We start from the raw sequence: 114,263 nt of genomic DNA, 5'->3' as shown, positions 1-114,263 counted from the left end.
ACGCTGTCAATACGAGGCTATGTTCAGTTTTTCTCCCCGGTCGTCATCAGCGTGATATCCGCCTGCAGGATCGCCTCTCGCGCTGCGGCGGGCAGATTATCATCGGTAATAATCGCGTCAAATACCGCAATCGGCAACGCCAGATAGGTGGCTATTTTACCGTATTTTGAGGTATCGCTGAGCAGGATACAGCGGCGACTGGCGTCAACGATGGCTTTCTTCACCATCACCTTATCTTCATTGGGCGTCGACAGGCCGCGCATGCTCCATGATGAGGCGGAAATAAACGCCAGGTCGATAAACAACCCACGTAGCGCCTGAGCCGCCGCTTCACCAACGCAGGAACGGTTCTCGCGACAGACGGTGCCGCCGGTGTGAATGATCTTGCACTGGCTGTGTTCTATCAGGTAGCCCGCAATCACAAAATCATTGGTGACCACCGTCAGATCTTCGCGCTCACTGAGGTGCTTTGCCAATGCCAGCGTAGTGGTGCCCGCATCCAGATAAATGCAGCTGTTGGGCGGGACCTGCCGGGCAGCCAACTGACCGATGGCCGCTTTCTGTTGGCTGTACATCCCTTCCTTATCCTGATGAGAAGGTTCAATCGCCACCCGTTCAGCAGATTGCACCCCGCCTGACACTGCCAGTACCGCGCCCTGCTCCTCCAGTTTTTGCAGATCGCGGCGAATCGTCATATGCGACACTCCCAGCCGCTCGGTCAATTCGGCAATACTGACCACCCCGCGTTCTGATACCAGCGCTAAAATTTGCTGATGGCGTTCTACAGGTATCACGGTTCCCTCTCTTTTTACCACAGTGATAATAATTGTGATTTTACGTCAATTTTCGTTCGATGAAAGCAGCCATTTTGCAGGCCGTGAGATCGCTCATGGTATCGATGACTTATTTTAAATATTTTTAAAACAGTGAGATAACGCGATATCAACCTTTTTAAGCGCATCAATTAAGGCTCCACTTAATGTTAATAATTGTGATATCGATCGCTGACTCAGCGCATCAATGCGCTTACATTTAACACAACAAAACAAATTATCACTAAAATTAACACGAGGTGCCAAATGACACAGCCAGGGGATTTTGCAGTTTGCATCGTAGGGTTAGGTTCCATGGGAATGGGGGCGGCGAAGTCGTGCATTAATGCCGGGCTGACGACTTATGGTGTCGATCTTAACCCACAGGCGCTGGCCACATTGCAGCAGGCCGGGGCCAAACAGGCTGCCACCAGCGCAGATGGATTCGCCTCTGAGTTGGATGCGTTATTGCTGCTGGTGGTTAACGCTGCCCAGGTCAAGCAGATCCTGTTCGGCGAAAACGGCCTGGCGGCGAAGCTGAAGCCCAATACGCCAGTCATGGTCTCTTCCACCATCTCCGCTGCCGATGCCAGGCAGATAGAACAACAACTGCTGGCGCTTGGCCTGAACATGCTTGACGCTCCGGTTTCCGGTGGCGCAGCCAAGGCGGCTGATGGCCAAATGACGGTGATGGCATCCGGCGCAGAATCTACATTCCAACAATTGCAGCCGGTGCTGGACGCCGTTGCCGGCAAGGTCTATCGCATTGGTGAAGAGATTGGCCTGGGTGCCACGGTGAAAATCATCCACCAATTGCTGGCCGGTGTGCACATCGCCGCCGGAGCCGAGGCCATGGCGCTGGCTGCCCGCGCCGGTATTCCTCTGGATGTCATGTACGACGTCGTCACCCACGCGGCCGGCAATTCGTGGATGTTCGAGAACCGTATGCGTCACGTGGTTGACGGCGACTATGCGCCCAAATCGGCGGTGGATATCTTCGTGAAGGATCTGGGGCTGGTGGCGGATACCGCCAAAGCACTGCATTTCCCGCTGCCGCTGGCATCTACCGCTTTTAATATGTTTACCGCCGCCAGTAATGCCGGTTTCGGCAAAGAGGATGACAGCGCAGTGATCAAAATCTTCTCCGGTATCGACCTGCCGCAAAAGAAGGAGAACGCATAATGCTGCTCGGCGTAATTGCAGATGATTTTACCGGCGCGACCGACATTGCCAGCTTTCTGGTGGAAAACGGCCTGTCGACGGTGCAGTTAAATGGCGTACCGCATGATGAAATGCCGATTGAAGCGCAAGCGGTCGTTATCAGCCTGAAATCAAGATCCTGCCCAGCTTCGCAGGCAGTTGAACAATCTTTGCAGGCGCTGGCCTGGCTGCAGCGCCAGGGCTGCCGGCAATTTTACTTCAAATATTGCTCAACCTTCGACAGCACTGCGCAGGGTAACATCGGCCCGGTGACCGATGCGCTGCTTGATGCACTGGGCGAAAACCAAACGGTGATTTCCCCGGCGCTGCCGGTCAACGGCCGGACGGTGTATCAGGGCTATCTGTTTGTGTTGGATCAACTGCTGTCGGAGTCCGGCATGCGCCATCACCCGGTGACGCCGATGACCGACAGCAATCTGCTGCGGTTGATGGAAGCACAGGCTCAGGGACGCTGCGGACTGGTAACGGCCGCAGAGATGGATTGCGGTGCCGGCGCGGTGGTGGAAAAGCTGCAACAGCTGGCGCAGCAAGGCGTGCGATATGCGGTGCTGGATACGCTCAATGAGCAGCACTTGCTGACCCAGGGCGAAGCGCTGAAAAATATGAAGCTGGTGACCGGCGGATCGGGCCTGGCCATCGGCCTCGCACGGCAATGGGCTCAGCCGGGACAAGATCGTCCGCAGGCCGCGGGAGCCCCACAGGGGGAGAAAGCGGTGGTCCTGTCCGGCTCCTGCTCCGTCATGACCAATCGACAGGTCGCCCGATATCGTCAACAGGCCCCGGCCATGGCTATCGACGTGGCGCGTTGCCTTAGCGAAGCTGACCGCGCGGCCTATGTCACAGAACTGGCCGACTGGGTACAGCGGCAGGAAAATGCCCCGCTGGCCCCGCTGCTGTATGCCACCGCCGAACCGGAGAAACTGCAGCAGGTTCAGCAACAATATGGCATGGCTGCAGCCAGTCAGGCAGTGGAGTCACTGTTTGCCGGAGTGGTTAAACAGCTCCAACAATCAGGGTACCGTCGCTTTATCGTTGCCGGCGGCGAAACCTCTGGCGTAGTGACGCAGGCGCTGGGCATTCGCGGCTTCCACATCGGCCCCAGCATCTCTCCCGGCGTACCCTGGGTTCGCGCCATCGAACAACCGGTTTCACTGGCCCTTAAATCGGGCAATTTTGGCGATGATAACTTTTTCGCCCGGGCACAAACGGAATTCCCATTATGACAATGACGACCGAACAACAGGCACGCGAAGAGATGGTGCGCCTCGGAGCCTCATTCTTCCAACGCGGCTACGCCACGGGCTCTGCCGGTAACCTTTCTCTGTTGCTGGCGGACGGCACGCTGCTGGCAACCCCGACAGGATCCTGCCTGGGCGAACTGCAGGCCGAGCGGCTGTCGAAAGTCAGCCTGAACGGCGAATGGCTTTCCGGCGACAAACCCTCGAAAGAGATCAGCTTTCATCGTGCGCTGTATCTGAATAACCCAGAGTGCAAAGCGGTGGTGCACCTGCACTGTACCTACCTCACCGCGTTATCGTGCCTGCAAGGGTTGGACGTGGAGAATGCAATAAAACCCTTCACCCCTTATGTGGTGATGCGGGTCGGCAAGGTGCCGGTGGTGCCGTACTACCGCCCGGGTGATTTACGGCTGGCGGAAGACCTGGCCAAACTGGCACCGACCCACCGCGCCTTTTTGCTGGCCAATCACGGCCCGGTGGTTACGGGCAAGGATCTGCGGGCGGCAGCGGATAATACCGAAGAGATGGAAGATGCCGCCAGGCTGATTTTCACCCTCGGCGACCGCCCAATACGCTATTTGACCGATGATGAAATTACCGAGCTACGGAGCTGAACCATGCCTAAGTTTGCCGCCAATTTATCGATGATGTTTAACGAACTGCCATTCCTGGAAAGGTTCGAGGCTGCCGCAGCCGAAGGCTTCACGGCAGTCGAGTTCCTGTTTCCCTATGACTATCCGGCCGCATTGCTGACGGAACAACTGCGCAGCAACGGTTTGCAGCAGGTGCTGTTTAATACCGCGCCGGGCAATGCCGAAGCCGGCGAATGGGGGCTGGCGGCGGTGCCGGGCCGCGAGCAAGATGCGCGTGCGGATATCGATCGCGCCCTGGCTTACGCCATTGCGCTGAACTGCCCCAACGTGCACGTGATGGCCGGCGTCGTTCCCCCTGGAGCGGACTGGCAGCGCTATCGCGATACCTTTATCGATAATATTCGCTATGCCGCAGACCGCTTCGCCCAGCACGGCATCAAGGTGCTGATTGAAGCGCTCAGCCCACAGGTTAAGCCGCATTATCTGTTTTCCAGCCAGCACCAGGCAGCCGAACTGGTCGAGGCCATCGATCGCTCGAACGTCTTCGTACAGTTCGACTTTTTCCATGCTCAGTTGGTGGACGGCAACATCAGCGGGCTGATGCATTCGCTGGCCGGCCGCTACGCCCATATTCAGATTGCCTCGGTGCCGGATCGTCATGAACCGGACGACGGCGAACTGAATTACCCATGGCTGTTCGACCAACTGGACGCCATCGGCTATCAAGGTTGGATCGGTTGTGAATACCGGCCGCGTGGCGATACCACCGTCGGGCTTGATTGGCTAAGACCTTACCAGTAAGGCACTGCGCCAACCCAGGGATTTCCAAAACATAAAAATTAAACGCACCCGTATCGCCAGCCGGCGATCGCGGTGCCTGACTCTTACCCGATTAAAGGCTATTTCATGTCTACCTCTATGCTTTTGATGATTGCCGTATTAGGTGTGGTACTGCTCTTGCTGATGGTCATCAAGGCCAAGATCCAGCCCTTTGTCGCCTTGCTGGTGGTCAGTCTGTTGGTGGCGTTGGCCAGCGGCATTCCTACCGGCGAAGTGATGAAAGTGATGACCGCAGGTATGGGCGGCGTACTGGGTTCGGTGACCATTATCATCGGCCTGGGCGCGATGCTCGGCCGGATGATCGAACATTCTGGCGGTGCCGAATCGCTGGCCCAGCGCTTCAGCAAAGCTTTGGGGCCGAAACATACCGTGGCCGCCCTGACCATCGCCGCATTTATTCTCGGCATTCCGGTCTTTTTCGACGTCGGCTTTATCATCCTGGCGCCGATCATCTACGGTTTTGCCAAGGTCGCTAAAGTTTCGCCGCTGAAGTTCGGCCTGCCGATGGCCGGCGTAATGCTGACGGTTCACGTCGCCCTGCCGCCACATCCAGGCCCGGTCGCCGCAGCCGGGCTGCTGAACGCCGATATTGGCTGGCTGACCATTATCGGTCTCGCGATTTGTATTCCGGTAGGTGTGATCGGTTATTTCACAGCCAAGCATTTGAATCGTAAAACTTATCCACTGTCAATTGAGGTACTGGAACAGCTGCAGCTGGCAGCGCCCGAACCGGCGCCGGAAGGCAAAGCACCATTGAGCGACCGCATCAATCCGCCTGGCGCCGGGTTGGTGGCCGCGCTGATCGTCATTCCTATCGCGATTATCATGCTGGGCACCGTTTCGGCCACGCTGCTCGAGCCGGGTTCAGCACTGCGCGACACGCTTTCGTTGCTCGGCTCACCGGCGGTAGCGCTGATGATTGCCCTCTTGCTGGCATTCTACTTCCTGGCCATTCGTCGCGGCTGGAGCCTGCAACACACCAGCGACGTCATGGGGGGCGCTCTGCCGACCGCCGCGGTGGTGATCCTGGTTACCGGTGCCGGTGGCGTATTCGGCAAAGTCCTGGTGGAGTCAGGCGTGGGCAAGGCATTGGCAGACGTGCTGACCACCATCGGCCTGCCGTTGATCCCGGCAGCTTTTATCATTTCGCTGGCGCTGCGCGCCTCTCAGGGGTCCGCTACTGTAGCGATACTCACGACCGGTGGCCTGTTATCGGAAGCGGTTAGCGGGCTTAATCAGCTGCAATTGGTACTGGTCACTCTCGCCACCTGCTTCGGCGGGCTGGGCTTATCGCACGTAAATGACTCCGGCTTTTGGATCGTCACCAAATACCTCGGGCTTTCGGTCGCCGATGGCCTGAAAACCTGGACGGTACTGACGACGATCCTTGGCCTGAGCGGTTTCCTGTTCACCTGGTTACTGTGGCTGGCGGTGTAATTTCTCTGGCATACTGCACAGACCGCCTCTGGCTCTGTGCAGGAAAAAAATAATGCCTCTTATCACTACCGCACCGCTGTTGCTTACCGAACGTTTACGCCTTGATGCACATACGCTGGACGACTTTGACTCGCTGGCCGCCATGTGGGCCGATCCTGAAGTGGTTCGTTATATCGGCGGCACGCCGAGGGATCGTGAAGACTCCTGGGGCCGCCTGATGCGCTACGTCGGCCACTGGGCGTTGCTGGGTTATGGCTACTGGGCCGTGCGCGATAAAGTCAGCGGCGCTTACCTTGGCGGCATCGGTTTTTCCGACTTCCAGCGCAATATCCATCCGGCGCTTGATGCCCCCGAAATGGGCTGGACGCTGGTGACCTCGGCACAGGGTAAAGGCTATGCCACCGAAGCGCTGCGCGCGGCTTTGGCCTGGGGAAAAGACCATTTACCGGGCGATAAGGCGGTATGCATTATCTCCCCGGAAAATCAGCCCTCATTGGCATTGGCGAAGAAAGTCGGTTTCAGCGAAAGTCATCGCAGCGAGTACCACCAAAGCCCAATTCTGGTGATGCACTGCCCGCTATAAATCGACAACCTGACCCGACGCGGTAGCCAAAGCGACCTGGACAAAGTTATCCCGTAGCGCATCAGGCTGCTGCGGGTTCCAGGCGATACCGACTTGCCATTGGGTCTGTTCGCCGCTCAGCGGCAGAATATCGATGCCCGCCGGCGCAATATGCGTGACGCTATGCGGCAGCAGAGCAACGCCAATGCCGGCGGCAACCAGTGCCAGCAAGGTTTGAATATCACCGGCCTGCTGTACCACGTTAGGTGCCAGTTGATGGGCGGCAATAAAACGCAGCGACTGGTCGCTCAGCCCGCGCCCACGCTTGGGCGTCAACTGTAACAACGGTAAGGTGTTGAATTGCTCCATGAGGGTGTCCGCCCGCAGCGCCAGCGCCGAAGGCGCCGCCAGCACCAATCGGTCACTCAGCAACGCACTGGCGCGCAACGGCGTACTGACAGGTAATCGCACAAATCCCACCTGCAGCTCCCCCTGCAATAGCAACTGATATTGCCGTTCTGAAGGCAAGTCTTCCAACCCCACGGCAACCTCGGGAAAGCGATGACGGAAAGCGGCCACCAACTGCGGCGCCAGATGAAAGCTGGACAGGCCAAAGCCGATTGCCAAACGCCCCGCCTCCCCCCGTACCACCTGCACGGCTCGCTGCTGAAACTGCAGATGCTGAGCGACTAACGTTTGAGCTTCAGGATAGAGCCGTTGGCCGCTGGCGGTCAGTTGCGCCCCCTGACGGCCACGGTTAAACAAGCGGGCGCCCAGCAGCGTTTCCAACGCCTGGATCTGTTTGCTCAGCGCCGGCTGGGTGATGCACAGCCGCTCTGCCGCCAAGCGATAATTGCCCTGTTCGGCCAGCACCACGAAGGCGCGAAGTTGTCTTATATCCATTCCGTTAGGTTATCAAAAAAGGAATTCAATTGATTATACAGTAATCAATTGTTTTGCTGTAATCAACGCCAGATAACAGCCAAAAGGTAATCCTATGACAAACTCTCTACGCGCCGCGACGGTGCAGTTTCAGCATCGCGCCAATGATAAAAACTACAACCTGTCGGTGATCGAGGGCTTTATCACCCGCGCCGCCGCCGAACAGATCCAGCTGCTGACCTTCCCGGAAATGTGCATCACCGGCTATTGGCACGTACGCCACCTCAGCGCCGGTGAAATTGGTGCACTGGCGGAGCCCATCGCCGACAGCCCTTCGCTGGCGCGCATTCGCCCGCTGGCCGAACGCTATAACATGGCGATCGGCGTCGGGCTGATCGAATTGGGAGAGGACGGCAAATATTACAATGCCTACGCCGTCTGCCTGCCCGACGGCAAGCTTCACGTTCACCGTAAACTGCATGCCTTTGAACACCCGGCAATCGCCAGCGGCGACAGTTTCACCGTGTTCGACACCCCATGGGGTATCCGAATGGGGGTGCTGATCTGTTGGGACAATAACCTGGTTGAGAATGTCCGCGCGACCGCATTGCTGGGGGCAGAGGTGCTGTTGGCACCGCATCAGACCGGCGGCACTCATTCGCGTAGCCCACACGGCATGAAGCCGATCCCACTGGAAATTTGGCAACGGCGGCAGGAGGATCCGGCGGCGATAGAGGCGGCGTTTCGTGGCGAACACGGGCGTGGCTGGCTGATGCGCTGGCTCCCGGCACGTGCCCATGACAACGGTTTGTTTGTGTTATTCAGCAACGGAGTGGGACGTGACGATGACGAAGTGCGTACCGGCAATGCGATGATCCTCGACCCTTATGGCCGCATTCTGGCGGAAACCTGGGCGGCAGAAGATCAGATGGTCACGGCCAACCTTGATCTGTCGCTGATCCCGCTCAGTACGGGCCGCCGCTGGATCCACGGTCGTCGACCGGCACTGTACGACATTCTTACGCAGCCGCAAGGCTATGAGCGAGATGCCCGCAGCGCGCGGTTTTCAACGGAACCGGCGCAAAAACTGGGCAAGTGACCGACGCCGAATGACAGGCAAAAAAAATCCGCCCGAAGGCGGATTTTTATCTGATGCGGCCAACTGCGCCACATGCTCATGCCCGCAGGCATGGAGAAATCTTAGAAACGGTAGCCTACGCCAACGCTCCAGATACCAACGTCAACACTGCGGATACGGCTCTGCTCGTAACCAACGTCCAGTGCTACGTCCTGGATTGGGTTGAACTGCAGGCCAGCACCGTAGGTGAAGCCGTAGTCGCTGCTGCCGTTACGGTCAGTACCGTTTTGAGCGTTGTCGATGTTTTTACCGTAACCAACACCCACTACACCGTAGATGCTTGCCCAGTCGTTGAAGCGGTAAGCTGGACCGGCAGTGATAGAGTTGTACTGAGCTTTACCGTAGTAACCGTTCTCAGAACCGTTCTTCTCTACGTGGGTAAAGGAGCCGATAACACCCAGTGGGTTGTTGTCGAACTCGTAACGGTATTTCAGGTTGAAACCGTCGGCTTTGTTAGCAACGCCTTGGAGATCACCCTGCGCATAGCCAGCGGATACGGTGCTCTGACCAGCGAATGCGGTACCTGCGGTTACTGCTAATACACAGGCTGCTACTGCGGAAAGACATGCAATTTTTTTCATAACCACCTCAAACGCGTTATATTTTTAAGTAAATCCATTTGTTCATGCATTGAAAATATAACAAAAATTAGCGTGAAACTCTGCCTTAAAATGAGTGTCTAATGCTTTATATCGTGTAACATTAGATTTCAAGAACAGTGTATCTACTTCATTTCGCTCTATTTTCGAGCCGCATTCTACGCGTTTCTGTGATAAGAATCACCTATTTAATATCCAGACAATTCTTAAAAAAAGAGCACTTTTTGACCATAAAAGCTGTTCTGGTGCCGTAAGCCAGCGCTTTTTTTCGTTGAAAATGCTTTTCTCAGACACATTTACCGCAATTCATTTACACTGCCGTCATCCAAACATCGACCTCTTCCCAGATCGTGGGAAATGCATAAAAGGCTCTAAAGGATGTCTTCGTCTGCAACCGCAAAAGCGTCTTCTACGCTGCTGCCAATCTGCCTGTTGATCATCGCTATGGTCTCTATCCAAAGCGGTGCCTCCCTGGCCAAAAGCCTGTTCCCGCTGGTCGGCGCAGAAGGCATCACCACGCTGCGTTTGAGTATCGGCACGCTGATCCTCTTTATTATCTTCCGCCCGTGGCGCATGCGATTTGCCGCCGGTAGCCGACTACCGTTGTTCATTTACGGTCTGGCGCTGGGCGCGATGAATTACCTGTTTTATCTTTCTCTGCGTACTCTGCCGCTCGGTATCGCCGTGGCATTGGAGTTCACCGGCCCGCTGGCGGTCGCCATGTTCTCTTCACGCCGTGCGATTGACTTTTTGTGGGTGGCACTGGCGATCGCCGGACTCTGGTTCCTGCTGCCGTTGGGCCATGACATGGGCAGCATCGATCCCTTCGGCGCCGCCTGTGCGCTGGGTGCCGGTGCCTGTTGGGCGGTCTACATTATCTGCGGCCAGAAAGCCGGTGGCGACCACGGGCCGGGAACCGTTGCGGTGGGTTCACTGATTGCCGCCGTGGTGTTTTGCCCGATTGGCGCCTGGCAAGCCGGCAGCGCACTGCTGAACATTGATATCCTGCCGGTCGCCCTGGCCGTAGCTATCCTCTCTACCGCGCTGCCCTATTCGCTGGAAATTATCGCGTTGCCAAAAATACCGGCGCGGACTTTCGGCACATTGATGAGTTTGGAACCGGCACTGGCTGCGCTTTCGGGCATGTTGTTCCTGAATGAACACCTGACGACGGTGCAATGGCTGGCGCTGGCGGCGATCATTACCGCCTCTATGGGGGCGACCCTGACCATCAAACCCAAACCGCAAATCGAAAACTTGTCCTGAGGATCGACCGCGCCTGCATTTACCCAAAGCGGAATGCAGGCGGGTTAACTGTTTTCACGCTGGCAAACAGGCATACTTTTCCCCGCAGTCCCCCCAGGTAGTTATGGAAATAAACCCGGCAGGGTTAACCACATGGAGAGTTAAAGTGATTTATAACACGCTGTTTAACCCACGCTATGGGCGTGGGCTGTCACCGACACTGGTCGAAACCCTCACCGCTGTGCGTCAATACGATCTCGCCGAGCTGGCTCAGGGGCGGCATGAGATAAAGGGTGAGAAGATCTTTATGGACGTGATGACGCTAACCACCGGGCTAGCGGAAACCCGACGTGCAGAGCTGCATCAGGAATATGCCGCCATTCATCTGCTCCTCGGCGGTGAAGAACGCATTGATTACGGTTTGCCGGGGGATTGGCAAAGTGAGTTGCCTTATGACGATGCACGAGATGTACAACTGCTGGATATCATACGCCACCGCCAGACGCTGGCGATGTTTCCCGGTATGTACGCCATATTTTTACCTCATGAGCCGCACAAAGTCGCTTGCCAACTTAATGTATCGATGCCAATCAAAAAAGCGGTGATAAAGGTGCATTACACCCTGCTGCTGTAATTGGCCAGCCGGTCTGTCTGGATGACCGACCTCCCATCGCGCTGAGCGAAAGCCGCCCTGATCAATACTGGGGCAAAGCGCGTATAAACCTCGCCGTCTGCGCCGGAGAGCGCAGTTGGATAAAGCGGATATGGCGATACCGGGCATCGTTCATATCCGCAAGGTAGCCGGCCCGGTTTTTACGGTAGGTCTTGATGGTCCATAAAACGATGGAATCACGGCTGAAAAAGGAACGGCGGAAGCTCTCGCGGTTACCGGTGCCGGGCCACAACTCGGTACCTTGCCATGCGCGTGTAGCGGCACGACGCACCGCCTGAAACAGCGTACGACAAAAGCCATAATCTACCCATACCACCCAATCAACGCTTTCCCATTTAATCGTTTTGGTCCGGCTGTAATTGCCGTCAAGCACCCAGCCGGACTCCGCCTTGGCCAGCGCCTGCGCGACCTGCGCCAAAAACTCGTCATCGGGTGTACCCTGCCATTGCGGACGCCAAAACAGCTTGTCCAGCTCGATATGAGGCAGCGCAAACTTTTCCGCTAGCTGGCGCGCCACCGTGCTTTTGCCACTGCCACTGGTTCCAACGACGTTAATTTTCATGGGAGCGAATTCTGAGATGGAGGGAAATAGCTTAGCGGGATGTTATTCGTCTATCAATATGAATTAACAGGCAATTAATAAAATGAAATAAAAATGATTTAGAATGACGAATTTTGATGAAAATATAAATGAAAATGGTTATTAAACGCCTTCCTGAAATTATTACCCTGCGGAACCACCCTCACGAGAGAGGACGAAATAATATCATTACAATTCAAACCATTAGTAAAAAAATAAATATATCCCTATAACCTTACCCTTACTGGAGTTAATTTTCAATTCGTTAGAACCTATTTATCCAATAGCCATTTTCGGCCTGCAAAATGCTATATCGCTGCTATAATTACTCCCGTGACAAAAATAGGACAACGAACTAACGAGAGGATATCTGATATGAGTACCGCTAAACTGGTGAAAACGAAATCTTCTGAGCTGCTTTACACTCGTAATGACATGGACGAAAAAACCAAACTGGAAGCCATCAAGGCGTTGAACCATCAGGTGGTGCAGTTTACCGACCTGTCGTTGATCACCAAGCAGGCGCACTGGAACATGCGTGGCGCCAACTTCATTGCCGTGCATGAAATGCTGGACGGGTTCCGTACCGCCATCATCGATCACCTGGACACTTTTGCCGAGCGCGTGGTGCAGTTGGGCGGCGTAGCATTGGGTACCGTGCAGGTCGTGAATGACAAGACCCCGCTGAAAAGCTATCCGACCAACATCCACAGCGTGCAGGAACACCTGAAAGCGCTGGCCGATCGCTACGGTGTGGCTGCGAACGACATTCGCAAGGCCATCACAGAAGTCGCTGATGAAGATACCGCGGATATGTTTACCGCTGCGTCACGCGATCTGGACAAGTTCCTGTGGTTTATCGAGTCCAACATCGAATAAATCTGCGCGACAAACAATCAAAGCGTTCCGCATTGCGGGATTGAACAGGCTGCGGGCTTTGCCCCGGCCTGTTTTTCTTTTACGCCGCTTGAATTGCTCAAAAAACAGCCCATAGTAGATAAATAGTAGATAAAACGAACTGATGAAGACTCAGCACTAGCGAGGTGATCATGGCAAGCGGATGGGCGGCAGACGGTGCCGTACAAGATCAAATCGACTCTACCGTCGATGATGCCGTACAGCGTGCCAGACAGGCGCTGGGACAGGGCGAAAGCGAACATTACTGTCAGGAATGCGGAGAGGAAATCCCTCTGGCGCGTCGGCAGGCACTGAAAGGCGTGCGTTATTGCCTGGCCTGCCAAACCGAGTTGGATAAAAAGCAGGCGGCAAGCAGTTTATATAACCGTCGCGGCAGTAAAGACAGCCAGTTGCGTTGAGCTTATCAACGCAAAATATCCCCCATGGACCTCTCTGACAGAACACTCCTGCACCAAATGCAACAAGCTTGCGGCATAAAAGTTAGAGTTAGTTATCAATATTGAAGCGAAACCGTTAACTATCGGTTGTTTCAACCCCATTATTTGGTTAATGATAGACCCATGCACCACCAGGTCGCCAAAAGCACCATTTTGGGGCCTCAATTTGGTGCATAAAAATAATAATTCGACCTTCAGAGCCAACATCACACCGCAACTCTTTGTTTTTATAGTAGTTGAAAACATGGCACGATTTTTTCATGGCACCAACTGCAATATAAAAAATGGGTAATCCGCAACCTGTACAGGAAATTCCTCTCATGAAGTCAATTTTTAAAGTCTCCCTGGCCGCACTTTCGCTGGCCTTTGCCGTAAGCTCCCACGCAGCAGACAAACTGGTCGTCGCCACCGATACCGCGTTCGTTCCTTTTGAATTCAAACAAGGCGATAAATACGTTGGTTTCGATATCGACCTGTGGGCCGCTATCGCCAAAGAACTGAAACTGGATTACACCCTGAAGCCTATGGATTTCAGCGGCATCATCCCGGCACTGCAAACCAAAAATATCGACCTGGCGCTGGCGGGCATCACCATTACCGAAGAACGTAAAAAAGCCATCGAATTCTCTGACGGCTACTACAAAAGCGGCCTGCTGGTGATGGTTAACGCCAACGATAACAGCATCAAGGGCATTGACGATCTGAACGGCAAAGTGGTGGCGGTGAAGAGTGGCACCGGCTCCGTGGATTACGCCAAGCAGCACATCAAAACCAAAGACCTGCGTCAGTTCCCGAACATCGATAACGCCTATATGGAACTGGGCACCAAACGCGCTGACGCGGTGCTGCACGACACACCAAACATTCTGTACTTCATTAAAACCGCCGGCGCCGGCAAGTTCAAAACCGTTGGCGACTCGCTGGAAGCACAGCAATACGGCATCGCCTTCCCTAAAGGCAGTGACGAACTGCGCGTGAAGGTGAATGGCGCGCTGAAAACGCTGCGCGACAACGGCACCTACAACGAAATCTACAAAAAATGGTTCGGTACCGAACCTAAATAACGGATGAAGTCAGTCACTGATTCACTTAAGCACAGGGGTGGTGCCTTAGCCCCTGCGCTTTGTTGTATCTGATTCCCACGTTTGGGATCACCGGGAGAAAACACCATGCAGTTCGACTGGAGCGCCATCTGGCCCGCCATCCCTATCCTGTTAGAAGGCGCCAAAATGACCCTGTGGATTTCGGTCCTCGGTCTGATTGGCGGCCTGATCATCGGCCTCGTTGCCGGTTTTGCCCGTACCTACGGCGGTTGGATTGCCAACCACATCGCCCTGGTATTCATCGAAGTTATTCGCGGCACGCCTATCGTGGTGCAGGTGATGTTTATCTACTTCGCCTTGCCGATGGCGTTCAGCGATTTGCGCATCGATCCCTTTAGCGCGGCGGTGGTCACCATCATGATCAACTCCGGCGCCTACATTGCGGAAATCACTCGCGGCGCCGTATTGTCGATCCACAGCGGCTTCCGTGAAGCAGGTCTGGCGTTGGGTCTGTCGCGCCGCGAAACCATCCGTTATGTCATTATGCCACTGGCGCTGCGCCGCATGCTGCCGCCGCTGGGTAACCAGTGGATCATCAGCATTAAAGACACCTCGCTGTTTATCGTGATCGGCGTGGCGGAACTGACCCGTCAGGGCCAGGAAATTATTGCCGGCAACTTCCGCGCGCTGGAAATCTGGAGCGCCGTGGCGGTTATTTATCTGATTATTACCCTGGTGCTGAGCTTCGTGCTGCGTCGTCTGGAAAGAAGGATGAAAATCCTGTGATTGAATTTAAAAACGTCTCCAAGCACTTTGGGCAAACCCAGGTGCTGCACAATATCGACCTGAAAATTAATCAGGGTGAAGTGGTGGTGATTATCGGGCCTTCCGGCTCCGGCAAATCCACGCTGCTGCGCTGCATCAACAAATTGGAAGAGATCACCAGTGGCGATCTGATCGTCGACGGTCTGAAAGCCAACGATCCCAAGGTTGACGATCGTCTGATCCGTCAGGAAGCCGGCATGGTATTCCAACAGTTTTACCTGTTCCCACACCTGACCGCACTGGAAAACGTTGCCTTCGGCCCGATCCGCGTACGCGGTTTGAAAAAGTCGGACGCGGAAAAACTGGCGCGCGAACTGCTGGCCAAAGTCGGCCTGGCGGAGCGTGCACATCACTACCCTTCCGAGCTTTCCGGCGGCCAACAGCAGCGCGTGGCTATCGCCCGTGCGCTGGCGGTAAAACCGAAAATGATGCTGTTTGATGAACCGACCTCCGCACTTGATCCGGAACTGCGCCATGAAGTGCTGAAGGTTATGCAGGATCTGGCGGAAGAAGGCATGACCATGGTCATCGTCACCCACGAAGTCGGCTTTGCCGAAAAAGTGGCTTCGCGACTGATCTTTATTGATAAAGGCCGGATTGCGGAAGACGGCAACCCGCATGACCTGATCAACCACCCGCCAAGCCCGCGCTTGCAGGAGTTCTTGCAGCACGTATCCTGATTTACCCTACCCAGCGGTGGGCCTGTTCCGGGCCCGCCGTTTCTATATGGCAATAGCACGCGTTATCACTCCCTGCGCCTCTTCATTTTCTACTATATTCTTTGTTTTTCTTAACATTTGTAATTAATCCGCCGATTTACAGAGCCCCAAGAGAGGATACATGCCCGCAACCGCATACTCCCGATTCGGTTCTCATCTGCGAGAACAGCTGTTTCCCCTGTTGCTGCTGCTGATCACTTATGCAGTTTCTCCACTGGCAACGGCGCAGCCCGCACAGGATCCCGCGCCCAGTGGCCAAACCGAGCAGCAAAAAACCTCCTACGCGGCGCTCGCAGATATTCTGCAAGACGACAAAGCCCGTGCCGAACTGATTAACCATCTGAGACAGGCTGCGGATCAACCAGCCGCAGCGCAGCCCAAGTCAGCAACGCCCGAGCCGTCAGACTCGCTGAGCGAAAGCCTGACCAGTTTGGCGCAAGACAGCCTTAGCACCCTCGACAAGAAGTTAAACTCGAGGCAAAAACTGATCGACTCTGGGCCAAAACGCACTTTCCATCCGGACGTTTTTTTTCGGGCTTTGGGCTATTTTCTGCTGACGGTTGCGCTGACCTTTGCCCTCTTCCATCTGATCCGCCGGATAATCCGCCCGCTATACAAACGCATCGGCAACTGGGGGCACAACGCCAAACTTCAGCATGATTCGTGGTACAAACTGCCAACGGCGATCCTCGGCGCCTTCGCTATCGATTTGCTGGTGTTGTTGCTGGCACTGACTGCCGGTAATCTGTTTGCCCGTCATGTCCACGCCGACAACGCCACCATATTGCGGCTGCAAACCCTGTTTCTTAGCGCCTTCGCGGTGATCGAATTCTTCAAGGCGGTACTGCGGCTGATTTTTGCACCCAATTTCGATTACCTGCGTCCTTTTGCGTTCTCCGATGCCGTCGCCCATTACTGGAATACGCGCCTTGCCTGGCTGAGTGGCCTGATCGGCTACGGCCTGATGGTGGTGGTGCCGGTAGTGGCGACACAGATCAGTTACCCCGCAGCCGCCGCAGCCAATCTGGTCATCATGCTGGCACTGACGCTATACGCACTGGCGTTGATCCTGCGTAACCGCAAGCCGATACAGCTCCAGATTAACCTGCTGGCCGAACGATCGATGGCGTTCTTCAGCATCATTCTGCGCGGTTTGGGCCATGTCTGGCACCTGCTGGCGATCGCTTATTTCCTGGTGCTGTTTGTCCTGTCGCAGTTCGATATTGGCAACAGCCTGAACTTTATGATGACCGCAACGGTAAAAAGCCTGGTGGTTATCGGCGTCGGGGCGTTGATCTCCGGCCAACTGACCCGCTGGATTTTCCGCCGTATTTCGCTGCCGGATGATGTCAACCGACGCTATCCGATGCTGGAACGTCGTATTAATTCCTATATTCCCAATGGGTTGAAAATATTGCGGGTGATGGTGGTGCTGACGGTCACGCTGCTGCTGTTTGACGCCTGGCATCTGATCAACCTTTACCAGTGGGCAAGCAGCGAAAACGGGGAAAAAATCGTCGGCGGACTGGTACATATCCTGCTGATCCTGGTGATTGCGGTTATCAGCTGGACGCTGATGGCCAGCGTTATCGAACATCGACTGGCGCTGGAGTTGAGCAACGGCATCCGTCCCAGCGCGCGTGAACGCACGCTGCTGACGCTGTTTCGTAACGTGCTGGCCATCGTTATCAGCACCATTACCATTATGATTGTGCTGTCGCAGGTGGGGATTAATATTGCCCCGCTGCTGGCCGGGGCCGGGGCGTTGGGGCTGGCCATCAGTTTTGGCGCGCAAACGCTGGTAAAGGACGTGATCACCGGCGTATTCATCCAGTTTGAGAACGGCATGAATACCGGCGAGTACGTCACCGTCAGCGGCATTACCGGTACGGTTGAGCGCATGACCATCCGGTCGATTGGCCTGCGGGACGATTACGGCGTGTATCATATCGTCCCCTTTTCTTCGATCACGACGCTGGCGAATTACGCCCGTGAATTTGGCGTGTACCGCGCCAACTACAGCGTTAGCCGTGACGAAGATATCGATCATGTCCATGAGGTGCTGCATCAAGCCGTCGCCGCGTTGAAACAAGACGAACAGGTGAAGAGCTTTTTGGTGGGCGAACCGGTGTTCAACGGCGTAGTGGCGCTGGGCGATCGCTCCTTCACCACCCGGGTGACCGTGCGTACCCAGGCGTTAAAGCAGTGGGTGGTACAGTATGCCCTCGACCGTCTGGTCAAAATACACTTTGATCAAGCCGGTATCGCTATGCCGCAACAGGCCATTCAACTTTCTTATGCGCCAGATACGCAACAGTCGGCAACAAAACAAGTTGAGTGAGAATGACGCTAACCCCCGCAGGGGTTAGCGTCACCGACCTCAGTGCAACGACTCTCCCTGCTGCATCGTGGTAAACGTCTGCATCAGTTTGACCACATCCTGCATACCTATATTCACCCGATTAATCACTTCACCGGCATCGTGCGTCAACGCCACGCCACCGCCAGCCTGTTCCACACAGACCGCCATGCCGGCTATGGCCGCCGCCACTCCCTGCTGAATAGATTTGGTGATACGTTCAATTTCAGTCGCCGCCTGGCGAGACTGTTCCGCCAGAGTACGTACTTCATTAGCGACAACGGCAAATCCGCGCCCATGCTCACCCGCATGCGCTGCCTCAATCGAAGCGTTAATCGCCAACAGGTTGGTTTGAGAGGCGATTTTACGGATTGCCTCCACCATAGTGCCTATCTGCTGTGAACCAATGCCCAGCTCACTGACCACCGCGGAGGTATCGCGCGCGGCCGCTTCAACCTGTTGCATGCCTGCGACCGCCTGCTGGACGATCACGGCCCCTTGTGCAGCGGTCCGGTCAGTATCCAGTGATAAATGGTGGGCATTACGCACCATTTCTTCTTCGTGCTGCTGTTGGATCATCTGCCGGGTGATATCTTGAGCAATTTTCACCACTTTGACCACTTGCCCATCATCATCAAGAATCGGGTTGTAACTGGCCTCCAGCCATACCCGCTCTCCGCGCCGGTTCACCCGTTCAAAACGCCCGGTGATAAACTCGCCGCGTGCGAGACGCCGCCAATGCTGGCGGTAATCGTCAGAATGGGCAAACTCAGGTGGGCAGAGCACCGCATGCGCCTGTCCCCGCGCCTCCTCGATTCGGTAGCCCATCAATTTCAGCATATTGTCGTTGGCGGCAAGAATCTTGCCGTGCGCGTCAAAGGTGATCATTGCCATCGAACGGTTTAGCGCCGACAGCAGGCTCTGATGCTCCTGCGCCTGGGTGATGCGCTCCGTCACAACGCTGGCGATCTTGACGATCTCCACCACCCGCCCCTGTTTATTCATCACCGGGGTATAGGTGCCCTGCAGCCACACGGCCTCGCCGTCTTTGCGAATGCGTTTTATATTATCGGTAATGGGCTTGCCGTTATTTAACATATCCCAGTGTTTGCGATATGCCGGGCTGACGACATATTCCGGGGAACAAAAGAGGCGGTGATGCTGGCCGATAACTTCCTGTCGTTGAAATCCCATCGTTTTTAGAAATAAATCGTTAGCGCGCAGCACGGTGCCATCGGGTTTAAATACGATCATGGCAACGGCATTTTCTATCGCGCTCAACTCGGCACGGCTGTGGGTGTTTAACTGACTGAATCGTAACAGCATAGGGTTAAAATCCTTCTGGCAGATGATTTAGCAGACAAGTGCTTTTCATTTTATTTTTCTGCACGCTGCGCCCACACGCAGACGTGCATCACCCTGAGAAACAGGCAGGCCTAATTCTCCTGGCAGATAAAACTCACCGGATTAAAATATCAATTAAGTAAGGTAACTATTGTGTTTTGAATAAATAACTTATTTAAGATTTTTAGTATTGGACGACGTATTGAGAATAACGCAACATGCGGAAATTGAAAGGGAAACGCGAAGATTTATAGGTGCCGGTCAAATAACCGGCACCCAGGGGGGAGTTAACGCCAGCGTTCTGCCGCCCAGGCAGCCTGCTGTTCCGCGTCGTGGAAGGTCCAGGCTACAAAACGGCTGATCTTTTGCCCTTGCGCCATCTCAATGGTGCGCACTTCGGCGGCGCCGGCTAGCTTCAACGCATGGTAAATCGATGGCAAAGTGGTGTTTTTGGAGATAAGCGAGGTGAACCACAGGCAGTTTTGCGCCTTACTCACGCTTTCCTCTACCATTTTACGCACGAAGGCTTCTTCGCCGCCTTCGCACCACAGCTCGTTATTTTTGCCGCCAAAGTTCTGTACCGGCTTATCCGCCACCTCACCCTTGCCCAGCTTATGCAGTTTGCGGCGGGTACTCGCCTGCGCTTCCTGCTCTGAACCGTGGAACGGTGGGTTACACAACGTGGCGTCGAACTTCTCCGCCACGCCAATGATGCCGTTAAAGATAAACTCAGGCTGTTTTTGCAAACGTAAACGTACGCTGTTTCTCAGTGTCGGGTTCATCTCGACAATCATTTTGGCCGAATTGAGCGACACCGGGTCGATCTCTGAACCGGTAAAGCGCCAGCCGTATTCACGCAGGCCGACGATCGGGTAAATGCAGTTGGCACCAATGCCTACGTCGAGGATCGCCACGCCTTTACCACGCGGTATCTCACCGCCGTTGCTGGTCGCCAACAAGTCGGCCAGGTGGTGCAAATAGTCGGCGCGTCCTGGGATCGGCGGACACAGATAATCGGCGGGAATATCCCAATGTTCGATACCATAAAAATGTTGCAGCAACGCACGGTTGAGCATTTTAACCGCCGCCGGATCGGCAAAATCTACCGAAATATCGCCCCAGGCATTCGGCTTGACGAACGGCTCCAGCGCAGGGCAGCTGGCGATCAGCGCCGGGAAATCATAGCGCGAGCGATGACGGTTACGCGGGTGCAGGCCGCTTTTCTGCTGCGGGAAGGTTTTCTTTTTTTCCACCGTGACGGGCTCTCTTAAAGGTATTTCTGGCGCGTAAGATACCATAAAGCAGCGGCAAACTTGCAGCCGACGGGAAACCCGTCAGAATAAAAGTTCTGTTTAGCCACCCCAGGTCACTTATGAGCAGTCAGTCCCGATATTACTACGAACCCGCGACAGGCCATGGTCTGCCGCACGATCCCCTGAACGCCATCATCGGCCCACGCCCCATCGGGTGGATCTCATCGATCAGCGCGAGCGGCCAGCGCAATCTGGCCCCCTACAGCTTTTTCAACTGCTTCAACTACCGCCCGCCGATCATCGGTTTCGCCAGCAGCGGTTGGAAAGACAGCGTGGCAAACATCGTCGAAACCGGGGAGTTTGTCTGGAATCTGGCGACGCGCCCGCTGGCCGATGCCATGAACAACAGCTCGGCCAGCCTGGCCCGCGGTGAAGATGAATTTGCCTTTGCCGGCGTGACGCCGCTGCCCAGCCGTCGGGTGAAAGCGGAAAGGGTGGCGGAAAGCCCGGTGAACTTTGAATGCCGCCTGTCACAGTGCATTCAGTTGCAAAGCGCCGCCGGGGAAAAGGTGGATACCTGGCTGGTACTGGGAGAAGTGGTCGCGGTACATATCGATTCGTCAATGCTGGACCAACACGGCGTTTATCAAACCGCTGCTGCCGAGCCTATCCTGCGCGCCGGCGGGCCGACGGCCTACTATGGCATCTCGGAGCAACACCGTTTCGATCTGGTTCGCCCGGATGCGCAAAAACGATAATAAACGGCCCTTTCTTCCTCTGGAGGGAGGGCGCAATTAATAATCAAATAAATTGAATGATATTATCAATACTCTCCGATTTCATCCTTCCTGTCACTGCGCAATAATCACTCCATCGAAAGGCAAGCGCCTTTCTCCCTTAAAAACCAGACAGGAATGACCATCATGAAAAACATCAAAACTTTTGCTGCTGCTATCGCTCTGAGCGCCGTCTCTTTCACTTCTTTTGCTGCCGACTACGTCAGCGCACAAGATGCCACACAGTTTGAGAAGGCCGGTGTGATCTCTGCCAGTGGCGCGACCGACCTGAGCAGCCTGAAAGCGCAACTGTCCGCCAAAGCCGATGCGGCCGGTGCCAAAGCGTTCACCATTACCTCCGCTGGCGGCAACAACCTGATGCACGGCACCGCGGTAATCTACAAGTAATTAACGGATTACAATGAAAAAGCCCGCCGATACGCGCTATCGGCGGGCTTTTTTATGGCTATTTAATTCAGGCGGGCATTAATCGCCGCGGCGAAATCACGGCACATCTTTTCATCGCCTTCGGCGTTATCGGCCAGCACGCGATCGCCATCCACCACGCGGATATGTGCCGCCAAATCGAAGTCTGCCGCCGGCTGTGGCCGGGCAACTGCAGCCGCTATGGTTTGCTGTGCAGCCTGCCAGGCCTGCGCCACCGTCTGATTACAGGCCTGCGCCAGATAGTCCGGGTTGAAACCTTCACCGGTCAAACTCCGCAGCGTGTCATCGTGGCTGACACCGTTACCCGGCAGCCAGTAATGACGCGCCAGATCCGGACCAATTGCCGGGTTATCGGTAAGGTAACCGTCGCGCTGCAAGAAGAAGTGTCGCGTCTGCTCAACTGCCATCAGCGCCAGCAGATAGCCCTGATATGAGCAGGCCGATTCCAGCGACAGCAAATGCGGGATCGCCAGCGTCGGCCGCGGGCTGCCGCTGATGCCCAATATTTTTTGCTCAACTTCACGTGCCAGTGCGGTTATCGCTTCCGGCGTGCGCTGTTCGTCATCCCACTGATACAACGCCCACTCAAAGTAAGGCACCAGTAAAATATGACGTTCGTTGAACGCACGCATCGGCTGACGCGCAGCGATGCTGGCCTCGATCAACGTATCCGGCACGGCCTCACCCGCCGCGTTTTTCGCATAGCGTTTCAACCAATCGGCGTCGTCCAGCAGGCTGTCACAGAACATCGACTGGGTTTCGGCGTAGGCCATCGAGGTCGGGGGGAATTCCTGCGAAAAACAGGGCGCATTCTGGCAGATATTGGCAAAGTGCGCGGCGTGACCGCCTTCGTGGAACAAGGTATTTAAACCATGAGCCCCGCTACCGACCTGATCCGGCTGCGCCAGGCTGGTAAAGTTAATGCGTGCCGGTAGCCATTTGCCCTGCTGGATAAACGGCGGCACTGGCCCATGCATAAACCCGTTTTCATACTTGCCCTCGCGCACCAGCAGATCGAGATCCATCTGCGCACCGCGAAATCCGATATGCAGCCGTTTAAAGCTGTTGATCCAACGCTCCAGCGACTGGGCAAACGGGAAGTATGGATCCAGTTGGCGGGTCACATCACCGGCGCTGGCAAAACGTACGTTCCAGGGTTCCAGTGCCTGTTCACCCTTCTCGGCCGCCAATTGCTGCAGGCTGCGTGAGTTGGCTTCGCGAGTTTGCTGCTCGAAGCGATCAAGGATGGCGAACAGCTGTTCCGGCGTCATACGCTCGGTTTTGTTCACCTTGTAGTCAAAATAGTTACGAAAGCCCATCTGGCGAGCAAAACGGTTTCGCAGGCTAATCAGCTCCGGCAGGCCGTTATGCAACAGCCACTGCTCCAGTTCACGCAGCGCGTTCTGCGAGCTGCGGCGATACTCTTCATTTTCATTGGTCGCCTGATTGGTCAACAGCTCGCCGAGCGAGGCATTTACCCGCTGCCCGGCGGCATTCAGATGGCTGACCGGGTTAGCCTTGCGGCGGGTATAAAGATCCGCCTCAGCGCTGATGATTTGATCCAACAGCGTTTGAGCCTCGGCATCTTCAATCGCGTTGCAATCAAAAAAGCGTAGCCAACCGTTCAGCCCGTGCTGCAGCGCATCTCGCTGAGCATCCTGCGGCAGGGCCTCCAGCCCGGCCAACAGTTGACGAATTTCCGCTAACCGACGCGGCTCGGCGATAAAACGCTTATAGGCGCTTTCCGCCGCCGAGAAGCGGGCCGAAACGCCCTCATCGCCAATACCCATATAGTTCTGCCAAAACAAATCTTCTTTGGTGCGGTGCACCTCAAGATAGTCCTGATTCAATTGATTGAAGTAATCGAGAGCCTGTTGCATAACCATCCTTTCAGCCGATTAGCGAAATATTCCAGTATAGACAAGGGTTTTACGCGCTGCGTAAACGTTCAAGTCCCTGTTCCAGGGTGTCGACTTCACCGGCGGCCAACAGGCAGCAGGCGATCTGGCGTTGGATCGCCAGCGGGATCGCCACGTCCCCCGCCAGGCAACGCTCAGTCCAGCGAGCGGTGGTTTCTGCATCCTTGGCTGCCGGCAGCTCCGGCGTGGGATCCTGCTCCGGACGCTCCAGCAACACTTGCTGCTCGCCGTTAACGATGTAATGGATCTGCGGGCAGCGCTGAGGATTGGCGTACGCCTCCCCTTCGGTGCCGTGCATCAGCAAGCCACGGGCGCCAATTTGACGGAAGAAAGAAGCCACCCGACCGACGTATTCCGGATGCGACACGCTGGCAATGCGCAACACATCCTGTTCACCAAACGGCGTTGCCAGTTTGGCCAGCGTATGGGCGCTGTTACGTACCCCCATGCGCCAGCGCAGGCCAAGTTGCAGATCCAAAGGGGCAGACAGCGCCGAGACCGGGATAAACACCGTTTCGCCGTTATCCAAACGCCGTTGGGCATGGGCAGCGTCTGGCGACCAGGGCAGGCCCAGCGCCTGAAAAGTTTCCGCGCTGGTAACCCGGGTACTGTCGTCCAGCACGCCGTGCACCACTACCGGCAACCCGACGCGCGTCAGCAACAACGCCAACAGCGGTGTCAGATTCGCCTGCTTGCGCGCTCCGTTATAGCTTGGCAGTACCACCGGCATCGGCCGTCCCTGCGGCATCTGCAGACGCATCACCTGTTGCTGCATCGCCTGATAAAAACCGAGCATTTCCTCTTCGGCTTCGCCTTTAATCCGCAGGGCGATCAGAATACCGCCCAACTCCAGTTCGCCCACCTCACCGGCCAGCATCTTTTGATAGAGCTGGAAAGCGGTTTCCCGATCCAGATCGCGCGCATGGTTTTTGCCACGGCCGATTTCTTTGATAATTTTGGTGTAATCCATCGTTCTGCTGTCCCCTGATCCAATCTGGGATCAGCATACCCTATCCGCGTCGACGCTCAACCTCATCCGCCAGTTGCTGCTGGTCCGAATCGCCTGCTCGCAGCCCGGCGATCACCCCATCAGCGTCTTCGGCACTGCGGTTTTGGCTCATTTTCCATTTGCCCAAACGCTCGGTTACGGCTATCTCAATGCCGACAATGCCCTGGATCTGTGCGGCAATATAGTGGGCCGGAGCATCTTCCATTCGCCAGGGTTCAGGTTGATGCCCCTCCTGCAGCGCAGTTAAACCCTCCAGCTGTTGTCGCAGCCAGCGGGCATCTTCCGTGATCCGTGGCGTACCGCGCAGCTGTACCACGCTGTAATTCCAGGTGGGTACCACTTTGCCGCTCCGGCGTTTGGTCTCATACCAACCAGGGGAAATATATCCGTCTCTTCCCTGAAAAATCACCAGGCACTCACTGGCAGCCTGCAACAGCCGCCAATGGGAATTGGCACGGGACAAATGCGCCCGCAGCAGGACGTTGCCCTGCTCATCGGCATCGATTAAAAAGGGCAGCGGATCCGCCACCAGGCCCTGCTCCCCCTGGCTGATTAACATGCCGAGCGGGTTGGCGCGCACCAGCGCAATTTGAGCGTCCAGTTGGTCTTCACGGAATGAGGCAGGCAGATACATTACCTTGGCTCCTTGGGGATTTACGGTTGGCGGTAAATAGCAATAACACCCGCCATGGGTTTACTGAAGGGCCAGTTTGCGTTGTTTTTGGATGATCCACCTCAGCAAGCCGAAGGCAACGGCCATCGCCAGCAGGTTGTAAACCATCGCGCCGGCAAACGCCTGTCCGTAACGTTCTGCGCCAGCACCGCCCGCCAACAGGGGAACAAAAAACGCGCCGCTGGCGGCAATCCCCAACGCCCCGCCCACCTGCTGCACGGTCGAAATGACCCCCGCGGCCATTCCGGCCTGATGCTCTTTCGCCAGCCCGAGCACCAAATTAAGCAAAGGCGTCATGCTCAGCGCCTGGCCGAAGCCCAGGATCACCAGCCCCGGCAATAACCACAACGGCTGTACCAATGCCGCACCCGACAGCACCTCCACCACCAACAGCGCCATGCCGGCGGCATAGACTGCGACGCCAAGCGCCAGCACGCCGTTCCCCCACCGTTGCACCAGCCCCGGTGCCAGGAACGAGGCCAACATAAATGCCGCACTGGCAGGGGCAAACAGGCTACCGGCCTGAAACGGCGTCAGGCCTATTCCCGCTTGCAGCAGCAGGGCAAAACACAGAAAGAACGAAGAGGCGGTCGAGTAAATCGCCAGCACCACGGCCACCCCCGGGGTAAAACTGCCCTGCCGCAACAGCGCAGGATCCAGGACCGCATCCCCAGAACGCTGCGCCAGACGCCGCTCCCAACGAATAAAAGCCCAAAGCATGCCAATTCCGCAAGCCAACGCCGGTAATACCCACCAGGGCCAGCCGCGCGATGGCCCTTCCAACAAGGGCACTAGCAGCAACAGCAAACCGGTCGCCGCCAACAGCAAGCCCATGCCGTCCAGCCGCTGTGCTTGTTCAAGACGTGACTCGGGAATGCGACGCGCCGCCACGATTGCCAATACGCCGATCGGCAGATTGATCAGAAAAATCATACGCCAGCCGCTGCCGAAAACATCGGCTTCAATAATAAACCCGCCGAATATCTGGCCGAAAATCGCCGCCAGCCCCAGCGTCATCCCCAGCCAGGCAAAGGCGCGCCGCCGCTGATGTGGGTTGTACAATACGCGCATCAACGCATATATCTGCGGAAACAGCAGCGCTGCCGCCGCGCCCTGAAGAAAACGCGCAACGATCAGCATGCTCAGTGACGTAGCCATACCGCACAGCGCGGACGTCAGCGTAAACCCCAGCATGCCGAGGCTAAACATACGCTGTCGCCCAAAGCGATCGCCCAGACGTCCACCGGCTATCAACAACACGCCGAATGCCAACTCATAACCGGCAATGATCAACCCCACGCCAGCGAAACTGGCCGCGAACTGCTGCTGGATCACCGGCGCCGCGACGTTCACCACAAACAGGTCAAACACCGTCACAAAACCGCCCAACAGCAACACCGGTAACCCCACCAGACGACGATCGCCTTGTGCTAATGACTGTTCCATACGTGCCTCCAAAGATTACGATGGCGGCAGTATGGAACATGTCATAAACTGTTACTATATAGCCAGTTATACTATTACTAACAGCAACAGGACGACCGCTATGCCACCGCGTACCCTCAACCGAACCCGTCAGGATCTGGCGGATTTTCTGCGTCAAAAACGCGAGAAGCTGTCACCGCAGGCCGTCGGCTTACCGAGCGGCACGCGTCGCCGTACGCCGGGGTTGAGGCGCGAAGAAGTCGCCGCGTTGGCAGGCGTAGGATTGACCTGGTACACCTGGCTGGAGCAGGGGCGGGAAATCAACGTTTCGGTCGATTTTCTGGAAAATCTGGCGCGGGTTTTAAAGCTGGATGCGACCGGGCGCTACCATCTGTTTTTGCTGGCGCATCAACGCCCGCCGATACCGGTCGGTCATCAGTGGTGTCAGGTTTCACCGCTGGTGCGCCGCTTGCTGGACGATCTGCAACTGCGCCCGGCTTACGTGATGAATCTGAGCTGGGACATCATCGCCTGGAACCCGGCGGCGGAACGGCTATTCGCGATTGGCGATCGCCCGGCGGATCAGCGCAATATGCTGTGGATGCTGTTTGCCGATCCCCAACTCAATCAACGGCTGGTGGAATGGCAAGCGCAGGCACCGCAAATCCTCGCCAGCTTCCGCCGCGACTATGCGCGTGCGCCACAAGACGCCACCATGCAACAGCGGGTGCAGGCGCTAGAGCAGGTTTCGCCTCAGTTCCGTCAGCTATGGCAACAGCATGACATTCACGGTCGCTGCCAGGGAGAACGCACGTTCATTGTGCCGGGCGCCGGCCAGGTAACCTTCGAACATGCGTCGTTTATTGTCGATGAAGAAAATCATTTGCGGCTGGTGATGTACAGCGCGCTACCGCAATGCCCGGCCAGCGCGGCTTTTGAAGCATCCTTACAGGCGTAAGGCTATTTGCGGCTGTCAAAAATCAGCTTGCAGGCCAGCCCGGCGAACACGCCGCTCAACAGGTAATTCGGCCAGCGCGCACTGAAGCGGCGGCCGATAAAACGGTTTTTCATGCCGCTGACCGCCAGGATCAACCCACCGTTAATCACCAACCCCACCAGATTTAACACCGTCGCCAGCAACAGCATTTGTACCACCAGCGAACCGGCGTGTGGATCGATAAACTGTGGGAACAGCGCTAAAACGAACAGCGCCATTTTTGGGTTAAGAATGTTGGTGAATAATCCCTGCCGGAAAATGCGTGCAGCCGGTACCGCGGCTAATCCCGCAGAAGCCTGCAAACTGCTGCCGGATCGCAGCGTTTTCCACGCCAGATACAGTAAATAGGCTGCCCCCAACATACGCACCGCATCATAGGCCAGCGGGACCGCGACAAACAGTTGCGACAGGCCTAACGCCGCCGCCAGCGCGTGGCAATAGGTACCCAGTTGGATCCCCGCCAGTGACGCGAAACCGGCACGGCGCCCCTGGCTAACGCTGCGCGAGGCAATCAGCAACATATCCGGCCCAGGGGTCACCGTCAGCGCCAGACAGGCCCCGGAAAACAGCAAAATGGTGGAAGCATCGATCATAAATCACCCGTACGCAGCATGGTGGGAAGCAGGCTTTATCATAGCCGCGCCACCGGCGTTTACCAGCGCCAAATCACTGCCACGGCGCTTTGGGGGTGAAGGCCGCCAGCAGGGCATCAATGGCGACCCTCACCCGTAACGGCATGCCGGTCCCTTTTAGCCAGACCACGTTAATCGCCAGCCCTGCACCGCAGCTGCCAGGTAAAACCTCACGCAACGTCCCGGCCGTCAGCGCATCATGCGCCAGCCAACGCGGCAGCATGGCAACTCCCTGACCGGCGCAGGCAGCCCCCAGCACCGCCTCCATATTGCCCAATCTCAAACGGGCCGGTGGCAACAGTCGCTGAGCTTTACCCTGTTCATCCAGCAAATGCCACGGCTGGCTACGCCCATCACGCAGTAAGCCAATCGCCTGATGCTGCGACAGTTCTGCTAGCGTGCTCGGTTCCCCCTGTCGTGTCAGATAACCCGGTTCAGCACAGAGTATTTGCCGCTGCTCACCCAGTTGCCGCGCGGTGATGGCCGCGGCATCACCCGGCGAACCGATCCGCACTGCCAAATCGATCCCCTCTTCCGCCAAATCTGCCGCACGGTTGGAAAACAACGCTTCAATGTGCAATTTCGGGTAACGGTCCGCCAATGCCAGCAGCGGCGGCATCACCCACTTTTGGCCGAACAGCACCGGCAGCGATACCCGCAGTCGTCCCTCCGGCGTTTGGGCCCGAACCGCCAGCTGATTTTCCGCCGCTTCCAGTGCCGCCAGCGCCTTCAGGCAATCGTCATAGAACAACTGCCCTTCATCGGTCAGCGACAGGCTGCGCGTGGTGCGTTGGAACAACCGCACCTGCAGCCGCTGTTCCAACCGAGCCACGGCTTTACCCACCGTTGAACGCGAAAGGCCCAGTTGCTCGGCGGCACGGCTAAAACCACCGGCCTGCACCGCCTGCACAAAGGCGCGGATTGCATGTAATCGTTCGCTGGAAATCATCAGGCCTGCCCTATTGGCGATATTAATTCGCCTATTAAACGATGAAACAACGCCACTGGCTACCGCCTTCGCTGAGTAAACTGAACGCACTCTTTCTCTGCCAGGAAACCCCTATGAGCGAACGCAGTGAAATTCTGACCGACAGCGGCACGCCCCAACTATGGCGTCTGCTGATTGGCATCAGTATCGCCAGCTTTTTGGGCTGTATCGATTTCACCATCGTCAATACCGCCATCCCCGCGATCCAGCGTGAGCTGGCCGCCAGCCTGAGCAGCGTACAATGGGTGATGACGTTGTTCGTGATGGCACTGTGCGCCTTTATGGTCAGCGCCGGGCGGCTGGCGGATCTGTATGGCCGTCGTCGGGTGTTGTACTGCGCAATGCTAACGTTCGCCGCCGCGTCGTTGGGCGCCGGGCTCTCAGGCAGTATTGAGCTGCTCAACGTCTGGCGTTTTGTGCAGGGCGCCGCCTGCGCGGTACTGTACACCGCCACTACGGCCATTGTCGCCGATGCCTGGCCGCCGCAGCAGCGCGGTCGTGCAATCGGCATTTTGCTGGCGGTCAACGGCCTGGGTCTGGCGATCGGCCCGGTGGCCGGTGGCCTGTTGGTCGGTTCCCTGGGCTGGCGCTGGGTGTTTCTGTTGAACGTGCCGCTGATTGCGCTGAGTTTCGCCTTCTGCCTGGGAACCGTTCGAGAGTCTCGCGCCCAACAAGGCAGCAGGCTGGATATCCCCGGTTTATTGCTGTTGGTGATCGGCGTTGCCGGGCTGCTGCTGGCCATCAGTCAGGGCAGCCAATGGGGATGGCTGAGCGCAAAAACCGGGTTAACGGCTGCGCTGGCGCTCGCCGCGCTCGGCCTGCTACTGCCGGTTGAACGACGGGCACATTCGCCGCTGGTACCGCTGGTTTTTCTGCGGCGTCCCGCCTTTTTGCGCGTTTGCCTGATGAGCGCGCTATTGGCCTTTTTCTACTGCGCCGCTTTCTTTTTGATGCCGATTTACCTGGAAAACACCCGCCACTACCAGGGAACGATGCTGGGACTGTTGTTGCTGCCAACCACCGCGGTGATGGCAGCCCTCTCGCCCTGGGTCGGCAGATGGGTGGATAAATCCGGCCCACGCGCGGCGTTGATCCTCGGTTTTGCCACCCTTGCCGGCTCCGCGGCCCTGCAAAGCCGGTTTAGCGTCGACAGCCCGCTGCCGCTGCTGCTCGGTGCCTTCGCCCTGATGGGGATGGGCTGGGGCTGCATTCTCGGCCCGCTGGTGTTGGCGACGCTCAACAGCGTCAGCGAGTCGCAAAGCGGCGGCGCGTTAGGCATCACCTGGACACTGCACAATCTCGGCGGCGCCGTTGGCCTGGCGGTGGCGACCCTGATTTACCCGAGCTACGGCTACACGCCGGTGATGTTGTTGCTGTTGGCGCTGTCATTGTTCGGGGGCCTGCTTGCCGCCTGGCGCAGCCGCTAGCCGAACACGGCGCTCCCCCAGCAGGTTCATGCCTGCCGCCGCCAGCAAAATGAGGGCAGCGCCGGCAAACTGCAGCGCCACCAATCGGTGACCGAACGCCAGGCGATCCACCAGCATGGCGGCGATCGGATAAATAAACGACAGCGAACCTGTCAGGTTGGTCGGCAACTTTTGGATCGCGCCATACAGCAACACATACATGATCCCGGTGTGCAATACGCCCACCGTCACCAGCATACCCCACTGTCCGGCATTGGCCCGCGCGTGGAAATCTACCATCGGCAACAGCATCAGCGCGCCGACCGTTACCTGGATCAAGGCGATCAGGTGCGGTGGCGTCCCTTTCAGCCGTTTGGCGGCCAGCGCCATCAGCGCGTAAAAAAATGCCGCGCCCAGCGACAACAAAATGCCCATCAGGTAGTTGTTCTGTCCACCGGCCTGTTTGGGCTGCGCCAACACCACCAGCGTCATGCCGATAAACGCCAATACCAACCAAAACAGCTTACGCAGGGTCAGCTTCTCGCCGAGAAACAGCGCCCCCAGCGCCACCAGCATGAACGGCTGCGTGTTATACACCGCCGTCGCGATGGAGATCGACGCATAGGAATAGGCAGCAAACAACAACAGCCAATTAACCACCAGCGCTACGCCGCCGGCGATTGCCACCAGCAACGTAGTACGCGTCAGGCTGTCGCGCCGCAGCTGCCCCAGCGCAGCACAAATGGCCAGCAACACCAGCGCCCCCACCGCACAGCGCCAGAACACCACGTTGATCACCGGCTGGCCGGACATCAGCACAAACCAGCCGATGGTACCGGAAATCAGCATCGCGGCGATCATCTCCAACGAGCCGCGTTTTATCTCTGCATTCATCTTGGTTTCCTCACAGTAAGCCTAGGCACTTAGCTTGCGGCTTTCCTGCAGCGGTTTCCATGGCATAAAAAAGGCAATAATGCTTAACTTCCTTTTTAATTAAGGCATGAATTGAAAAAAACCTAATGGAGAGCCTATGGATGCTATCGATCGTCAAATCCTGAACCTGCTGGCAGAGGATGCGCGGGTGTCGCTGAAGACCCTCAGCGCCAGCGTCGGGTTGTCGTCACCCAGTACCTCGGAGCGGCTGCGGCGGCTGGAGGAGAGCGGCGTGATCCAGGGCTACACCCTGAACGTCAATTTGCAGGCGTTGGGCTACGCTTTTCAGTCGCTGGTGCGCATCAAACCGCTGCCGGGCATGCTGAAAAAGGTCGAGCAAATGATTCAGGAAATTCCGGAGGTGGTTGAGTGTGACAAGGTGACCGGCGAAGACTGCTTTATCGTGCGCCTGGTGGCGCATTCGATGGAGCAACTCGACCAGATCCTCGATCGGCTGGCCGAGCGCGCACAGAGCAATACCTCCATCGTCAAAACAACGCCGGTGAAACGTCGCCTGCCGCCAATGCTGTGATTAACGGGTACGTTTGCGGGCGAACGGGCTCTTGCGCTTCTTGCTCTTTTTCTCCGCTTCGGCGGCGGATTTAAGCGCTGCCTGGTGTGCCTTGTCGGCTTCAGGCACCTCACGCTGTTCGATGGGGAACACCGGCAATGCCGCCAGCAGGCGCGAGCCGTAGCTTTTGGTCAGCAGCCGGCGATCGTAAATCACGATCTCGCCGTGGCATTCGTTGCTGCGGATCAGTCGGCCCACCTGCTGGATCAGGTTGAACGAGGCGCTCGGCAGGCTTTGTACCTCGAAGGGATAACGCTTCAGCGACTTCAGCCACTCGCCTTCGGTCAGGATCACCGGGCTGTCAATCGGCGGGAAGGCGATCTTGTGAATATGCACCTGGGTCAGCAATTCCCCTTTCAGATCCAGCCCTTCAGCAAACGACTGCAGGCCGATCAGCACGCTGGCAGTGCCTTTTTCGACCCGCTTGCGGTGCTCTTCCACCAAGCGATAACGCGGTTGATCACCCTGTACCAACAGCATCAGGCGCAAATCGGTCACGTAGCTGAGGAAGGTCTGCATCGCACGATGACTGCTGAACAGGATCAGCATGCCCTTATGTTTGCCGCTGGCCTGCTCGGCGCGGAAAAAGCGCGCCATCTCTTCCAGATGCTCAGCTTCGTTGGCTATCGCCGGTTCGAAACGCATGTTCGGGATGACAATCTTGCCCTGCTCAACGTGGTTAAACGGCGAAGACAGGGTTTCGAAACGATCGCCGGCTTTCTCGCTCAGCCCGCTCATTTCCTGCAGGCGCGCAAAGCTGTTCAATGAACGCAGGGTCGCCGAGGTGACGACCACATGCGGCACCTTGCGCCACAACAGCTTTTCGAGCTGATCGCTCACGCGAATGCCTACGCAGTGCAAATACAGGTGCGTCACGTTATCGCGCAAATCGCGCGTGACCCATTTGGAGATCGGCGCATTGGAAGACTTGTCCAGCGCCGCCAGCCGCCATAGTTTGCTCATCGCTTCCAGATAACCCAGGGTGCGGCTCATCTGAATGATTGACCGGTGCAGTCGCACAATGTCGTGCTTACCGGTTTGCTCGCTGAGATCGTTGAGGATAAATTCTGCCACCCCACGCAACGCGTCAGTCAGCTTGAACAAGCGTGCGCTGGTTTCCACCATCTCCGCAGGCAGTTCGCCCATTTCAAACCGGTGTTCGGCAATCACGGTGTCGGTCGGCAGATAGGCGCTGACCTGATGCTCGAAAATCTGGATCAGCTCACGCATCTCTTCGCAGTGATTTTTCAAACGTTCGTCGTTGGTCAGCCCCGGTGGGCTTTTCGGGCGATATTGCGTCATGCACTGTTCAACCTGACGCACGATCATGTCCAGTTGCAAATTGGTCGACAGCGCGGTGATTTCGCCGTCAATCTCTAGCGCGTCACGCGCCACTTCCGGCAGGTGATGACCTTCGTCCAGCACCAGCAACAGCTCTTTCGGGTTGGGCAGTACCGATTCCGTTTCCAGCGCCGCCATCACCAGCGCATGGTTAGCCACCACCACGTCGGCGGTTTCAATCTCTTTACGGGCGATATAAAACGGGCATTCGCGAATGTAATGGCAGTTACGCCCCAGGCAGTTGGCCTTGTCGGTGCTGAGTTTAATCCACAGCGGATCGTCGATCGTCAGCTGATAATGGTCTCGCAACCCATCCCACTCATGGCGGCTGAGCGCTTTGCTCAGTTTCTGGCACAGCGCCTGCTCTTCCCCGCTGGAAGGCGCCAGTTCGTCATCCAGGAACAGCGTCAGATCACCCTGCTCGCTGACGTCGGTGCTCAATGCCGCCAGATTGCGCGGGCAAACATAGCGCCCGCGGCCAAAGGCACCAGTGAATTTCAGATCGGGAATGATCTTCTTCAGCAACGGCAAATCCTTGCTGTAGATCTGATCCTGCAGCGCCACGTTGGCGGTACTGACCACCAGGGGTTTGCTCTCCGCGCGGCCTACGGCGATCCCTGGGATCAGGTACGACAGGGTTTTGCCCACGCCGGTCGGCGCCTCAATCGCCAGGTGGCGCGGATAATCTCCGGCCAGGGTTTTCGCGACTTCGGCGATCATCTGCCGTTGCGGTGCACGGGAAATAAAATCCGGTATTTGTTGCTGCAGGGCTTTGTACCACTGGCCAATCTGATCTTTAACTGCGGGGGAGAGCGCCATTCAACTCTGTATCTCAACGAAATGATGGCGCTATTGTCCCACAGACCGTCGGCTGCGTCAGCCTAGCCTTCGATCATTGAAGCGCGACCCGCACTGAACGACCACTCGTCCTGTTGGGTGGTGGTAATCACTACCATCACATCCTGCGGGCTCAACTGCAGGTTTTCTGCCAGCAACGCCGCCAACCGCTGATAAAAACGCTGCTTGGTGGCGGTATCGCGCGGACGGCCTATGGTGATGTAAAACAGCACATAATCCGTCGAACGTGGGCCGCCGAGATAATGGGGATCGTAAATCAGCTCGCCGGGGCGGTATTGATCAATGGCCTGAAACTTGTCGGCCGGCGGCACGCTAAAAGTCTCGACCAGCGCCTGGTGCAGGCTGTCAGATAAGGTTTTCAGGTATTGCGCTGACTTGCCCTGATGCAAAGCGATACGGCTGAATGGCATGGGACTACTCCTGTTTCAATTCGCGCAGGCGTGCCACGGCAGAGGCCGCCGCTGGCCAACCGGCATAAAACGCCAGATGAGTGATCGCCTCGGCGAGCTGTTCAACGCTCACGCCATTGCGTTCGGCCAGTTGCAGATGAAATGGCATCTGCTCCACGCGGTTGAGCGCCACCAGCGCCGCCACGGTGATCAGACTGCGCTCGCGCGGCGTGAGCCCCGGTCGCTGCCATACATCGTCGAATAATACGCTGTCGCTGAGCTGCGCCAACTTGGGGGCAATGTCGCCAAACGCCTGCTGGCCAGCCTGTTGGGAAGGTTGCATCTTGCACTCCTGCTGCTTAAGGGAAGCTTTACGCTACCCTCAACCTGCATGGGTGAAAATCGGGATTTTCAGCATCAATCATTCACATAAACAGGACAATAAGCCCTCCTGATGCGCTGAAGGAAGTCGTCAACGTATAAATCTCACGCATGATTTTTGGCAGCGACCTGATGGGCATCACGGGGAATTCTAGGCGCCCGTAGAAGAAACAGACGCTTTCCGCGAGATTTTTAATCGTTCGACATGGAAATGAATATTTTGTCATAAATAGATCACATAACTACGGTAAAAAATCCTCGCTGCAAAAAAACAGGCGGCACAGTGAAACAGCAGTACTACTGATGATAAGCGTCTTTCAATCGAATAAAGCAGGGTAAATCATGAAACGTAATCTTCTGGCCGTTATTATTCCGGCACTTTTAATTGCGCAGACAGCACAGGCAGCAGAAATCTACAATAAAGACGGCAACAAACTTGATTTTTACGGCCGCGTAAAAGCACTGCACTATTTCTCTGACGATGCCGGTAATGATGGCGATAAAACCTATGTGCGTATCGGTTTTAAAGGCGCTACTCAAATTAACGATATGCTGACTGGCTATGGCCAGTGGGAATATCAAATAGCAGCCAACCACTCTGAATCTGACGGCACAAAAGATACCAAAACCCGTTTGGGCTTCGCCGGTCTGAAATATAAAGATATCGGTTCATTCGACTACGGCCGCAACTACGGCATTATCTATGACGTCGGCGCCTGGACGGATATGCTGCCTGAGTTCGGTGATGACGCCTACGTCAAAACCGACAACTTTATGAATGGTCGTACCAACGGCGTGGCAACCTACCGTAACAATGACTTCTTCGGCCTGGTCGAAGGTCTGAAGTTCGCGGTACAGTACCAGGGCAAGAACGAAAACGACGGCCGTTCCAACAGCAAGGCGAACGGCGACGGTTGGGGTCTGTCTTCCAGCTATGAAATCATCGACGGCCTGAGCGTGGGTGCCGCCTATGCCTCTTCCAACCGTACTGCCGGGCAAAAAGCGGGTACCTTCGGTAAGGGCGACAAAGCTGATATTTGGGCCGGCGGCCTGAAATACGACAACAACGATGTTTACCTGGCAGCAACCTATTCGCAAAGCCGTAATATCGCGCCAATCTCCGGCACCGCCACTATCAATAATAATTCCACTTCCGTAAGCGGCTTTGCCAATAAGGCGGAAGGTCTGGAATTGGTTGCGCAATATCAGTTCGACTTCGGTCTGCGTCCATCGCTGGGTTATGTTCAGCAGAAAGGCAAAGATATTGAAGGCATCGGCGACGCCGACCTGGTGAAATATATCGACGTTGGCGCCTACTACTATTTCAACAAGAACATGTCGACCTATGTCGATTATAAAATCAACCAACTCGACAGCGATAACAAGCTGGGTCTGAAAGACGACAACGTGATTGCCGTCGCCCTGACCTACCAGTTCTGATGTGATGAATAACCACCACTGCAAACCTTAGCTTCACTTTATACCCAGAGTTACTTCGCCGGGCGGCAACGCCCGGTTTTTTCATTTGTGCTTTTATCGCCTGTTCCTGCCTCATTTACCGCTGCATATCCCGTAACCGCACGCGGAAACTTGCCTTATAAAACAATCGGGTCTAGATGTATAGCTTCCGCCTTAGACAGGGAAAGCTCATGCACACCGATGAAAACTTCGAGTACCAAAGCGCCCTGCGCTACAGCAGCGACGAGCTGGCGCAGATCCTTTGTCATTGTTTTGAAAACTATATTGTACGTTTCGTGATTGACGGTGATACCTTCGCCCGCCGTTTTGGTGCCGAAGACCTCAGCCTGAACGACAGTATTATCGTTACCCACCAGCAACAACCGGTAGCGCTGGCGCTGATCAGCCGCCGGGGCCTGCACAGCCGGATATCGGCACTCTCCATCCGTCCGGAAATGCGCGGCAAAGGCTTGGGAAAAGCCTTGATGAAACGCATTGTCGCCGACGCGCATCAGCGCGGCGATCGTCAACTGTCATTGGAAGTGATTGAAGGGAACGAGGCTGCGTTGGCGCTCTACCATCGGGCCGGGTTGCAAATCGTCCGCACGCTGACCGGGCATCTGGCCGCTACGCCGGTACTTGACGAAGTTGCGCAGTTGCAAGAGATCGACCCGCTGTTCGTCTCTCACCGCCTGATTGCCGAGGGTGCCACCGACCTGCCCTGGCTGATCGCGCCGGAGACGTTGTTCAAGCTACCCGGCAAACCCCATGCTTTCAGCCTTGGCCACCAGGCCTATGCGGTGGTGCAGTTGGGCGCCGACAAGTGCTTTTTGCGCATGATCTACGTGCCGCCGCAGCACCGCAGCCAGGGCCATGCCCGTACCATGCTGGCTGCATTACAGGCGAAGTTTGCGCCGTTACCGCTGGTAGCCAACGTTTACGTTCCTGAAGTGGCCGCCCCCTTCTTCGACCGACTCGGCTGGCAGCAGGACGCGTTGCGCCAGTTTGAAATGACGATGACCTTGAACACACCACAATAACAATCAGAGAGTGATTTATTTATGGCAGGAATAATGAGACAGAAAATGGCCCTCGGCGCGGCGATCGGCATTGCGCTGGTGACCCTGACCGGCTGCGTGCAGCCAGCAAAAACCGATCGGCAGGCCCAACAGCAGTTGGCGGAGCAATCCGTGCTGGCGCTGAACTGGTTCCAGCAATCCGGCGAATATCAGGCGCTGACGCACCAGGCCTTCAACAGCGCCAGGCTGGCCTTTGATCAGGCCAAGGCCGCGCCGGGCAAGAAGAAGGCCGTGGTGGTCGATTTGGACGAAACCATGCTGGATAACAGCCCTTATTCCGGCTGGCAGGCGCAGCAGGGCCAACCTTTCGCCGCTGCCACCTGGGCGAAGTGGTCACAGGCGCAACAGGCCGGCGCGGTGCCAGGTGCCGTGCAGTTTGCCCGCTACGTCAACAGCCATCAGGGCACCATGTTTTACGTCTCCAACCGCAAACAGTCTGAATACGCCGCCACGCTGGCCAATATGCAAAAATTGGGCTTCACCGGCATGTCGGAAAAAACCGTGCTGTTAAGCGGTGATACCTCCAACAAGCAGGCGCGTTTCGACGCAATCAAGAACGCCGGTTACGACATCGTGGTTTACGCCGGTGACAACCTGAACGACTTCGGCGCCGCGACCTACCACAAAGATAACGCGCAGCGGCGGGCGTTCGTCGCCGACAACCAAAGCAAATTCGGCACCGAGTTTATCGTGTTGCCCAACCCGTTGTACGGCGATTGGGAAAGCGGCATGGCGAAGGACTATAACAAGCTGACGCCAGAGCAAAAGCTGCAGATTCGCCAACAGGCAATCAAGGCCTGGAACGGACAGTAACCTCCCAAGCCTTGCAGGGACGGCGCTGGCTGCGTTCTGATTAAGGGGGCGATACGTTCGCCCCCTTAGGCGATAACGCTTGAAAAACGACGGGGTAGTCAGAGCAATTTATACATATAACTGGTGGCATCCAGCGCACCGCCATTGCTGGCGCGTGCGTATTGCGGAATGCTGCCCGCCAGTTGAAAGCCCAGCCGACGGTACAGGCCTTCCGCCGTGTCGCCGGTCAGGGTATCCAGCACCAGTAAATGCCGTTGATGCTCAACCGCCAGCTGTTGCACCTGCAACATCAGGCTGCGGGCAATGCCCTGACGGCGAGCATCCGGGTGCACCATCAGCTTCACCACCTCCGCCCGGTGGCGGCCGTTATCGGGCATATCCAGCAGCAGTTGCACCGTACCGACCACCCTTCCGGCATCTCGATCTCGGGCCACCAGCAGCAGCCTTTCCTTCCGTTCAATAGCCGGCAACAGACGGTGCCAGAACGCCTGCGCCTGCTCAAGGCTAAACGGCATGACAAAACCGATGCTCGCCCCCTGCGAGACGCTGGCATGCAGCATCGCCGCCAGTTCAGGGATCGCGCTTTGTACCGCATCGACGTTCAATTGCTGTATCTCAATCATGATTATGGCCTGCAGATAACGAGGGTGTAATGGGCCAGCTCGGGGCCGGGTGCATGAAATTTTGAAGCGCCGAACAAGCGGTAACGCAGACAATCGCCCGGTTCGAGCTGAAAAGTTCGCGCCTCCAGCGTCAATTCAAGCCGGCCTTCCAGCAGCCATAAATGGTGTTCAAGCGCGTGTATCGAAGGGGCGTCATAAGCGATCACCGCGCCGGCCTCCAGCCTGCCCTCGATAAATTCCGCCTTATAGAGGGCGGCGGGTGGTGATACCGAACGACGATGAAAACCGCTGGCGCGATCAACCCACACCGTCTGCTGTTCGCGATGCAGCAACTCGGGCGGTTCGTCCTCAACCTCGCTCAGCAGCCGTGACATGGTCAGCCCATACGCCGCGCACAGTTTGTTCAACAACGAGGCGGTCGGGCTGGTTTCCGCACGCTCAACCCGCGATAGCGTTGCCCGGCTGATGCCGGTTTGCTGCGCCAACGCTTCCAGCGACCAACCCTGCTGCTGGCGTAAATCAGACAGCCGTTGCGCCAAGCGAAGGTCGGCGCTGTCCACTCCGTTATCCATGGTCTCTATAGCCCTGATATGAAAAATCCCATATGAGAGAAATAATCTCAAATACGGGATTCGTCAATCAGATTTTAAAGTAAACCCTGCGAAGTTATAAAAACAAGCAGGCGGCACCCGCCTTATTCAGGACGAACGCATTGGCTCACAGGGGTGGCAGAGAGCGACAGCCCCGGCGATGCCAGCGCAATTTCGGCATCGCTGGTTGCCACAACAGGTGGAGTAATCGCCGCACAACGCCAGGCGCTAAAGACCGCCAGCAGCGGCGCCAAGGCAAACAGCAGGAATAACCAGCGCGCGGCGGAGGCGGCACCCGGTGCCCCACCCGGCACGTTCAGCCCGGCCAGGTTGGCGACCATTCCCGCCAACGCGGCACCGAACGCGGTGGCAAACAGTTGCACCGTAGTGATCGACGCGCCGGCAATATCCTTATCCGCCTCTGGCGAGACTTGCAGAATACGCGTCAGCAGATGTGGCCAGCCAAAACCGATACCAAACCCCACCACTGTCAGAGCGATGACAATCGGCGTCAGTGCCGACCAATGACCACCGGAAGGCGTTGGCATCAATACGCCCAGGGCCAATAGCCCGACAAACACAAACAGCGGCCCGCTGATAATGGCCCGACGCATACCCGCACTGCGCCAGCCAGAACTGAGGATCTCCGACAGCGTCCAGCCCGCCGCCATGGTGGCTGCGATATAGCCGGAAATCAGCGGTGACTGCCCGTGCAGCGTTTGCAGAAAATAAGGCACGAAGATTTCGCTGGTCATGCCCACAACCAGCAGGGAAACGGTGATATACAACGAAGCCAGAGGGGAACCGCGGCGTAAAGCGCCTTGAGGCAGTAGACGGGCGCGGGAGTGCGCTTCACGGCGAATCAGCCAAACCATCATCAGCACGGCCAATGCAATACCGCCAAAATTGACCCAGGCGCTGTCGGCCAGGCTGCCTGCGGATACCACCAGCACCGCCACCGCCAGCAGCAACAGCTGGGCTACCGGCAGCGGCGCTGCCTGCTGTTGCGGTTTGCCTTTCGGCAGGATCAGGAAGGTGAACCCGGCGTACAACACCATGATTGGCAACAGGATGCCGAAGGCCCAGCGCCAGGCGTTCAGTTCGGCGAAAATGCCGCCCACCGCCGGTCCCACCAGCGTAGCAATACCCCACATCGCCGAAATCAGCGCCATTGCCCGCGGCCAAAGTTTTTGCTCGAACACCAGGTTGATCATGGCGTACGAAAGCGCGAAAATCAGCCCGCCGCCGAACCCCTGCACGGTGCGACCTATCAGCATCACCGGCATCGACGGCGCCAATGCACACAGCATTGCCCCGGCAATAAAGAACAGCGACGCCACCAGATAGGCACTGCGTGCACCGTAACCACTGAGCAGACGTGCAGATAACGCCGATCCGAGAATCGACGCCACCACAAACAGCGTGGTGTTCCAGGCATACAGATTCAGGCCACCAATATCCTGCACCACCGAGGGCAGAATGGTGGTGGCGACCAGAATATTGATCGCATGCAGCGCTACGCCGAGTGAGAGCGCGATCGCACTGGCGCCATTTTTGCCGGAGAATAAGTCGGCCCAGCGGCTATCATCGTTGGTTATCACGGTTGTCGTCCTGTTTTCAGAGGAAGGGCATTGAGTTAATAGTGATATTGCGTTAAATTTAACAAGAGTTAACTTGGAATAATGGTAGGGCGAGGCGGAGAAATATGTCAAGAATAAACTTGGAAAATGGCGGTAGTCCCGCACAATCGGTCAGTGACCGTTTGCTGACACTATTAAAAACCCGCGGCCCACAACAAGCGTCTGATGCAGGAAAGGTTCTTGGCACCACAGGTGAGGCTGCGCGCCAGCAGTTTGTCAAACTGGCCAAAGACGGGCTGGTTGAAGCCGTGGCGGAAACCCGCGGTGTCGGCCGACCGGTGCAGCTCTGGCACCTGACCGCCGCCGGCAATGCGCGCTTTCCGGATACCCATTCAGAATTGACGGTACAGTTGCTGCGCACCGTACGCGACAAGCTGGGCGAGCAGGCGATTGAGTTATTGATCGACACCCGCGAGCAAGAAACGCGGATTAATTACAAGCAGGCGATGATTGGCGCTACCGACTTGCAGGAACGGGTTCAGCGTCTGACGGCCATTCGTTGCCGCGAAGGCTATATGGCCGAATGCCGTACTCAGGAAGACGGCTCCTTTCTGTTGGTAGAGAACCACTGCCCTATTTGCGCCGCCGCTACCGTTTGTCAGGGGTTCTGCCGTGCTGAGCTGAGTATTTTCACCGAGGTGTTGCAGGCGCAGGTTGAACGTTCCGAACATATTCTGGCCGGTGCACGCCGCTGCGCCTACCGTATTTCGCTGCTGTAATCGGCACTCGGCTCAAGGCTATCTGCAGGCTGGCGTTCTCTCTCGATTCTCATCGGTTCGCCAGCCGACCTTGCCGTTAAAAAATAGTGAAAAGCGTTGCTAATCTTCCGTGCGATCGGGTTTACTGAGTCCTCTAATAATAACCTCCCTGCAGAATAAATATCCATGCTGAGTCAAAGTAGCCGTAACGTCCTGCCGTTAATCGGGGCGCTGTTCACGTTATATATTGTCTGGGGTTCTACCTACTTCGTTATTCGTCTGGGCGTGGAGAGTTGGCCACCGCTGATGATGGCCGGTATCCGCTTTTTGGTCGCCGGCATAGTGCTGTTCAGCTTTTTAGCGTTGCGCGGCCATGCATTACCAACCCCCAGGCAGTGGCTGGCCGCTGGCACTATCGGTATCTTGCTACTCGCGGTGGGTAACGGTCTGGTGACCGTGGCCGAACACCAGCACGTACCTTCCGGTATTGCCGCCGTGATGGTCGCGACGGTACCGCTGTTCACCCTGTTCTTCAGCCTGTTTTGGGGCATGCGCAATACCAAGCTGGAGTGGGCAGGTATCGCATTGGGCCTGGTGGGGATCGTATTGCTCAATACCGGCAATAACCTGGTGGGCAACCCTACCGGTGCGTTACTGATCCTGCTGGCTTCCGCCAGTTGGGCCTTTGGCTCGGTGCTGGGGTCACGTATTTCGCTACCGGCCGGACCGATGGCGGGCGCGGCGGAGATGCTGGTTGCCGGAGTGGTTCTGCTGGTCGTCAGTCAGCTCAGCGGCGAACGCCTGACGCAGATGCCCAGCGCCAAAGGTTTCTTTGCGCTGGGATACCTGATTATCTTCGGTTCCATGTTGGCCATTAGCGCCTATATGTTTTTGCTGAAAAACGTGCGTCCGGCGGTAGCCACCAGTTATGCCTATGTCAATCCGGTGGTGGCCGTGCTGCTCGGCATCGGTTTTGCCGGCGAATCGCTGGCAGCGCGTGAATGGGCGGCGCTGGTGATTATCGTAGCGGCGGTGGTGCTGGTGACGCTGGGCAAATTCCTGTTTGCTCGCCCGGTCAGTCGCATAAGCAGGGAAAGGTAGAGGCGCTGCACGCTGCGGCCGAATTAATCGGGGCGAATGTATTCGCCCCCTACAGCGGCTGGAGTGACAAATCCACCGGAAACAGGTTTAAACGCTGCAGCTTGAAAGACGACGGGTATTAAAACGATTCTTGTTTCATATTACGAAGCGTCTATAATTCCCGTTGTTCCTGGCAACCTGCGAAATCATCCCCATGCTGAAAAAATCGTTCATTATCGTTATCTTTCTGTGTGCCTTTGGTTCACTCGGCGGCGTATTCCTGGCCGGGCTGAATATGTACACCCGTTCCACCACGCCGCTAGAAGAGACCGCCACGTCACACGAAGCCGCCGCCACTGCCACTCCGGCAGAGAGCTTTCAGGCCAAGTGATGCGTCCCGCGCTGGCAGCGTTGTTGTAAAAAAACGCTGCAGTCGCCCGACGCGCACCGGTATCGGCAAAGGGCGCGGTAACCGCCTCATTGCTCCATTTCAGCAGCAACTCCCCTTCTCTTCTTTCGCCAACCGTTGGTGCGATTTTCTGCGCGCTGCCGCAGGCATCATTATTTAGCGCCGCCTGAACACGGGCCAGTCATAAGCTTACAGCGCTGTCACCCCGCGGGCGGCGGCCTGCTGCTCCAGCTCGGTGATTATTTGGTATGCCGAACGCGGCACCAGGCTGAAATCGCCGATCAGCAGGTTGTCGCTTACCGCTTCGCCCAGCATCGCCTTCGCCCCGGCACGCAGTATTTCCAGCTGTTCCGGTGGGGTCTGCGCCGAGGTAATCAAGGGTAGCCCCGGCACGCTGGCCGTTCGCCCAATAATTTTCAGCCCGGCCAACGCCTGGGGCCGTGCCCGTTTCAACAGTTCCAGGCTGACGCAGTCGACGGCAGCAATGTCTGCCTGCCGGTTTTGGATCAGCTTGAGCGACTGATAGTGCGCCCCGGAGGCGATGGCAGCACTGAAGAAGCTGCCGTTCTGTGCCAAGGGTGCGATCAGCGCACGCAAGCTGTTATGCCCTGACTGAGAGTCGGTACTGTTGTATACGGCGATCCGGCCGCGAAAATCCGCCAGCCGCTCGCCTGGGTCGTCGTCGCGCACCACCAACCAACTGCTGTAATTCGCGCCCTCACAACCCTCGACGCGGTAGTGATAAGTCCCGATCAGCTGCACCTGCTGCAGGCTGCTGACCAGCGGATAACCGCAGGTTTGGCTGAGCAATAAATCGTCCTGTAGCCAGTGCTGAGCCAGGTCGTGCGGCCAGACGAGCTGTTCAGGAGCCAGCGGCAATCCCAACTGCAGTAATTTATCGCGCAGCACTCGCCAGAAAGATTCGGCCGGCTGATGGGTCACGCCATACATCGGCAAAGATACTTGCATCCTATTCCCTTACCCCGCAGAAGAAGCCGCCTGCGTCTGCTGACGCCAGGCGGTGAGATAGCGCACCCAGCGCTCAAACAGCATATCGGTAATGATCGCCAGCAGCGCCACCACTACCGCACCCTGGATCACGTAGGCGGTATTAAAACCGCTCAGGCCAATGATTATCGGCGAACCAAGCGTTTTGGTGCCGACGGTGGAAGCGATTGCCGCCGTGCCGATATTGATGATCACCGAGGTCCGAATACCGGCAACAATCACCGGCGCCGCCAGCGGCAGTTCGACGCGCCACAGAATTTGCCTGGCGCTCATACCAACCCCTTGCGCAACCTCGCGGGTCGCGCTGGGTACCGATTCAATACCCGTCAGCGTGCCCTGCAAGATCGGCAGCAAACCGTACAGCACCAGTGCGATAATCGCCGGCTGTTCGCTAAAGCCCATCACAGGTACCGCTACCGCCAGCACCGCCACGGGCGGAAAAGTCTGGCCGACCGCTACCACGGTTTCCACCAGCGAACGAAACGCCTTACCGGCAGGGCGCGTCACGCCGATCCCGGCCGCTACGCCAATCACCACGGCGATCAGACTGGAGACCGCGACCAGCAACAGATGTGCCCACACCAGCGAGATAAAACTGTCCTGCTGATACACCGGCCTTTCCAGATCGGGAAACCAGGCAGCAAACAGGCCATGCAGATGATTCATGCCAAACACCAGCGCCAGCAGCAGGGCAAAGGTCCAGGGCAGCGGATCGCGCAGCCAACGCAGGGCTTTAGGCGCACTCATGACAGCGCCTTTTGGGCAATCAGATCGTTGAAATGCAGCACGCCGAGTGCCTCTCCTTGCTCCCCCACCACCGGCAAGCATTCACTGCCGCGCGCCACAAATACCGACAGCGCTTCACGCAGGTTCATGGTGGAGGAAATCGGTTCACCGTCCGCATGGCCAGGACGCACCCGTTCCGCCACCGTGCCTAAAGAAAGCAGTTTGATGCCGCGATCGCTTCGGCCAAAGAAATCGCGCACAAAATCGTTGGCCGGTGCAGTCAGCAGCTCCAGCGGCGTGCCTTGTTGCACCACACGGCCCTGATCGAGCAACACGATGCGATCGGCCAATGCCAGCGCCTCGTCAATGTCATGCGTCACCAGTACGATGGTGCGCCCGGAGAGATGATGAATACGCGCAATCTCCGTCTGCAGCGCGGTGCGCGTTACCGGATCGAGAGCGCCAAAGGGTTCGTCCATCAACAACACTTCCGGATCGGCAGCCAACGCACGTGCCACTCCCACCCGCTGCTGTTGCCCGCCGGAAAGCTGGTGCGGATAACGGTGTCGAAACAGTTCCGGCTCCAGGTGCAACAGCTCCAGCAGTTCGGTCACCCGATCGCGGATCCGTGCCCGCGGCCATTTCAGCAATTGCGGCACGGTGGCGATGTTCTCCTCTACCGTCCAATGCGGAAACAGGCCGATCGACTGAATGGCATAGCCCATGCGGCGCCGCAGATCCTGCGGTTTGAATTTTTGGATCTCTTCATCGGCAAAGTAAATTTTGCCCTGATCGTGTTCGATCAGCCGGTTGATCATTTTTAATGTGGTGGATTTACCGGAGCCTGAGGTACCGATCAGTACGGCAAATTCGCCTTTGGCAATCTGCAGCGTCAGATCGTCCACCGCCGGCTTACCCTGAAAAATCTTGCTGACCTGATTAAACTGAATCATCGGCGTGACACTTCCAAAATTGAAACCATAAATTTAAACAGCGAATCGACGATTACCGCCATCACGATCACCGGGATCACGCCCAGCAGCACCAGATCCAGCGCGCTGCTCAACAACCCCTGGAAAACGATGGCGCCGAAACCTCCGGCACCGATCAACGCGGCTACCACCGCCATACCGACGGTCTGCACCGCCAGAATGCGCACTCCGGTCAGAAACAGCGGCAAAGCCAACGGCAGCTGTACGCGAAAGAAAATCTGGCCGCGCGTCAGCCCCATACCGCTGGCAGATTCGATCACGCTGGCGGGCACGCTCTGTAACCCGGCCACCACGCTGCGCACCAGCGGCAACAGGGCGTACAACACCAGGGCGACTATCGCCGGCGCCATGCCAATGCCGCTGACGCCGTGTTCCGCCAGCCAGGGCACCGCCTTCGCCAACCCGGCCAACGGCGCTATCAGCAGGCCGAACAGGGCAATCGACGGCACGGTCTGGATAATGTTCAGCGTGGAGAAGATCGGGGTTTGCAAACGGGATGAACGAAAACACAACACCCCGAGCGGCACGCCGATCAGCAGCGCCGGGACCATCGTCGCCAGCAGAATAGTCAGGTGCTGCAACAGCGCGGCATCAAACACATCTTGCCGGTTGTAATATTCTTTCAGCAGCGAAAGCTGATCCAACTGATGGCCGAACAGCAGCGCCAGCGCAGGCAATATCACCAGCAGGTTGCCGAGCATGCGCCACAAATGCGAAGACGTGATGCGGGTGATGGCATCGGCAGCCATCAGCAGGCTCAGCGCCAGCATCAGCCAGCAGCCGCTGCCCCAGGAGGTACGCGCCAGTTTGGAACCTTCCTGCGCCAACTGCTGCGCGGCATGCCCGCTCAGCCAGAAGGTGAGCGCCAGCAGCGCTGCAGCCGCCAGCGCGGTCAACAATGCATTGCGCCTGAGCGGTGGCAACAGGCTGAGCACTGCCAGCACCAACAGCGGGGCCAATAGCCACAGCGCCGGGCCGTGCAGCAGGGAAATCAGGGAAATGCTCTTGCCCGACAGCAGGCGATTGGGGGCATAGCTGAGGAACGGCAGGCCAAATGCGGCCAGCAGCAACAAAACAAGCAGCGTCAGTAATACGCGGTTTTTTACGGCAATAATCAAAGAAACTCTCCGGCTCCATAGTCAATGGGCCCTGCTCTCCCTCTCTCCCATTGAGAGAGAGGGAATATCAGCGCTATCCCTTAACCAATCCTTTTTCTTTCAGATAAGCGGCCGCAACCTGTTTGGCATCCTGACCTTCCACCGCGATCTGCGCATTAAGTTTTTGCAGCGTCGGGCCGTCCAGCGTTGCAAAGACCGGCTTCAGCAACTCGGCGATATTGGCGTGCTGTTTCAGCGCGGCCTCACGAATGATCGGTGCCGGTGCGTAAATCGGCTGCACCCCTTTTGGGTCTTCCAGCGTTTGCAGACCCAGAGCCGCCACCGGGCCATCGGTGCCGTAAGCCATGGCCGCGTTCACGCCGGAGGTTTGCTCCGCCGCCGCTTTAATGGTCACCGCCGTGTCCCCTCCAGCCAGTGACAGCAGTTGATCCTGATTCAGCTTAAAGCCATAGGCATTCTGGAATGCCGGCAGTGCGTCCGGACGTTCGATAAATTCCGCCGAGGCCGCCAGTTTGAACTTGCCGCCGCCGTTGATCCATTTGCCCAGATCGGCCAGCGTCTTCAGGTGGTTGGCGTCCGCCACGTCCTGACGGATGGCAATAGTCCAGGTATTGTTGGCCGGCGAAGCATCCAGCCAGACAATTTTGTTCTTGTCGTAATCGAGTTTTTTGACCTTCTCAAAACCGGCCTGGGCGTTCTTCCACGCCGGATCTTTTTCATCGGAGAAGAAAAATGCGCCGTTGCCGGTGTATTCCGGGTAAATGTCAATCTCGCCGGAGGTGATCGCCCCGCGCAGCACCTTGGTGGTACCGAGCTGTAATTTGTTGGTGGTTTTGATGCCGTTGGACTCCAGCACCTGCACGATGATGTTACCCAGCAGCGAGCCTTCGGTATCGATTTTTGAGCCCACGCGCACCGTGTCGGCCGCCTGAGCCACGCCGATACTCGCGGCAAGTAAACCCAGTGCCAAAGCGAAAACGCGACCACGTAATGGGGTGATTGCCATACTTTTTCCTCTTGTTGTGTATTTTCCGGCTATTTGGCCAGATCGATTGGAAAATCCTGAGACGCGCGTTTCCATCGCACGATAAAAGTCTCCGCCGGCCAGGCTTCGGTTTCGCCCTGAACTTCCTTTAGCGGCTCGCCGGCGTTAAACGGATGAACCTCAACGGCGACCGGGGTAAAAGCGTATTCGCTGACCCATTGGCCATAGCCCTGCACCACAAATCCCTGGCTGCGCTGCTGGTAAGCACCGCGCTCCGCCAGATAGACCTGCCTTAAACCGTACCACGGCAAGCCGGGGAGATCATGGTGAACTAAATGATAGTTCAGATTGAGAAACAGCAGCCGCCACGGCCAAGCCGCCTCATTAATAATAGAACGTGCCTGCGGAGCTTCAACGGCGCGGTGCTCAAAAAACGATCTTATCTTGGTCAGCGCCAGCGCTGGATAGCCGATCGCCAACAGGTAAAACGTCGTGCCAATGCCATGTTGCTTCAGCCAAACCAGCACTGCCGCCAGCAGCAGCAGATGCACCAACCACATCACCAACGTGCGCAGTTCACCGGCGGCAATCGCTTTCAGCGCATTAACCCCCGTCGCGACGATATCCAGCGCCGGACCGAACACAATCCGCCCGCTAAGCGTATTGCGCACCTTGGCCAACAGCGGAAACAATCTGGGATAACGCTGCCACTGTGTCTGACTGAAATAATAACTTTCGGGATCTTCATGCGGGTCGGTCAGATGTTCATTGCGGTGATGCTGAATATGCGAATCGCGATACAACCCATAGGGATACCACACCGCCAGCGGCAACAGGCCAAAGAGTTGATTGATGCGGGGCCACCGCGTCGGATGGCCGTGGATCAGCTCATGCTGCAACGACATATACCAGGTGGCCAACAAAATCAGCAACGGCGTGCCAAGCCAGGGTCCCAGCGACTGCCAGTAGTGCACCACGCCAAACCAGCCGCCGTACACCGCCGCCATGATGCCCCAGGTCGGCAACTCGCATCGCCAATACCAGCGCTGGTTAAGCTGTTGGATCCAAAGGCGTTGTGCAGAATGCAAATAGTGGCTGTGGCTTTTGGCTGAGGACATGCGGCGGCTCGATGTGGGTCATTTTCCTCAGTATCTGCGAGCAGCGCAGGCGCTCAAAATAACGAAAGCGGTAAAGCAAAGTTAAAAATCAGCTATTTATGCCGTACTTTTGATGCCCCACACAATCGCGAGCTCATCCGATGCGGTAAGCCATCGGCATCAGGGAACGAAATCCAGCACCGAGCTGTTGAATAAGGCGTATTCGGTCTGACTGGTCATTTTGGGCAGTTTGGCGCGCTGTACTGCCTGACTTGCTACAGCGCAAAACTCAGCATCGCCTGCCAGAACCTTGAAATCCTTCAGGGAGCCGTCCGGTAACAGATGAATGCTGATCGAACAGGTTTGGGATTTGTATTTGCCGAGCGTCGGCATTTCTTGCGTAATGGCACGCCGCATTCTTTCCGGGTAGTTGCCCGACGGCGGCTGCACCGATGCCGCGGCAGACATCGGTTTCTCCAGCCCGGCAGCCTCGGAACGGTGGTCCGTATTACAACCGGCCAGCAACGGTAACAACGCTACCAAAAGCCACATCCCTGTTTTCATCATTCTGCATCCTTGTCGTTCCGCACAATGGCGGGGCATCAAGATGCCGGGTACAGGCTCCCGGCATCGGCACACTGCTGCAAGCGTTCACGCCACCATTTGGACGCCAAACCGGCGTTATTCTCACGCCAGCCAAAATAAGCGACGTCGCTGCAGCGCTCAGATTCGACGTTTTTCGCGACCAACTCGCCACTTTTCAGGTAAGGTTCAGCCAAATAACGCGGCAAATAACCACAGCCGAGACCGCTGAGCTGCGCCCGCAACTTGGCGTCGAAACCGAACACCGTCAAGGTGTCCTGCTCCTCGAGAATATTCAGGTTCTGCGGTGCGTTCACCCTTGAGGTATCACGCACCACCACCGCACGGTGCTGACGGATCTCTGCCTTCGGCAAAGGCTCCGGCATTGTCGCCAGCGAGTGTTGCGGCGCGACGGCAAATACGTAGTCCAACCGACCCAACTGACTAAAAGCATAGCCTACCCGCGACGGGGGTTCACAAATCGCGCCAATAATAATATCCGCACAACCATAAACCAGCGACTCCCAGGATCCCGCCAGCACCTCGTGACTAACGCGCAGCCGGGTATGGTGATTCTGCTGATAAAACTCTTCCATCAGCGGCAACAGACGTTCAAAAGGAAACGAGGCATCAATGCCAAGCGTAATTTCGCTTTCCCAGCCGTTTTCCACATAGCGAGCCTGCTGCTCCAAATCCTGCGCGGCGCGCAACAGCACCCGGCCCTTTTCCAACATCAACTTGCCGGTATCGGTGAATTTGGCGCGGTGGCCTGAGCGATCGAGCAAGGTGATGTCGAGATCGCTCTCCATTTTTTGCACCATATAGCTCAACGCCGAAGGTGTTTTAAACAGCACGGCGGCAGCCGCCGCAAATGACCCATGCCGATCGAGCGCATCCAAAATCAATAACGCTTCCAGGTTTAACCTCATCGCTCCCTCTCCGTGTATAAAAAAACTCAACAAGACGGCAAAAATTCTGCGCTATCTTTGAAATCAGCCCCTGCCTACCATGCGGTTTATCGACGTTACATTCACCCGTTGTTAAACCTAAGTCTTTCTGGGAAGGTAAATAATGTCTAAGTTTCAATTGCTTGATAAAGATAATTCTGCACTGATTTTCATTGACCACCAGCCGCAAATGTCTTTTGGCGTGGCCAATATTGATCGCCAGCAGCTGAAAAACAACGTGGTCGGTCTGGCGAAAGCCGGCAAGATTTTTAATGTTCCCACCCTTTTCACCTCGGTTGAAACCGAAAGTTTCAGCGGCTATATCTGGCCAGAACTGTTGGCGGTTCACCCTGAAATCACCCCGATTGAACGCACTTCGATGAACTCCTGGGAAGATGCAGCCTTCGTAAAGGCCGTTGAAGCCACCGGTCGCAAAAAGCTGGTGATTTCCGCGCTGTGGACCGAAGTCTGTCTGACTTTCCCGGCGCTGATGGCGCTCGAGGCAGGCTATGAAGTTTACGTGGTCACCGACACTTCCGGCGGTACCTCGGTGGATGCGCATGAGCGTTCCATCGACCGTATGGTGCAGGCCGGTGCCATCCCGGTAACCTGGCAGCAGGTGCTATTGGAGTATCAACGCGACTGGGCGCGCAAAGAGACTTACGACGCAGTTATGGAACTGGTGCGCGAACACAGCGGTGCTTACGGCATGGGCGTTGACTACGCTTACACCATGGTGCATCACGCCCCGGCGCGGGTGGCGAAATAAACCTAACCCCGGCCGCGTCGCCGGGGTTTTTCTGGAGTCGGTGCTATGGCCCACCCGCAGCATGTCACGCTAGTTATCACTCACCGTTTGGCGCCGGGGCAGGAACCGGCCTACGAGGCCTGGCTGAAGCGCATTATGCCCGAAGCCGCCAACTTTGCCGGACATCTGGGCGTTAACGTGATCCGCCCCACCGGTCATGAGCAGGCCTACACCGTACTGGTCCGTTTTGACAACCTCGACAACCTGTCCCAGTGGGTGAATTCACCGCTGCGCAAACGCTACATCGAGGAAGTTTCGCCGCTGCTGCTGGAGAGCGACAGCATTGAAATTCGGCCCGGCGCAGAATTCTGGTTCACGCCGCCGAGCGCCAATACCCGCCAGCCCGCCAAGTGGAAACAATTTTTGATCACCTTACTGGTGATTTTTCCGTCCACCAATCTGGTGCCCTGGTTTTGGGGAAACCTGTTGCCGCAGTTGAACGGCACGCTGGTCGGCCACCTGCTTAATGACGCCACCGTAGTTGCCCTGGTGGTCTTCCTCTGGATGCCGATAGTCACACGCATATTTCATCAATGGCTCACCCGCCGTTAGGCGGCCTGCCGGGAGAACGTTATGAGTAACTCTGCTTCCCTGATTATCACCAACGGTAAATTTCACACCGTCGATCGCGAGGCGCCTACCGCCCAGGCGGTTGCTATCCGCGACGGCAAATTCCTCGCCGTCGGCAGTGAAAACGACGTTATGCAGCATGCAGGACCTGAAACTCAGGTGATTGACCTGCACGGCCACACCGCCGTCCCCGGCCTCAATGACTCGCACCTGCACCTGATCCGCGGCGGTCTGAACTACAATCTTGAGCTGCGTTGGGAAGGCGTGCCGTCGTTGGCAGATGCGCTGCGCATGCTGAAAGAGCAGGCACTGCGTACCCCCAGCCCACAATGGGTACGGGTGGTCGGCGGCTGGACCGAATTCCAGTTCGCGGAACGCCGCATGCCAACGCTGGACGAAATCAATCAGGCGGCGCCGGACACCCCGGTGTTTATTCTGCACCTGTACGATCGCGCTTTACTCAACCGAGCCGCGCTGAAAGTGGTGGGCTACACCAAAGACACGCCAAATCCGCCGGGGGGCGAGATCCAGCGCGATGGCAACGGCAACCCAACCGGCATGCTGATTGCCAAGCCTAATGCCATGATCCTGTATGCCACGCTGGCCAAAGGGCCCAAGCTGCCGCTTGAACAACAGGTCAATTCCACCCGTCAGTTTATGCGCGAGCTCAATCGCCTGGGCCTGACCAGCGCCATCGACGCCGGCGGCGGCTTCCAGAACTACCCCGATGACTATCATGTGATTTCCGAACTGCACGATAAGCAGCAACTCACTTTGCGTATCGCCTATAACCTGTTCACTCAGCGACCGAAGCAGGAGCTGGAAGATTTCCAGCTGTGGACCGACATGCTGAAACCCGGTCAGGGCACCGATTTTTACCGTCATAACGGTGCCGGTGAAATGTTGGTGTTCTCCGCCGCCGACTTCGAGGATTTCCTCCAGCCGCGTCCGGATCTGCCGGAAGGTACGGAAGATGAGCTCGAGCGCGTAGTGCGCCATCTGGTCGAGCACCGCTGGCCGTTCCGCCTGCATGCCACCTATGACGAATCCATCAGCCGCATGCTGAACGTGTTCGAAAAGGTGAACCGCGATATTCCGTTCAACGGCCTGCACTGGATCTTCGACCACGCGGAAACCATCTCCGAACGTAACATCGAGCGTGTGAAAGCGCTGGGCGGCGGCATTGCCGTACAGCATCGCATGGCATTTCAGGGGGAATACTTTGCCGAACGCTACGGCAAAGAAGCCGCCAAACAGACGCCGCCGGTCGCAAAAATGCTGGCGGCCGAGTTGCCGGTAGGGTTAGGCACCGACGCCACCCGCGTGGCCAGTTATAACCCGTGGACGGCGCTGTATTGGCTGGTGTCCGGCCGTACCGTTGGCGGTATGGCGATGTACGACGACAGTGCGCGATTGGATCGCGAAACGGCCCTGATGTTGTGGACCCAGGGCAGCGCCTGGTTCTCAACCGAACAGGGTAAAAAAGGACAGATTAAGGTCGGACAGTTAGCCGATCTGGCCGTGCTGTCGCAGGATTATTTCAGCATACCCGAGGAGCAGATCAAGGGGATTGAATCGGTGATGACGGTGGTGGACGGCAAGGTGGTATACGCCGCCGGCAGTTTTTCACCGCTGGCGCCGCCGGCAATTCCGGTACTGCCTGACTGGTCGCCGGTGACCCAGGTGCCGGGGCATTATCGCTCTGCCCCTCCTTCAGCCGCGGCCCGCGTCGGGGTGCTGAGCCAGGCGCACCAGTGTTGCGGCCCTTGCGGCGTGCACGCGCATCAGCATGACGTCGCCCGCCGTTCCAGCATTCCTGTTTCAGACGACAATGCCTTTTGGGGCGCATTCGGTTGTTCCTGCTTCGCTTTTTGATTGGCAGGCTATCACCGCAGCAAGTTATCAAGCTAATAGCCTATTAACTTATTAGCCAGTTAAGCTATGACGCTCTCAAGTTGTGAGCGTCATAGCCCTTGGCTAATCGCGATTAATTTCCAGCCAGCGCCGCTGTTCGGCGGAGGCGGCTATCGCATCCAGCACGCAAGATACTTTCCAGCCTTCTTCAAAGTCAGGCCACATGCGATCACCGGCGGCAATGCCGTTAACCAGATCGCGGATCTCCACCGTTTTCTGATCGTTAAAACCAATGCCGTGCCCCGCGCTAATACAGAAGGCGGCGTAATCCGGATGCTTAGGGCCTACCAGCAGCGTTTTAAACCCCTGGCGCTCCGCCGGCTCATCGTGACGATACAGCTTCAGCTCCGCCATTCGCTCCTGGGTGTAACTTAACGTGCCCTTGGTCCCGGTGACCACGTAGGTCAGCCCCATCTTGCGCCCGCAGGCAATGCGTGAAGTCTCGATGGTACCCATGGCGCCACCGGCAAAACGCACCAGCGCGCTGGCCTGATCCTCATTTTCAACCTGATGCATCAGCGTAGGGTCTTTCGCATCCGGGCGCTGTTTGATGATGGTCTGCATATCGCCGGAGACCGCCACAATGTCACCCACCAGGTAATGCGCCATGTTAACAATATGCGCCGCCAAATCGCCCAGCGCGCCTAACCCGGCCGTGGCCTTGCGGCAGTGCCAGTCGATAGGCGTACGCGGATCGGCGAGATAATCTTCATTGTGGGTGCCGTAAAAATGCACCACTTCGCCAATCTCGCCATTGGCGATAATTTCGCGCGCCAGCTGGCTGGTCGGGTTCTTCATATAGTTGAAACCCACCAGCGTTTTAACCCCCTTGGCGCGAGCGGCCTGCACCATTTCAGCGGCGTCTTTGGCGTCCAACGCCAGCGGTTTTTCAGAATAAACGTGTTTGCCGTGACGAATCGCTTCCAGCGCCATCTCCTTATGCAGGAAATTCGGCGCGCAGATATCCACCACATCAATAGCCGGATCGGCCACCAGTTGGCGCCAGTCGGCGGTCGAACGAGAGAAACCAAATTCCGCAGCGCGCTGCTGCGCCAGCTCCGGCGTCACTTCCGCCAGCATTTCCAACACCAGTTCCCCCTTCAGTGGAAATACCGTGGCAGCCTGCGCATAAGCAATAGCGTGGCAGCGCCCAATGTAGCCGGTGCCAATTAAACCAACGCGTACCTGTTTCATCACCCTCTCCCGTTGCCTGTATCCGTAATCTGGTCAGCGCGCCACTCAATGAAACGCGCCGTCTGTGATACGGTTATATGAAATATAAATTTCAATAACAAGCAAAGAGAAAAATAAAACTCATATCCGTGATGCCGTTCATGAAACCTTGCAGACGGGAATGTAACGAGGCAGCCTCGAGGGTACGCTGCGTCTTCTGGCCAAAGATGTCAGGCCAAAATGAATATTTTATTTCATATCATGGCAACCCGTTGGCACCATACAGCAAGAAACCCGGCCGCTGTTGCAGCCGTTGCAAATACCCTTGTAACCCTGGGTAATCCGGGCGCGAGAAAGGCGTCATCAGCCAACGATTGAGCGACAGCCCAATGACCACATCCGCCAGGCTAAAGGTCGTGCCAGCAATATAAGCATTCCCCTGCGCCAAATGCTGTTCGATCATGCCCATTAACCTGTTCCACTCCCGCTCCGCCGCTGCCAGTCGCTCCGGATCCTGGTAGGCGGCATCCTGGCGAACTCGCGACATGAAAACATAGCGCCAGGCGTTGTTGAGATCGGTGGCCTGCCAGTCCATCCACATTTCTACCGCTGCCCGTGCGCCCGGTTCTGTCGGCAACAGATCCTGACGCCCTTCTCGGCCCGCCAGATAACGACAAATCGTGTTGGATTCCCACAGCACCCGATCGCCGTCAATCAATACCGGCACCAGGCCATTGGGGTTGAGGGCCAAAAACTCCGGTGTTTGCGTGGAGCGAAAACCACTGCCCCAGTCTTCTCTGGTCAGCGGCAACGCCAGTTCATGGCTGGTCCACAATACTTTGCGCACATTGATCGACGAAGCCTTACCCAACAATTTCAACATTTATGTTCTCCAAAAAGGCTTGCGCCCTTCTTGCATTGCCTGCGCGCGCGACAGACCAATGTCCGCCAGTTGGGCATCGTCCAACTGCAACAAAGATCTACGGGTGCGATAACGCTGCAGGTACAACTGCCAAAGTGGAAATCTCGCCCGGTGCTGTACCGGTTCGCCCTCAACAGAAATGCTCATCACAGATCCTCTTTCGGTTTGATCACGAAACCTATGATGCTGATCGCGCGAAAAACAATACAGATTCAGGGCGTTGATATTTTTTCCATACAAAAGCTGTCTCTGCCTATCTGAATGGTCTAATTTAATCTCATCTGTACCGGTTTTTTCCTCAACCATTCTCACTTTGGGTATCTGTATGACACGCTACGCCACCCTGGCCGCGCTCCTTAGCCAACGCATCGAACAGGGGCTCTATCCGGCCGGCGATCGTCTGCCGTCGGTGCGCGCGCTAAGCCTGGAACACGGCGTCAGCATCAGCACGGTGCAACAGGCCTATCGCCTGCTGGAAGAGAGCCAACTGGTGGAAGCGCGCCCCAAATCCGGCTATTTCGTACAAAGGCGCCGCACTCTGGCCGAGCTTCCCGCCGTCACCCGTCCGGTGCAACGACCGGTAGATATTTCGCAGTGGGAGCAGGTACTGGAACTGATCCGTAATAAACCACGCGAAGATGTGATCCAGCTCGGCCGTGGCATGCCGGATATCAGCGAACCTACGCTGAAACCGTTGACCAAAGCGCTGGGCACCCTGGGCCGTCACGGCGATCTGCGCAGCCTGCTCTACGACAGCATTCAAGGCGTTATCGGCTTGCGTGAACAAATCGCCCGGCTGCTGCTGGACTCCGGTTGCCAGATTAGCGCCGACCAGTTGGTGATCACCACCGGCTGCCACGAGGCGTTGTTCACCGGCCTGCGCGCCGTCTGCCAGCCGGGGGATATCGTGGCGGTAGACTCCCCCTGCTTTCACGGCACCATGCAAACGCTGAAAGGGTTGGGCATGAAGGCGTTGGAAATCCCTACCGATCCGCTGACCGGGATCAGCCTGGAGGCGCTGGAACTGGCGCTGGAGCAGTGGCCGGTGAAAACCATTCTGTTGACGCCCAACTGCAATAACCCCTTGGGTTACATTATGCCGGAGGAGCGTAAACAGCGTTTGCTGACGCTGGCGCAGCGCTACGATGTGACGATCATCGAAGACGACGTATACGGTGATATCGCCTACCAATACCCAAGGCCTCGCACCATCAAATCCTTCGATGAAGACGGCCGGGTATTGCTGTGCAGCTCGTTCTCCAAAACGCTGGCGCCCGGCCTGCGCATCGGTTGGATTGCCCCAGGGCGTTATCTGGAGCGCGTGTTGCACATGAAATATATCGGCACCGGCTCTACCGCGACCCAGCCACAGCTGGCGATTGCCGAATTCATCCGTCACGGCCACTATCTGCAACATCTGCGGCGCATGCGTACCCGCTACCAGCAGAACCGGGACGTGATGACCGGATGGATTATGAAGTACTTCCCGCCCGGTACCCGTGTTAGCCAACCGCGCGGCGGCTTTATGCTGTGGATTGAGCTGGATGAAGCGTTTGATACCCTGCGGCTAAATCGCCATTTGGAACAACAGGGTGTGCAGATCGCCGTCGGCAGCATTTTTTCCGCCTCCGGTAAATACCGTAACTGCCTGCGTATCAACTATGCGCCCAAGCTGACGCCAGAGATTGAACAAGCGGTGCAACGGGTTGGCGAGACCATTCAAATGCTGATGCTGGCGCACGCCCCAGAGCGCGACATCACATTGGCGCGATCGGATTAAACTCTGGCGCAATCGGATTATCCGCATGTGGCCGAACCTTCTAGAGTAGAACCTCTTCAACAAGCAGGTACAGGAAGGTGGTTATGTCTCAGTCTCAGGTATGGTTAATTACCGGCAGTTCACGCGGTTTGGGCCAGCAGTTGGCGCAGGCTGTTTTGGCCGCCGGCCACCGTCTGGTCGCGACCGCACGCCAGCCACAGCAGTTACAACCGCTGGTGGAACAGTACGGTGAGCAAGTGGTCACCGTGGCGTTGGACGTTACTGACGCCGTGGCCGCCAAACGTGCGGTACAGACAGCAATAGACAGCTTCGGCCGACTGGATGTGGTGGTCAACAATGCCGGCTATGGCAACATCGCGCCGGTGGAGGATGCCGATGAAGCCGATTTCCGCGCCCAGGTCGATACCAATTTCTATGGCGTTTTTAACGTCACCCGCGCGGCGCTACCGGTGCTGCGTCAACAGGGCAGCGGCCATATCATTCAGATCTCCACCATAGGCGCACGCCTTGGCGTACCGGGTCTGAGCGCTTACCACACCGCCAAGTGGGCGGTCGAAGGCTTCTCCGAATCGCTGGCAAAAGAAATTGCGCCCTTCGGCGTGAAGGTGACCCTGGTTGAACCCGGCGGTTTCCGCACCGACTGGGCCGGCTCATCAATGACCATCGCCCCTGTCAGCGCCGCTTACCAGGCAACGCTTGGGCCCATGCTAGACTACTTGCAACAGCATAACGGCCATCAACCCGGCGACCCGGCCAAGGCCGCGCAGGTTATCTTGCAGATCGCCGAGATGGATGAACCCCCGCTGCGCCTGTTACTCGGCAGCGATGCGGTATTTATCGCCGGACAGGTGCAGGCCGAACGTGAAGCGGCGGATGCCAAATTCCGTTACCTCAGCCTGAGCACCGATCGGGACGATAGCCAACCGGATCACGAAACCATGGCGGCGTTGGTGGCCGGCAAATCATAAGGAACACCATGAGCAGCGATCAAATCCCGGTCTCCAGCGCCTTAGCCATTCGTCTCAAAGCGCTGGGGGTGGATATTGAAAAGCTTGGTCAACTGGCCGGCCTCCCCAGCGGGCTGCTCAGCCACGGGCGCGAAAAGGTCAAACTTTCCACCAGGCAGTTCTTTGATATTTGGCAGGCGCTCCCGCGCCTGACCGATGATACGGCCTTTGGTCTTCGCCTCGGCAGTGACGTCGCACCGGAGCATTACGATATCGCTTCGGTCGCGGCGCTGCATTCGGCGACGCTGGGGGAGGCCTTGCAAAAAGTCGCCCGCTACAAGCGGTTGGTGTGTCCCGAAGAACTGACGCTGACGGAAGATGGCGAGGCCGTGCGGTTGCACACCCGTTGGACCATGGCCGAAGGTCATGCCCCTGAACTGTTGGTGGACGCCATGTTTGCGTCCATCACCACTCTGTGCCGTCGTGGCACCGGCCTGGCTATTCAACCGAGGGCGATTGAACTGACGCGGCACCACGATCCCGCTTCGCCGTTGCTGCGCCATTTTAGCTGTCCGATCCGCTTCGACGCCCCGTTGGACGTGCTGGTGTTTGATCGTGCGCTGATGCAGAAGCCCTTTATCACCTATAACCAGGACATGCTGGCCGTGCTGCTGCCCGGGCTGGAAGCCGAGTTGGCCAAGGTCGAGCAGGACGACAGTTTGCCCGCACGGGTGATGGCGATCCTCACCCGTAGCATGCGCGGACAACGACCCAGCGTGAACAGCGTGGCTGCCGAGTTGTACCTCAGCCCACGCACCCTGCAGCGTCGTCTGCAACAGCACGGCTACAGCTACCAGCAACTGTTGGATAAAACCCGCCACCGTACGGCCTGTCATCTGCTGTCGGATACCGATCTGGAGCCCGGTGAAATTGCCTTCGTGCTCGGGTTCGAAGAACTGAATTCATTTAGCCGCGCCTTTATGCAATGGGAATCACAAACGCCGAACCGCTGGCGTCATCAACGCATCGCCGGGCGTCAGGAGAACAGGTTATGAAAGTGATAATATTCGGTGCCAGCGGCATGGTCGGGCAAGGCGCACTGCGCGAATGTCTGCTCGATCCGCAGGTGACGGAAGTGCTGAGCATCGGCCGCAGTGAACTGGCGCAAAGCGATGCCAAGCTTCGCCAACTGACGTTGCCCGATCTGAGTGATTTGTCCGCCCTGGAGGCTCAGCTCAGCGGTTATGACGCCTGCTTCTTCTGCCTAGGCGTATCTTCCGCCGGCATGAGCGAAGCACGCTACCGTGCCCTGACCTACGATCTGACGCTGGCCGCGGGCCGCCCGCTGGCGCGGTTAAACCCGAACATGGTCTTTATTTACGTCTCCGGCGTCGGCACCGACAGCAGCGAACAAGGCCGCAGCATGTGGGCACGGGTCAAGGGCGCAACCGAAAATGCCTTGTTGGCGCTGCCGTTCCATGCGGTGATGTTCCGCCCGGGCGTTATCGTGCCGCTGCACGGCATCCGCTCCCGAACCCGGCTTTATGATCTGCTGTACCGGCTTTTTAAACCGCTGTGGTTTGGCGCCCAACGGCTGTTCCCCAATCAGGTCACCACCACCGAACGTATCGGACTGGCAATGTTGGCCGTGGCACGGCGCGAGACAGACTTGCGCATCCTTGAACCGGTGGAGATTAACCGTTTGGCCCTGCCCTCGGCGGGTTGATTCTGCTATGTTAAAGCCGCGCGCGTGGGCCACCTGTGCCACGCTTTCGCCACTGCGACAGAGACAGACCCATGCCGTCAAAAATTTTATTCAGCGCCTGCCTGGCCGGTTTTAAAGTTCGCTATAACGGTTCCGATAAACCGTTGCCCCATCCCACCCTGTTGCGCTGGCAGCGCGAAGGCCGTTTGGTGGTTTGCTGCCCGGAACTGGCCGCCGGCTTCTCCACGCCACGTCCCTCAGCAGAAATCACCCCGGCCGCCGAAGGGGCCACGGTGCTCGCGCAACGGGCTCGGGTTATGGAGATCAGCGGCGGTGACGTCACCGACAGTTACCTGCTTGGCGCCCATCTGGCGCTGGAAACCGCGCGGCGCCACGGGTGCCGCTTTGCCCTGCTCACCGACGGCAGCCCGTCCTGCGGCAGCCAATTTATCTACGACGGCTCTTTCAGCGGCCAGACCAAACCCGGCAGCGGCGTCACCGCCGAACTGCTGCGTCAGAACGGCATTGAGGTCTTTTCCGACCGTCAGTTGGAGGCGCTGATCGCCCGGGTGGAGGCCGAGGATCTACCCTAACGCTGCAGGTGCCCCGCCAGCCGCTGTTGAAGATGGGAGATCCCCTGCGGGTGATGGATAAAGCGGTCGAGTGTCATCATCTGCCAACGCTGCCCTTCATCGCCAAAGCGGATGGCGGCAATCTGCTGCGGGGTGATTTCGCCCAGCATAAACCAGGTCGGTGGATAGCCGGCGAAAATCCCCTCGTAGCGCTGCTGGTGAAGAACCTGCCCAGCGGCAATCCGCAGGCCGAACTCTTCCAGGGTTTCCCGCTGCACGCATTGCAGCGGCGTTTCGTCGTTTTCGCGCCCGCCACCGGGCAGATCCCAGCAGCCAGGCCAGGGAATGTCGGGCTTGTCGTCTCGCTGATAGGTCAGCACGCTGTTGCCGCACAACAGCGCGATTTTCGCGCCGCCAAAATGCTTATCCGTCATCCCGCCTGGCTCCCGTTTTCGCCATTGAGCTAACATCTTACCTCATCGGAGTGCGCGCTGGTGTATAGTGAAAAACCGTTTTCACCACAGGCGAACAATGACGATGAACTCTCCGTTTCTGGTTACTCCCCAATGGCTTGCACAACATATCAACGATGAAAATCTGGTCGTGGTCGATGTCAGAATGTCTCCGGTCGGCCTGGTACCGAAAAAAGATATGCTTGCCGAATTTGAACGCGGTCATATCCCGGGCGCGGTGTACTTCGATATCGATGACGTCGCGGATAAAAACACCGATCTGCCGCATATGCTGCCCACGGCGGAAGCCTTCAGCGCGGCGGCAGGCAAGTTGGGCATTAGCGATCAACACACCATTGTGTTCTATGACGAGGGCAATCAGTTCTCTGCCCCACGCGGCTGGTGGACCTTCCGTAACTTTGGCGCGCAGCAGGTTTATGTGCTGGACGAAGGCCTCAACGGCTGGACTGCGCTGGGCCAACCGCTGGAAACCGGCGCAACGCAACGCACGCAGCAAACCTTCAACGCCCGCTTCAATGCAGACGCGGTAGTCACTATGCAGCAGGTGAAACAGGCGCTGAACACGCAGGTGCAGATCCTCGACGCACGCGCCGCACCGCGTTTTTACGCTGAAGCCCCAGAGCCGCGCCCCGGCCTGCACCGTGGCCATATTCCCGGCAGCATCAATATTCCTTACGGCGAACTGCTGGAAAACGGCCGCTTCAAATCGCTGGAAGCCCTCAAGAAAACCTTCAGCGACAAGGGCGTCGATCTCAACGGGCCAATCATCACCAGCTGTGGCTCTGGGGTAACCGCGGCAGTGCTGGCTTTTGGCCTGTTTTCCCTCGATGCAAAACAGGTGAAACTGTATGACGGCGCCTGGACCGAATGGGGTGCGCTGAGCGGCAATCAGCCGATCGAGCAAGACTAGTTTTTGATTCTGTCGGCCACGATTTGCGCCAACCGCTGAATGGCCGCCGTTGGAGTTTCTTGTGCGCGATGCAACACCACGCCAAGCGGGCTTAACGCCGGTAACATGCCGGGCGGCAGAAGGGATAATCCCGACGGCAGCCCGGCATCGGTGCGTACCGTCACTCCCAGCCCGGCGCTGACGGCAGCCCATACGCCATTCAGGCTACGGCTGGTAAAGGCGACACGCCACGCAATCCCGGCGCGATCCAATGCCTGCGTCGCCGCACTGCGCATCAGGCAAGGGGCGTCGAACATCACCAACGGCAGCGGTTCATGCCCACTGCGCCAGAGCGACAGATCAAAATCAGGCGAGGCGATCCAGTGCATTTGCCTTTGCCCCAGCGCCTGGTGAAATGGCGTGCTGATGCCCCCGTCCCACGCCAGCGACAAATCCAGCTCCCCTTTCAATACCCAGTCGATCAGCTCGGCATTGCGGGCGATCCGCGCTTCGATGCGCACACGCGGATGCGCGCGAGTGAAACTGCCCAACACCTGCGGCAAAAAGGTTTCCCCGAAGTCCTCCTGTAACCCCAAGCGTACCCGGCCATGCAAATCCAGCCCGCGCACCGCCGCGGCGGCCTCATCGTTCAGCTCCAGCAGCCGGCGGGCATAGCCCAGCAATGTCTCGCCGGCCTCGGTCATCACCATGTTGCGCCCGGCCTTGCGCAGAATCGGGGTGCCAACCTGTTGCTCCAGCTTTTTCAGGTGCGCGCTGACCGCCGAGGTTGAGCGCCCCAGCCGCTCCGCCGCTTTAGCGAAACTGCCCAACTCAATACCGGTAACGTAGCTGCGCAGATCTTCGAGATCAAAGGTGACACGCCCCATACTGACCGTCCCGTTTTTAAGAACCATTAATCAAAATAATACCGATTTATGGATAAAGATGGCGCGTCAGGCATCGCGGGTCAACCGCTTTCAGCAAGGGCTTCGGGAATACTCTTCCCCCTGCCCGCCGGTGACGACGGGGCGGCCATTCAGGATGAGGTAAAGCCTGACGCCAGGCGAGCACGGGCAAAAAAATCGGTTTTCACTCTTTGACCACACAGTGCCACGGGTTGACAGCCTTATTTGATATTGATAATCATTATCATAATAAAGTTTTCAATAACGATTTGCAGGATGCGACTCGTTGAGGTCACCGCTATGCCACAGTCCCTGATCACGCCTTATGTCACCCGTTGCTGTATCGTTGGCGGCGGCCCCGCCGGGCTGATGCTCGGCTATTTGTTGGCTCGGGCTGGCATTAACGTGACGGTGCTGGAAAAACACGCCGATTTTCTGCGTGATTTTCGCGGCGATACCATTCACCCCTCGACGCTGGAAATCATGCACCAGCTTGGCCTGCTGGAAGCATTGCTGGCTCTGCCACACCAGCGTGCGGAAACGCTGCATGCCGAGATCGCCGGGCGTGACATTCGGCTGGCAGACTTCACACGCTTGCCAACCCGCTGCAAATTTATCGCCTTTATGCCGCAATGGGAGTTTCTCAACTTTCTGGCAGAAAAGGCCGCCGCCTTTCCCGAATTCACACTGATCAAGTCCGCGCAGGTGCACCAGCTGTTGTACGATCGCGGCCAGGTCTGCGGCGTGCTGGCGGACACGCCGGAAGGGCCGATCCGCGTTCGCTGCCAGTTGGTGATAGGTACCGACGGACGCAACTCGGTGGTGCGTGAACAGGCTTCTCTCAGCAGCCACAGTTTTGGCTCACCGCGCGACGTGTTGTGGATGAAAATCGATAAACAGGAAGGCGATCCGGCCTGGTCGATGGGCCACACCGGGCCAAAGCAAAACTTCATCATGATCGACCGGGGTGAATACTGGCAGTGTGGCTATTCGATCGACAAAGGCAGCTTCGAGGCGATCCAACAAGACGGACTGGATAATTTTTTACTGCAGATTGCCGAGGTGGCACCGTTCCAGGATCATCGCCTGCAAACGATCGTCAGTTGGCAACAGGTGAAGCTGCTCAGCATCCGCATCGATCGTCTGGATCAGTGGGCCAAGCCGGGCGTGCTGTGCATTGGCGATGCCGCGCACGCCATGTCACCCATCGGTGGCGTTGGGGTGAATCTGGCGATTCAGGATGCAGTCGCGACCGCCAACGCGATCATTCCCCCGCTGCGCAGCCAGCGCTTGCAGCTAAAACACCTGCAGCAGGTACAGCGACGCCGCAACTTCCCCACCAAAGCCACTCAGTTCCTGCAAATCAAAATGAGCCAGCGCAGGCCGAAAAAACGCCGTGCCGGCGAGAGCTCCAAACTGATGGCCCGGGTAGGCAACAGCCGTTGGTTGCCACATTTGTTTGGCCGGATTATCGGTCTGGGATTCAGGCGCGAGACGCCGAAACATTTGGACTGATCGGGCTCAGTCAGAATCAGGAAGAAGAGAGGAAAAGCGCTAAACCGATAATATTGGCGTGCTCAAACCCCCTCCAGAAGCGTCATCCCCATGCGATCGGCCAGTTCGAATAGATGTATTAAAACGCTTTTATCTGTCACTGATACCGTGCTAACAGCAATAGATAACTCGTTTCCATTAAAGCGTCAGGTTCACTGGCTTCGCTTTCAATGTCGACTTCAGCTACCGGAATCTTCACTCCAGCAGACTTTGTCACCCTATCCCACGCAATCTCCAGCATTTGCATCGCCGTATTCGGATCCACCGCGAGGTCATTGACCATGTCCGTCAGTTTTTTACGCAAAGCGTTATTACCGACGTGACTCTGGCCTTTGGGGTTGATGAGCATCGGGATCGATTTCAACTACCAGGAATCGCGCCGAACCTTTACTTGGCTTAAGATGTTGTAGCTGATCGGCAGTGAGCATCTGCATGGCCATGCGATGTCCCTGTCGACGATGGGTGTGTTGTTTCTCGGTCATACTCCCTCCGGTATGCGGATATTGAGTATATTGAGGATGCGCTGGATTGCCTAAATCCTCGCCAACAGGCCTGTTCCTATCCATCAAGAGGTTTACATGTTCAGTATTCGCCAGGCTTTACGCCATGATTTAGCGCTAGTTCGTGACGTCGGTATTCGTACTTATCAGGCCCATTTTGGCGAACTTTGGCACCATAAAGCGGAATTGGATGCTTTTTTGGCTCAGGACTTTGCGGTCGAAGCCCTGGAGCAGACCCTGCAGGATCCGGACGTGTGCTGGCTGTTGGGCTATGAAGACGAGCGTCTGGTGGGCTATGCACGGCTGAACTTCAACAGCCTGCTGGCGCCCACTCAACAGACGGGCGCAGAACTGCAGAAAATCTATTTCCTGCCGGAATATGCCGGCCAGGGTTACGGCCAGCGTTTTTTTGAACAGGTACAGCAGCGGGCACTCGAACGCCGGCAGACAACGCTGTGGCTGGAGGTGCTAAAGCGCAACACCAGCGCCCAGCGTTTTTACCAACGTCAGGGGCTGAGCATTTGCGGCGAGACCTGCTACACCAGCGCCCAAGGTTCCATCGGCATCTGGTATATGTCGAAAGCGCTGTAACTCCAGCGCTCAAGCATGAGATTACCCCGGAAACTCCAGCGTGCCGGTCAGATCCCCCAAGGGTTTCTGGCCACGCGTCGCCATTGCCTTATCGCGATCTGCCAGCCCTTCCAGCGTTGGCAAATCAAACACCCGACTGATGAATCGCAAGATGGATCCGGTATCGTACACTTGATGATCGACATATCCCTTACGGGCGAACGGTGAGATCACCAACGCTGGAATGCGCGAGCCAGGTCCCCAACGATCCCCCTGCGGCGGTGCAACGTGATCCCACCAGCCGCCGTTTTCATCGAATGTAATGACCACCACGCTGTTATCCCACTGCGGGCCATTACGCAGGCTATTGATAATATGGGCAATATGACGGTCGCCGGCTTCGACATCCGAATAGCCGGCGTGCATATTGAGGTTGCCCTGTGGCTTGTAGAAAGCGACCGGCGGCAAGGTGCCCGCTTCCACCGCCGCCAGGAATTTATTGCCGGCGGTTGAATCGCCAATGCCGCCATCACGCAAATGAGCTTCGCGCGCCTGCGGGTTGGCCGGCCCCAGATTTTCAAAGTAATTGAACGGTTGATGATGATACTGAAAATCCGGTGCGCCGGGGAAATCACCCTGATCTTTGCGGTTGTCCAGCGCGTACTGCCAACCACCGGCGTACCAGGCCCAATCGATCCCTTTCTGGCTGAGCAAATCGCCAATGTGCGGGTGTTTCTGTGGCGGCATAACGTTGGGCATGGTGGCATCCGCCAACGTCGGATCTTTCTCATCCTGCGTCCATGACGGCCAGTACGGTGGCGCCATGGTATTGACCGCGTAACCGTCCGGCGTCAGCAGGCTTTTGCCGAACAGCGGAATGCCGAATGAAGCGCTGACCGGCGAATCGCTCAACGGCTTTAAACGCCAGTCCGTCACGTCGTCGCTTTCAAGCTGAGCAATGCCGTCTTTGGCGACAGAGTTTTGCACGTCGGGGTAGAACGGTGGGCGGGCGCAAATCAGATACTGATGATTGAGGAATGAGCCGCCAAACGCCCCCTGGAAGAAGTTATCGCACAGGGTAAATTCCTGCGCCAACGTCCATAGCCGCAGGTTGTATGCGCCGTCGCCGTAATAGCCCATGGTCAGAGCACCGGAATCGGCCCAGGCGACGAATTTGTCATTTTTGCCGCCGTTGATCTGCATCTGGTTCTGATAAAACACGTGCCACAGATCGCGAGTTACCACGCCATGCGGCAGGTTTTCCCCCTGCGGCCCGGTCAGCACAAACGGCTGGTTCGGCAGTTGAGTGGTAAAAACCGCATCTTCGTCGATTTTGTAGTTAACATGCCCGACTTCCTGAGCCTTCGGCACCAGGCCTTTCCAGATCGGCGGCAGCGTATCCAGCAGTTGACCATCGCGATCGCGCTGCTGGTACTCCTCCGGCTTGAGCGCCGACAGCGGTTTTTCTACCCCGGGGAAATTGGCGAACAGGTTGTTGAAACTGCGGTTTTCGGCGTAAATCACCACCACATTCTTCACATAGCGCCGCAGCAATGAGTTTTGCGCACTTTGCGGCAAAGCGTTTAGCAGCACTTTTTTGTTCCCCTCCGCCGCGGCTCCGGCCAAGGGGGCAATGGAGGCGCCAACGCCCAATGCCGTCGCCCCCGCCAAAAAGCGGCGACGCGCCGGGTTGCTCGGTTGCTGCTGTTGATCCTGCGCCGACGGCGGCAAATCATTCTGTGGTTTATCGCTCATGCCTGTTCCCTTAAAAAATTTAACCTGTTGATTTATTATCAATTTATTTAATAGTCATTATGCTATGGCACAATTATGAACGAAATGTGACAGACTGCGGCAGGTTAGCATTTGGCAACACTTTCGCGAACTTCGCCGCAGTTTTATTAAAATGTCGCCCCCTCAGCGCCTATCGCGAGTCCCGTTGCAGCATCAACAACATCAGCGCCAGCGTATTGGGCACCATATACAGCAAGGCGCCCAGCTGCACCGCCAGCGGATCCTCCTTGGCCTGCCAGGCCATAAACCAGTCGCCAGCGACCACCATAAAACCGATCCCCCATACAGCAATCGCACATAGCGCACCCAGCATGGCCCAGGCTTTGCCTCTGGCGAACGTCGCATAAGAGTGACCCCTATGTTTCACCATCAACACTATGCCCAAGGTTGCCGCGATCCCGGCCAGAGATTCCAGCAGGGTAATAAACGCCAACCCGACCATTCCGGCCCAGGGCGCGGTGATGGCACGCCACATCAGACCGGGCACCTGATAGGTATTTTGCATAGTTAGCAGGGGCCCCACGGCATGCCGGGCGGTATTGGCAAAATCCGCAGTATTGTTCAGCAGGCTGAAAATCCCCCACAGGGCCGGAAACAGTGACAGGACGATACAAGACAGGCGTGAGATATTGATTTCGTTCATAATTATCCTTAATTATTTTAGGTGTATCCCCGATTATCCAAACGGACCGAGGTTTGCAGTCGGTCAGTTCCTGGAGTATCTTAGCAACTATATTGTAAGAACAAATCTTACAAAAGCGACATAATTGATGGAGGCGCACAATGGGCAGAACGTTAACGGTAGACCTGGGTGAAGAACTGCGTGGGTTTGTCGAAGGCCTGGTCGCCAGCGGCGACTACCGTACCCCAAGCGAGGTCATCCGCGAATCGGTACGTACCCTGCGCGAACGTACAGCTGCATCAAAACTGGAAGAACTGCGCCGCTTGATCGCCGAAGGTGAAAATAGTGGCGATGCCCAAGAGTGGGATCGAGATGTGTTCATGGAAAGAATACGGAGTAAAACAAAAGGATGCGGAGAAAAATAGTCGTCCGCCCAAAAGCGCTGGATGACATGGAAAGTATTTATTTCTATGGCCTGGAGCGGTATGGATTACAAGCCGCCGAAGGCTACCTTAACCATATTCATAAGGCATTTGATAATCTTAGCCATTTTCAGCTTGGCAGAAACGTAGCCTTGATTGCACAAGATCTCTGCGTTCTGCCAGCCACTGGGCATCTCATTTATTTTCGTGAAGATATCCATTGGGTAAGAATCATCAGGCTTTTGCATCACTCCCGGGATCCCACCCGCACGCAATTTATTGGGTCATCCCCACGTTTATATCGCCACCAGCCCGCGTACGCCGTCCTGCTCCATCGCGCTGCCTGCCCCACGCTGAATGATGCTGCCACGCGACATCACCAGATAGCTGTCTGCCAATTCGGCGGCAAAATCATAGAACTGCTCTACCAGCAGGATCGCCATATCACCACCTGCCGCCAACTGCTTGATCACAGCGCCGATCTCTTTGATCACCGAAGGTTGGATCCCTTCAGTCGGCTCGTCGAGGATCAACAACTGCGGCCGACAGGCCAGCGCACGCCCAATCGCCAACTGCTGTTGCTGCCCGCCAGAGAGATCGCCACCGCGCCGATCTTTCATCTGCAACAGGACAGGGAATAACTCATAAATATGCTCCGGCACCTTACGTGCCTCGGTGCCGGAAAAACGCGCCAGTCCCATCAGCAAGTTTTCCTCTACCGTCAGGCGCGGGAAAATCTCTCGCCCCTGCGGCACATAGGCGATCCCCGCTTGTACACGCTGGTGCGGTTTTTTGCCGTTAAGGGCCGTTCCCTGCCAACTGAGGGTGCCGCTTTTAACCGGGATCAGCCCCATCAGGCATTTCAGCAGCGTGGTTTTCCCCACGCCGTTGCGCCCCAGCAGGCAAGTCACCTCACCGATGCGGGCCTCAAACGACAGGCCGCGTAATATATGGCTGCCGCCGTAGTATTGATTCAGCTCATTAACCTGCAACATAGTGGTTCCTCAGCGCCCCAAATAGACTTCAATCACCTGCTCGTTGGCCTGCACCTGCGCCAAAGAGCCCTCCGCCAGCACCTGGCCCTGATGCAGTACGGTGACATGATCGGCGATGGTTTCGACAAAGCCCATGTCGTGCTCTACCACCATCAGCGAATGCTTGCCCGCCAATGCGCGGAACAGCTCGGCGGTGTACTCGGTTTCCGCATCCGTCATTCCGGCTGCCGGTTCGTCGAGCAGCAACAGGTACGGCTCCTGCACCAACAGCATGCCAATCTCAAGAAATTGCTTCTGCCCGTGGGACAGCAGTCCGGCGGGCCGATGTCGCTCATGGTCCAGCCGCAAGGTTTTCAGCATTTCATCGATACGGTCGCGCTGTTCGCCGCTCAGCCTGGCGCGCAGGCAGGCCCACACCGATTTCTTCGCCTTCTGGGCAATCTCAAGATTTTCGAACACCGTCAGTGCCTCAAACACCGTAGGCTTTTGGAACTTGCGGCCAATGCCGGCCTGGGCAATCTGCATCGGATCCAACGCGGTCAGATCGACCGTTTGATCGTAAAATACTCTGCCGCTGTCCGGCCGGGTTTTGCCGGTGATCACATCCATCAAGGTGGTTTTCCCCGCCCCGTTTGGCCCGATCACACAGCGCAATTCCCCTACGCCAATCTGCAGCGACAAATCGCTCAGTGCGCGAAAACCGTCGAAGCTGACGTTGATCTTGTCGAGCAACAGCACCGGATCGGTTTGCTGGCGATGTTTATCCGCCGGCAACGGTTGGGTAAACAACTCGTCGGTCATTTGCAGCGAATTCATTGTGATTTCCCTCTGCGTAGCAGGCCGATAACCCCTTTGGGCAAGAACAGCGTGACGATGATAAACATCAGGCCAAGGAAGAACTGCCAGTATTCCGGGATCGCCATGGTGAACCAACTTTTGGCGCCGTTGACGATACCGGCACCGAGCAGCGGTCCCACCAAGGTGCCGCGTCCGCCGAGTGCCACCCAGATAGCGGCCTCGATCGAGTTGGTCGGCGACATTTCACCCGGGTTGATAATGCCCACCTGCGGCACATATAACGCCCCGGCCAGGCCGCACAGCACCGCCGACAGCGTCCAGACGAACAGCTTGAAACCTTTTGGATCGTAGCCGCAAAACGTCAGGCGATTTTCCGCATCGCGCACCGCGGTTAACACCCGGCCAAACTTGCTGCGCGCCAGGGCAAAGCCGATCGCCAAACTGGCCGCCAGCAGCAACACCGTTGCCAGAAACAACGCCACCCGTGTGCCGGTCGCGGTGATCGGAAAACCCAGCAACGTGGTGAAGCCGGTAAAGCCGTTGTTACCGCCAAACCCGGTTTCGTTGCGGAAGAACAGCAGCATGCCGGCATAGGTCAATGCCTGCGTCATGATGGAAAAATAAACGCCTTTGATTTTTGAACGGAAGGCGAAATAGCCGAAGACAAAAGCCAGCACGCCCGGCACCAGCACAATCAGGCACAATGCCCAGGCGAAATACTGGGTGCCGCTCCAAAACCAGGGCAGTTCGCTCCAGGACAGGAACGCCATAAAGCTCGGCAGGCCCTCTCCCGCCGCCTGGCGCATCAGGTACATGCCCATGGCATAGCCACCCAGGGCGAAAAACAGCCCATGACCCAGGGACAACAACCCGGCATAGCCCCACACCAGATCAAGCGCCACCGCCACCACGGCATAGCACAGAATTTTGCCTACCAGCGTCAGGGTATAGGTGGAGATCGCCAGCGGGTGATCCGCCGGTAACAGCGCGAGAAACGGCATGATTAACAGCGTCAGCAACGCCAGCCCGCCGATGCCGAGCGCCAGCCGAGGGGCCTTTTGCACCCCGGTTACAGTCAAAGGTTGGCTCATCAGTCATTCACCCTGCCCTTGAGGGCAAATAGCCCCTGAGGACGCTTTTGAATAAACAGGACAATCAGCGCCAGGATCAGAATTTTACCCAGCACGGCGCCAATCTGTGGTTCGAGAATTTTGTTGAGGATACCGAGGCCAAAAGCCGCCACCACCGTACCGGCCAACTGGCCCACGCCGCCAAGCACCACCACCAGGAAGGAGTCGATGATATAACCCTGCCCCAGCTCGGGCCCGACGTTGCCCAACTGCGACAAGGCTACGCCGCCCAACCCGGCAATGCCGGACCCCAACCCGAACGCCAGCATATCGACACGGCCGGTGGGCACACCGCAACACGCGGCCATGGCGCGGTTTTGCGTCACGGCTCGCACGTTCATGCCCAGTCGGGTTTTATTCAGCAACAGCCAGGTGAGGATCAGGACCAGCGCCACAAACACGATGACGGCAATGCGGTTCCACGGCAGCACCAGATTCGGCAGGAGCTGAATACCGCCCGACAGCCAGGCCGGGTTTGCGACCTCCACGTTTTGCGCACCGAACAGCACCCGTACCCCTTGGATCAGCACCAGGCTAATGCCCCAGGTGGCCAACAGCGTTTCCAGCGGCCGACCGTAAAGGTGGCGGATCACCGTGCGCTCCAGCGCCATGCCGATGCAGGCCGTGATGGCGAACGCCACCGGCAGCGCCACCAGCGGATACAGCGCCAGCCACTGCGGCGCAAACTGCTGAAACAGCCCCTGTACCAGATAAGCCGAATAGGCGCCGAGCATCAGCATTTCGCCGTGCGCCATGTTGATCACCCCCAGCAGGCCATAGGTGATTGCCAAACCGAGCGCCGCCAACAGCAGGATCGAACCCAGCGACAGACCGGTAAATGCCTGGCCGATCAGGTCACCGATCATCAGCCGATGTTTCACGCTGCTCAGGCTTTTCATCGCTTCGGCACGTACCGCGGCGTCTGGCTCATGGCCTGTCTCCGTCAACGCCTGCAGGCGCGTTTGCGTTTCAGGATCGCCCGAGCTGCCAAGCAAGCGCACCGCGTTGAGGCGTACCCCGGCATCGGCATCGTTCAGTTGCAGATTCGCCAGCGCGATGCTCAAAGCCTCATGCACCCGGCTGTCTTGTTCCAGCGCCAAACGCTGGGTCAGCAGCGGCAACTGATCGCTTTGCGCCTCGCGCTGCAGGGCCTGCGCCGCCTGTAAACGCACCGCCGGGTCCTCGCTGACCAGCCGATGCGCCGACAGTGCGTTGGCAATCAGGATGCGCAGCCGGTTGTTCAACCACAGCTTCTTCGGTGTGCCGACCGGGGCAGCGCTGCCAGACAAGGGCTGGTAATTTTCGCCCTGCTGGACAAAGGCATGTTTGGCGTCGTCGATCACCACACTTTCTTGTTTCAGCGCTTGCAGCAGCGGCAGTCGCGAAGCATCCGGCGCGGTGGCCCATGCCTGTAATAATTTGGCTTGCTGCGTGCGATTGGCCGTAGCAAATTCATCGGCTGGCCCCGCCTGCGCGAACATCGGCAGGCAGCACAGCAGAAAACACAGAGGCCTGAGTTGGCTTAAAGAGAAAAGTTTCATCGGGTGTCTCGTCGCAATGGGGCGTCGTAGCCTGCCCCCGCCGCAGCGGGGGAACCGGGTTTTACTGACCGCCTTTTACCGGGTGATCCGGCTTTTTGTCGTTGCCGGCAATGTACGGGCTCCACGGCTGAGCGCGAACAGGCGCATCAGTCTGCCACACCACGTTGAACTGACCGTTGCCTTCAATCTCACCGATCATCACCGGCTTATGCAGGTGGTGGTTGGTGGCGTCCATGGTCAGGGTAAAGCCCGATGGCGCAGCGAAGGTCTGCCCGGCCATGGCGGCGCGCACCTTATCAACGTCGGTAGTTCCGGCCTTCTCAACCGCCTGCGCCCACATGTGAATGCCGACATAGGTCGCTTCCATCGGGTCGTTGGTCACGGCGGTGGCGTAGTTCGGCAAGTTATGGGCCTTGGCGTAGGCTCGCCATTCGCTGACAAACTGCTTGTTGGTCGGGTTATCCACCGACTCGAAGTAGTTCCAGGCCGCCAGGTTACCCACCAGCGGTTTGGTGTCGATACCGCGCAGCTCTTCTTCACCGACCGAGAAGGCAATCACCGGCACATCGGTAGCCTTGATCCCCTGGTTGGCCAGCTCTTTGTAGAAGGGGACGTTGGAGTCACCGTTGATGGTGGAGATCACCGCCGTTTTGCCCCCGGCGGAGAATTTTTTAATGTTGGCGACAATGGTCTGATAGTCGCTGTAACCGAACGGCGTATAGACCTCTTCAATGTCTTTATCCTGGATCCCTTTCGAATGCAGGAAGGCGCGCAGTATCTTGTTGGTGGTGCGCGGATACACGTAGTCGGTTCCCAACAGGAAGAAGCGTTTGGCCGCTCCGCCGTCTTCGCTCAGCAGATACTCCACCGCCGGGATTGCCTGCTGGTTAGGCGCGGCACCGGTGTAGAACACGTTCGGCGACATCTCTTCCCCTTCGTACTGCACCGGGTAAAACAGCAGGCCGTTGAGCTCTTCAAACACCGGCAGCACTGACTTGCGCGACACCGAAGTCCAGCAGCCAAACACCGCCGCCACCTTGTCCTGACTCAACAACTGACGCGCCTTCTCGGCGAACAGCGGCCAGTTGGAGGCCGGATCCACCACCACCGGCTCAAGCTTTTTACCCAACACGCCACCTTTGGCGTTGATATCGTCGATGGTCATCAGCGCCACGTCTTTCAGCGGCGTTTCAGAAATCGCCATGGTGCCGGACAGCGAGCTCAGGATGCCGACCTTGATGGTGTCGGCGGCCTGTACGCCCCAGGCCATCCCCATGCCGATCACGGTGGCGGACAACGCAAAAGCTTTTATAAAGTGACGACGTTGCATAATTCAAACTCCTGATGTTGATGTTAGAAAACCCACCTTGTTAAGAAGAATTAACCCTATGAATTTCGAGTTGCCGCCAACAACGCTGCAGCTCGAAAGACGCCGGGTTATGGCTGACGAAGCCGGGCCTGATGCAGCATATGCAGAGTTATTTTTCTTACTTCAGCCTTGCTGACGGCAATATGGTGACTGAGCCGCGTTTGCGCCTCCTCGGTTCGGTGTTGCAAGATCGCCCGCAAAATGGCGGCGTGTTCGTTGTAGGTCGCCTCCACCCGGCTTTCCTGGGTGAAATCGAGCCGACGTATGATGCGAATTTTCTCGGTCAAATCGCGGTGAATGCGCGCCATTTCTCCATTCCCCGCCGCCTCGACCAGCACCATATGAAACTGCTCGTCGTGCACTGAGACGGTTTTTCCCTCCTCCAGCCGCGGTTCGTCGATCCAAAAACGGGTAAGCGCCGCCAACGGCCCCGGCACCTCGCCCATTGGCCGAGCGCACAGCCGTTTTACCGCTTCGCACTCCAACACGATGCGCAGGTCATACAGTTCCTCGAAGTAGGCAAAATCGAACGGACGCACCTGCCAGCCGCTGCGAAAATGCACCTCTACGTAGCCCTCGCGCTCCAGCCAGAACAACGCCTGACGCACTGGCGTACGGCTGACGTCCATACGCACGGCAATTTCGTTTTCGCTGAAGCGATCGCCCGGCAGCAGGTGAAAATCAAAAATGTCGTCCTTGAGCTGCAGATAGATACGTTCCGCCAGCCCCTCCGGCCGAGCCTTGCTGCGGTTATTGGTGATTTGCATCGCATGCCTCTCCGTGGGCGCGGCATAGCGCGCCCCGACGTGAATGATTGAGCGTCAGCTGGCGTGTTCCAGCCACAGCAGCGCATCGCCCGGCCCCACCGGTCGCCCCTGCTGGCAACTGATGCGCTTGATGATCCCGGCGCGCGGCGCGGTGACCGCCAGCTCCATTTTCATCGCCTCGACCACGATCAGCGGTTGACCGGCTTCCACCCTCTGCCCCGGCTCGACCAGGATCTTCCACACGCTGCCATTCAGGTCGGCGCTGACCAGGTCGCCATCCACCTCTTCCTCATCAGTCTGCGGTGGCAACAATTGGGCCTCGGCCTCCCCCTCCTCCGCCTGCCAGCGCGTCACTTCGTGGCTGAATGCTTGTTGTTGGCGCTGCTGGAAGGTGCTGATGTCTTCCGCGTTTTCCGCCAGAAAACGGCGGTAATCGGCAAAATCGAATTCGCTGTCCTCAATGCGGATCTGCGCGCGCCCTTCACGGAACGCCTCGCGCTGCTCATCCAGCTCCTGCTCGCTCACCGGGTAGAAACGCACCTGATCGAAGAAATGCAGCAGCCAGGGCTCGCCGGGGTTGAACTGCGGGTTTTTGAGAAATTTGTTCCAAATCGGCAAGGTACGTCCGACCAACTGATAGCCGCCCGGCGAATCCATGCCATAGATGCACATGTACATGCCGCCGATGCCAACCGTGCCTTCGGCGGTATGGGTGCGCGCCGGGTTGTATTTGGAACTGAGCAAACGGTGCCGCGGGTCGATCGGCACCGCGCAGGGTGCGCCCAGGTAGACGTCGCCCAGCCCGAGGATCAGGTAGCTGGCGTCGAAGATGATGTCGCGCACCTGCTCGCGGCTGCCGAGCCCGTTGATGCGCTGGATAAAATCGACGTTGTTCGGCAACCAGGGGGCCGACGAACGCACCGTCTGCTGGTAACGTTCCACCGCGCCCAGCGTGGCAGAATCTTCAAACGCCATCGGCAGATAAACCGTTCGCGTCGGCACTTTCAGCTGGCTGACATCTCCCAACGCCTGTTCGCGCGCCAACAAGCGCTGGAGTAAATCGGCCTGACCGATAATGCGGCTGTCATAACGGATCTGCAGCGATCGCACGCCGGGTGCCAGCTCCTCCACGCCCGGGATCGCATCCTGCTTGAGCGATTGCATCAGCAAATGGATGCGCAGCCGCAGCGCCAGATCGAGCACGTTGTCGCCGTACTCCAGCAAAATGTAACCATCCCCGGCCTGGCGATAGACCACTGCCGGCCGACTGTCGGTGGCCGGTAACGCCGCCACTATGGCGGCGGAGGCAGTCGTGCCCGGCATCAGATCCGGCGGTGCCAGGGTGATGGCCTTCACCGCCGCCAGGGCTTCGATACTGCCGAGCTGCGCCTGCTCCAGCGACTGCGCCTGCTTGAAACCGATAGGATGAAAACGGATGCGATCCCCCGGTTTCACCTGACCGACCTTCCACAGTTCCGCCCTGGCGATGGTCACCGGGCAAACAAAGCCGCCCAGGCTCGGTCCGTCGCGGGTAAGGATCACCGGGAAATCGCCGGTGAAGTTAATCGAACCGATGGCGTACTCGCAGTCGTGCACGTTGGACGGGTGCAGCCCCGCCTCGCCGCCGTCCTGTCGCGCCCATTCCGGTTTAGGCCCGGACAGGCGTACACCCAACCGGTTGGAGTTGTAATGCACCTGCCATTCGGCGGCAAAGAAACGCTCGATGGATGCCGGGGTAAAGAAGTCGGGTGCGCCGTGCGGACCATACAGCACGCCGATATTCCACAGATTGCCGTACTGCGGGATCAGGCTTTCGTCCATTGCCTGCGGGGCCGCAATCGGCGCCGGAGTCGTGGCGGCAGCCAAACCCGGTTGCGATACCGCCAGCATGTCCGCCACGCGCAGGGTACGGCCGGCGTGGCCGCCAAACTGCCCCAGCGCAAAGGTCGAACGGCTGCCCAGATACACCGGCACGTCAAAACCATTGCGTACCGCCAGATAGGTACGGCATCCCCGCTGTGCTCGCCCCAAACGCAGTACCTGACCGGCACGCACCGCTATCGGCTGCCAGTAGGCCACGGCCTCACCGTCCAGATCGGCGGGACAATCCGCGCCGGTCAGGGCAATGATGGCGTCGCAGTGAAAGCGCAGGGTCGGCCCCTGCAGGGTAAACTCCAGCCCGGCGGCGCTGAGGTGGTTGCCGACAATGCGGTTGGCCAGCCGGAAAGCGAAGTCGTCCATCGGCCCGGACGGCGGCACGCCGATATCCCAATAGCCAACACGGCCGGGATAATCCTGCACGCTGCTGTAGGTGCCCGGCTGCAGCACTTCAATGCTATTGGGTCGGAACCGGAAGCTGTCCAGCATGCGTGTCCAGACGCTGCCGTTCTGGAATGCCTCGGTCGCAATCACCTGTCGCAGATAGTCCAGGTTAGTGGCAATCCCGTGCAGTCGGGTTGCATCCAGCGCGACACGCATTTTCTCCAGCGCCTGGCGGCGGTCTTCGCCATGAACGATCAGCTTGGCGATCATCGGGTCATAAAAGGCCGACACTTCGCTACCGGTGGCCACCCAACCGTCGACGCGCACGTCGTCCGGAAAGTGCACTTCAGTCAGCACGCCGGGGCTGGGTTGGAAATGCTTCAGCGGATCTTCGGCATAAATGCGCACTTCAATCGATGCCCCCTGCGGCGCTCGTTGCAACGCCGCCCAGTCCAGCGCATCGCCCGCCGCCACCTGCAACATGCATTCAATCAGATCCAGCCCGGTGACACATTCAGTCACCGGATGCTCCACTTGCAGGCGAGTATTCACTTCCAGAAAATAAAACTCGTCACGCGCAGCGTCGTAGATAAATTCCACGGTGCCGGCGCTGCGGTAGTTGACCGATGCCCCCAGCGCCACTGCGGCTTGATGCAGCGCCTGACGCGTGGCGGCGGGCAGATTCGGTGCCGGGGTTTCCTCCACCACTTTCTGGTTGCGGCGTTGCAATGAGCAGTCGCGCTCACCCAGCGCCACCACCCAGCCCTGACCGTCGCCAAATATTTGCACTTCCACGTGCCGGGCCTGATCGACAAAGCGCTCAATAAAGGCCCCGGAGTCGCGGAAGAACTGCTCGCCCAGGCGTTTTACGCTGTCATAAGCCTCACGCAGCGCGGCTTCATCGTCACAGCGCGTCAGGCCAATGCCACCGCCACCGGCGGTACTTTTCAGCATCACCGGATAACCAATGCGGCCGGCGGCGCTGACCGCCTCCTCAACGCTGTTCAGCAGGCCCGTACCCGGCGTCATCGGCACCTGCGCCACCGCCGCCAGCTCGCGAGCACGGTGTTTCAGGCCAAACTCGCGGATCTGCGCCGCCGTCGGACCGATAAAAGCGATGCCCGCCGTTTCACAGGCGTCGGCAAACTCGGCGCTCTCGGAAAGGAAGCCATAGCCCGGATAAATCGCCTGCGCGCCGGTTTGCGCCGCGGCCGCCAGGATCTTGTCGATGCACAGATAGCTGTCAGCGGCCTTGTCGCCACCGAGCGGTATCGCCAGATTAGCCTCGGTCACGTGCGGCGCATTGCGATCGGCATCGGAATAGACCGCTACGCTGGTGATGCCCAGACGTTTCAGGGTGCGGATCGCCCGGCAGGCAATTTCGCCGCGGTTGGCAATTAATACGGTAGTAAACATAATGAAACCCTTATAAGACCAGATTCGCTATACCCAATAGTTTTCAGGCAGTGGCTAGGCGGCAAACAGGTAAATCCCCGGGAGCTTACTCAGGTAAGTGACTGGGGTGCGCCTGTGCAGCCAACAACGCCACGGTTTGAAAGATGACGGGTATAGTGGCGCCAACCGCCAAATTCAGTGATGTCCGTCGCGCCCTCTAGCGCCCAGGGTTCGCAGATAAAGCCTTTCACCCGTCGTCCGTCTACCAGCAGCAAGGTGCCCATACCCAGCGGCGCCGGGATCTCGGCCACCAACTCGCCGAAACGCGCCAGCGGGATATCCCATAGTTCGACGCTGATGGCGGCCCCCTGAGCGGCTTTGACCAACCCCGGCTTTGGCGGTTGGCTATTGGCGAGGGCGTAGAGGCGATAGCACGGCGCGGTAGTGGTTTGCTCTACGAGAGTTGCCGCGCGTTGCACGAGCTGGAAATTCAGCGGCATATCGCTGAGGTGCGCACCGACCACCGCTACCCGCACGTGCTGGCTGGATGGCGTCAAGAATTGAGCAGCAGGCAACCGGCGACCCGTTGCGCCAAGCGGCAGATCCTGAGCCTGCTGCCAGCGCTGGCCGAACGCCGCCAACGCACGATCGTGCCAGGCGGGTGCAATCAGGGTGATACCGGCAGGCAATCCGTCGTCACGCATCGGCGCAGGCAGCGCCAGTGCGCTCAGATCGGCCAGGTTGGTGAAATTGGTGTAGGTGCCGAACTGCGAGTTAAACAACACCGGCTCTTGCTCCATTTCCGCCAGGGTGCGGATCGTCGGCGAGGTCGGCACTACCAGCGCATCAAAGGGAGCCAGTTGCTGCTCAATCTGCCGCGTCAGTTCGGCACGCAGGTATTCCGCCTTGTAAGCATCGCAGGCGCTGTACTTCAGGCCGTTATTGACGATGCCGCGCACCACCGGATTGATGGCCTGCGGGTTGGCGCTCAGCATCGCTTCGACCGCCACGGTGCGCTCCGCCACCCAAGGGCCGTAGTAGAGCTGCTCCGCCAGCACGCGAAACGGCGTAAAATCGAGGGTTTCCAGCGTCACGCCGCTGCTTTTCAACTGCGCCAGCGCCCGCTGAAATGCCCGCTCGGCCTGCACATCGCCGAAAAATTCGAGTTGCGCAGGCACCGCGAAACGAGGTGACGCAGGTAAATCCGCCGGGGCGGTGCGGGGGTTAATGCGGGAATAGGCATCGGCTGCGTCATAGCCGCCGGCCAATTCGGCCACCAGCGCTGCGTCCGCCACCGTCAGGGCAAACACCGATACGGTGTCATTCAATCGGCAAGCGGGCACCACGCCACGGTTCGACAGCCCGCCTTTGGTCGGTTTCAGGCCGACAATATTGTTGAATCCGGCCGGAACGCGCCCCGAACCTGCGGTGTCGGTGCCCAGAGAAAACGGCGTCAGGCCGCGCGCCACTACCGACGCCGAACCGGAGCTGGAACCGCCGCTGACGTAGCGGCTATCGAAACTGTTGACCACCGCGCCGTGTGGCGAACGGGTGCCCACCAGCCCGGTCGCGAACTGATCGAGATTGGTTTTACCGATCGCGATGGCACCGGCAGCGCACAAATTGGCGACCACGGTGGCATCCGACGCCGCCAGATAAGCGAACTCCGGGCAGGCCGCGCTGGTCGGCCAGCCGCCGACGTCGATGTTGTCTTTTACCGCAAAGGGTACGCCAAACAGCGGGAGCTGGCTGATATCGCCGGCAACCGCTTCAAGCTGCTGCGCCAATCTTTGGTACTGCACTTCACGCTGTGCGGCGCTGGCAAGATACAGCCAGGCGTTGTCATCCGCCGGCAGGTCGGCGGCCAGTGCAGTCAGGGTAGCGCGCACGCAGGCAATGCGCTCGTCGGCTGGGCGGGTGTGATAGTGGTGTTGCCATTCGCTGAGGGTGAAACCGCGTAGCGTATTAACAGGCTGGGTCATCGGCTGAATTCCATCTAGTACACAAGATGGGATTCAATAGAGCAACCGACGTGCCAATTTTTAATCGTATGATTTCAATAAATTATAATTAAAACTTATGACAATAAAATAATCATCCTGCACCAGCGCTGCACAATCGGCGAGCAAAAAAGGTGCAGTATACTTTCTGTTATTACAGCGCTGGCGGGGCTTTCTGGTATGCACCACGCTCTCGACTCACGCGGCTAAATGCCGCTTTTCGATCGATCACAAACAAGCCGCACCCCACTTTGATGAATGCATTAGCGCCAAGGGAACAGGGTTGATGACGGAAGTAACCCGTCACTGCCATATCGCCTCGCGAACTTTAATCGCTCGGGGTAACAGCCCCAAAGCGTAAAAACGGTCGGCTATCGCCTGCTGCTGGCGAATGATATTTAAATCCATTCGGCGTGTCTGATGGCTGCGACGAGCCAGTGCGTGGGTGAGCGAGGGGATACCTTGCCCCAGTTCGGCCGACAACAGCGTTGCCGCTTCGTCGCGATGGGCGTCAATATAGTGCCCGGTTTGTTCCAGCGCCGCCATCAGGCCGTGCAGCAAATCGGAAGAGTGGCCGGCGAAATCGCGGTGAGCAAGATAGAACTGATGGTTGTTCACCCGCCCTACGCCGTTGGCGATAACCCTGAACTGCCCGCTTTGTTCGGCATCGCTCAGCAAGGGATCCCACATCATCCAGGCATCCACCGCATGATGATCGCTGGGGGTCAGCGGGTATTTTGGCGGCGCATAAACCACCCGCACGTCTTCCAGCGTCAATCCGGCTTCATCAAGGATCTGCAACAGCAGATAATGCACATTGGAGCCTTTATTGACCGCAATCCGCTTTCCGCGCAGGTCGGCAAGAGTGCGGATCGGGCTGTCATCGGTAACCAGCAACGCCACGCTTTGTGGTGCGGCCGGTTCCCAGGCAACGTACAGCAATGGGCTGTTACCGGCCTGAGCAAATAAAGGAGGAACCTCGCCGGTAGTGCCAAAATCGATCTCTCGGTTAGTCAGGGCATGCAGCAACTGAGGACCGGCAGGAAACTCGCTCCACAACACGCTCACCCCACTGTCGGCCAGGCGCGCCTCCAGCGACTGGCGGGCCTTGAGTATTCCCAGGTTGCCAAACTTCTGGTAACCAATACGCAGTTCGCGTTCACGGCTGCCGGTCCTCCGGCCAGATTTTAACGCCGTGCCGCCGACGCTTCTCCTGGCTTTGATTAAGCCAAGATGCCCCAGATGGGTACGCAGCGTATTACGGCTGATGCCCAACAGCGCCGCGGCCTGCAACTGGTTACCCTGGCTCAGTTCAAAAGCATTGCGCACCAGCGAGTCGATCACCCGCTGGTAGAGGGGGCCATCGTTACCCACCAACTGCTGGCGAAGGAAGCTGTCCAGCGAAGCATCCCCCTGAGGCGGCAAGCTGGCCATTTCAGCGCTTAGCCTCAGCTGCTGCGGCGTAATCAGCGGCGCTTTGCTGAGCAGCACCGCATTATGCAGGGTGTTTTCCAGCTCGCGGATATTCCCCGGCCACGGGTAATCCATCAGCGTGGCCAGCGCCTCTGCGCTAAGACGCAGTTGAGGGCGCCCCAACCGCCGCGCGTACAGCGTCAGGAAATGCTCAGCCAACAGTGGAATATCCTGCCGCCGCTGGCGCAAGGGAGGCAGAGTCACGGCGGCCACGTTGAGCCGGTAATAAAGATCTTCACGAAAGCGGCGTTCGCGGATGGCATTCGCCAGATCCACATGGGTAGCGGCCACGACGCGGACGTTCACTTTTACCGGCCGATGGGAGCCCACCCGGGTCACTTCCCGTTCTTGCAATACACGCAGCAGCTTTACCTGTAGTGGCAGGCTTAACTCACCGATTTCATCCAGCAGCAAGGTGCCCCCTTCTGCCGCCTCGAACCAACCCTGGTGGCGATCCACCGCCCCGGTGAAAGCACCTTTCTCATGTCCAAACAGTTCCGACTCGGCAAGGCTCTCCGTCAGCGCGCCACAGTTCACCGCCAGAAAGGGGCGATCGCGCCTTAGGCTGTGATGGTGCAGATAGCGGGCCATTAGCTCCTTACCCGTACCGGTTTCGCCCACGATAAGCACGGTGGCGTCCGTCGGAGCCAGACGATCCAGAACGTTTTGGAAGGCAAGAGAAGCGGGGTCAATTAACCGCGGACCGGAGCTTTGCATCGTCGATACCTTTAAGGGAACAGTACCGAAACAATACCGACAGCGGCCAGACAAGACGAGAGGCTCAACCGCCCCCGTTGCTGCAAATGCAACAGCCTGCCATCAGTCACTGCTGCATTTGCAGCAAAACCGTCCACGACAAAAATCGCTAACCCGTTAATAGATAAGAACAAAAATAACCAATCATTTTGGCATGCTTTCTGCTTGGTTGTTTATAACCAAGCGTGGATATTCTATTGAATAAATTAAGATATCGTTATATAGGAAATGACTAATGAGCGAACGGCAGGCGCAAAACATCAACGTATTCTGGTTCTTACCGACCCACGGCGACGGCCGTTATCTGGGCACGACCGAGGGCGGAAGAGCCGTAGATCTGCCTTATTTGCAACAGGTTGCGCTGGCGGCAGACAACCTTGGCTATTACGGCGTGCTGATCCCAACCGGCAAAAGCTGCGAGGATTCCTGGCTGGTCGCTGCCGCACTCGCCCCCCTCACCAAACGTCTGCGCTATCTGGTCGCCGTGCGCCCTGGGTTGCAGCCCCCGAGCCTTGCTGCGCGGATGGCCGCCACGCTGGATCGCCTTTCGGAGGGACGCCTGTTAATCAACGTGGTGACCGGTGGCGATCCCATCGAGAACAAAGGCGATGGGATCTTCCTCAGTCACGCCGAGCGCTATCAGGTCACCCGCGAGTTTCTGGAGGTCTATTCCCGCCTGCTGAAAGGCGAAAAGGTCGATTTTCAGGGCGATTATTTGCGGGTTGAAGGCGCTGAAGTGCTGTTCCCGCCGGTACAGGAGAACGGGCCGCCGCTATTTTTTGGCGGCTCGTCAGAGGAAGCGCTGGAGGTAGCGGCGAGCCAGATCGACACCTATCTCACCTGGGGAGAACCGGTTGAGCAGGTGGCGGAGAAAATTGCCGTGGTGCGTCGGCGCGCCCAGGAGCGCGGACGCACGCTGGACTACGGCATTCGCCTGCACGTCATTGTTCGGGAAACGGAAGAGGAAGCCTGGGCTGCCGCCGACAAACTGATTGCCCATTTGGATGATGACACCATCGCCGCCGCACAGAAAATTTTCTCGCGTATGGACTCGACCGGACAGGCCCGCATGAGCGCACTGCACGGCGGCTCGAAGGACAGTTTGCGCATCGCCCCCAACTTATGGGCAGGCGTGGGGCTGGTGCGCGGCGGCGCAGGTACCGCACTGGTCGGCAATCCACAACAGGTTGCCGAACGCATCCGTGAATATCAGGCATTGGGGATCACTAATTTTATTTTCTCGGGTTATCCGCACCTGGAAGAGGCTCACCGGTTTGCCGAACTGGTGATGCCACTGTTGCCGCTGGCGGGCAACGTCGAAAAACGTCAGCGCACGGTTAACACCGGGCCATTTGGAGAAACCATCGGCGGCGATCGTCGTCCGGTGAAAAAGTGAAACTGAGGAGAAAACCATGAGCAATGAACCGATCAAGTTCGCCTACTGGGTCCCTAACGTGTCGGGTGGCCTGGTGATCAGCCAAATCCCTCAGCGCACCAGTTGGGATGCAAACTATAACCGCAAGCTGGCGCAAATTGCCGAGCGCGCCGGGTTTGACTATGCCCTGACGCAGATCCGCTTTACCGCCGGCTATGGCGCGGATAATCAACATGAGTCGGTGACATTTTCACAGGACTTGCTGGGAGCGACGGACAAGCTCAAGGTCATCGCCGCCCTGTTGCCGGGCCCATGGAATCCAACCCTCGCCGCCAAACAGATTGCCACCATCAGCCATCTGTCCAACGCGCGTATTGCGGTCAATATCGTCAGCGGTTGGTTCCGGGGCGAGTTCAAAGCCATTGGCGAACCCTGGCTGGATCACGAGGAGCGCTATCTGCGTTCGGAAGAGTTCATTCGCTGCCTGCAGGGCATCTGGCAGCAGGACAGCTTCACCTTTGCCGGTGATTTTTACCGCTTCCGCGACTATTCGCTGAAGCCGAAACCGCTGGATCCGCAACCGGAGATTTTCCAGGGAGGCAGTTCAAGAGCCGCGCGGGATATGGCCGCGCGAGTGTCCGACTGGTACTTCACCAACGGCAACACCCCGGAAGGTATCCGTCAGCAGGTTGAAGATATCCAGCTAAAAGCCGCCGAAAATCAGCACAAGGTCAAGATCGGCGTCAATGGCTTCGTCATTGCCCGCCAAACGGAGCAGGAAGCGCAAAGCGTACTGCGTGATATCCTGGACAATGCGAATCCGGATGCGGTCAAAGGGTTCCAGTCTGAGGTGAAAAATGCCGGTAGCGCCTCCCCTGAGGGCGAAGGTAACTGGGCGAAATCGACGCTGGAGGATTTGGTGCAATATAACGATGGCTTCAAAACCAACCTGATTGGCACCCCGCAGCAGATAGCGGAGCGGATCGTCGAACTCAAACAAGCCGGCGTGGATCTGATGCTGCTGGGCTTCCTGCATTTTCAGGAAGAGGTGGAGTTCTTTGGCCGCGAAGTGATCCCGCGGGTTCGCGAGCTGGAACGCCAACAGCAACCGGTGTTAAGTCATGGCTGATCGGCAGATTGTCATCATTGGCGGCGGCTTTAGCGGTACCGCGCTGGCTATTCATCTGGCGCGGTTGGGCCAATCCGGCCTGAAGGTGATCGTTATCGAGCCTCGTGCGCAGTTGGCTCAGGGCGTGGCTTATGGCACGGTCGACCCGGCGCATCGCATAAACGTCCCTGCCGCACGTATGCAGCTTTCCGCCGCCGAAGAAGGCGACTTCGACCGCTGGCTGAGGGCTGAGGGAAGCCTCATACAGGATGACAAAGCGCTCTGGACGGATGGCAGCCTTTATCCGCAACGGGGACGGTTCGCCGCCTATATCGTCGACAAGCTGGCCGCTGCGCTGGAAACATCGCCGGTACAGGTCACCCATGTTCAGGATTGTGCCGTGGCGCTGCAAAATGCAGAGGTGCTGACGGCCTCCGGGGATAGATATCGCGCGGATGAGGTGGTGCTGGCCATCAGCCACCCTCCCCCTGCCGTACCGAGACAACTACAGCAGGTGCCGCAAGACCATCCAGGCCTTATCGCCGATCCGTGGCGGACAGATGCGTTAATCGGGGTGGAGAAGAGTGCGCGGGTGGCTATCATCGGTTCCGGGTTAACCATGTCTGACGTGGTGGCATCGCTTGAGCGCCAGGGGCATCGTGGGCCAGTCCTGGCATTCTCGCGCCGCGGCCTGCTGCCCCGGCCAAATCTGACCGGTGAGTCGCCGCCTCGCCAGCTTGATTATCGGCGTCCACAGGCGGACAGCGCCCGCGCCTGGCTGCGGCGAGTCCGACAGGAAGTAGCGCTGGCCGCCAAGGAAGGCCTGCCCTGGCAAGGGGTACTGGATGACATACGGCTGAACGGACAGCAGATTTGGCAACGGCTTTCGCTGAAAGAACAGCGGCGCTTTCTACGCCATCTGCGTCCATGGTGGGACGTGCACCGTTACCGCATTGCACCGCAGGTCAGTGAGGTATTGTCCCTGCTACAGCAAAATGGGCGCCTTAAGGTGCTGGCCGCCAGCCTTAAGCAGGTTGAGGTAGACAAAGAAACGCTCATTCTGACGGTGAAGGCACGCGGTAAAGCCGCTACGGAAACTCTGCGGGTGGATAAACTGATTGTCACAACTGGCCCGGCGCACGGTGCGTTGCTCAACAGCGATACGCTGCTGAAGCAGCTCGCAGCGGAAGGGGCTATCCAGCCCGATCCGCTGGCGCTGGGAATTTGGGTTGATGCCCACTCGCGAGCGATTGATCGCCAGGGAAAAAGTAACGATCGTCTCTACGTGGCAGGCCCCGCCGCTCGCGGACGCTTCGGTGAACTGATGGGGTTGCCGCAGGTGGCGCAACACGCAGAATCGCTGGCGCAGCAATTGCTCGGCGGTTCGCCAATCCCCCCTGCGGGCTAAAGCCGTTGACAAAGTGCTCTGTTGTTTAATGGTAGGACCGCGGCATGCTGCGCCCAATAGCATAATCAATGAATTAAATCGGGTCGAACATGTTCGACCCCTACCGGTTTAGCCTTTTCGAGCGTTTGTCAGCAGTCTGAGCCCTGTTTGGGTTTGGCTGCACCGCCATTAAAATAGAAACATGATTAATAATTACCAGAAAAAATAAATACGCTCCGTTACAAAATCTTAAGCTATTTTCCCTCGAGGTATCGCTATTACTTTACTGCCGGGCTTTGGATAATAGGCCTCAGGCCAGTTCATGTTATCTGTATGTTTCAACTAAAAACGAAAAGTTAAAAACAAAGATATTATGGCACTCAAAACCCCGTCCCCAATTAATCACTAAAGTTTTATCGTAATCTGCCGAAAACACACAGCACTTCTCGCGGCAAAATAGTGTTATTTGCCGCACTGGCACCTCACTGAAATCTCAGGTTGTACTATGTTTGAACGATTAAAAATCTCCCACGGGCTAATGGGGATTTTAACCCTATTCTGTATTATTCAGATATTCTCCGGCGTATGGAGCATTCTGGATGCCTCAGGCACCAATAACCGCATTACACAAATCTCCTCCGGCTTTAATCAAATCATGGCAATGGATAATGCCTACGCTTCCGTTACCGAGATCCGTGAAGACGTGCTGAAAGATGCCTTGATGCTCAGCACGCAGCCACAAAATCACAATGCAAAAAAATCTCTGGGCGAACTTCGCCAGCGCCTCACTGAAGTTGATAAATTGATGGAAGAATTTTATCAACTGTCACTGAAGGATCAGGATGAACAAGCGCGGACCAAGAACGTCAAGAATCTGTATGAAAAAGCACGCGGCGACCTGCTTAAATTAATTATCAGCCTGGAAGATGGCGATATCTCCCGTTTCCAAACAATTATGCACAATAGCTCAGCCACGCATTTCATGTCTGCGCTTGATGAGACCTCAGCCTACGTTGCCAACGATATTATTACTCCAGCGGGTATTGCGGCACAGGACAGTTACCATAAAATGGTGCCTTTATCGTTGACGTTTATTTTCATCTTTATTCTGCTAACCGGCGTGGTACTGGTCTGGATCAGAAAATATGTGATCAACAAAATCAATCAGATTATCGACTATCAAGCTGAAATTGCACACGGAAATTTGGCGATAGAAATTAATGCCAGTGGGAATAATGAAATTGGCAAGCTGATGCAAGGGCTCGTCAATATGCGTGATGAGCTGGCGAATACCGTCAGCGCCGTCCGTGCAGGCACGCAAAATATTTATACCGGCGTGCAGGAAATTGCCGTAGGTAACAACGACCTCTCAAGCCGCACGGAAGAACAGGCAAGTTCGCTGGAAGAAACGGCGGCCAGCATGGAGCAGCTTTCTGCTACGGTGAAAAACAACGCAGAGAGCGCCGGTGCAGCTACCTCGTTGGTGAAAAGCGCTTCGCAAAGTGCCATCAACGGCGGCGAGATTACTCGCAAAATGGTGGTCACCATGAGCGATATCGCCGACAGCTCACGCAAAATTGGTGATATCACCAGCGTCATTGACGGCATTGCCTTCCAAACCAATATTTTGGCCCTGAATGCGGCGGTGGAAGCGGCGCGTGCAGGTGAACAAGGCCGTGGCTTTGCCGTGGTCGCCGGTGAAGTGCGCAACCTTGCACAGCGCAGCGCTCAGGCAGCCAAAGAAATTAAAACGCTGATTGATACGTCGGTGCTGCGCGTCAGTCAGGGCAACGATCTGGTGGAGAACGTTAACGGGGCTATGACGGAAATTGTTACCGCCATCGGTCAGGTCACTGAAACCATGCAGGAGATCTCAAGCGCCTCAGAAGAGCAGAGCCGTGGGATTGCACAAATCGCGCAAGCCGTTAACGAAATGGATAAGGTGACCCAGCAGAATGCCGCGCTGGTTGAACAATCGGCTTCCGCCGCCAGTGCGCTGGAAGATCAGGCCAATCACTTGAACCAAACCGTCGCCGTTTTCAAACTCGCCACGTCCGCGCCCGCCGCGATTAATGTCCGCCCGCAGGTTATTACCGCGCCGAAAGGACCAGCGCTTGCCGATGATGACGCGGAGAATTGGAGCCGTTTTTGAGACGCTAAATAAGAATTAAGCTCGATTTTGGTTCATATCGCAGAAAGAACAACGCCAACAGGATGTTGGCGTTGGGCAGCGGGTTTCATCAATGGTGGCGTAACTTATGCGCCGCGAAGACGTTGCGCCAAACCTTTGAGGAAATAACGCAGCATCTGATCGCCGCACGGGCGGAAGTTTTTGGTGCCTTCTTTGCGGAACAGCGCGCTCAGTTCTGGCTTGGAAATGCGGAAATCTACGGCGGTGAAAATCTGGTGCATGTCGGTATCTTTCAACTCAAACGCCACGCGCAGCTTTTTCAACACCAGGTTATTGGTGATCGGCAGTTCCACTTCCGGCGCCGGGAACTTGTCGTCCTTGCCGCGTTTGAAAAACACCAGACCGTTCAGGAAGTGAGCCATCACTTCGTCCGGGCACTTCTCGAAACCTGGCTCACCTTCTTTGATGACGTAAGCACCCATTGCCGAGACCGCAACATCGAAATTATCCAGCTTGATAATCTCGACCATTTTCGCGTCGTTAATACTCAGCATGTAGCGCACGCTGCGCAGCACGTCATTGTTGATCATAGAATTGCCTTTAGCTTGTAAACCGGAAGGCGTGCTCGCGTTGTTAAATCAAATAAGTGCCGCACGCCTTGAATATGTGCGGCAGTATAAGGATCAGTGCAGGGTTTCTCAATCGATTTGGCTTTTGGGTTATCAAACCGGCACCATATATATACCCTAAATAATTGGAGTTGCATCAAGGCGGCAAGGGAGCGCATCCCGATGAGCTTACTGTAGTAAGTGATTCGGGTAAGTGAGCGCAGCCAACACAGAGGCAGCTTCAAGTATGACGGGTATAGGTTATTCAGTAATCCGTTCCAACCCCACCGGCGTGAGGCAATAGCTCTGCTGCTTGCCCTTTTCAGCCAGCCGGACATGCTGCATCTCGTTGGTGATAATCAGGCGGTTATCCGGTTCCTCATGACGCAGTTGAATCACCTCGCCGCCGTAGCCGGAAATTGGCAACACGACCGAACGAGCCTGTTGCTCCTGGTTACCCACCACCTCATCGCTATACAGCACGTTACCTTCCGCATCCGTGTAGCTAACGGCCGCATAAACATCCTTGAAGTAATGATGTGCAATCCCTGCCCCAATCGACAGGGTGAAAGTTTTCTTCACCAAATCGACCGTACCGGTCAGGAACTGACGATCGCCAATGCCTTTGCCGGCAATGGTAAAGGCATTGCCCAGGTGATCTCCCGGCCGGGTATTGTGAGCCGGAATGCAGTCCTGATAGCTTGCCGATAACTGCTCGCGCTGCGGGCTGTCGAAGGTGTTGATCGCCAGATAGATATCGTCTTTAAACTCACTGAATGGCGCTAAATACGCCTGACGGTATTCACGCAGACGCTGTACCGCTGCCTCAAGACGCACCAACAGAGCTGCCTGCGGATCTCCCGACAAGGTTTCGTTCTTCAATCCGTATTGGGTGATCGTCAATACGTTGGTTTTATTTTTATTATCAATGATATCCGGAGAGGCCGGTGCCACCCGTACGCGTCCCGGCTCCACATGATAGATTTCAATTTTGTCGCCGACGGCAAGAGGCAACTCATCATGGCTCAGGCTCGCGGCGGTACCCTGGATATCCTTGCTGAAGATCACCGCATCTTGTGCATTGCGCAGGGTGATTTTGGCATAGGTCTCTCCGGGGAAGTAAGAGTGCGGTTCCTTGCTGGTAACGTCAATCACCACTTTGCCCCTGCCGCGATCGGCCACAACCGTGGCGAAAACGGCATCACTCAGCCCCAACAGATTAATTTCTTGCGTAGCGATCGGCGACGCAACTTTTTTAACCAAGCCGAGCTTCAGCGCGTTATCGCCCTGTTTCAGCACCAGGTAACCCTGGGCCAACTGATACTTCCGGTCTTTGCCGGTAGGCAGTCGCAGGGTATAAACGCCAATCGGTAGCTCTTTCAGCACCAGGGTTGAGCTGTCGATCCGCATTTTGCGAACGTAACGGGCCCCTTCCAGCAGGATCAGATCTTCGCCGTAAATCTGGGCGAAATCGTCAATGTCAAAGCTCAGGGTAACGTTGCCTTTCAGGCCGGTAGCCTTCAACTGGGCGGAATCCACCAGACGCAGGGTGGAGTCCAGCTTCAACTGCGTTTTCACCGCATCGAGATCCTGCGCGGCAACCAATTGATAGAGAGGATAAACCGCTTTCGCGTGGCTAAAGACATTACGCTTCTGCTGAGCCGGTGTGACGTAGCCGCCGACCAGTTGGATAAATGGCGTAACGTCAATCTGCTCGCCGGAGATCGCAAAGCTTTCGCTGAGCATATCCAGCAGCGCATGTTCGGAAGGAACAAAGCCTGGGGTGTTGCAACGTTTACGGTATTGCTGATTAAAGTGGGTGAAGGCATTTTTGCCCGCCTTATCCACCATCAGAACCGCAAAGTAGAGTTTCGAGCGCAGGTCCCATTGATTAAGCGGAGTAGCTTTGGCGATAAAATCGACAATAACCTTCTCCACGCCGGCCATATCGCCATGCGCATACAACCAGCCTTCTTGATATTTGCGCGCCCCCAGCATCACGTCCTGATAACAGGCAGCATAGATATTGTTCCACATCTCACCGGTGGCGAAGTATTTATCGCCCATAAAATGGCCCTGATAACCATGGGCAATTTCATGCAGGCTTCCCCAGTTATTGTCTTTCGGGGTTAGCCAGAAACTGCTGACCGAATTACTGGTTTCCGCCGTCCAACGACCACCGTAATAAGCAGCACCGGCGCCATTTTTATCGGCCTTAATAAAGTAGCGGTTTTTAATATTAAGATCCGAAGCATTCTCAGCCTCGAATGACACCCCCGCCAGCGCATTATAAAAAGTGAAAATACGATCGTAATAGGCGATCAGGCCGTCGATGTTTTTAGCTTCGCCCAGCGCCTTCAGCTCTTTTTTGCTGATTTTTGGCACCAGCAGCGCCGCGTAGTCGGACTCGACAAGTGCAAACTCCGCATCCTGATTATCCCAGCGGGCGAAGAACGCCGTTTCGTTTTCGCCTTTACGGTAGACCGGCAAGATTTTCGACGTGTCCGGGTACTCAACCTCCACGACGGGCGCCCCAGCCGCATATGGCGTGTCGATAAACGGCACGGATACGGCCTTCACGCTGGCCTCAACCCAGCTGCTGCCGATAGTGAATTCGGCCTCGGTTTTGCTGTCGTCGTTCAGCAAGCGCAGCTTCAGCTTGCCGCTAAAGGCCGCATTGGTCTGGCGAACGCGCACCACTTGGCCGGCGGCGAGAATAATCCCCAGATGTTGACGATCGTGGTCAATCCCTTTGCTCATGCCCGCAGCATCTAACCAAACGGGTCGCGTCAAAGTATAAAGTGATTTTGATTTAGTGATAGTTGGCATCCTGCATTCCTCAAGGTTATTTTGTCCTCTAACAGACCTGGATAAAATAATTAAGAATGCACTTACGCACTAATCGATAGCGATTACTGAAGTACCACACAACACATAGAACATCGAGGGGGATAAATCCCATAAAAATAACAAGGCGCAACGGTGACATTGCGCCTTAATCATAATTACCTGGCTATTTATACGCTGCGTTAATCTTGTAAGTGGATAACGCAGCATCAGAAGCCAAATATATCCAACCGCCAGTGAAATAGTGTCAGTGCTTAATCGATTTGGCTTTTCTGCTGGTACAACGGAATGTCTTCGCCGATGATGTATTTATTACGCAGGATCGACGACACCTTATCCATAATCATCACCACCACCACCAGGATCAGCGTGATAAACATCACGACGTCCCAATTCCACAGCCGCATGTTTTCCGCATACACCAACCCTATGCCGCCGGCCCCCACAAAGCCCAGCACTGCCGCCGAGCGGGTGTTGGATTCAATCTGGTAAAGGCTTAACGCCAGAAAGGTCGGGAACGACTGGGTGAAGATACCGTAACGGTGCTTTTGCAGGCCGTTGGCCCCCACCGCCGTCAGACCACGACTCGGGGATTTATCGACCGCCTCATGCCCTTCCGCATACAGTTTTCCGAGCAGCCCAACGTCCTGCATCACGATCGCCAGCACCCCGGCCAGCGGCCCCATACCAACCGCGCGGACAAAAATAAGCCCCCAGATCGCCATATCGATGCCACGAAAAATATCTAAAAACCGTCGCACCACCACCGATATGGGTCGCAACAGCGGCGTTGACATCACGTTGCGCGCTGCGAAGAACGACAGCGGCAAGGCGATCAGCGAAGCGGTAATGGTCCCGGCGAACACGATGCCGATGGTGATGAAAATCTGCTGGAAATAGTACATGAACGGCCAGTTGACGAAATCATGCCAGACGAACATGCGCATAAAATAGCGGCCAAGCTGATGGCATCCGTTAACGAACTGCGGCCAGGAGATGCCGAAAAACTGGAAGAAGAACAGGTAATACAGCGCGATCGCTACCGCGATGATGCCGACGGTGCGCAGGTAGCGACGCTGCTGCGAGAATATTTCCGGATGCTGCTGCTTGAGCGCCTGCATTCCTTCCGCCGTGAGCGTTGGTGCTGTGATCATTTTTTCCCCTCCACGACCCGTTTGCGCAGTTCGCCCGAGGCATAGTCCAGCAGCGAAACCACCAGAATTATCAGCAGCAGCGTCATGCTGACCTGGTCATAGCGATCGAGTTTGATATTGGTCATCAGCTCTTGGCCGATGCCGCCCGCCCCCACCAGCCCCAAAATGGTCGACTGACGGAAGTTGATTTCCAGGCGCATAAAGCTGTACGACAAGAAGACCGGTTTTACCTGCGGCCAAAGGCCAAACCGCATGCGCTGCAGCGGCGTCGCGCCACAGGCCGCCAGCCCACGTACCGGCTTGTTGGACGCGGTTTCGATCGATTCATAAAACAGTTTGGTCAGGCTGCCGATGGTGTGCAGCGCCAGGGCTAAAAAGCCCGGAATGGCACCGATGCCAAACGCCATCACGAACATGACTGCCCAGGCCAGCTCCGGCATGGTGCGCAAAAACGCCACCAGCGTCCGGATTGCCAGCCGCAACGACGCCGGGCTGTGGGTATTATTGGCCGCCAGGAATGCCAGCGCCCCCGCCACCAGTACCGAAAGAATGGTGGCCGCCAGCGCCAGCTGCAGCGTTTCCCAAATCAGCGGCAGTTGGATATTCAACCGATAGCCCCAGTAGGCCAAAGAGCCTTCGGTGCGGCCATCGGCGAACAGCAGATTCCAATGCAGGGTGGGGATGGTTTCCGCCAGATAATCAAAGAAGTGAGGAATGGAGACCCACACGGTGTGCAGGTTGAACTCGGCGATGCTGCCGGCGCCCAGGTAGAGCGCCACCAGACCGAGCGACCAAAACAGCGTCTCGCGCTTTTGCTTGCTGCGGATCTGTTGGTAGTAGTGCGCAAAATCTGTATTCAAAATAGGTTTCCGACGTGAGGAATTCAGCGGGGCTCGACCAGGCCGAGCCCCGTCAGCATTAACGGTCGCCTTTGGTCAGCTCACGTTTCATGTCGATGATGTTCTGGTATTCCGCCAGAGTGGTGTCACCGATGTGCTGTTTACCGCCCATGGCCTTGATGAAGCACTGGTGATCGTCCTTATCCAGCTTCTTGATGGCCGTCACAACCTTGGCTTTGAAATCAGCCGGCAGCGAGTTGCTCACCAGGATTGGGCCATTCGGGATCAGCGGCGACTGCCAGATAATGCGCAGCTGTTTCATCAGATCGGGATGGTCCATACGGATCATGCGGTTGAACGCGCCGCTGGTATAGCCGGTGTTGTAGTCGCCGATCATCGACGCCCAGGTCACCGCGCCTTCGAACTGGCCGTTCAGCACGCCAAGGATGTCCTGCTCATGGCCGCCGGAGAAGGTGACGCTAGAGAAGGCGTTGTTATATTTATTGTCTACCGTGCCGCCGAACAGTTTCTTGAACTCCTGGTTCGGGATCAGGAAACCGGAAGTGGAATCCGGATCGGCGAAGCCAATGGCCTTGCCCTTCAGATCTTCCAGCTTTTTATACGGGCTACCGGCTTTAACCACTACCACGGAGTGGTAACCGCGAGATTGGTCTACGTCGTCAATCGCGATGCCGACGATATCAACCGCTTTCGGATCCTTGATATAGACCGAGGCAAACGACGACGGTGACATGCTCAGCACCAGATCGATTTTGCCGCCCAGCAGACCCTGGATCACGCCAGAATAGTCAGAGGAGTTGCGCAGCTTGGTGTCCACGTTCAGTTCCTTGTCCAGGAACTGCTTCACGCACTGGTTGTCGCCGATTTGCTGGGTGGCGTTCTGTCCGCCAAGAATGCCCAGATTCAGTTCTTTAGGTGCATCCGCTGCGGCAGCATTAAATACCATCATCGCGCCGGCCATCACTGTGGTCAGACTCAATACTTTTTTCATTACAATGCCTTGTGTGTGTAAAGGTAAAAGTGAAGATAAAGGTTCTGGTGGTTAATGGATCTGATTGGCTTCCTCGCCGTACAGCTGGTGCAGTATCCGTTCGTTCAATTGCGAAGGGTGGCCGTCAAACACGATCTTGCCCTGTGCAATGCCGATCACCCGGGTGCAATACTCTTTTACCAACTCGACCGAGTGCAGGTTCACCATCACTGCGATGTCGTTTTCGCTGACTTTTTGCAGCGCATCCATAATGCGACGGGTATTTTTCGGATCGAGCGACGCCACCGGCTCATCGGCCAGCAGGATTTTGGGGTTTTGCATCAGCGCGCGGCAGATCGCCACTCGCTGCATTTGACCGCCTGACAGGTTTTCGGCGCGCTGCAGGGCATGCGGCAGCATATTGAGCCATTGCAACAGCTCGATAGCACGGGCGCGGTCGGTATCGTCAAACAGTTTGAAGAAGGATTTCAGGGTCGAGGTGTGGCTCAGTCGCCCCAACAGCACGTTGGTCATCACGTCCAGCCGTGGCACCAGGCAGAAGTCCTGGAAAATCATGCCGCAGCGGGCACGCCATTGCCGCATCTGACGAGGGGAAAGCTGCGCGATATCCTGAGCTACGCCGTCATCCTCAAAGTGCAGCATCTCGCCACAGCTCGAAGGAATGGTGCCGTTCAGGGTATGCAGCAAGGTGGATTTGCCGGCGCCGGAACGCCCGATCACCGCCACGAATTCACCGACGTGCAGATCGAAGTTGATGTCATCCAGCACGCGATGCTGAGATTTATACGCTTTTCCCAAACCTTTAACCGATAACACTTTTTGTAGTTGAACCGGTTGCTGCCCTGGAAAATCGGTTGGTGCCAGTTTTAACAGTGCCTGAGCCATATGATTTCTCTGGTTTCAGTGACTAATCATTATGGGCACCTATTAACGGATAAGTTTATGACAACGGGATGATGCTTTTGTGGCCGGGAAATGACGCGTGCCATCATTTCCCGCTGGGGCTTATTAAAAGTGAATGACACCCTTAATTAACTGCCTGTTGTTGATCACCTGCGCTTCGTAATGCTCCGCCAGGCTATCGAAATCAAAATGGTGTGAAAGCATCATCTGCGCGGTGATTTTCCCTGCCGCCATCAGCCGCCCCACCTTGGCAAAGTCTTCGCTGGTCGCGTTGCGGCTGCCCATCAAGGTAGTTTCCTTTTTATGGAACTCCGGATCGGAGAACTGCAGGTCGCCCTTAAACAAGCCGACAAACACGATGCTGCCGCCGTGACGAATCAGATCGACGGCGTGGTTCATCGCCTGCGGGTTGCCGGTGGCGTCAATCACCTTGGCGGCCAATTTGCCGTCGAACTGGCCGCGCAGCGCCGCATCAAAGCGTTCATCCTGCGGATCAAGCGTTGGTAACTGCAACACCTGCTCGACGTGCCGCCGACGCTCGGCGCTGGTATCCGCCACCACCACCTGCGCGCCATCGGCTTTGGCAATCGCCGCGACGCCCAGCCCGATAGGCCCGGCACCTACCACCAGCAGCTGATCGTCCGCCGCAATCCCGGCACGACGCACCGCATGAGCGCTGATGGCAAAGGGCTCAATCAGTGCCGCCGCTTCAGGAGCCACATCGTCCACCGCCAGCAGGTTGCCGATCGGCACGCTGAGGTATTCGCAAAAACCGCCATCCTGATGAACACCCATCACCGAAATATTCTCGCAGCAGTTGGTTTTGCCACTTTGGCAAGCGCCACAGCGGTGGCAAGAAATATACGGCATTACCGCCACCCGCTGGCCCACCTGCCAGTCAGTGGTGTTATTGCCGACGCTGACAATTTCACCGCATATTTCATGGCCCAATACGCGTGGATAACTGAAGAAAGGCTGATGACCGGACCAGGCATGAATATCCGTGCCGCAAATGCCGACGGTGATTATTTTGATCACCACTTCCTGCGCGGCAGGAAAAGGCACCGGACGCCGTTGATAAACTAATTTTGTCGGCTGCTCACACACTAAGGTTTTCATTGTTGTCATCGTTTTTCCTCCACTAATGATGAGGAGGTTATTAAATAAAAACCGGAGCGCCGCCGATATGTTCAGACAAATCTGTGAGGTATCGCTAAATAAACCGATTTAAATTGGTTTTAAATGCATAAAAAACACCTGAGGCACAGCATGAGCAGAACCCAAAACCTGCGGCAAAACGTGGTAAACCAGATGATCGACAGCATCAATAACGGCCACCTGCGCTCGCCGCTGCCGTCTCAGGCCGCCCTGGCCGAAATGTACAACATCAGCCGCACCACCGTACGCCATACGCTGGCGCACTTGTCCCAGTGTGGCGTGCTGGAAAAAGTCGGCGATGACTACGTTATTTTACGCCGGGCACTGCCGCAAGATGGCTTCGACTGCCAGAGCCTTTCTCTTGATGAACAGGGGAAAAAGTTTGAAAAGGCGTTCTACCAAATGATCAACCAAAAGCAGCTGCGTGCCGGCGATACCTTCAGCGAACTGCAGCTGTCGCGTGCGGTCAACGTGAGCCCGGTGGTGGTGCGGGAGTTTCTGTTGCACTTCAGCCGTTACAACCTGATCGACAGCGTCCGGCGCGGTCAGTGGAGCATGAAGAAATTTGATCAACGCTACGCCGAACAGCTGTTTGAATTGCGCCAGATGCTGGAAACGCACGCCCTTTCCCACTTTATCAATCTGCCGATGCACGACGAGCGCTGGCTGCAGGCCAAAGAGCTGCTGAGCCGTCACCGCCAACTGCGGGAAAACATCAGCGACAACTATCGCCTGTTTTCCCAATTGGATCGCGATTTCCACGGGCTGATCCTCTCCGCTGCCAACAACCCGTTCTTCAACCAGTCGCTGGAGATCATTTCCGTGATTTTTCATTTCCACTACCAGTGGGATGAAACCGATCTTAAACAGCGCAATATCGTCGCCATTGAAGAACACATGACCATTCTCAGCGCGTTGATCTGCCGTAACGATCAGGAAGCCATCAACGGCCTGCACCGCCATCTGGACACCGCCAAGCAGTCCATGATCCGCTCGATCAATCAGAGCATCGCCTGATTCGGGGTGGCGCTCTTTATTGATAAAAAACACCCCCACAGCATTTAAAACCGATAAAAAGCAGCAAAATATTGGCTGCTGCACGGAACCGCGACAAAACACACCGCCAACCCCATTTCGCCCACTAGGCTTACTGCCGACCACCTGCTAATGCACTTCCCAGGGGAATACCCGGAATAATAAATATTATTAATGCGAAATTCTGGAGGCAAAGAAAGATGGAAAGAACCCATACCGTCGATAGCGGAAAACCACAAACGGATCCCTATTCCGATAACATAATTCCTATGCCACCGGAGGGCATGTTAGTCCGCTCGGCAAAAATTAAAAAAATCCAAACTACGGCCATGTTGTTGCTATTTCTGGCGGCAATAATCAATTTTCTCGATCGCAGCTCGCTCTCAGTGGCGAACTCCACCATTCGGGAAGAAATGGGGCTGAGCGGTACCGAAATCGGCTTGCTGCTGTCGGCTTTTTCATTGGCCTACGGCATCGCCCAACTGCCCTGCGGGCCGCTGTTGGATCGAAAAGGCCCACGTCTGATGCTGGGGATCGGGATGTTTGTCTGGTCGCTGTTTCAAACGCTGTCCGGCATGATCCATAACTTCACCCAGTTTATCTGGGTACGTATCGGGCTGGGGATCGGCGAAGCGCCAATGAATCCGTGCGGCGTAAAGGTGATCAATGACTGGTTCAACATTAAAGATCGTGGCATGCCCATGGGCATTTTCAATGCCGCTTCGACCATCGGGCTGGCGATCAGCCCGCCAATCCTCACGGCCATGATGCTGGCCTTCGGCTGGCGCGGTATGTTCATCACCATCGGCGTGTTGGGGATCGCCCTGTCGATCGGCTGGTACATGCTGTACCGCAACCGGCAGGACGTCAGCCTGAGTGCTCAGGAACAGGCCTATCTGAACGCCGGTAGCGTCAGCGCGCGGCCTGAACCGATGAACTTTCGCGAGTGGCGTGGGCTATTCAGGAACCGTACCATGTGGGGCATGATGATCGGCTTTAGCGGCATCAACTACACCGCCTGGCTGTATCTGGCCTGGCTGCCCGGTTACCTGCAAACCACTTACCATCTGGACCTGAAAAGCACCGGGCTAATGAGTGCCATCCCCTTCCTGTTTGGCGCCGCCGGTATGTTGTCGAACGGTTTCGTCACCGACTTTTTAGTTCGGCGCGGAATGGCACCGCTGAAAAGCCGCAAAATTTGCATTGTGGCCGGCATGCTGCTGTCCGCTTCCTTTACCGCCGTGGTTGCCCAGGCTACCACCACCTACAGCGCGGTGTTGTTGATCGGCATGGCGCTGTTTTGTATCCACTTTGCCGGCACCTCCTGCTGGGGCCTGATCCACGTGGCGGTAACCTCGCGCATGACGGCCTCCGTCGGCAGCATTCAAAACTTCGCCAGCTTTATCTTCGCTTCGTTCGCGCCGGTGGTCACCGGCTGGATCCTCGATACCACCCACTCTTTCAACCTGGCGCTCATCCTCTGTTCCTGCTTCACCCTGATAGGTGCACTGTCGTATATCTTCGTGGTTAAACACCCGATCGTTGACAGCGCCGCCTAAGGATTTCACTCCGCCGCCCTCTCCCACGATTGAGGGCGTGCGTTCAACACAGGCTAAAGAAATCCAGCCCCAACGCGCCTTTCACCTGTGCCAGCGTCTGCTTGCTGATCTTATCGGCACGCTGGGTGCCCTGCTGCAGAATACGCAACAGCTCGCCCTTGTCGGCCAGATACTCGGCCCGACGGGTACGGATTGGCTCCAGCAGGCTTTGCAGGCAATCTTCCAACAGGCGTTTGATTTTCATGTCCCCCAGCCCGCCACGACGATAATGCGCCTTCAGATCGGCAACCAGATCGGCATCCTCACAGAAAGCATCCAGATAGGTGAACACCATATTGCCCTCCACGCGGCCGGGATCCTTAACGTTCAGGTGGCCAGGATCGGTAAACATGCTCATAACCGCCTTGTGCACCTGCTCGGCATCGGCGCCCAGAGTAATGGTGTTGCCGCGCGATTTCGACATCTTGCCCTGCCCATCCAGCCCCGGCAGGCGGCCGACGTTGCTCAACAACGGCTGGCATTCCGTCAGTACCGGTCTGCCAACGATGCGATTAAAGCGCCGCACGATCTCGTTGGTCTGCTCCAGCATTGGTAGCTGATCGTCACCAACCGGTACGTGGGTCGCGCCAAATGCGGTGATGTCCGCCGCCTGGCTGACCGGGTACACCAGAAAACCGGCCGGCAGGCTGCGGGAAAAGTCTTTTTCGATAATTTCGCTTTTCACTGTGGGGTTGCGCTCCAGCCGTGCCACGCTGACCAGATTGAGATAATACATGGTCAGCTCAGCCAGCGCCGGCAGCGCGGATTGCAGGCAAATCGTGGTTTTCTGCGGATCGATGCCGACCGCCAGGTAGTCGGCGACCAGATTCAGCACGTTGGCGCTGATTTTTTGCGGATTGTTGCCGTTATCGGTCAGCCCCTGCAGGTCCGCGACCAGCACCGTTTGCTGATGCTGTTGTTGCAGCTCAACGCGCTGGCGCAAGGATCCGACGTAGTGGCCTAAATGCAGGGATCCGGTGGCGCGATCGCCGGTCAAAATGGTGTAGCTCATTGCATTGCTCCTGAAAGTAAATACACCACCGGATCAACGCAATAAAAATGCCGCCAGAACCGGCGGCATTGAAAAGAGGTGTGAATACCCGTGCCGCCTTCAGAGGAGGCGCCACCAAGACTGGCTGTGAGTGGAGTGCATCGGCATATTCATGCTTTTAAGGTATCCCCCCACTGCGCCGGTTGTCAATAACCGCACGCTGCCAGGCCGCCGCCTGTTCGCCGGCGATACGACAAAATGCCTCGATCAGCGGTGAAGGGGTGCGTAACGCCAGCGCCAGCGTATAGGGCACCGGGCTACCCGCGCCACTCAGTTCGCGGAACACCACGCCGGGTGATTTCAGTACCGCAAACAGAGCCGGCATCAGTGCAATCCCCACCCCACCGGCCACCAGCCCGCCGATGGTTTGCATCTGCCGAGCTTCCTGCACGATACGCGGGCTGAACCCCGCCACCGCACAGGCCTGCAAAATCGCCGCGTGCATCCCCGGCCCATAATGTGCCGGAAACAGCACCCAGGGCTGATCGGCCAAATCGCTCAGCGTCACGTGCCGTTGCGTCGCCAAAGGGTGGTGATCCGGCAGCGCCAGCACCATGCGATCCTGTAAAAAAGGCAGAATCTGCAGCTCATCCTGTGGCGCTATCGGCAGGACCACCATGCCGATATCGGCGCGATCGTCGCGCAGCGCGATCAGCTGTTCGGCGGTGGTGGCCTCCTGCAAATGGAACTCCGCCTGCGGGTGCGCCTGACGAAACTGGCGCAGGATCCCCGGCAGCAGGGCATTGACCGTGCTATCGACAAAGGTCAACCGTAGCGATTCCGTCAGGCCACGCGCCGCACGTCGGGTATTGCCAAGGGTGCGCTCAAACTGCGCCAGGGTCCGCCGCGCCTCGATTAGAAACACCTGCCCAGCCTCGGTGATGCGCGTGATCCGGTTGCCGCGTTCCAGCAAGGGGACACCCAGCTCCTGCTCAATCTTTCTGATGGCGGCCGTCAACGGCGGCTGCGCCATGTGCAAACGCTCGGCGGCGCGGTGAAAGCTCATCTCTTCGGCGACGGCGACAAATTGCCGCAGTTGGCGTAGCTCAATCACGTGATACCTTTTTCGTATTTTGGAAGCATAAATAGAGTATTGGATGTATCGATAGCGAAAGCCAATACTTTCCGAACCCTCAAGTGCTGCGCCATTCCGGCGTGGACCACGGGCACAGGAGAATCAGCTATGACGCAACGTACAGCGGTGATTACCGGCGGATCCAGCGGTATTGGACTGGCCATCGCCCAGCAACTGGCACAACAGGATTACCGCATCGCCATCGTGGCGCGTAACCCTCAACGCCTGCAACAGGCGGCGCAGCAAATTGGCCACGGCACCCGCCATTATGCGGCGGACCTGAGCCAACGTGGCGCGGTGGAAGAAGTGGCCGCCCAGTTGGCAGCCGATCTGGGTACTTTGGATGTGCTGATCAACAACGCCGGTTTTACCCGGGTGATTGCCGCCGATACGCCCCTGGCGCAGGCCGAGCAAGAATGGGACGCGGTGATCGACGGAAACCTGAAAAGTACCTTTTTGTTTACCTTGGCGATGTTGCCGTACCTGCGTAAACCGGGCGGTCGCATCATCAACCTGAGTTCGATCGCCGCCCAATGCGGCAGCGGCAGCGCCGGTGCCCTGGGCTACTCCGCCGCCAAGGCCGGCGTGCAAGGTTTTACCCTCAGCCTGGCACGCGAACTGGGCGAAGCAGGCATCACGGTTAACGCCATTGCGCCGGGCTTTATCGCCGATACTCGCTTTTTCGGTACCGGTTTGCCGCAGGATCGCATTGACGCCATCGCGGCCGAAACACCGATGGGGCGCACCGGCCGGGTAGAGGATATCGCCAGCGCCGCGCTGTGGCTGGCTTCGAAAGAGGCCTCTTTCATCACCGGAACCGTTACCTCGATTAACGGGGGGGCGCGGGTCGGTTAAGAAAGCGTTACATTCCGCCATTTGCGTTCTCCGAGCGTCGCGTTAGGGTGAAGGAAGATAACCTGAGAAAAGGAACGCGATATGAAGATCGGATTTGCCGGCCTGGGCGGTATGGGCAGCGCGATGGCCGCCAACCTGTTGCAGGCTGGCTATGGGGTAAAGGTATGGAACCGTTCGCCCCAGGCAGCACAGCCTTTGGTGAGCGCCGGGGCCGTGCAGGCTCGGCAGCCGGAAGAACTGGCGGAGGTGGACGTACTGATCACCATGCTGGCCAACGATGCCGCCACCGAGCAGGTAGTGGTGGAAAGCGGGCTGCTGCAACAGCTGCGGGCGGGAGCGATTCACATCAATATGGCGACGGTCTCAGTGGCGTTGGCCAAACGGCTGGCGTTGCTGCACGCGGAGCGCAACGTCGGTTATATCGCCGCACCGGTGTTGGGGCGGGTGGACGTAGCCGCAGCCGGCAAGCTGAATATTCTGGCGGCGGGCGATCCGCTGTTGCTCGCCAAGGTGCAGCCGCTGTTTGAGGTGCTCGGCCAGCAGACCTGGCATTTTGGCGACCAGCCCGAACAGGCCAACATCGTTAAAATCGCCGCCAATTTCACGTTGGCCAGCGCCATTGAGGCGATGGCGGAAGGCAGTGCTCTGGTGCGCAACTACGGCGTTTCCGGCGCGGATTATCTGCACATGCTCACCAGTACCCTGTTTGCCTCTCCGGCTTACAAGGGTTATGGAGGGTTGATCGCCGAAGAAAAGTTTGAACCTGCGGGTTTTAAATTAAGCCTGGGGATGAAAGACGTCGGCCTGGCGCTGGAGGCCGGCGCCAACAGCCACACGCCAATGCCGTTCGCCAGCGTGCTGAAGGACAACTTCCTCGACGCGGTGGCGCAAGGCGACGCAGATTTGGATTGGTCGGCGTTGGCCAAAGTGGCGGCACGCAGAGCCGGATTGAAGTAATCCTGATAGGCCCGGATCGCTCCGGGCTTTTTATCTGGCCGTCAGAAACGAATTTCTGCCGTTGGCAGTGCGTCGATCAGGACACCAAAGCTTTCGATATTCGACAGTGTGGCGTTGTGATGGGCGCGGATCTGCAGGCCGGAGGCATGCGCTTTGTCGTGGCTGGTATGCGCATCGGCCGCCAGCGTCACCGGGTAACCCAGAGCGGCGGCGCGGCGGGTGGTGGTATCCACGCAAAATTCGGTGGAATAGCCGCAAACCACCAGATGCGAGATACCGTTCGCAATCAACAGCGGCCCCAATCCGGTACGCAGGAATGAGTCCGGCGTGGTTTTCTCTACCCGATGATCGCCGGCCTTTACCTGCAAACCGGGATCAAGTTGCCAGGCGTCACTGCCGTGCGCCAACTCATCATGCTGCGTTTGATGCTGAATGAAAATCACCGGCACGCCGGCCTGACGGGCAGCGGCGCTCAGAGTGTTAATGCGATCGATCGTCGCTTCGGCATCCGCCGGCGGCGGTGTAAACAACCCTTTCTGCACATCAATAACCAACAGCGCTGACTTCATGATTGGCTCCAGAGAATAAATTCCGTCTCAGCATACCGGCTGACGCGGGCGGAAGATATGGTCAACGCCCTGCTCACGCAGTTTGTTAACCAACTCATGACCCCCATTCGGCGTCGCATGCGCCAGCAGACGCTCGGCTTCAAATACCGGGCTGGCCCAGAAAATATTGACCGGATCGCCATACTGTTTCGGCAAGCTCAGATGCTCGTGATACGGATAAAAGGAGGAAGACAGCACGTAGCCCTCATAGCCCTGAGGCGCCACTTCGGACTCCAGGGTATGCCCTTCGCCAAACCAGGTGATTTTTGACCAAGGCACGTGGGCGAAACCAGCCAACGCGCTGGCCATCTGTATCGCATTTTCCTCGGTCATGTATTGACCGTCGATGGCGATACCCATTTCCATACGGCGATAGCGGGAGGCGTCGTCGTTAAACAGGATCTCTACCCACGGCATCGGCCGGATGCTGACGCCCAGGGTAAGGAAATAGTAGATGCCGTCGCGTTCATGCTGAGTGATCGCCATCGGCGGCCACTTGCCCTGATCGATGGCGTAGTATTTCACCGAGGGGCCAAAATGCTGCTCGTAATGCGCCTGATAATCGCTCTGCATCTTGGGCCAGGGATTCCCTTCCTCCCGCTGCCAACTGCGCCAGAACTGACGGGTACTTTCCGCCAGTGCATACTGGGTATTGGTGGAAGCGGAACCGAGCGGATAAGCCAGCGGGCTCTCTTTAATGCAGCTGGCGGAATAACATACCGAATGGTCGATATACAGGCTCCAGCCGGGGATCACCGCCAGCAATTGACCGTAATACCACAGTGCCGCGCCGTCGTCGCTCTCGGTCCAAACCACCGTCAGCCCTTCCGGGTTCAGCGGCGCTTCCCCTTCCAGATTGCGGCAAAACTCGGCCGCCAGCATCGGTGGCTGCCCCAGCGCCAGTGCCGCGCTGTCTTCCTGCTGCGGCGCAGCGGCCAGGTTACGCAGCCAGCAAGCGCGCACCTGAAAACGCTCGCTATTTTCTTCTGTAGGGTAAATATAAAAATAAGCAGCCCGGTGATCTTGCTGAACCACCGCGACCAGCGTCTGGTTCTCATTACTGACTTCAGCAAGTACGTGTGACTCGTTCATATAACCTCAAATAGGCTCAAGGCGCAGAATAATGCTGCACGCTAAATAAAATGGAAATTGGCTTTTATCCAGTGTAAAGCGCATTACCGCTCGGATCACCCGTAAAAGTCTCAAAAGTGCCCCGAAACATCGGGTTATTGGTAAGAATTATAGTCTGCGCCGATTCAGGCCTGTCGGTTAATTCGGCGCTGCGCACGCTGATATGAACCATTACGCATTGAGGCGCGCAGCACTTTACCGACGCCCCCTGCACCGGTGCGCACCAGGCGGCGGCGTAAGTTTCCGGGATGAAAATCAAACTGTTGTTGCGCCCAGTCAGGCAGCAGGTCGATACCCGCGTGCATCACTAAAGCGCCAAAAGGCCGGGCCAATGCGCTGGGAGCCGGCGCGGCCAGCAGAATACGCGCGACTTCCCGCGTGCGCTCATCGCACACCAATTGCGGACGCATCCGTTGCAGATACTCCTCTACCGCCGTGCAGGAGGTTGGGATTTCTTCCGCCCCCAAGGCTGCGGCTACGCGTGCAGCCTCACGGTAATATTGGTCCTGCTTTTCACGGGGAAGAGACGGGTTGCGGTAGCGTAAATGGCTGGCCAAAAAACGGCTGCTTTCCACCACGTGCACCCAGGTAAGCAACTCAGGATCGCTGGCGGCGTAAGGCCTGCCGTCGCTGCTGACGCCGTTGACCCGCAGGTGAATAGCTTTGACTTTGGCAATCAGGCGTTCGGCTTCGGCGCTGGGGCCAAAAGTGGTGACGGAGACAAACTGGCTGGTACGGCGCAGGCGGCCGAGCATATCTTCACGAAAGTTGGAATGATCCCACACTCCCGCCAACGCCAGCGGGTGCAGCATTTGCATCAGCAAGGCGCTGACGCCCCCGCACAGCATCGAGGTAAAATCGTTGTGCACCTGCCAGATAACCGACTGCGGGCCGAACAGGCCCGGATCCCCCGGCGGATTTTCAAAATCAATGCCGCCGAGCGCCAGCCCGGTCAGGCTGATGACCTGTTTTTCTATCGCTGCGCGTATCACTTCCATCCTGACTGGCCCCGTTTAGCTTCTGGCGGCCAGTGTAACATGAAGCGAAATACGGCTTTTAACTCCGCGGGTCGCTATCGTTGAGCAGCACAATTTTGCCGGCAAAGCTGCGATCTTCCAGGCGACGGTGCGCCGCCGCCCCCTCTTTGAGCGGGAAGGTTTCGATGTGCGGGATAGCAAACTCGCCATTCTGCCAACTGCTGAACAGACGCTCGGCCCGCGTACGTCGCGCCTCTGCGTTATTGAGGTAAGTCCAGAGATCGCCCCCCACTACGCCTTTGGAATCCATCATCAGCTGATAGGCAGAGATCGCCGGTGCCTCACCCCCGGCTATGCCGAAGGTGACCACCCGACCGCCGGGGCGCAGCGCGTCGATGCTTTGTTGCAGGGTGATGCCCACGGAGTCAAAACCGTACTCAACGCCGCCGTCGGTCAGAGCGGCAATCTGCGTGACCCAATCCTGCTGATAAGTGAAGGCCGCCACCGCGCCGTTGTTTAACGCAATCTGCTGTTTATGCGCCGAAGAGACAACGGCGTAAACCTGCGCGCCACGCGCCACCAGCATCCGGGTAAGGATCTGTCCGACACCGCCGGCGGCGGCATGCACCAGGGCGCGATCGCCCGCCTTGACCTGAACGCTGTCATTGATCAGGTACTGCGCCGTCAGCCCCTGCAGCAAAATAGAGGCGGCTTCAACGTCGCTCAATGCCTGCGGCAGACGCAGCGCGTGCTCCACCGGCACATTGATGCGAGTGGCATGACAAAAAGGTACGTCAGCGAAACCAATCCGCTCTCCGAGTTGCCACCCCTGAACGCCCTCACCCAAGGCAATGATGGTCCCAACCCCTTCGTAACCGCCAATATGAGAGGGATTGCCGTGCAGCACGTAATTGCCCTTACGGCGATAGATATCGGCAAAATTCAGCCCGGCGGCCCCCATGCGTACCTGTACCGCACCCGCAGGTACCGCCGGTGTCGGCAGCTCAAGGTATTCGAGCACGTCCGGCCCGCCAAATTGTTCAAACGCTAATGCCTGCATATCGCCACTCCGGAAAATTTCCGCCAATAACACACTGACGGTCGATAGATTGATTATCGCAAAGCGCTATACTCGGCAACAGTGGCCTAAAAAGCATTCAGAAAACACCAGGGGTTTATAATGGATCGATTAACCAGCATGGCGGTGTTTGTACGGGTGGTGGAAAAAGGCAGCTTCGTCGCCGCCGCCGAAGAGATGGCTATTTCACCGACCATGGTTGGCAAACACATTCGCGCTCTGGAACAACGGTTGAATGCGCCGCTGCTTAATCGTACTACCCGCCGCCAGGGGCTGACCGAGGCCGGTCGGGTGTTTTACGAACGCTGCCGCCGACTGTTGGCCGATGCCGACGCGGCCGAAGCCAGTGCGCGGGCGCTGTTAAGCTCCCCCAGCGGGCTGTTGCGCATCAGCGCGCCGGTCACCTTCGGCAACCGCGTTCTGACACCGATACTGACCGAGTTCCTGCAACGGCACCCGGAGGTGGAAGCGGAAGTGGTGCTGTCGGATCGCAAGGTGGATTTGATCGAAGAAGGCTACGAGGCCGCGTTTCGCATCGGGCCGGTGGCGGACGACGGCCTGGTGGCGCGCGCCCTGCCCGATTACCGCATGACGCTGGCTGCCTCGCCGGATTATCTGGCACAGCACGGTGAACCCACAAGGCCGGAGCAGCTCAGCGCACACTGCTGCTTTGGTTTCAGCCAGTGGGATGGCAACCACTTTTGGCGGCTGTTGGGGCCGCCGGGAGAGATCAGCGTACCGGTCAGGCCTCGATTGAGAATGGACTCCGGTGAAGGGGTACGCCGGGCGGCATTGGCGGATTTTGGCATCGCGCTGCATGCCACTCTGCTGCTGGATGAAGATATCGCCGCCGGCAGATTGGTCCGGGTACTGCCGGAGTATTCACCACTGCCGCGCCCGATGCACCTGGTCTATCTGCCCGAAAGGCGGCAATCCGCCAAGCTGGAAACCTTTATCGCCCTGACCGTAGCCAGACTGTGGGGCCGGGTTTAAAATAAATGAGTCCAAATACGGGAGTTACCATGTTCACTATCCGAGCTCGCGCGGCAGAAGACAATGCGCAACTGGTGGAGATTTGGCAGCGTTCGGTACGCGCTACCCACCATTTTCTTACCGAAGAAGACATCGCCAAACTCTATCCGTTGGTGCTGAACGATTACCTGCCTGCGGTCAACGTTTGGGTTGCCGTGGACGGCACCGGCCAGCCCTGCGGTTTTATCGGACTGAGCGGCAACAAAGTGGAAATGCTGTTTATCGATCAGGATCAGCGTGGCAAAGGTGTCGGCAAGGCACTGCTGGAGCATGCGGAAACCTTGCATAACGAGTTACAGCTGGACGTCAATGAACAGAACCCGCAGGCCAGCGGTTTTTACCGCCACTACGGGTTTGAAATCACCGGGCGTTCCGCGCTCGACGGCCAGGGCAACCCTTTCCCGCTGCTGCACATGAAGCTCGCCAAACGCTAACGCCAACCCCTCGGCCATGGTCTGCCCTGGCCGTCGTTTTACCATCACTTCCGCTCATCACTTGATATACCAAATCAGAATAACTAATAGAATTTACATTCTTCCTGTCACTATAAACCCCCGGTAGGATTGGCCCGTATTCACCAGCAACAGAGGTTCCGTCTGCCCTTATCCCAAGAAGCCGATCCCTTTCCGGCGTGACGCGCTCCGGACGGAATTCTGTGATGTATTAAATAAGGATTCGCTTCTCTATGATCGTTCTTTCGAACGTTTGCAAAACTTTTGACAGCGCACAGGGCCGCGTTGTCGCAGTGGATGACGTCAACCTGACGGTCGAGGCCGGGCAAATCTACGGCATCATCGGCTACAGCGGCGCCGGTAAAAGCACGCTGATCCGCTTGCTGAACGGGCTGGAAACGCCCAGCAGCGGCAGCATTCAGGTTGAAGGTTTCGATATCGCCGGAGCCGAAGGCAACGCCTTGCGCCAGGCGCGGTTGAAAATCAGCATGGTGTTCCAACACTTCAACCTGCTGTGGTCACGCACCGTCAGTCAGAACATTGCTTTTTCCATGCAAATCGCCGGCGTGCCCAAAGCACAGATTAAACCGCGAGTGGCGGAGCTGGTCGCACTGGTTGGGCTGCAGGGCCGCGAAGATGCTTATCCGTCGCAGTTGAGCGGCGGACAAAAACAGCGCGTCGGCATCGCCCGCGCGCTGGCCAATAATCCGGGGGTTTTACTGTGCGATGAAGCCACTTCGGCGCTCGACCCTCAAACCACAGACTCGATTCTCGATTTGCTGCTGGGCATCAATCGCAAGCTGAACCTGACCATTGTGCTGATCACCCATGAAATGCACGTCGTGCGCAAAATTTGCCACCGAGTGGCAGTGATGGAAAACGGTCGCATCGTTGAGGAAGGCCCGGTGATTGACGTGTTCACCCGGCCGCAACAGCCGATCACCCAACAGTTCGTCAAACAGGTTTCGCAATATCAGGAAACCGAGGAAAGCTTCAATCCGCTGTTGAGCCAACATCTGTCGGGCGCGATTTTCAAGCTGACGTTTGTCGGCGTGCAGACCCATCAGGCGGTGATTTCTGACGTTATCCTGCGTTACAAGGTAAGTATCAACATTCTGCACGGCAAAATCAGTCAAACCCTGAATGGTTCCTTTGGCGAACTTTACATTCACGTCGAAGGCAACGACCTGCAAATCGACAGCATGCTGAAGCTGTTGAAAGAGCAACAGATCGCCGTTGAGGTCATTAAACATGCTTGAGTCACTGTTCCCTCACCTGCGTCTTGATTCGTTGTTGAACGCCACCTGGGAAACCCTGTATATGACCGGGATCGCCGGTTTGGCGACGCTGGTACTCGGCATCGTCCTCGGGGTGTTGCTGTTCCTGACCTCCCGCGGTCAGCTGCTGCAAAACCGGGCCGTCTATTCGCTGATTTCAGTGCTGGTCAACGTGTTCCGCTCCATTCCTTTCATCATTCTGATCGTGTTGTTGATCCCGTTCACCAAGACGTTGATCGGCACCATTCTGGGCGCCGATGCGGCATTGCCGGCGCTAATCGTCGGCGCGGCACCGTTCTACGCCCGATTGGTCGAGATTGGCCTGCGCGAAGTCGACAAGGGAGTGATTGAGGCGGCGCGATCGATGGGCGCCAAAACCAGCACCATTATCTTCCGCGTGCTGCTGCCGGAATCTTCACCGGCACTGGTTTCAGGCATTACCGTTACCCTGATCGCGCTGGTGAGCTACACCGCGATGGCCGGGGTAATTGGCGCAGGCGGGCTGGGCAATCTGGCCTATCTGGAAGGTTTTCAACGCAACCACGGTGACGTGACGCTGGCCGCAACGCTAACGATTTTATTGATCGTTTTCGTTATCCAGTTCATTGGCGACACCCTTACAACCACGCTCGATAAACGATAAATAACCAGGGAATAATGATGATGAAAAAACAAATTATGATGCTGGCTTTCGCCTCACTGACCGCGTTGGCCTCTTTGGGTGCCTCGGCGGAAACCAAACTGGTGGTCGGCGCATCTAACGTGCCGCACGCGGAAATCCTCGAGCAGGCCAAACCGATTCTGGCGAAGGAAGGCATAGATTTGGTGATCAAACCTTTCCAGGACTACATCCTGCCGAACACCGCGCTGGCCAGCCACGATATTGACGCCAACTATTTCCAACACGTGCCTTACCTGAATTCGGTGCTTAAGGATCATGCCGACGACAAGAGCTACGACTTTGTCAGCGCCGGCGCTATCCATATCGAACCTATCGGTATTTACTCCAAGAAGTACAAAAGCCTGAAGGATTTACCGGACAACGGCAAAATCATCATGCGTGACGCGGTGGCGGAAGAAGGTCGTATTTTGTCGATCTTTGAAAAAGAGGGCGTGATTAAACTGAAGCCGGGCGTGAGCAAGGTGGATGCGCGCATTTCTGACGTGGTGGAAAACCCGAAACACCTGAAGTTCCAGGCCAATGTGGAAGGTGCACTGCTGCCGCAGATGTACAACAACGACGAGGGCGATGCGGTGGTGATTAACGCCAACTACGCCATCGACGCCGGGTTGAACCCGACCAAAGACCCGATTGCGGTGGAAAGCGGCGAAAACAACCCTTATGCCAACATCATCACCGTGCACAAGGCCGACGTGAACAAGCCGGAAATTGTTGCGCTGGTGAAGGTGCTGCACTCCAAGGCGATTCAGGATTTCATCCGCGAAAAATACCAGGGTGCGGTGATCCCGGTTAACCAATAATACCGACCAAGGCCGCAGCGATGCGGCCTTTATTCCTGTCGTGTGCCCTGCTTAGACCTTATTGCCCACCTGACTCAGGCGCGGCCAGACCAGCATCAACGCATCAACCAAACGCAACAAATCTTCACGGCTGGCGCCTTCGCGTGCCTGAGTCGACATGCCCTCAATGGTACAAATGATAAATTTGGCCAGCAGCGCGGTATCGGTTTTCACCAACAGTTCGCCCTGTTCTACCTTGCGGTCGAAGCAAGCCTTCAGGCTGGCCTCCTGCATATGATGCTTTTTGCGCAGCATCTCGGCCACATCACCGGAAGAGGACGATAACGCCGCGGACGCACAAACCATCAGGCAGCCGGACGGTTTTTCCGGATCGGTGAACAGCTGCGCCAGAGAACGCACATAATCCTCGACGATCTCCGCCACCGGCAAATCCTGCTCCAGCCGTTGGTTGATGCACGTGGTGTATTTTTCCAGGTAGCGCTCTACTGCTGCGCGGAACAACCCTTCTTTATTGCCAAACTCCGCATACAGCGTGGGCGCTTTGGCACCGGTCACCTCGACCAGATCGGCCATCGAGGTGGATTCATAACCATGCAGCCAGAACAGATCGAGTGCGCTTTCCAGCGCACGGTCGCGATCAAACTGCTTCGGTCTGCCACGCGTTTTTTTGGCGCAGACTTCTTCATTGATGCTCATAGACCCTCTCTTATCCCGCTCTGCAGCAGGGCTTGCCAATTAAATTAACGGTCATTATAAAAAAATATTGCGCTCTCGTCGAGAAGAGATTACCATTTAGTTATCGATCGTTAAGTAATTAGCGACAACCAATTCAAATACGCCCATTTACGTTGATAAAACAGGAATTAACATCATGAAAAACTTAAAAATGACGCTTGCAGCCCTTGCGCTGGCCTCTGTTTCATTCGGCAGCTTCGCCGCCGATCTGGTTAACAGCCAACCAGCAGATCAGCAGAAAGCTGGGGTGATCACCGTCAGCGGAGCTTCAGACCTCACCGCTCTGGAAGCCGGTTTGGCGGCCAAGGCTGACGCAGCCGGGGCAAAATCGTTCCAGATCGTTGGCGCAGGCGGCAACAACCAACTGCACGGCACCGCATTAATTTATAAATAACAATAAGTTGATTAAATAATGCTGGAGTGGCTACGGCTTTTGGCCTTCCAGCAAAAAGCTGTCAGAAAAAATTAATTAACGAACACTAAA

At 57.1% G+C, this 114,263-nt stretch carries 110 protein-coding genes and 1 pseudogene; 53 read left to right on the top strand and 58 right to left on the bottom strand.

Annotation, left to right across the window (positions count from 1 at the left end):
- Window positions 1–23: 23 nt before the first annotated feature.
- Entirely contained in the window at window positions 24–794 is a 771-nt protein-coding gene (gene ygbI, locus H0S68_RS07330; RefSeq protein ID WP_116690890.1) for a DNA-binding transcriptional repressor YgbI, read from the bottom strand.
- A gap of 285 nt (window positions 795–1,079) precedes the next feature.
- Between ygbI and ltnD the strand changes: the two genes are divergently transcribed.
- The 6 genes from ltnD to H0S68_RS07300 all read left to right on the top strand — a co-directional run bounded on the left by ltnD (window position 1,080) and on the right by H0S68_RS07300 (window position 6,724).
- Complete coding sequence (gene ltnD, locus H0S68_RS07325; protein ID WP_410529280.1) at window positions 1,080–1,994, top strand: L-threonate dehydrogenase; 915 nt, start codon at window positions 1,080–1,082, stop codon at window positions 1,992–1,994.
- On the top strand, window positions 1,994–3,256 hold the full coding sequence (gene otnK / locus H0S68_RS07320; RefSeq protein ID WP_410529279.1) for a 3-oxo-tetronate kinase: 1,263 nt from the start codon (window positions 1,994–1,996) through the stop codon (window positions 3,254–3,256). Before ltnD ends, otnK begins: the two co-directional genes overlap by 1 nt.
- Window positions 3,253–3,885, top strand: a complete 633-nt coding sequence (locus H0S68_RS07315) for an aldolase (RefSeq protein WP_122077830.1) — start codon at window positions 3,253–3,255, stop codon at window positions 3,883–3,885. The genes otnK and H0S68_RS07315 overlap by 4 nt, the downstream gene beginning before the upstream one ends.
- Before the next feature lie 3 nt (window positions 3,886–3,888).
- Window positions 3,889–4,665 (top strand): HPr family phosphocarrier protein, encoded by a 777-nt coding sequence (locus H0S68_RS07310; protein WP_410529278.1) that lies wholly within the window; start codon window positions 3,889–3,891, stop codon window positions 4,663–4,665.
- 105 nt (window positions 4,666–4,770) lie between these two features.
- A complete protein-coding gene (locus H0S68_RS07305; protein ID WP_122077826.1) occupies window positions 4,771–6,141 on the top strand; it encodes a GntP family transporter in 1,371 nt (456 codons plus the stop codon).
- A 52-nt stretch (window positions 6,142–6,193) separates the two neighbouring features.
- Window positions 6,194–6,724, top strand: a complete 531-nt coding sequence (locus tag H0S68_RS07300) for a GNAT family N-acetyltransferase (protein ID WP_020825925.1) — start codon at window positions 6,194–6,196, stop codon at window positions 6,722–6,724.
- Here the strand turns inward: H0S68_RS07300 and H0S68_RS07295 are convergent.
- A complete protein-coding gene (locus tag H0S68_RS07295; protein ID WP_410529277.1) occupies window positions 6,719–7,606 on the bottom strand; it encodes a LysR family transcriptional regulator in 888 nt (295 codons plus the stop codon). The genes H0S68_RS07300 and H0S68_RS07295 overlap by 6 nt on opposite strands.
- A 94-nt stretch (window positions 7,607–7,700) precedes the next feature.
- Between H0S68_RS07295 and H0S68_RS07290 the strand changes: the two genes are divergently transcribed.
- Entirely contained in the window at window positions 7,701–8,684 is a 984-nt protein-coding gene (locus H0S68_RS07290; protein ID WP_048761562.1) for a nitrilase family protein, read from the top strand.
- 101 nt (window positions 8,685–8,785) lie between these two features.
- On the opposite strand, the gene ompX is transcribed toward H0S68_RS07290, so the two are convergent.
- Window positions 8,786–9,304, bottom strand: a complete 519-nt coding sequence (gene ompX / locus H0S68_RS07285; protein ID WP_020825922.1) for an outer membrane protein OmpX — start codon at window positions 9,302–9,304, stop codon at window positions 8,786–8,788.
- A gap of 396 nt (window positions 9,305–9,700) precedes the next feature.
- Between ompX and rhtA the strand changes: the two genes are divergently transcribed.
- Window positions 9,701–10,588 (top strand): threonine/homoserine exporter RhtA, encoded by an 888-nt coding sequence (gene rhtA, locus H0S68_RS07280; protein ID WP_142815651.1) that lies wholly within the window; start codon window positions 9,701–9,703, stop codon window positions 10,586–10,588.
- Between the two features lie 145 nt (window positions 10,589–10,733).
- Window positions 10,734–11,201, top strand: coding sequence for an N-acetylneuraminate anomerase (gene nanQ / locus H0S68_RS07275; protein ID WP_128864009.1), 468 nt, complete (start codon window positions 10,734–10,736; stop codon window positions 11,199–11,201).
- Window positions 11,202–11,262: 61 nt separating this feature from the next.
- Here nanQ and H0S68_RS07270 read toward each other — a convergent pair whose 3' ends face one another.
- The gene (locus H0S68_RS07270) at window positions 11,263–11,802 is read right to left on the bottom strand and encodes an adenylate kinase (RefSeq protein ID WP_122077820.1); all 540 of its coding nucleotides are present in this window, start codon (window positions 11,800–11,802) and stop codon (window positions 11,263–11,265) included.
- A 393-nt stretch (window positions 11,803–12,195) separates the two neighbouring features.
- On the opposite strand from H0S68_RS07270, the gene dps reads away from it, so the two are divergent.
- The 6 genes from dps (at window position 12,196) to ybiO (ending at window position 18,103) form a co-directional block, all read left to right on the top strand.
- Window positions 12,196–12,699: a DNA starvation/stationary phase protection protein Dps gene (gene dps / locus H0S68_RS07265; RefSeq protein ID WP_020825918.1), complete on the top strand. Its 504-nt coding sequence runs from the start codon at window positions 12,196–12,198 to the stop codon at window positions 12,697–12,699.
- A gap of 170 nt (window positions 12,700–12,869) precedes the next feature.
- Complete coding sequence (locus H0S68_RS07260; protein ID WP_020825917.1) at window positions 12,870–13,136, top strand: DksA/TraR family C4-type zinc finger protein; 267 nt, start codon at window positions 12,870–12,872, stop codon at window positions 13,134–13,136.
- Between the two features lie 359 nt (window positions 13,137–13,495).
- The gene (glnH, locus tag H0S68_RS07255; RefSeq protein WP_046374121.1) at window positions 13,496–14,239 is read left to right on the top strand and encodes a glutamine ABC transporter substrate-binding protein GlnH; all 744 of its coding nucleotides are present in this window, start codon (window positions 13,496–13,498) and stop codon (window positions 14,237–14,239) included.
- A gap of 105 nt (window positions 14,240–14,344) precedes the next feature.
- Window positions 14,345–15,004, top strand: coding sequence for a glutamine ABC transporter permease GlnP (gene glnP, locus H0S68_RS07250; protein ID WP_020825914.1), 660 nt, complete (start codon window positions 14,345–14,347; stop codon window positions 15,002–15,004).
- Window positions 15,001–15,723 (top strand): glutamine ABC transporter ATP-binding protein GlnQ, encoded by a 723-nt coding sequence (glnQ, locus tag H0S68_RS07245; RefSeq protein WP_020825913.1) that lies wholly within the window; start codon window positions 15,001–15,003, stop codon window positions 15,721–15,723. Before glnP ends, glnQ begins: the two co-directional genes overlap by 4 nt.
- Before the next feature lie 160 nt (window positions 15,724–15,883).
- Window positions 15,884–18,103: a mechanosensitive channel protein gene (gene ybiO / locus H0S68_RS07240; RefSeq protein ID WP_400825242.1), complete on the top strand. Its 2,220-nt coding sequence runs from the start codon at window positions 15,884–15,886 to the stop codon at window positions 18,101–18,103.
- 39 nt (window positions 18,104–18,142) lie between these two features.
- On the opposite strand, the gene H0S68_RS07235 is transcribed toward ybiO, so the two are convergent.
- The gene (locus H0S68_RS07235) at window positions 18,143–19,447 is read right to left on the bottom strand and encodes a methyl-accepting chemotaxis protein (RefSeq protein WP_410529276.1); all 1,305 of its coding nucleotides are present in this window, start codon (window positions 19,445–19,447) and stop codon (window positions 18,143–18,145) included.
- A gap of 305 nt (window positions 19,448–19,752) precedes the next feature.
- A complete protein-coding gene (rlmF, locus tag H0S68_RS07230) occupies window positions 19,753–20,718 on the bottom strand; it encodes a 23S rRNA (adenine(1618)-N(6))-methyltransferase RlmF (protein ID WP_020825901.1) in 966 nt (321 codons plus the stop codon).
- 119 nt (window positions 20,719–20,837) lie between these two features.
- On the opposite strand from rlmF, the gene H0S68_RS07225 reads away from it, so the two are divergent.
- Both H0S68_RS07225 and bhsA (H0S68_RS07220) read left to right on the top strand, forming a co-directional pair.
- Complete coding sequence (locus H0S68_RS07225; protein WP_410529275.1) at window positions 20,838–21,476, top strand: flavin reductase family protein; 639 nt, start codon at window positions 20,838–20,840, stop codon at window positions 21,474–21,476.
- Window positions 21,477–21,641: 165 nt separating this feature from the next.
- Window positions 21,642–21,902: a multiple stress resistance protein BhsA gene (bhsA, locus tag H0S68_RS07220; RefSeq protein WP_020825899.1), complete on the top strand. Its 261-nt coding sequence runs from the start codon at window positions 21,642–21,644 to the stop codon at window positions 21,900–21,902.
- A 62-nt stretch (window positions 21,903–21,964) separates the two neighbouring features.
- Here the strand turns inward: bhsA (H0S68_RS07220) and H0S68_RS07215 are convergent, their stop codons facing one another.
- The 4 genes from H0S68_RS07215 to H0S68_RS07200 are packed head-to-tail and all read right to left on the bottom strand — an operon-like array spanning window position 21,965 to window position 26,988.
- The gene (locus tag H0S68_RS07215) at window positions 21,965–23,821 is read right to left on the bottom strand and encodes a M3 family metallopeptidase (RefSeq protein WP_256813883.1); all 1,857 of its coding nucleotides are present in this window, start codon (window positions 23,819–23,821) and stop codon (window positions 21,965–21,967) included.
- Window positions 23,822–23,870: 49 nt separating this feature from the next.
- Window positions 23,871–24,830 carry a DNA-binding protein YbiB gene (gene ybiB / locus H0S68_RS07210; RefSeq protein WP_410529274.1) on the bottom strand — a complete coding sequence of 320 codons (960 nt, stop codon included), beginning with the start codon at window positions 24,828–24,830 and terminating at the stop codon, window positions 23,871–23,873.
- 40 nt (window positions 24,831–24,870) lie between these two features.
- Complete coding sequence (locus H0S68_RS07205; protein WP_142815655.1) at window positions 24,871–25,503, bottom strand: FMN-binding negative transcriptional regulator; 633 nt, start codon at window positions 25,501–25,503, stop codon at window positions 24,871–24,873.
- Window positions 25,504–25,563: 60 nt separating this feature from the next.
- The gene (locus H0S68_RS07200; protein ID WP_129940140.1) at window positions 25,564–26,988 is read right to left on the bottom strand and encodes an MFS transporter; all 1,425 of its coding nucleotides are present in this window, start codon (window positions 26,986–26,988) and stop codon (window positions 25,564–25,566) included.
- Window positions 26,989–27,088: 100 nt separating this feature from the next.
- On the opposite strand from H0S68_RS07200, the gene H0S68_RS07195 reads away from it, so the two are divergent.
- Entirely contained in the window at window positions 27,089–27,925 is an 837-nt protein-coding gene (locus tag H0S68_RS07195) for a helix-turn-helix transcriptional regulator (RefSeq protein WP_261108226.1), read from the top strand.
- Between the two features lie 2 nt (window positions 27,926–27,927).
- Here H0S68_RS07195 and H0S68_RS07190 read toward each other — a convergent pair whose 3' ends face one another.
- Together H0S68_RS07190 and H0S68_RS07185 are read right to left on the bottom strand one after the other, a co-directional pair.
- A complete protein-coding gene (locus H0S68_RS07190; protein ID WP_020825893.1) occupies window positions 27,928–28,557 on the bottom strand; it encodes a LysE family translocator in 630 nt (209 codons plus the stop codon).
- A gap of 73 nt (window positions 28,558–28,630) precedes the next feature.
- Window positions 28,631–29,545, bottom strand: a complete 915-nt coding sequence (locus tag H0S68_RS07185) for a LysR family transcriptional regulator (RefSeq protein WP_198640167.1) — start codon at window positions 29,543–29,545, stop codon at window positions 28,631–28,633.
- A 113-nt stretch (window positions 29,546–29,658) separates the two neighbouring features.
- Here H0S68_RS07185 and H0S68_RS07180 point away from each other — a divergent pair, with 113 nt between their 5' ends.
- Window positions 29,659–31,011: a DHA2 family efflux MFS transporter permease subunit gene (locus tag H0S68_RS07180; RefSeq protein WP_410529273.1), complete on the top strand. Its 1,353-nt coding sequence runs from the start codon at window positions 29,659–29,661 to the stop codon at window positions 31,009–31,011.
- On the opposite strand, the gene H0S68_RS07175 is transcribed toward H0S68_RS07180, so the two are convergent.
- On the bottom strand, window positions 30,970–31,884 hold the full coding sequence (locus H0S68_RS07175) for a DMT family transporter (protein ID WP_046374138.1): 915 nt from the start codon (window positions 31,882–31,884) through the stop codon (window positions 30,970–30,972). The genes H0S68_RS07180 and H0S68_RS07175 overlap by 42 nt on opposite strands.
- A gap of 136 nt (window positions 31,885–32,020) precedes the next feature.
- On the opposite strand from H0S68_RS07175, the gene H0S68_RS07170 reads away from it, so the two are divergent.
- A complete protein-coding gene (locus H0S68_RS07170) occupies window positions 32,021–32,455 on the top strand; it encodes an Lrp/AsnC family transcriptional regulator (RefSeq protein WP_020825889.1) in 435 nt (144 codons plus the stop codon).
- On the opposite strand, the gene dinG is transcribed toward H0S68_RS07170, so the two are convergent.
- From dinG to H0S68_RS07155, 3 genes are all read right to left on the bottom strand, one after another.
- A complete protein-coding gene (dinG, locus tag H0S68_RS07165; protein WP_198640168.1) occupies window positions 32,456–34,654 on the bottom strand; it encodes an ATP-dependent DNA helicase DinG in 2,199 nt (732 codons plus the stop codon).
- Between the two features lie 62 nt (window positions 34,655–34,716).
- Window positions 34,717–35,103 (bottom strand): tautomerase family protein, encoded by a 387-nt coding sequence (locus tag H0S68_RS07160; protein WP_410529272.1) that lies wholly within the window; start codon window positions 35,101–35,103, stop codon window positions 34,717–34,719.
- A 4-nt stretch (window positions 35,104–35,107) separates the two neighbouring features.
- Complete coding sequence (locus H0S68_RS07155) at window positions 35,108–35,425, bottom strand: carboxymuconolactone decarboxylase family protein (RefSeq protein WP_020825886.1); 318 nt, start codon at window positions 35,423–35,425, stop codon at window positions 35,108–35,110.
- A gap of 380 nt (window positions 35,426–35,805) precedes the next feature.
- Between H0S68_RS07155 and ompC the strand changes: the two genes are divergently transcribed.
- The 3 genes from ompC to H0S68_RS07140 all read left to right on the top strand — a co-directional run bounded on the left by ompC (window position 35,806) and on the right by H0S68_RS07140 (window position 38,813).
- Window positions 35,806–36,903, top strand: coding sequence for a porin OmpC (gene ompC / locus H0S68_RS07150; protein WP_046374141.1), 1,098 nt, complete (start codon window positions 35,806–35,808; stop codon window positions 36,901–36,903).
- Window positions 36,904–37,112: 209 nt separating this feature from the next.
- A complete protein-coding gene (locus H0S68_RS07145; RefSeq protein ID WP_410529271.1) occupies window positions 37,113–37,961 on the top strand; it encodes a GNAT family N-acetyltransferase in 849 nt (282 codons plus the stop codon).
- A 33-nt stretch (window positions 37,962–37,994) separates the two neighbouring features.
- A complete protein-coding gene (locus H0S68_RS07140; protein ID WP_369982326.1) occupies window positions 37,995–38,813 on the top strand; it encodes a 5'-nucleotidase, lipoprotein e(P4) family in 819 nt (272 codons plus the stop codon).
- Between the two features lie 98 nt (window positions 38,814–38,911).
- Here H0S68_RS07140 and H0S68_RS07135 read toward each other — a convergent pair whose 3' ends face one another.
- From H0S68_RS07135 to H0S68_RS07125, 3 genes are all read right to left on the bottom strand, one after another.
- Window positions 38,912–39,436 carry a GNAT family N-acetyltransferase gene (locus tag H0S68_RS07135; protein WP_020825882.1) on the bottom strand — a complete coding sequence of 175 codons (525 nt, stop codon included), beginning with the start codon at window positions 39,434–39,436 and terminating at the stop codon, window positions 38,912–38,914.
- Between the two features lie 2 nt (window positions 39,437–39,438).
- Window positions 39,439–40,008, bottom strand: a complete 570-nt coding sequence (locus H0S68_RS07130; RefSeq protein WP_410529270.1) for a helix-turn-helix domain-containing protein — start codon at window positions 40,006–40,008, stop codon at window positions 39,439–39,441.
- A gap of 122 nt (window positions 40,009–40,130) precedes the next feature.
- On the bottom strand, window positions 40,131–41,627 hold the full coding sequence (locus tag H0S68_RS07125; protein WP_240504831.1) for an MFS transporter: 1,497 nt from the start codon (window positions 41,625–41,627) through the stop codon (window positions 40,131–40,133).
- 104 nt (window positions 41,628–41,731) lie between these two features.
- Here H0S68_RS07125 and H0S68_RS07120 point away from each other — a divergent pair, with 104 nt between their 5' ends.
- From H0S68_RS07120 to H0S68_RS07110, 3 genes are all read left to right on the top strand, one after another.
- A complete protein-coding gene (locus tag H0S68_RS07120) occupies window positions 41,732–42,385 on the top strand; it encodes a helix-turn-helix transcriptional regulator (RefSeq protein ID WP_046374146.1) in 654 nt (217 codons plus the stop codon).
- 165 nt (window positions 42,386–42,550) lie between these two features.
- The gene (gene yedA / locus H0S68_RS07115) at window positions 42,551–43,465 is read left to right on the top strand and encodes a drug/metabolite exporter YedA (RefSeq protein WP_187962528.1); all 915 of its coding nucleotides are present in this window, start codon (window positions 42,551–42,553) and stop codon (window positions 43,463–43,465) included.
- Window positions 43,466–43,658: 193 nt separating this feature from the next.
- Window positions 43,659–43,835, top strand: a complete 177-nt coding sequence (locus H0S68_RS07110) for a hypothetical protein (RefSeq protein ID WP_410529269.1) — start codon at window positions 43,659–43,661, stop codon at window positions 43,833–43,835.
- Window positions 43,836–44,042: 207 nt separating this feature from the next.
- Here H0S68_RS07110 and H0S68_RS07105 read toward each other — a convergent pair whose 3' ends face one another.
- From H0S68_RS07105 to H0S68_RS07070, 8 genes are all read right to left on the bottom strand, one after another.
- A complete protein-coding gene (locus tag H0S68_RS07105; protein ID WP_410529268.1) occupies window positions 44,043–44,822 on the bottom strand; it encodes a phosphate/phosphite/phosphonate ABC transporter substrate-binding protein in 780 nt (259 codons plus the stop codon).
- 9 nt (window positions 44,823–44,831) lie between these two features.
- Window positions 44,832–45,608: an ABC transporter permease gene (locus H0S68_RS07100; protein WP_116690916.1), complete on the bottom strand. Its 777-nt coding sequence runs from the start codon at window positions 45,606–45,608 to the stop codon at window positions 44,832–44,834.
- A complete protein-coding gene (locus tag H0S68_RS07095; protein WP_048761476.1) occupies window positions 45,605–46,540 on the bottom strand; it encodes an ABC transporter ATP-binding protein in 936 nt (311 codons plus the stop codon). The genes H0S68_RS07100 and H0S68_RS07095 overlap by 4 nt, the downstream gene beginning before the upstream one ends.
- On the bottom strand, window positions 46,537–47,691 hold the full coding sequence (locus H0S68_RS07090) for an ABC transporter permease (protein WP_198640181.1): 1,155 nt from the start codon (window positions 47,689–47,691) through the stop codon (window positions 46,537–46,539). The genes H0S68_RS07095 and H0S68_RS07090 overlap by 4 nt, the downstream gene beginning before the upstream one ends.
- A gap of 79 nt (window positions 47,692–47,770) precedes the next feature.
- Window positions 47,771–48,703, bottom strand: coding sequence for an ABC transporter substrate-binding protein (locus H0S68_RS07085; RefSeq protein WP_020825872.1), 933 nt, complete (start codon window positions 48,701–48,703; stop codon window positions 47,771–47,773).
- Between the two features lie 29 nt (window positions 48,704–48,732).
- Window positions 48,733–49,800, bottom strand: coding sequence for a fatty acid desaturase (locus tag H0S68_RS07080; RefSeq protein ID WP_128863992.1), 1,068 nt, complete (start codon window positions 49,798–49,800; stop codon window positions 48,733–48,735).
- Between the two features lie 159 nt (window positions 49,801–49,959).
- A complete protein-coding gene (locus H0S68_RS07075) occupies window positions 49,960–50,346 on the bottom strand; it encodes a cell envelope integrity TolA C-terminal domain-containing protein (RefSeq protein WP_020825869.1) in 387 nt (128 codons plus the stop codon).
- Between the two features lie 35 nt (window positions 50,347–50,381).
- Window positions 50,382–51,290, bottom strand: a complete 909-nt coding sequence (locus H0S68_RS07070; RefSeq protein WP_262215367.1) for a LysR family transcriptional regulator — start codon at window positions 51,288–51,290, stop codon at window positions 50,382–50,384.
- Window positions 51,291–51,432: 142 nt separating this feature from the next.
- Between H0S68_RS07070 and H0S68_RS07065 the strand changes: the two genes are divergently transcribed.
- The 3 genes from H0S68_RS07065 to H0S68_RS07055 are packed head-to-tail and all read left to right on the top strand — an operon-like array spanning window position 51,433 to window position 54,561.
- Window positions 51,433–52,077, top strand: a complete 645-nt coding sequence (locus H0S68_RS07065; protein WP_020825867.1) for a hydrolase — start codon at window positions 51,433–51,435, stop codon at window positions 52,075–52,077.
- Between the two features lie 45 nt (window positions 52,078–52,122).
- A complete protein-coding gene (locus tag H0S68_RS07060) occupies window positions 52,123–52,668 on the top strand; it encodes an antibiotic biosynthesis monooxygenase (RefSeq protein WP_115059469.1) in 546 nt (181 codons plus the stop codon).
- A 21-nt stretch (window positions 52,669–52,689) separates the two neighbouring features.
- Window positions 52,690–54,561 (top strand): amidohydrolase, encoded by a 1,872-nt coding sequence (locus tag H0S68_RS07055; RefSeq protein WP_410529267.1) that lies wholly within the window; start codon window positions 52,690–52,692, stop codon window positions 54,559–54,561.
- Window positions 54,562–54,663: 102 nt separating this feature from the next.
- Here H0S68_RS07055 and H0S68_RS07050 read toward each other — a convergent pair whose 3' ends face one another.
- From H0S68_RS07050 to H0S68_RS07040, 3 genes are all read right to left on the bottom strand, one after another.
- A complete protein-coding gene (locus tag H0S68_RS07050; RefSeq protein WP_020825864.1) occupies window positions 54,664–55,794 on the bottom strand; it encodes a Gfo/Idh/MocA family protein in 1,131 nt (376 codons plus the stop codon).
- Window positions 55,795–56,032: 238 nt separating this feature from the next.
- On the bottom strand, window positions 56,033–56,656 hold the full coding sequence (locus H0S68_RS07045) for a glutathione S-transferase family protein (protein ID WP_130015977.1): 624 nt from the start codon (window positions 56,654–56,656) through the stop codon (window positions 56,033–56,035).
- A complete protein-coding gene (locus tag H0S68_RS07040) occupies window positions 56,657–56,842 on the bottom strand; it encodes a DUF1127 domain-containing protein (RefSeq protein WP_046374161.1) in 186 nt (61 codons plus the stop codon).
- Between the two features lie 178 nt (window positions 56,843–57,020).
- Here H0S68_RS07040 and H0S68_RS07035 point away from each other — a divergent pair, with 178 nt between their 5' ends.
- From H0S68_RS07035 to H0S68_RS07015, 5 genes are all read left to right on the top strand, one after another.
- A complete protein-coding gene (locus H0S68_RS07035) occupies window positions 57,021–58,475 on the top strand; it encodes a PLP-dependent aminotransferase family protein (RefSeq protein WP_048761448.1) in 1,455 nt (484 codons plus the stop codon).
- An 83-nt stretch (window positions 58,476–58,558) separates the two neighbouring features.
- Window positions 58,559–59,443 (top strand): oxidoreductase, encoded by an 885-nt coding sequence (locus tag H0S68_RS07030; protein WP_020825860.1) that lies wholly within the window; start codon window positions 58,559–58,561, stop codon window positions 59,441–59,443.
- An 8-nt stretch (window positions 59,444–59,451) separates the two neighbouring features.
- Window positions 59,452–60,477 carry an AraC family transcriptional regulator gene (locus tag H0S68_RS07025; RefSeq protein WP_410529266.1) on the top strand — a complete coding sequence of 342 codons (1,026 nt, stop codon included), beginning with the start codon at window positions 59,452–59,454 and terminating at the stop codon, window positions 60,475–60,477.
- Entirely contained in the window at window positions 60,474–61,148 is a 675-nt protein-coding gene (locus H0S68_RS07020) for an epimerase (protein ID WP_409324684.1), read from the top strand. The genes H0S68_RS07025 and H0S68_RS07020 overlap by 4 nt, the downstream gene beginning before the upstream one ends.
- A 71-nt stretch (window positions 61,149–61,219) precedes the next feature.
- The gene (locus H0S68_RS07015; protein WP_262255156.1) at window positions 61,220–61,720 is read left to right on the top strand and encodes a DUF523 domain-containing protein; all 501 of its coding nucleotides are present in this window, start codon (window positions 61,220–61,222) and stop codon (window positions 61,718–61,720) included.
- Here H0S68_RS07015 and H0S68_RS07010 read toward each other — a convergent pair.
- Window positions 61,717–62,133: an NUDIX hydrolase gene (locus H0S68_RS07010; protein ID WP_410529265.1), complete on the bottom strand. Its 417-nt coding sequence runs from the start codon at window positions 62,131–62,133 to the stop codon at window positions 61,717–61,719. The two genes, H0S68_RS07015 and H0S68_RS07010, sit on opposite strands and share 4 nt — an antisense overlap.
- 103 nt (window positions 62,134–62,236) lie before the next feature.
- Here H0S68_RS07010 and sseA point away from each other — a divergent pair, with 103 nt between their 5' ends.
- Window positions 62,237–63,082, top strand: coding sequence for a 3-mercaptopyruvate sulfurtransferase (gene sseA, locus H0S68_RS07005; RefSeq protein ID WP_410529451.1), 846 nt, complete (start codon window positions 62,237–62,239; stop codon window positions 63,080–63,082).
- Here sseA and H0S68_RS07000 read toward each other — a convergent pair.
- Window positions 63,079–63,948, bottom strand: coding sequence for a LysR substrate-binding domain-containing protein (locus H0S68_RS07000; protein ID WP_115059475.1), 870 nt, complete (start codon window positions 63,946–63,948; stop codon window positions 63,079–63,081). The genes sseA and H0S68_RS07000 overlap by 4 nt on opposite strands.
- Window positions 63,949–64,266: 318 nt before the next feature.
- On the opposite strand from H0S68_RS07000, the gene H0S68_RS06995 reads away from it, so the two are divergent.
- A complete protein-coding gene (locus H0S68_RS06995) occupies window positions 64,267–65,481 on the top strand; it encodes an FAD-dependent oxidoreductase (RefSeq protein ID WP_128863987.1) in 1,215 nt (404 codons plus the stop codon).
- 136 nt (window positions 65,482–65,617) lie between these two features.
- Here H0S68_RS06995 and H0S68_RS06990 read toward each other — a convergent pair whose 3' ends face one another.
- Window positions 65,618–65,869, bottom strand: coding sequence for a hypothetical protein (locus tag H0S68_RS06990; RefSeq protein ID WP_130015973.1), 252 nt, complete (start codon window positions 65,867–65,869; stop codon window positions 65,618–65,620).
- A gap of 229 nt (window positions 65,870–66,098) precedes the next feature.
- Between H0S68_RS06990 and H0S68_RS06985 the strand changes: the two genes are divergently transcribed.
- Complete coding sequence (locus H0S68_RS06985; protein WP_020825851.1) at window positions 66,099–66,611, top strand: GNAT family N-acetyltransferase; 513 nt, start codon at window positions 66,099–66,101, stop codon at window positions 66,609–66,611.
- Between the two features lie 21 nt (window positions 66,612–66,632).
- On the opposite strand, the gene acpA is transcribed toward H0S68_RS06985, so the two are convergent.
- Together acpA and H0S68_RS06975 are read right to left on the bottom strand one after the other, a co-directional pair.
- A complete protein-coding gene (gene acpA, locus H0S68_RS06980; RefSeq protein ID WP_115059478.1) occupies window positions 66,633–68,345 on the bottom strand; it encodes an acid phosphatase in 1,713 nt (570 codons plus the stop codon).
- 169 nt (window positions 68,346–68,514) lie between these two features.
- The gene (locus H0S68_RS06975; protein WP_116690929.1) at window positions 68,515–69,027 is read right to left on the bottom strand and encodes a DUF2165 family protein; all 513 of its coding nucleotides are present in this window, start codon (window positions 69,025–69,027) and stop codon (window positions 68,515–68,517) included.
- 140 nt (window positions 69,028–69,167) lie between these two features.
- Between H0S68_RS06975 and H0S68_RS06970 the strand changes: the two genes are divergently transcribed.
- Window positions 69,168–69,431 carry a type II toxin-antitoxin system ParD family antitoxin gene (locus H0S68_RS06970; protein ID WP_046374171.1) on the top strand — a complete coding sequence of 88 codons (264 nt, stop codon included), beginning with the start codon at window positions 69,168–69,170 and terminating at the stop codon, window positions 69,429–69,431.
- Window positions 69,416–69,631, top strand: a pseudogene (locus H0S68_RS06965) (type II toxin-antitoxin system RelE/ParE family toxin); the annotation flags it as partial. The gene H0S68_RS06970 and the pseudogene H0S68_RS06965, both read left to right, overlap by 16 nt.
- Before the next feature lie 93 nt (window positions 69,632–69,724).
- On the opposite strand, the gene urtE reads toward H0S68_RS06965, so the two are convergent.
- The 9 genes from urtE to H0S68_RS06920 all read right to left on the bottom strand — a co-directional run bounded on the left by urtE (window position 69,725) and on the right by H0S68_RS06920 (window position 83,875).
- Window positions 69,725–70,423, bottom strand: a complete 699-nt coding sequence (gene urtE / locus H0S68_RS06960; RefSeq protein ID WP_020825846.1) for an urea ABC transporter ATP-binding subunit UrtE — start codon at window positions 70,421–70,423, stop codon at window positions 69,725–69,727.
- A gap of 9 nt (window positions 70,424–70,432) precedes the next feature.
- Entirely contained in the window at window positions 70,433–71,239 is an 807-nt protein-coding gene (gene urtD, locus H0S68_RS06955; protein ID WP_201895595.1) for an urea ABC transporter ATP-binding protein UrtD, read from the bottom strand.
- Entirely contained in the window at window positions 71,236–72,312 is a 1,077-nt protein-coding gene (urtC, locus tag H0S68_RS06950; protein ID WP_122077754.1) for an urea ABC transporter permease subunit UrtC, read from the bottom strand. Before urtC ends, urtD begins: the two co-directional genes overlap by 4 nt.
- Window positions 72,312–73,892 carry an urea ABC transporter permease subunit UrtB gene (gene urtB, locus H0S68_RS06945; RefSeq protein WP_048761414.1) on the bottom strand — a complete coding sequence of 527 codons (1,581 nt, stop codon included), beginning with the start codon at window positions 73,890–73,892 and terminating at the stop codon, window positions 72,312–72,314. The genes urtC and urtB overlap by 1 nt, the downstream gene beginning before the upstream one ends.
- A 61-nt stretch (window positions 73,893–73,953) precedes the next feature.
- Window positions 73,954–75,222, bottom strand: coding sequence for an urea ABC transporter substrate-binding protein (gene urtA, locus H0S68_RS06940; protein ID WP_020825842.1), 1,269 nt, complete (start codon window positions 75,220–75,222; stop codon window positions 73,954–73,956).
- Window positions 75,223–75,329: 107 nt separating this feature from the next.
- Window positions 75,330–76,028, bottom strand: coding sequence for a GntR family transcriptional regulator (locus H0S68_RS06935; RefSeq protein ID WP_201895596.1), 699 nt, complete (start codon window positions 76,026–76,028; stop codon window positions 75,330–75,332).
- 54 nt (window positions 76,029–76,082) lie between these two features.
- Window positions 76,083–79,706 (bottom strand): urea carboxylase, encoded by a 3,624-nt coding sequence (uca, locus tag H0S68_RS06930; protein ID WP_410529264.1) that lies wholly within the window; start codon window positions 79,704–79,706, stop codon window positions 76,083–76,085.
- A gap of 89 nt (window positions 79,707–79,795) precedes the next feature.
- Window positions 79,796–81,667, bottom strand: a complete 1,872-nt coding sequence (gene atzF / locus H0S68_RS06925) for an allophanate hydrolase (RefSeq protein ID WP_410529263.1) — start codon at window positions 81,665–81,667, stop codon at window positions 79,796–79,798.
- A 321-nt stretch (window positions 81,668–81,988) separates the two neighbouring features.
- Window positions 81,989–83,875 (bottom strand): sigma-54-dependent Fis family transcriptional regulator, encoded by a 1,887-nt coding sequence (locus H0S68_RS06920; protein ID WP_217330950.1) that lies wholly within the window; start codon window positions 83,873–83,875, stop codon window positions 81,989–81,991.
- A gap of 274 nt (window positions 83,876–84,149) precedes the next feature.
- Between H0S68_RS06920 and ssuD the strand changes: the two genes are divergently transcribed.
- The 4 genes from ssuD (at window position 84,150) to H0S68_RS06900 (ending at window position 89,936) form a co-directional block, all read left to right on the top strand.
- Window positions 84,150–85,310 (top strand): FMNH2-dependent alkanesulfonate monooxygenase, encoded by a 1,161-nt coding sequence (gene ssuD / locus H0S68_RS06915; protein WP_020825837.1) that lies wholly within the window; start codon window positions 84,150–84,152, stop codon window positions 85,308–85,310.
- Window positions 85,311–85,326: 16 nt separating this feature from the next.
- Entirely contained in the window at window positions 85,327–86,418 is a 1,092-nt protein-coding gene (gene sfnG, locus H0S68_RS06910; RefSeq protein WP_122077743.1) for a dimethylsulfone monooxygenase SfnG, read from the top strand.
- Window positions 86,411–87,805, top strand: a complete 1,395-nt coding sequence (locus H0S68_RS06905) for an FAD/NAD(P)-binding protein (protein ID WP_410529262.1) — start codon at window positions 86,411–86,413, stop codon at window positions 87,803–87,805. Before sfnG ends, H0S68_RS06905 begins: the two co-directional genes overlap by 8 nt.
- Before the next feature lie 484 nt (window positions 87,806–88,289).
- On the top strand, window positions 88,290–89,936 hold the full coding sequence (locus tag H0S68_RS06900) for a methyl-accepting chemotaxis protein (RefSeq protein ID WP_410529261.1): 1,647 nt from the start codon (window positions 88,290–88,292) through the stop codon (window positions 89,934–89,936).
- Between the two features lie 104 nt (window positions 89,937–90,040).
- Here H0S68_RS06900 and H0S68_RS06895 read toward each other — a convergent pair whose 3' ends face one another.
- The 7 genes from H0S68_RS06895 to H0S68_RS06865 all read right to left on the bottom strand — a co-directional run bounded on the left by H0S68_RS06895 (window position 90,041) and on the right by H0S68_RS06865 (window position 98,406).
- Window positions 90,041–90,505 (bottom strand): DUF1456 family protein, encoded by a 465-nt coding sequence (locus tag H0S68_RS06895; protein ID WP_020825833.1) that lies wholly within the window; start codon window positions 90,503–90,505, stop codon window positions 90,041–90,043.
- 279 nt (window positions 90,506–90,784) lie between these two features.
- Entirely contained in the window at window positions 90,785–93,352 is a 2,568-nt protein-coding gene (locus tag H0S68_RS06890; RefSeq protein ID WP_410529260.1) for a putative mucin/carbohydrate-binding domain-containing protein, read from the bottom strand.
- 272 nt (window positions 93,353–93,624) lie between these two features.
- Window positions 93,625–94,524, bottom strand: a complete 900-nt coding sequence (gene phnE / locus H0S68_RS06885) for a phosphonate ABC transporter, permease protein PhnE (protein ID WP_041414326.1) — start codon at window positions 94,522–94,524, stop codon at window positions 93,625–93,627.
- The gene (gene phnE / locus H0S68_RS06880) at window positions 94,521–95,384 is read right to left on the bottom strand and encodes a phosphonate ABC transporter, permease protein PhnE (protein WP_020825830.1); all 864 of its coding nucleotides are present in this window, start codon (window positions 95,382–95,384) and stop codon (window positions 94,521–94,523) included. The genes phnE (H0S68_RS06885) and phnE (H0S68_RS06880) overlap by 4 nt, the downstream gene beginning before the upstream one ends.
- Window positions 95,385–95,442: 58 nt before the next feature.
- Entirely contained in the window at window positions 95,443–96,375 is a 933-nt protein-coding gene (gene phnD, locus H0S68_RS06875; protein ID WP_020825829.1) for a phosphonate ABC transporter substrate-binding protein, read from the bottom strand.
- Window positions 96,376–96,426: 51 nt separating this feature from the next.
- On the bottom strand, window positions 96,427–97,260 hold the full coding sequence (phnC, locus tag H0S68_RS06870; RefSeq protein WP_020825828.1) for a phosphonate ABC transporter ATP-binding protein: 834 nt from the start codon (window positions 97,258–97,260) through the stop codon (window positions 96,427–96,429).
- Window positions 97,261–97,383: 123 nt separating this feature from the next.
- Entirely contained in the window at window positions 97,384–98,406 is a 1,023-nt protein-coding gene (locus H0S68_RS06865) for a zinc-binding alcohol dehydrogenase family protein (RefSeq protein WP_410529259.1), read from the bottom strand.
- A 141-nt stretch (window positions 98,407–98,547) separates the two neighbouring features.
- Between H0S68_RS06865 and H0S68_RS06860 the strand changes: the two genes are divergently transcribed.
- Window positions 98,548–99,453, top strand: coding sequence for a GntR family transcriptional regulator (locus tag H0S68_RS06860; RefSeq protein ID WP_046374183.1), 906 nt, complete (start codon window positions 98,548–98,550; stop codon window positions 99,451–99,453).
- Window positions 99,454–99,671: 218 nt separating this feature from the next.
- Window positions 99,672–101,030, top strand: coding sequence for an MFS transporter (locus H0S68_RS06855; RefSeq protein ID WP_041414323.1), 1,359 nt, complete (start codon window positions 99,672–99,674; stop codon window positions 101,028–101,030).
- A 43-nt stretch (window positions 101,031–101,073) separates the two neighbouring features.
- On the opposite strand, the gene trpS is transcribed toward H0S68_RS06855, so the two are convergent.
- Window positions 101,074–102,081: a tryptophan--tRNA ligase gene (gene trpS, locus H0S68_RS06850; protein ID WP_046374185.1), complete on the bottom strand. Its 1,008-nt coding sequence runs from the start codon at window positions 102,079–102,081 to the stop codon at window positions 101,074–101,076.
- Between the two features lie 157 nt (window positions 102,082–102,238).
- The gene (locus H0S68_RS06845) at window positions 102,239–103,174 is read right to left on the bottom strand and encodes a LysR family transcriptional regulator (RefSeq protein WP_020825823.1); all 936 of its coding nucleotides are present in this window, start codon (window positions 103,172–103,174) and stop codon (window positions 102,239–102,241) included.
- 129 nt (window positions 103,175–103,303) lie between these two features.
- Between H0S68_RS06845 and H0S68_RS06840 the strand changes: the two genes are divergently transcribed.
- Both H0S68_RS06840 and H0S68_RS06835 read left to right on the top strand, forming a co-directional pair.
- Entirely contained in the window at window positions 103,304–104,050 is a 747-nt protein-coding gene (locus tag H0S68_RS06840; RefSeq protein WP_261108312.1) for an SDR family NAD(P)-dependent oxidoreductase, read from the top strand.
- A gap of 81 nt (window positions 104,051–104,131) precedes the next feature.
- Window positions 104,132–105,007, top strand: a complete 876-nt coding sequence (locus H0S68_RS06835; protein ID WP_020825821.1) for an NAD(P)-dependent oxidoreductase — start codon at window positions 104,132–104,134, stop codon at window positions 105,005–105,007.
- A gap of 41 nt (window positions 105,008–105,048) precedes the next feature.
- Here H0S68_RS06835 and H0S68_RS06830 read toward each other — a convergent pair whose 3' ends face one another.
- The 4 genes from H0S68_RS06830 to H0S68_RS06815 all read right to left on the bottom strand — a co-directional run bounded on the left by H0S68_RS06830 (window position 105,049) and on the right by H0S68_RS06815 (window position 108,783).
- Window positions 105,049–105,576, bottom strand: a complete 528-nt coding sequence (locus tag H0S68_RS06830; RefSeq protein WP_020825820.1) for a cysteine hydrolase family protein — start codon at window positions 105,574–105,576, stop codon at window positions 105,049–105,051.
- A gap of 27 nt (window positions 105,577–105,603) precedes the next feature.
- Window positions 105,604–106,707 carry a suppressor of fused domain protein gene (locus H0S68_RS06825; protein ID WP_129940112.1) on the bottom strand — a complete coding sequence of 368 codons (1,104 nt, stop codon included), beginning with the start codon at window positions 106,705–106,707 and terminating at the stop codon, window positions 105,604–105,606.
- Between the two features lie 164 nt (window positions 106,708–106,871).
- Entirely contained in the window at window positions 106,872–107,744 is an 873-nt protein-coding gene (locus H0S68_RS06820; RefSeq protein WP_410529258.1) for an oxygenase MpaB family protein, read from the bottom strand.
- A gap of 58 nt (window positions 107,745–107,802) precedes the next feature.
- The gene (locus H0S68_RS06815; RefSeq protein ID WP_410529257.1) at window positions 107,803–108,783 is read right to left on the bottom strand and encodes a quinone oxidoreductase family protein; all 981 of its coding nucleotides are present in this window, start codon (window positions 108,781–108,783) and stop codon (window positions 107,803–107,805) included.
- A 120-nt stretch (window positions 108,784–108,903) separates the two neighbouring features.
- On the opposite strand from H0S68_RS06815, the gene H0S68_RS06810 reads away from it, so the two are divergent.
- The 5 genes from H0S68_RS06810 (at window position 108,904) to H0S68_RS06790 (ending at window position 113,044) form a co-directional block, all read left to right on the top strand.
- The gene (locus H0S68_RS06810; protein WP_201895607.1) at window positions 108,904–109,794 is read left to right on the top strand and encodes a LysR family transcriptional regulator; all 891 of its coding nucleotides are present in this window, start codon (window positions 108,904–108,906) and stop codon (window positions 109,792–109,794) included.
- A 29-nt stretch (window positions 109,795–109,823) separates the two neighbouring features.
- The gene (locus H0S68_RS06805; protein ID WP_020825815.1) at window positions 109,824–110,267 is read left to right on the top strand and encodes an acetyltransferase; all 444 of its coding nucleotides are present in this window, start codon (window positions 109,824–109,826) and stop codon (window positions 110,265–110,267) included.
- Between the two features lie 251 nt (window positions 110,268–110,518).
- The gene (locus H0S68_RS06800) at window positions 110,519–111,544 is read left to right on the top strand and encodes a methionine ABC transporter ATP-binding protein (protein WP_410529256.1); all 1,026 of its coding nucleotides are present in this window, start codon (window positions 110,519–110,521) and stop codon (window positions 111,542–111,544) included.
- Window positions 111,537–112,205 (top strand): methionine ABC transporter permease, encoded by a 669-nt coding sequence (locus H0S68_RS06795; RefSeq protein WP_020825813.1) that lies wholly within the window; start codon window positions 111,537–111,539, stop codon window positions 112,203–112,205. Before H0S68_RS06800 ends, H0S68_RS06795 begins: the two co-directional genes overlap by 8 nt.
- A 17-nt stretch (window positions 112,206–112,222) precedes the next feature.
- A complete protein-coding gene (locus H0S68_RS06790; RefSeq protein WP_020825812.1) occupies window positions 112,223–113,044 on the top strand; it encodes a MetQ/NlpA family ABC transporter substrate-binding protein in 822 nt (273 codons plus the stop codon).
- A 51-nt stretch (window positions 113,045–113,095) separates the two neighbouring features.
- Here H0S68_RS06790 and H0S68_RS06785 read toward each other — a convergent pair whose 3' ends face one another.
- Window positions 113,096–113,740 (bottom strand): TetR/AcrR family transcriptional regulator, encoded by a 645-nt coding sequence (locus H0S68_RS06785; RefSeq protein WP_020825811.1) that lies wholly within the window; start codon window positions 113,738–113,740, stop codon window positions 113,096–113,098.
- 175 nt (window positions 113,741–113,915) lie between these two features.
- On the opposite strand from H0S68_RS06785, the gene bhsA (H0S68_RS06780) reads away from it, so the two are divergent.
- Window positions 113,916–114,173 (top strand): multiple stress resistance protein BhsA, encoded by a 258-nt coding sequence (bhsA, locus tag H0S68_RS06780; protein ID WP_020825810.1) that lies wholly within the window; start codon window positions 113,916–113,918, stop codon window positions 114,171–114,173.
- The last annotated feature ends 90 nt before the right edge of the window (window positions 114,174–114,263 follow it).

This window comes from Serratia sp. AXJ-M, assembly GCF_046531865.1.
GTDB classification, from domain to species: Bacteria; Pseudomonadota; Gammaproteobacteria; order Enterobacterales; family Enterobacteriaceae; genus Serratia; species Serratia liquefaciens.
The sequence above is the reverse complement of the archived record's forward strand: the minus strand, read 5'-3'. Positions and strand labels throughout refer to the sequence as shown.

Coding starts and splice junctions, on each gene's coding strand:
- phnC (WP_020825828.1), bottom strand. CDS start 97,260: ATGGCTCAGGCACTGTTAAAACTGGCACCAACCGATTTTCCAGGGCAG.
- H0S68_RS07055 (WP_410529267.1), top strand. CDS start 52,690: ATGAGTAACTCTGCTTCCCTGATTATCACCAACGGTAAATTTCACACC.
- H0S68_RS06825 (WP_129940112.1), bottom strand. CDS start 106,707: ATGAACGAGTCACACGTACTTGCTGAAGTCAGTAATGAGAACCAGACG.
- H0S68_RS07215 (WP_256813883.1), bottom strand. CDS start 23,821: ATGCAACAGGCTCTCGATTACTTCAATCAATTGAATCAGGACTATCTT.
- H0S68_RS07045 (WP_130015977.1), bottom strand. CDS start 56,656: ATGTTGAAATTGTTGGGTAAGGCTTCGTCGATCAATGTGCGCAAAGTA.
- H0S68_RS07160 (WP_410529272.1), bottom strand. CDS start 35,103: ATGCCATTCAGCCGTATCGCTTTGCATCAGGGCAAGTCAGCGCAATAC.
- acpA (WP_115059478.1), bottom strand. CDS start 68,345: ATGAGCGATAAACCACAGAATGATTTGCCGCCGTCGGCGCAGGATCAA.
- H0S68_RS07195 (WP_261108226.1), top strand. CDS start 27,089: ATGCCACCGCGTACCCTCAACCGAACCCGTCAGGATCTGGCGGATTTT.
- urtC (WP_122077754.1), bottom strand. CDS start 72,312: ATGAGCCAACCTTTGACTGTAACCGGGGTGCAAAAGGCCCCTCGGCTG.
- H0S68_RS06800 (WP_410529256.1), top strand. CDS start 110,519: ATGATCGTTCTTTCGAACGTTTGCAAAACTTTTGACAGCGCACAGGGC.
- H0S68_RS07040 (WP_046374161.1), bottom strand. CDS start 56,842: ATGAGCATTTCTGTTGAGGGCGAACCGGTACAGCACCGGGCGAGATTT.
- H0S68_RS07060 (WP_115059469.1), top strand. CDS start 52,123: ATGGCCCACCCGCAGCATGTCACGCTAGTTATCACTCACCGTTTGGCG.
- urtD (WP_201895595.1), bottom strand. CDS start 71,239: ATGAATTCGCTGCAAATGACCGACGAGTTGTTTACCCAACCGTTGCCG.
- ompC (WP_046374141.1), top strand. CDS start 35,806: ATGAAACGTAATCTTCTGGCCGTTATTATTCCGGCACTTTTAATTGCG.
- H0S68_RS07095 (WP_048761476.1), bottom strand. CDS start 46,540: ATGATTCAGTTTAATCAGGTCAGCAAGATTTTTCAGGGTAAGCCGGCG.
- dinG (WP_198640168.1), bottom strand. CDS start 34,654: ATGGCGCTCTCCCCCGCAGTTAAAGATCAGATTGGCCAGTGGTACAAA.
- H0S68_RS06990 (WP_130015973.1), bottom strand. CDS start 65,869: ATGCTCATCAACCCCAAAGGCCAGAGTCACGTCGGTAATAACGCTTTG.
- ybiO (WP_400825242.1), top strand. CDS start 15,884: ATGCCCGCAACCGCATACTCCCGATTCGGTTCTCATCTGCGAGAACAG.
- H0S68_RS06970 (WP_046374171.1), top strand. CDS start 69,168: ATGGGCAGAACGTTAACGGTAGACCTGGGTGAAGAACTGCGTGGGTTT.
- phnE (WP_041414326.1), bottom strand. CDS start 94,524: ATGATCACAGCACCAACGCTCACGGCGGAAGGAATGCAGGCGCTCAAG.
- phnD (WP_020825829.1), bottom strand. CDS start 96,375: ATGAAAAAAGTATTGAGTCTGACCACAGTGATGGCCGGCGCGATGATG.
- H0S68_RS06985 (WP_020825851.1), top strand. CDS start 66,099: ATGTTCAGTATTCGCCAGGCTTTACGCCATGATTTAGCGCTAGTTCGT.
- H0S68_RS06785 (WP_020825811.1), bottom strand. CDS start 113,740: ATGAGCATCAATGAAGAAGTCTGCGCCAAAAAAACGCGTGGCAGACCG.
- H0S68_RS06795 (WP_020825813.1), top strand. CDS start 111,537: ATGCTTGAGTCACTGTTCCCTCACCTGCGTCTTGATTCGTTGTTGAAC.
- H0S68_RS07015 (WP_262255156.1), top strand. CDS start 61,220: ATGCCGTCAAAAATTTTATTCAGCGCCTGCCTGGCCGGTTTTAAAGTT.
- glnH (WP_046374121.1), top strand. CDS start 13,496: ATGAAGTCAATTTTTAAAGTCTCCCTGGCCGCACTTTCGCTGGCCTTT.
- H0S68_RS07315 (WP_122077830.1), top strand. CDS start 3,253: ATGACAATGACGACCGAACAACAGGCACGCGAAGAGATGGTGCGCCTC.
- ltnD (WP_410529280.1), top strand. CDS start 1,080: ATGACACAGCCAGGGGATTTTGCAGTTTGCATCGTAGGGTTAGGTTCC.
- H0S68_RS07020 (WP_409324684.1), top strand. CDS start 60,474: ATGAAAGTGATAATATTCGGTGCCAGCGGCATGGTCGGGCAAGGCGCA.
- H0S68_RS06855 (WP_041414323.1), top strand. CDS start 99,672: ATGGAAAGAACCCATACCGTCGATAGCGGAAAACCACAAACGGATCCC.
- H0S68_RS07205 (WP_142815655.1), bottom strand. CDS start 25,503: ATGTATCTGCCTGCCTCATTCCGTGAAGACCAACTGGACGCTCAAATT.
- H0S68_RS07200 (WP_129940140.1), bottom strand. CDS start 26,988: ATGGAACAGTCATTAGCACAAGGCGATCGTCGTCTGGTGGGGTTACCG.
- dps (WP_020825918.1), top strand. CDS start 12,196: ATGAGTACCGCTAAACTGGTGAAAACGAAATCTTCTGAGCTGCTTTAC.
- H0S68_RS07135 (WP_020825882.1), bottom strand. CDS start 39,436: ATGATTGAGATACAGCAATTGAACGTCGATGCGGTACAAAGCGCGATC.
- sfnG (WP_122077743.1), top strand. CDS start 85,327: ATGAGCAATGAACCGATCAAGTTCGCCTACTGGGTCCCTAACGTGTCG.
- H0S68_RS07145 (WP_410529271.1), top strand. CDS start 37,113: ATGCACACCGATGAAAACTTCGAGTACCAAAGCGCCCTGCGCTACAGC.
- sseA (WP_410529451.1), top strand. CDS start 62,237: ATGAACTCTCCGTTTCTGGTTACTCCCCAATGGCTTGCACAACATATC.
- H0S68_RS07305 (WP_122077826.1), top strand. CDS start 4,771: ATGTCTACCTCTATGCTTTTGATGATTGCCGTATTAGGTGTGGTACTG.
- H0S68_RS07235 (WP_410529276.1), bottom strand. CDS start 19,447: ATGCTGTTACGATTCAGTCAGTTAAACACCCACAGCCGTGCCGAGTTG.
- H0S68_RS06935 (WP_201895596.1), bottom strand. CDS start 76,028: ATGCAAATCACCAATAACCGCAGCAAGGCTCGGCCGGAGGGGCTGGCG.
- bhsA (WP_020825810.1), top strand. CDS start 113,916: ATGAAAAACTTAAAAATGACGCTTGCAGCCCTTGCGCTGGCCTCTGTT.
- H0S68_RS06860 (WP_046374183.1), top strand. CDS start 98,548: ATGAGCAGAACCCAAAACCTGCGGCAAAACGTGGTAAACCAGATGATC.
- H0S68_RS06865 (WP_410529259.1), bottom strand. CDS start 98,406: ATGACAACAATGAAAACCTTAGTGTGTGAGCAGCCGACAAAATTAGTT.
- H0S68_RS07270 (WP_122077820.1), bottom strand. CDS start 11,802: ATGAAAATTAACGTCGTTGGAACCAGTGGCAGTGGCAAAAGCACGGTG.
- H0S68_RS07290 (WP_048761562.1), top strand. CDS start 7,701: ATGACAAACTCTCTACGCGCCGCGACGGTGCAGTTTCAGCATCGCGCC.
- H0S68_RS07295 (WP_410529277.1), bottom strand. CDS start 7,606: ATGGATATAAGACAACTTCGCGCCTTCGTGGTGCTGGCCGAACAGGGC.
- H0S68_RS07155 (WP_020825886.1), bottom strand. CDS start 35,425: ATGCAACCTTCCCAACAGGCTGGCCAGCAGGCGTTTGGCGACATTGCC.
- ybiB (WP_410529274.1), bottom strand. CDS start 24,830: ATGGATTACACCAAAATTATCAAAGAAATCGGCCGTGGCAAAAACCAT.
- H0S68_RS07025 (WP_410529266.1), top strand. CDS start 59,452: ATGAGCAGCGATCAAATCCCGGTCTCCAGCGCCTTAGCCATTCGTCTC.
- urtA (WP_020825842.1), bottom strand. CDS start 75,222: ATGCAACGTCGTCACTTTATAAAAGCTTTTGCGTTGTCCGCCACCGTG.
- H0S68_RS06975 (WP_116690929.1), bottom strand. CDS start 69,027: ATGAACGAAATCAATATCTCACGCCTGTCTTGTATCGTCCTGTCACTG.
- bhsA (WP_020825899.1), top strand. CDS start 21,642: ATGAAAAACATCAAAACTTTTGCTGCTGCTATCGCTCTGAGCGCCGTC.
- H0S68_RS07130 (WP_410529270.1), bottom strand. CDS start 40,008: ATGGATAACGGAGTGGACAGCGCCGACCTTCGCTTGGCGCAACGGCTG.
- H0S68_RS07175 (WP_046374138.1), bottom strand. CDS start 31,884: ATGAATGCAGAGATAAAACGCGGCTCGTTGGAGATGATCGCCGCGATG.
- H0S68_RS07050 (WP_020825864.1), bottom strand. CDS start 55,794: ATGAAACAGGTACGCGTTGGTTTAATTGGCACCGGCTACATTGGGCGC.
- H0S68_RS06805 (WP_020825815.1), top strand. CDS start 109,824: ATGTTCACTATCCGAGCTCGCGCGGCAGAAGACAATGCGCAACTGGTG.
- H0S68_RS06895 (WP_020825833.1), bottom strand. CDS start 90,505: ATGATCAACAATGACGTGCTGCGCAGCGTGCGCTACATGCTGAGTATT.
- H0S68_RS06920 (WP_217330950.1), bottom strand. CDS start 83,875: ATGCAAAGCTCCGGTCCGCGGTTAATTGACCCCGCTTCTCTTGCCTTC.
- H0S68_RS06810 (WP_201895607.1), top strand. CDS start 108,904: ATGGATCGATTAACCAGCATGGCGGTGTTTGTACGGGTGGTGGAAAAA.
- uca (WP_410529264.1), bottom strand. CDS start 79,706: ATGTTTACTACCGTATTAATTGCCAACCGCGGCGAAATTGCCTGCCGG.
- H0S68_RS06820 (WP_410529258.1), bottom strand. CDS start 107,744: ATGGAAGTGATACGCGCAGCGATAGAAAAACAGGTCATCAGCCTGACC.
- H0S68_RS07010 (WP_410529265.1), bottom strand. CDS start 62,133: ATGACGGATAAGCATTTTGGCGGCGCGAAAATCGCGCTGTTGTGCGGC.
- H0S68_RS07140 (WP_369982326.1), top strand. CDS start 37,995: ATGAGACAGAAAATGGCCCTCGGCGCGGCGATCGGCATTGCGCTGGTG.
- ssuD (WP_020825837.1), top strand. CDS start 84,150: ATGAGCGAACGGCAGGCGCAAAACATCAACGTATTCTGGTTCTTACCG.
- H0S68_RS07080 (WP_128863992.1), bottom strand. CDS start 49,800: ATGTCCTCAGCCAAAAGCCACAGCCACTATTTGCATTCTGCACAACGC.
- H0S68_RS06995 (WP_128863987.1), top strand. CDS start 64,267: ATGCCACAGTCCCTGATCACGCCTTATGTCACCCGTTGCTGTATCGTT.
- urtE (WP_020825846.1), bottom strand. CDS start 70,423: ATGTTGCAGGTTAATGAGCTGAATCAATACTACGGCGGCAGCCATATA.
- ompX (WP_020825922.1), bottom strand. CDS start 9,304: ATGAAAAAAATTGCATGTCTTTCCGCAGTAGCAGCCTGTGTATTAGCA.
- H0S68_RS07035 (WP_048761448.1), top strand. CDS start 57,021: ATGACACGCTACGCCACCCTGGCCGCGCTCCTTAGCCAACGCATCGAA.
- H0S68_RS07260 (WP_020825917.1), top strand. CDS start 12,870: ATGGCAAGCGGATGGGCGGCAGACGGTGCCGTACAAGATCAAATCGAC.
- urtB (WP_048761414.1), bottom strand. CDS start 73,892: ATGAAACTTTTCTCTTTAAGCCAACTCAGGCCTCTGTGTTTTCTGCTG.
- H0S68_RS07110 (WP_410529269.1), top strand. CDS start 43,659: ATGCTGAAAAAATCGTTCATTATCGTTATCTTTCTGTGTGCCTTTGGT.
- glnP (WP_020825914.1), top strand. CDS start 14,345: ATGCAGTTCGACTGGAGCGCCATCTGGCCCGCCATCCCTATCCTGTTA.
- rhtA (WP_142815651.1), top strand. CDS start 9,701: ATGTCTTCGTCTGCAACCGCAAAAGCGTCTTCTACGCTGCTGCCAATC.
- H0S68_RS07100 (WP_116690916.1), bottom strand. CDS start 45,608: ATGAGTGCGCCTAAAGCCCTGCGTTGGCTGCGCGATCCGCTGCCCTGG.
- H0S68_RS07065 (WP_020825867.1), top strand. CDS start 51,433: ATGTCTAAGTTTCAATTGCTTGATAAAGATAATTCTGCACTGATTTTC.
- H0S68_RS07120 (WP_046374146.1), top strand. CDS start 41,732: ATGTCAAGAATAAACTTGGAAAATGGCGGTAGTCCCGCACAATCGGTC.
- H0S68_RS07085 (WP_020825872.1), bottom strand. CDS start 48,703: ATGGCAATCACCCCATTACGTGGTCGCGTTTTCGCTTTGGCACTGGGT.
- trpS (WP_046374185.1), bottom strand. CDS start 102,081: ATGAGCTACACCATTTTGACCGGCGATCGCGCCACCGGATCCCTGCAT.
- atzF (WP_410529263.1), bottom strand. CDS start 81,667: ATGACCCAGCCTGTTAATACGCTACGCGGTTTCACCCTCAGCGAATGG.
- H0S68_RS07310 (WP_410529278.1), top strand. CDS start 3,889: ATGCCTAAGTTTGCCGCCAATTTATCGATGATGTTTAACGAACTGCCA.
- H0S68_RS07300 (WP_020825925.1), top strand. CDS start 6,194: ATGCCTCTTATCACTACCGCACCGCTGTTGCTTACCGAACGTTTACGC.
- H0S68_RS06815 (WP_410529257.1), bottom strand. CDS start 108,783: ATGCAGGCATTAGCGTTTGAACAATTTGGCGGGCCGGACGTGCTCGAA.
- H0S68_RS06900 (WP_410529261.1), top strand. CDS start 88,290: ATGTTTGAACGATTAAAAATCTCCCACGGGCTAATGGGGATTTTAACC.
- otnK (WP_410529279.1), top strand. CDS start 1,994: ATGCTGCTCGGCGTAATTGCAGATGATTTTACCGGCGCGACCGACATT.
- H0S68_RS07180 (WP_410529273.1), top strand. CDS start 29,659: ATGAGCGAACGCAGTGAAATTCTGACCGACAGCGGCACGCCCCAACTA.
- H0S68_RS06830 (WP_020825820.1), bottom strand. CDS start 105,576: ATGAAGTCAGCGCTGTTGGTTATTGATGTGCAGAAAGGGTTGTTTACA.
- yedA (WP_187962528.1), top strand. CDS start 42,551: ATGCTGAGTCAAAGTAGCCGTAACGTCCTGCCGTTAATCGGGGCGCTG.
- H0S68_RS07000 (WP_115059475.1), bottom strand. CDS start 63,948: ATGGGGCGTGTCACCTTTGATCTCGAAGATCTGCGCAGCTACGTTACC.
- H0S68_RS07170 (WP_020825889.1), top strand. CDS start 32,021: ATGGATGCTATCGATCGTCAAATCCTGAACCTGCTGGCAGAGGATGCG.
- H0S68_RS07075 (WP_020825869.1), bottom strand. CDS start 50,346: ATGATGAAAACAGGGATGTGGCTTTTGGTAGCGTTGTTACCGTTGCTG.
- H0S68_RS07030 (WP_020825860.1), top strand. CDS start 58,559: ATGTCTCAGTCTCAGGTATGGTTAATTACCGGCAGTTCACGCGGTTTG.
- H0S68_RS07070 (WP_262215367.1), bottom strand. CDS start 51,290: ATGAGGTTAAACCTGGAAGCGTTATTGATTTTGGATGCGCTCGATCGG.
- H0S68_RS06790 (WP_020825812.1), top strand. CDS start 112,223: ATGATGAAAAAACAAATTATGATGCTGGCTTTCGCCTCACTGACCGCG.
- H0S68_RS07105 (WP_410529268.1), bottom strand. CDS start 44,822: ATGCAAGTATCTTTGCCGATGTATGGCGTGACCCATCAGCCGGCCGAA.
- H0S68_RS06890 (WP_410529260.1), bottom strand. CDS start 93,352: ATGCCAACTATCACTAAATCAAAATCACTTTATACTTTGACGCGACCC.
- H0S68_RS06835 (WP_020825821.1), top strand. CDS start 104,132: ATGAAGATCGGATTTGCCGGCCTGGGCGGTATGGGCAGCGCGATGGCC.
- H0S68_RS07225 (WP_410529275.1), top strand. CDS start 20,838: ATGAGCAGTCAGTCCCGATATTACTACGAACCCGCGACAGGCCATGGT.
- H0S68_RS07185 (WP_198640167.1), bottom strand. CDS start 29,545: ATGATTTCCAGCGAACGATTACATGCAATCCGCGCCTTTGTGCAGGCG.
- H0S68_RS07190 (WP_020825893.1), bottom strand. CDS start 28,557: ATGATCGATGCTTCCACCATTTTGCTGTTTTCCGGGGCCTGTCTGGCG.
- H0S68_RS06905 (WP_410529262.1), top strand. CDS start 86,411: ATGGCTGATCGGCAGATTGTCATCATTGGCGGCGGCTTTAGCGGTACC.
- H0S68_RS06840 (WP_261108312.1), top strand. CDS start 103,304: ATGACGCAACGTACAGCGGTGATTACCGGCGGATCCAGCGGTATTGGA.